Origin of the sequence: Corynebacterium occultum (assembly GCF_009734425.1) — a bacterium.
Lineage (GTDB): Bacteria > Actinomycetota > Actinomycetes > Mycobacteriales > Mycobacteriaceae > Corynebacterium > Corynebacterium occultum.
The window spans coordinates 2,464,340-2,578,386 of sequence record NZ_CP046455.1 but is presented as its reverse complement, the minus strand read 5'-3'; the positions used below and the strand labels follow the sequence as shown (position 1 = coordinate 2,578,386).

Annotated in this window: 104 protein-coding genes, 6 tRNA genes and 1 pseudogene (1 of these 111 cut by a window edge); 71 read left to right on the top strand and 40 right to left on the bottom strand. The window is 63.1% G+C overall.

The window, feature by feature from the left end; all coding sequences use genetic code 11:
• Both COCCU_RS11870 and COCCU_RS11865 read left to right on the top strand, forming a co-directional pair.
• Positions 1–1,385, top strand: the 3' portion of a protein-coding gene (locus COCCU_RS11870) for an ATP-dependent Clp protease ATP-binding subunit (protein WP_231598764.1). Its footprint begins 1,375 nt before the window's first position; only the last 1,385 of its 2,760 coding nucleotides appear in the window; its start codon lies beyond the left edge, outside the window; it ends in the stop codon at positions 1,383–1,385.
• 208 nt (positions 1,386–1,593) lie between these two features.
• Positions 1,594–1,764: a DUF4236 domain-containing protein gene (locus COCCU_RS11865; RefSeq protein ID WP_156231739.1), complete on the top strand. Its 171-nt coding sequence runs from the start codon at positions 1,594–1,596 to the stop codon at positions 1,762–1,764.
• Between the two features lies 1 nt (position 1,765).
• Here COCCU_RS11865 and COCCU_RS11860 read toward each other — a convergent pair whose 3' ends face one another.
• Positions 1,766–2,647 carry an HhH-GPD family protein gene (locus tag COCCU_RS11860; RefSeq protein ID WP_156231737.1) on the bottom strand — a complete coding sequence of 294 codons (882 nt, stop codon included), beginning with the start codon at positions 2,645–2,647 and terminating at the stop codon, positions 1,766–1,768.
• 67 nt (positions 2,648–2,714) lie between these two features.
• On the opposite strand from COCCU_RS11860, the gene COCCU_RS11855 reads away from it, so the two are divergent.
• Positions 2,715–3,338 (top strand): carbonic anhydrase, encoded by a 624-nt coding sequence (locus COCCU_RS11855; RefSeq protein ID WP_156231735.1) that lies wholly within the window; start codon positions 2,715–2,717, stop codon positions 3,336–3,338.
• A 148-nt stretch (positions 3,339–3,486) separates the two neighbouring features.
• Positions 3,487–4,209, top strand: coding sequence for a hypothetical protein (locus COCCU_RS11850; RefSeq protein ID WP_156231733.1), 723 nt, complete (start codon positions 3,487–3,489; stop codon positions 4,207–4,209).
• A 54-nt stretch (positions 4,210–4,263) separates the two neighbouring features.
• Here the strand turns inward: COCCU_RS11850 and disA are convergent, their stop codons facing one another.
• The 3 genes from disA to COCCU_RS11835 form a co-directional block, all read right to left on the bottom strand.
• On the bottom strand, positions 4,264–5,328 hold the full coding sequence (gene disA / locus COCCU_RS11845; protein WP_156231731.1) for a DNA integrity scanning diadenylate cyclase DisA: 1,065 nt from the start codon (positions 5,326–5,328) through the stop codon (positions 4,264–4,266).
• A gap of 6 nt (positions 5,329–5,334) precedes the next feature.
• Entirely contained in the window at positions 5,335–6,741 is a 1,407-nt protein-coding gene (gene radA / locus COCCU_RS11840) for a DNA repair protein RadA (protein WP_156231729.1), read from the bottom strand.
• Between the two features lie 173 nt (positions 6,742–6,914).
• On the bottom strand, positions 6,915–7,523 hold the full coding sequence (locus COCCU_RS11835) for a hypothetical protein (protein ID WP_156231727.1): 609 nt from the start codon (positions 7,521–7,523) through the stop codon (positions 6,915–6,917).
• Positions 7,524–7,850: 327 nt separating this feature from the next.
• Here COCCU_RS11835 and COCCU_RS11830 point away from each other — a divergent pair, with 327 nt between their 5' ends.
• From COCCU_RS11830 to ispF, 3 genes are read left to right on the top strand one after another with little or no spacing between them, the layout of a single operon-like run.
• Positions 7,851–8,444: a CarD family transcriptional regulator gene (locus COCCU_RS11830; RefSeq protein WP_156231725.1), complete on the top strand. Its 594-nt coding sequence runs from the start codon at positions 7,851–7,853 to the stop codon at positions 8,442–8,444.
• Positions 8,445–8,458: 14 nt separating this feature from the next.
• On the top strand, positions 8,459–9,232 hold the full coding sequence (gene ispD / locus COCCU_RS11825; protein WP_156231723.1) for a 2-C-methyl-D-erythritol 4-phosphate cytidylyltransferase: 774 nt from the start codon (positions 8,459–8,461) through the stop codon (positions 9,230–9,232).
• A gap of 1 nt (position 9,233) precedes the next feature.
• The gene (gene ispF / locus COCCU_RS11820; RefSeq protein WP_407924172.1) at positions 9,234–9,713 is read left to right on the top strand and encodes a 2-C-methyl-D-erythritol 2,4-cyclodiphosphate synthase; all 480 of its coding nucleotides are present in this window, start codon (positions 9,234–9,236) and stop codon (positions 9,711–9,713) included.
• Between the two features lie 33 nt (positions 9,714–9,746).
• Here the strand turns inward: ispF and COCCU_RS11815 are convergent, their stop codons facing one another.
• The gene (locus tag COCCU_RS11815) at positions 9,747–10,712 is read right to left on the bottom strand and encodes an ROK family protein (protein WP_156231719.1); all 966 of its coding nucleotides are present in this window, start codon (positions 10,710–10,712) and stop codon (positions 9,747–9,749) included.
• Positions 10,713–10,905: 193 nt separating this feature from the next.
• Between COCCU_RS11815 and COCCU_RS11810 the strand changes: the two genes are divergently transcribed.
• The 4 genes from COCCU_RS11810 (at position 10,906) to rlmB (ending at position 15,657) form a co-directional block, all read left to right on the top strand.
• On the top strand, positions 10,906–12,066 hold the full coding sequence (locus tag COCCU_RS11810) for an N-acetylglucosamine-6-phosphate deacetylase (protein ID WP_156231717.1): 1,161 nt from the start codon (positions 10,906–10,908) through the stop codon (positions 12,064–12,066).
• Positions 12,067–12,411: 345 nt separating this feature from the next.
• Positions 12,412–13,266: a sulfurtransferase gene (locus COCCU_RS11805; protein ID WP_231598763.1), complete on the top strand. Its 855-nt coding sequence runs from the start codon at positions 12,412–12,414 to the stop codon at positions 13,264–13,266.
• Positions 13,267–13,314: 48 nt separating this feature from the next.
• The gene (cysS, locus tag COCCU_RS11800; RefSeq protein WP_156231713.1) at positions 13,315–14,697 is read left to right on the top strand and encodes a cysteine--tRNA ligase; all 1,383 of its coding nucleotides are present in this window, start codon (positions 13,315–13,317) and stop codon (positions 14,695–14,697) included.
• 12 nt (positions 14,698–14,709) lie between these two features.
• A complete protein-coding gene (gene rlmB / locus COCCU_RS11795) occupies positions 14,710–15,657 on the top strand; it encodes a 23S rRNA (guanosine(2251)-2'-O)-methyltransferase RlmB (protein WP_156231711.1) in 948 nt (315 codons plus the stop codon).
• Between the two features lie 108 nt (positions 15,658–15,765).
• Here the strand turns inward: rlmB and COCCU_RS11790 are convergent, their stop codons facing one another.
• The 6 genes from COCCU_RS11790 to COCCU_RS11765 form a co-directional block, all read right to left on the bottom strand.
• Positions 15,766–16,659 carry a DUF1963 domain-containing protein gene (locus COCCU_RS11790; RefSeq protein ID WP_156231709.1) on the bottom strand — a complete coding sequence of 298 codons (894 nt, stop codon included), beginning with the start codon at positions 16,657–16,659 and terminating at the stop codon, positions 15,766–15,768.
• Between the two features lie 311 nt (positions 16,660–16,970).
• Positions 16,971–18,173 (bottom strand): ArsB/NhaD family transporter, encoded by a 1,203-nt coding sequence (locus COCCU_RS11785; RefSeq protein WP_156231707.1) that lies wholly within the window; start codon positions 18,171–18,173, stop codon positions 16,971–16,973.
• Between the two features lie 7 nt (positions 18,174–18,180).
• Positions 18,181–19,041, bottom strand: a complete 861-nt coding sequence (locus tag COCCU_RS11780) for an alpha/beta hydrolase family esterase (protein ID WP_156231705.1) — start codon at positions 19,039–19,041, stop codon at positions 18,181–18,183.
• Between the two features lie 36 nt (positions 19,042–19,077).
• On the bottom strand, positions 19,078–20,091 hold the full coding sequence (locus COCCU_RS11775) for a metal ABC transporter permease (RefSeq protein WP_156231703.1): 1,014 nt from the start codon (positions 20,089–20,091) through the stop codon (positions 19,078–19,080).
• A 3-nt stretch (positions 20,092–20,094) separates the two neighbouring features.
• A complete protein-coding gene (locus COCCU_RS11770) occupies positions 20,095–20,796 on the bottom strand; it encodes a metal ABC transporter ATP-binding protein (protein ID WP_156231701.1) in 702 nt (233 codons plus the stop codon).
• Positions 20,797–20,885: 89 nt separating this feature from the next.
• Positions 20,886–21,854: a metal ABC transporter solute-binding protein, Zn/Mn family gene (locus COCCU_RS11765; RefSeq protein WP_197088354.1), complete on the bottom strand. Its 969-nt coding sequence runs from the start codon at positions 21,852–21,854 to the stop codon at positions 20,886–20,888.
• 89 nt (positions 21,855–21,943) lie between these two features.
• Between COCCU_RS11765 and COCCU_RS11760 the strand changes: the two genes are divergently transcribed.
• Entirely contained in the window at positions 21,944–23,056 is a 1,113-nt protein-coding gene (locus COCCU_RS11760) for a LacI family DNA-binding transcriptional regulator (protein ID WP_156231697.1), read from the top strand.
• 580 nt (positions 23,057–23,636) lie between these two features.
• Here the strand turns inward: COCCU_RS11760 and otsB are convergent.
• From otsB to thrE, 5 genes and pseudogenes are all read right to left on the bottom strand, one after another.
• A pseudogene (otsB, locus tag COCCU_RS14740) lies at positions 23,637–24,371 on the bottom strand (trehalose-phosphatase); the annotation flags it as partial.
• 26 nt (positions 24,372–24,397) lie between these two features.
• The gene (locus COCCU_RS11750) at positions 24,398–24,916 is read right to left on the bottom strand and encodes a hypothetical protein (protein ID WP_156231693.1); all 519 of its coding nucleotides are present in this window, start codon (positions 24,914–24,916) and stop codon (positions 24,398–24,400) included.
• The gene (locus tag COCCU_RS11745) at positions 24,916–26,442 is read right to left on the bottom strand and encodes an alpha,alpha-trehalose-phosphate synthase (UDP-forming) (RefSeq protein WP_156231691.1); all 1,527 of its coding nucleotides are present in this window, start codon (positions 26,440–26,442) and stop codon (positions 24,916–24,918) included. The genes COCCU_RS11750 and COCCU_RS11745 overlap by 1 nt, the downstream gene beginning before the upstream one ends.
• 5 nt (positions 26,443–26,447) lie before the next feature.
• Positions 26,448–26,768, bottom strand: a complete 321-nt coding sequence (locus COCCU_RS11740; protein WP_156231689.1) for a hypothetical protein — start codon at positions 26,766–26,768, stop codon at positions 26,448–26,450.
• Between the two features lie 86 nt (positions 26,769–26,854).
• Positions 26,855–28,438, bottom strand: a complete 1,584-nt coding sequence (gene thrE, locus COCCU_RS11735) for a threonine/serine exporter ThrE (protein WP_156231687.1) — start codon at positions 28,436–28,438, stop codon at positions 26,855–26,857.
• Between the two features lie 469 nt (positions 28,439–28,907).
• Between thrE and COCCU_RS11730 the strand changes: the two genes are divergently transcribed.
• The 3 genes from COCCU_RS11730 (at position 28,908) to COCCU_RS11720 (ending at position 31,143) form a co-directional block, all read left to right on the top strand.
• A tRNA-Thr gene (locus tag COCCU_RS11730) sits at positions 28,908–28,980 on the top strand.
• Positions 28,981–29,295: 315 nt separating this feature from the next.
• Positions 29,296–30,258 carry a diaminopimelate dehydrogenase gene (locus tag COCCU_RS11725; protein ID WP_156231685.1) on the top strand — a complete coding sequence of 321 codons (963 nt, stop codon included), beginning with the start codon at positions 29,296–29,298 and terminating at the stop codon, positions 30,256–30,258.
• A 183-nt stretch (positions 30,259–30,441) separates the two neighbouring features.
• Positions 30,442–31,143, top strand: coding sequence for an alpha/beta fold hydrolase (locus COCCU_RS11720; RefSeq protein WP_156231683.1), 702 nt, complete (start codon positions 30,442–30,444; stop codon positions 31,141–31,143).
• On the opposite strand, the gene COCCU_RS11715 is transcribed toward COCCU_RS11720, so the two are convergent.
• The 3 genes from COCCU_RS11715 to COCCU_RS11705 all read right to left on the bottom strand — a co-directional run bounded on the left by COCCU_RS11715 (position 31,140) and on the right by COCCU_RS11705 (position 34,601).
• Positions 31,140–32,513, bottom strand: a complete 1,374-nt coding sequence (locus COCCU_RS11715) for an MFS transporter (RefSeq protein ID WP_156231681.1) — start codon at positions 32,511–32,513, stop codon at positions 31,140–31,142. The two genes, COCCU_RS11720 and COCCU_RS11715, sit on opposite strands and share 4 nt — an antisense overlap.
• A gap of 68 nt (positions 32,514–32,581) precedes the next feature.
• Positions 32,582–33,121 carry a TetR/AcrR family transcriptional regulator gene (locus tag COCCU_RS11710; RefSeq protein ID WP_156231679.1) on the bottom strand — a complete coding sequence of 180 codons (540 nt, stop codon included), beginning with the start codon at positions 33,119–33,121 and terminating at the stop codon, positions 32,582–32,584.
• Positions 33,108–34,601 carry an MFS transporter gene (locus COCCU_RS11705; RefSeq protein WP_231598762.1) on the bottom strand — a complete coding sequence of 498 codons (1,494 nt, stop codon included), beginning with the start codon at positions 34,599–34,601 and terminating at the stop codon, positions 33,108–33,110. The genes COCCU_RS11710 and COCCU_RS11705 overlap by 14 nt, the downstream gene beginning before the upstream one ends.
• Before the next feature lie 265 nt (positions 34,602–34,866).
• On the opposite strand from COCCU_RS11705, the gene COCCU_RS11700 reads away from it, so the two are divergent.
• The 3 genes from COCCU_RS11700 to COCCU_RS11690 are packed head-to-tail and all read left to right on the top strand — an operon-like array spanning position 34,867 to position 38,577.
• Positions 34,867–36,606, top strand: coding sequence for a pyruvate dehydrogenase (locus COCCU_RS11700; protein WP_156231675.1), 1,740 nt, complete (start codon positions 34,867–34,869; stop codon positions 36,604–36,606).
• A gap of 53 nt (positions 36,607–36,659) precedes the next feature.
• Positions 36,660–37,751, top strand: a complete 1,092-nt coding sequence (locus COCCU_RS11695; RefSeq protein ID WP_156231673.1) for an alanine racemase — start codon at positions 36,660–36,662, stop codon at positions 37,749–37,751.
• Between the two features lie 52 nt (positions 37,752–37,803).
• A complete protein-coding gene (locus tag COCCU_RS11690) occupies positions 37,804–38,577 on the top strand; it encodes a MerR family transcriptional regulator (RefSeq protein WP_156231671.1) in 774 nt (257 codons plus the stop codon).
• Here the strand turns inward: COCCU_RS11690 and COCCU_RS11685 are convergent, their stop codons facing one another.
• Positions 38,578–39,609, bottom strand: coding sequence for an RluA family pseudouridine synthase (locus tag COCCU_RS11685; protein WP_156231669.1), 1,032 nt, complete (start codon positions 39,607–39,609; stop codon positions 38,578–38,580).
• 212 nt (positions 39,610–39,821) lie between these two features.
• On the opposite strand from COCCU_RS11685, the gene COCCU_RS11680 reads away from it, so the two are divergent.
• A complete protein-coding gene (locus tag COCCU_RS11680; RefSeq protein WP_156232835.1) occupies positions 39,822–40,532 on the top strand; it encodes a response regulator transcription factor in 711 nt (236 codons plus the stop codon).
• Positions 40,533–40,552: 20 nt separating this feature from the next.
• Positions 40,553–42,010, top strand: a complete 1,458-nt coding sequence (locus COCCU_RS11675) for a sensor histidine kinase (protein WP_156231667.1) — start codon at positions 40,553–40,555, stop codon at positions 42,008–42,010.
• A 27-nt stretch (positions 42,011–42,037) separates the two neighbouring features.
• On the opposite strand, the gene COCCU_RS11670 is transcribed toward COCCU_RS11675, so the two are convergent.
• Both COCCU_RS11670 and COCCU_RS11665 read right to left on the bottom strand, forming a co-directional pair.
• Entirely contained in the window at positions 42,038–42,685 is a 648-nt protein-coding gene (locus COCCU_RS11670) for an alpha/beta fold hydrolase (protein WP_156231665.1), read from the bottom strand.
• Between the two features lie 9 nt (positions 42,686–42,694).
• Entirely contained in the window at positions 42,695–43,120 is a 426-nt protein-coding gene (locus tag COCCU_RS11665; protein ID WP_156231663.1) for an HIT family protein, read from the bottom strand.
• A gap of 797 nt (positions 43,121–43,917) precedes the next feature.
• Here COCCU_RS11665 and purD point away from each other — a divergent pair.
• The 5 genes from purD (at position 43,918) to purB (ending at position 49,702) form a co-directional block, all read left to right on the top strand.
• Positions 43,918–45,189, top strand: a complete 1,272-nt coding sequence (gene purD / locus COCCU_RS11660) for a phosphoribosylamine--glycine ligase (protein ID WP_156231661.1) — start codon at positions 43,918–43,920, stop codon at positions 45,187–45,189.
• Positions 45,190–45,355: 166 nt separating this feature from the next.
• Positions 45,356–46,465, top strand: a complete 1,110-nt coding sequence (locus tag COCCU_RS11655) for a pyridoxal phosphate-dependent aminotransferase (RefSeq protein WP_197088516.1) — start codon at positions 45,356–45,358, stop codon at positions 46,463–46,465.
• 142 nt (positions 46,466–46,607) lie between these two features.
• The gene (locus COCCU_RS11650; RefSeq protein WP_156231657.1) at positions 46,608–46,970 is read left to right on the top strand and encodes a hypothetical protein; all 363 of its coding nucleotides are present in this window, start codon (positions 46,608–46,610) and stop codon (positions 46,968–46,970) included.
• Positions 46,967–48,010, top strand: coding sequence for an LLM class flavin-dependent oxidoreductase (locus tag COCCU_RS11645; RefSeq protein ID WP_156231655.1), 1,044 nt, complete (start codon positions 46,967–46,969; stop codon positions 48,008–48,010). The genes COCCU_RS11650 and COCCU_RS11645 overlap by 4 nt, the downstream gene beginning before the upstream one ends.
• A gap of 261 nt (positions 48,011–48,271) precedes the next feature.
• Complete coding sequence (gene purB, locus COCCU_RS11640) at positions 48,272–49,702, top strand: adenylosuccinate lyase (RefSeq protein ID WP_156231653.1); 1,431 nt, start codon at positions 48,272–48,274, stop codon at positions 49,700–49,702.
• A gap of 218 nt (positions 49,703–49,920) precedes the next feature.
• Here purB and COCCU_RS11635 read toward each other — a convergent pair whose 3' ends face one another.
• Positions 49,921–50,763, bottom strand: coding sequence for a hypothetical protein (locus COCCU_RS11635; protein ID WP_156231651.1), 843 nt, complete (start codon positions 50,761–50,763; stop codon positions 49,921–49,923).
• Between the two features lie 225 nt (positions 50,764–50,988).
• On the opposite strand from COCCU_RS11635, the gene COCCU_RS11630 reads away from it, so the two are divergent.
• The 4 genes from COCCU_RS11630 to COCCU_RS11615 all read left to right on the top strand — a co-directional run bounded on the left by COCCU_RS11630 (position 50,989) and on the right by COCCU_RS11615 (position 55,530).
• Entirely contained in the window at positions 50,989–51,882 is an 894-nt protein-coding gene (locus tag COCCU_RS11630) for a phosphoribosylaminoimidazolesuccinocarboxamide synthase (protein WP_156231649.1), read from the top strand.
• A gap of 125 nt (positions 51,883–52,007) precedes the next feature.
• Entirely contained in the window at positions 52,008–54,173 is a 2,166-nt protein-coding gene (locus COCCU_RS11625; protein WP_156231647.1) for a S9 family peptidase, read from the top strand.
• Between the two features lie 135 nt (positions 54,174–54,308).
• Positions 54,309–54,986 (top strand): DUF2334 domain-containing protein, encoded by a 678-nt coding sequence (locus COCCU_RS11620; RefSeq protein ID WP_156231645.1) that lies wholly within the window; start codon positions 54,309–54,311, stop codon positions 54,984–54,986.
• 58 nt (positions 54,987–55,044) lie between these two features.
• Positions 55,045–55,530, top strand: coding sequence for a glutathione peroxidase (locus COCCU_RS11615; protein WP_156231644.1), 486 nt, complete (start codon positions 55,045–55,047; stop codon positions 55,528–55,530).
• A 136-nt stretch (positions 55,531–55,666) separates the two neighbouring features.
• Here the strand turns inward: COCCU_RS11615 and COCCU_RS11610 are convergent, their stop codons facing one another.
• The gene (locus tag COCCU_RS11610; RefSeq protein ID WP_197088353.1) at positions 55,667–58,729 is read right to left on the bottom strand and encodes an ExeM/NucH family extracellular endonuclease; all 3,063 of its coding nucleotides are present in this window, start codon (positions 58,727–58,729) and stop codon (positions 55,667–55,669) included.
• Between the two features lie 382 nt (positions 58,730–59,111).
• Here COCCU_RS11610 and purS point away from each other — a divergent pair, with 382 nt between their 5' ends.
• The 4 genes from purS to trhA all read left to right on the top strand — a co-directional run bounded on the left by purS (position 59,112) and on the right by trhA (position 63,275).
• Entirely contained in the window at positions 59,112–59,357 is a 246-nt protein-coding gene (purS, locus tag COCCU_RS11605) for a phosphoribosylformylglycinamidine synthase subunit PurS (protein WP_156231642.1), read from the top strand.
• Positions 59,354–60,037 (top strand): phosphoribosylformylglycinamidine synthase subunit PurQ, encoded by a 684-nt coding sequence (purQ, locus tag COCCU_RS11600; RefSeq protein ID WP_156231641.1) that lies wholly within the window; start codon positions 59,354–59,356, stop codon positions 60,035–60,037. Before purS ends, purQ begins: the two co-directional genes overlap by 4 nt.
• Positions 60,038–60,048: 11 nt before the next feature.
• On the top strand, positions 60,049–62,334 hold the full coding sequence (purL, locus tag COCCU_RS11595) for a phosphoribosylformylglycinamidine synthase subunit PurL (protein ID WP_156231640.1): 2,286 nt from the start codon (positions 60,049–60,051) through the stop codon (positions 62,332–62,334).
• 170 nt (positions 62,335–62,504) lie between these two features.
• A complete protein-coding gene (gene trhA, locus COCCU_RS11590) occupies positions 62,505–63,275 on the top strand; it encodes a PAQR family membrane homeostasis protein TrhA (protein ID WP_156231639.1) in 771 nt (256 codons plus the stop codon).
• A 91-nt stretch (positions 63,276–63,366) separates the two neighbouring features.
• Here the strand turns inward: trhA and COCCU_RS11585 are convergent, their stop codons facing one another.
• The 3 genes from COCCU_RS11585 to COCCU_RS11575 all read right to left on the bottom strand — a co-directional run bounded on the left by COCCU_RS11585 (position 63,367) and on the right by COCCU_RS11575 (position 67,061).
• Positions 63,367–64,341, bottom strand: coding sequence for an alpha/beta hydrolase (locus COCCU_RS11585; protein ID WP_156231638.1), 975 nt, complete (start codon positions 64,339–64,341; stop codon positions 63,367–63,369).
• A gap of 9 nt (positions 64,342–64,350) precedes the next feature.
• A complete protein-coding gene (locus COCCU_RS11580; RefSeq protein WP_156231637.1) occupies positions 64,351–65,826 on the bottom strand; it encodes a flavin-containing monooxygenase in 1,476 nt (491 codons plus the stop codon).
• Positions 65,827–65,909: 83 nt separating this feature from the next.
• Positions 65,910–67,061 (bottom strand): alcohol dehydrogenase catalytic domain-containing protein, encoded by a 1,152-nt coding sequence (locus tag COCCU_RS11575; RefSeq protein WP_156231636.1) that lies wholly within the window; start codon positions 67,059–67,061, stop codon positions 65,910–65,912.
• Between the two features lie 457 nt (positions 67,062–67,518).
• Between COCCU_RS11575 and COCCU_RS11570 the strand changes: the two genes are divergently transcribed.
• The 8 genes from COCCU_RS11570 to COCCU_RS11535 all read left to right on the top strand — a co-directional run bounded on the left by COCCU_RS11570 (position 67,519) and on the right by COCCU_RS11535 (position 75,350).
• Positions 67,519–68,778 carry an acyl-CoA dehydrogenase family protein gene (locus tag COCCU_RS11570; RefSeq protein WP_156231635.1) on the top strand — a complete coding sequence of 420 codons (1,260 nt, stop codon included), beginning with the start codon at positions 67,519–67,521 and terminating at the stop codon, positions 68,776–68,778.
• Between the two features lie 103 nt (positions 68,779–68,881).
• Positions 68,882–69,880 carry a flavin reductase family protein gene (locus tag COCCU_RS11565; protein WP_156231634.1) on the top strand — a complete coding sequence of 333 codons (999 nt, stop codon included), beginning with the start codon at positions 68,882–68,884 and terminating at the stop codon, positions 69,878–69,880.
• Positions 69,877–71,307, top strand: coding sequence for an MmgE/PrpD family protein (locus COCCU_RS11560; protein ID WP_156231633.1), 1,431 nt, complete (start codon positions 69,877–69,879; stop codon positions 71,305–71,307). Before COCCU_RS11565 ends, COCCU_RS11560 begins: the two co-directional genes overlap by 4 nt.
• A 27-nt stretch (positions 71,308–71,334) precedes the next feature.
• Complete coding sequence (locus COCCU_RS11555; RefSeq protein ID WP_156231632.1) at positions 71,335–71,919, top strand: VOC family protein; 585 nt, start codon at positions 71,335–71,337, stop codon at positions 71,917–71,919.
• Positions 71,919–72,464: a carboxymuconolactone decarboxylase family protein gene (locus tag COCCU_RS11550; RefSeq protein WP_156231631.1), complete on the top strand. Its 546-nt coding sequence runs from the start codon at positions 71,919–71,921 to the stop codon at positions 72,462–72,464. The genes COCCU_RS11555 and COCCU_RS11550 overlap by 1 nt, the downstream gene beginning before the upstream one ends.
• Before the next feature lie 247 nt (positions 72,465–72,711).
• Positions 72,712–73,632, top strand: coding sequence for an alpha/beta fold hydrolase (locus COCCU_RS11545; protein ID WP_156231630.1), 921 nt, complete (start codon positions 72,712–72,714; stop codon positions 73,630–73,632).
• Positions 73,632–74,480, top strand: a complete 849-nt coding sequence (gene hpaH, locus COCCU_RS11540) for a 2-oxo-hept-4-ene-1,7-dioate hydratase (protein ID WP_156231629.1) — start codon at positions 73,632–73,634, stop codon at positions 74,478–74,480. The genes COCCU_RS11545 and hpaH overlap by 1 nt, the downstream gene beginning before the upstream one ends.
• 57 nt (positions 74,481–74,537) lie before the next feature.
• Complete coding sequence (locus COCCU_RS11535; RefSeq protein ID WP_156231628.1) at positions 74,538–75,350, top strand: HpcH/HpaI aldolase family protein; 813 nt, start codon at positions 74,538–74,540, stop codon at positions 75,348–75,350.
• Between the two features lie 26 nt (positions 75,351–75,376).
• Here COCCU_RS11535 and COCCU_RS11530 read toward each other — a convergent pair whose 3' ends face one another.
• Complete coding sequence (locus COCCU_RS11530) at positions 75,377–76,684, bottom strand: TetR/AcrR family transcriptional regulator (protein WP_197088352.1); 1,308 nt, start codon at positions 76,682–76,684, stop codon at positions 75,377–75,379.
• A gap of 208 nt (positions 76,685–76,892) precedes the next feature.
• On the opposite strand from COCCU_RS11530, the gene COCCU_RS11525 reads away from it, so the two are divergent.
• From COCCU_RS11525 to COCCU_RS11480, 10 genes are all read left to right on the top strand, one after another.
• The gene (locus COCCU_RS11525) at positions 76,893–77,687 is read left to right on the top strand and encodes an IclR family transcriptional regulator (protein ID WP_197088351.1); all 795 of its coding nucleotides are present in this window, start codon (positions 76,893–76,895) and stop codon (positions 77,685–77,687) included.
• 213 nt (positions 77,688–77,900) lie between these two features.
• Complete coding sequence (locus COCCU_RS11520) at positions 77,901–78,926, top strand: ABC transporter substrate-binding protein (protein ID WP_197088350.1); 1,026 nt, start codon at positions 77,901–77,903, stop codon at positions 78,924–78,926.
• Positions 78,926–79,783, top strand: coding sequence for an ABC transporter permease (locus COCCU_RS11515; protein ID WP_156231624.1), 858 nt, complete (start codon positions 78,926–78,928; stop codon positions 79,781–79,783). The genes COCCU_RS11520 and COCCU_RS11515 overlap by 1 nt, the downstream gene beginning before the upstream one ends.
• Positions 79,783–80,541, top strand: coding sequence for an ABC transporter permease (locus COCCU_RS11510; protein ID WP_156231623.1), 759 nt, complete (start codon positions 79,783–79,785; stop codon positions 80,539–80,541). The genes COCCU_RS11515 and COCCU_RS11510 overlap by 1 nt, the downstream gene beginning before the upstream one ends.
• A 57-nt stretch (positions 80,542–80,598) precedes the next feature.
• Positions 80,599–81,411: an ABC transporter ATP-binding protein gene (locus COCCU_RS11505; protein WP_156231622.1), complete on the top strand. Its 813-nt coding sequence runs from the start codon at positions 80,599–80,601 to the stop codon at positions 81,409–81,411.
• 124 nt (positions 81,412–81,535) lie between these two features.
• Positions 81,536–83,005, top strand: a complete 1,470-nt coding sequence (locus COCCU_RS11500) for an NAD-dependent succinate-semialdehyde dehydrogenase (protein ID WP_156231621.1) — start codon at positions 81,536–81,538, stop codon at positions 83,003–83,005.
• Positions 83,006–83,125: 120 nt separating this feature from the next.
• Complete coding sequence (locus COCCU_RS11495) at positions 83,126–83,938, top strand: ABC transporter ATP-binding protein (protein WP_156231620.1); 813 nt, start codon at positions 83,126–83,128, stop codon at positions 83,936–83,938.
• Entirely contained in the window at positions 83,935–84,594 is a 660-nt protein-coding gene (locus tag COCCU_RS11490; RefSeq protein WP_156231619.1) for an ABC transporter permease, read from the top strand. The genes COCCU_RS11495 and COCCU_RS11490 overlap by 4 nt, the downstream gene beginning before the upstream one ends.
• A complete protein-coding gene (locus COCCU_RS11485; protein WP_156231618.1) occupies positions 84,591–85,277 on the top strand; it encodes an ABC transporter permease subunit in 687 nt (228 codons plus the stop codon). Before COCCU_RS11490 ends, COCCU_RS11485 begins: the two co-directional genes overlap by 4 nt.
• Positions 85,274–86,185 (top strand): ABC transporter substrate-binding protein, encoded by a 912-nt coding sequence (locus COCCU_RS11480; RefSeq protein WP_156231617.1) that lies wholly within the window; start codon positions 85,274–85,276, stop codon positions 86,183–86,185. The genes COCCU_RS11485 and COCCU_RS11480 overlap by 4 nt, the downstream gene beginning before the upstream one ends.
• Before the next feature lie 87 nt (positions 86,186–86,272).
• Here COCCU_RS11480 and COCCU_RS11475 read toward each other — a convergent pair whose 3' ends face one another.
• Positions 86,273–87,265: an acyl-CoA thioesterase gene (locus tag COCCU_RS11475; RefSeq protein WP_156231616.1), complete on the bottom strand. Its 993-nt coding sequence runs from the start codon at positions 87,263–87,265 to the stop codon at positions 86,273–86,275.
• A gap of 94 nt (positions 87,266–87,359) precedes the next feature.
• Between COCCU_RS11475 and COCCU_RS11470 the strand changes: the two genes are divergently transcribed.
• The 3 genes from COCCU_RS11470 to purM are packed head-to-tail and all read left to right on the top strand — an operon-like array spanning position 87,360 to position 90,374.
• Positions 87,360–87,743 carry a sterol carrier family protein gene (locus COCCU_RS11470; protein WP_156231615.1) on the top strand — a complete coding sequence of 128 codons (384 nt, stop codon included), beginning with the start codon at positions 87,360–87,362 and terminating at the stop codon, positions 87,741–87,743.
• 18 nt (positions 87,744–87,761) lie between these two features.
• Positions 87,762–89,285: an amidophosphoribosyltransferase gene (gene purF, locus COCCU_RS11465; RefSeq protein ID WP_156231614.1), complete on the top strand. Its 1,524-nt coding sequence runs from the start codon at positions 87,762–87,764 to the stop codon at positions 89,283–89,285.
• A gap of 21 nt (positions 89,286–89,306) precedes the next feature.
• Complete coding sequence (gene purM, locus COCCU_RS11460) at positions 89,307–90,374, top strand: phosphoribosylformylglycinamidine cyclo-ligase (RefSeq protein WP_156231613.1); 1,068 nt, start codon at positions 89,307–89,309, stop codon at positions 90,372–90,374.
• Between the two features lie 193 nt (positions 90,375–90,567).
• On the opposite strand, the gene COCCU_RS11455 is transcribed toward purM, so the two are convergent.
• Together COCCU_RS11455 and ygfZ are read right to left on the bottom strand one after the other, a co-directional pair.
• Positions 90,568–90,816, bottom strand: coding sequence for a DUF3073 domain-containing protein (locus COCCU_RS11455; protein WP_156231612.1), 249 nt, complete (start codon positions 90,814–90,816; stop codon positions 90,568–90,570).
• Between the two features lie 469 nt (positions 90,817–91,285).
• Positions 91,286–92,386, bottom strand: a complete 1,101-nt coding sequence (gene ygfZ / locus COCCU_RS11450; RefSeq protein WP_156231611.1) for a CAF17-like 4Fe-4S cluster assembly/insertion protein YgfZ — start codon at positions 92,384–92,386, stop codon at positions 91,286–91,288.
• Between the two features lie 58 nt (positions 92,387–92,444).
• Between ygfZ and COCCU_RS11445 the strand changes: the two genes are divergently transcribed.
• The gene (locus COCCU_RS11445) at positions 92,445–93,380 is read left to right on the top strand and encodes an aminodeoxychorismate lyase (protein ID WP_156231610.1); all 936 of its coding nucleotides are present in this window, start codon (positions 92,445–92,447) and stop codon (positions 93,378–93,380) included.
• A 134-nt stretch (positions 93,381–93,514) separates the two neighbouring features.
• Here COCCU_RS11445 and COCCU_RS11440 read toward each other — a convergent pair whose 3' ends face one another.
• Positions 93,515–94,240 carry an FABP family protein gene (locus tag COCCU_RS11440; protein ID WP_156231609.1) on the bottom strand — a complete coding sequence of 242 codons (726 nt, stop codon included), beginning with the start codon at positions 94,238–94,240 and terminating at the stop codon, positions 93,515–93,517.
• Between the two features lie 101 nt (positions 94,241–94,341).
• Between COCCU_RS11440 and COCCU_RS11435 the strand changes: the two genes are divergently transcribed.
• Positions 94,342–95,382, top strand: a complete 1,041-nt coding sequence (locus COCCU_RS11435) for a diacylglycerol/lipid kinase family protein (RefSeq protein WP_156231608.1) — start codon at positions 94,342–94,344, stop codon at positions 95,380–95,382.
• Positions 95,383–95,460: 78 nt separating this feature from the next.
• Here COCCU_RS11435 and COCCU_RS11430 read toward each other — a convergent pair whose 3' ends face one another.
• On the bottom strand, positions 95,461–96,246 hold the full coding sequence (locus COCCU_RS11430; protein ID WP_231598761.1) for an LmeA family phospholipid-binding protein: 786 nt from the start codon (positions 96,244–96,246) through the stop codon (positions 95,461–95,463).
• Positions 96,247–96,293: 47 nt separating this feature from the next.
• Between COCCU_RS11430 and mshD the strand changes: the two genes are divergently transcribed.
• The 6 genes from mshD to COCCU_RS11400 all read left to right on the top strand — a co-directional run bounded on the left by mshD (position 96,294) and on the right by COCCU_RS11400 (position 102,916).
• Entirely contained in the window at positions 96,294–97,214 is a 921-nt protein-coding gene (gene mshD, locus COCCU_RS11425; protein WP_231598760.1) for a mycothiol synthase, read from the top strand.
• A gap of 247 nt (positions 97,215–97,461) precedes the next feature.
• Positions 97,462–98,562, top strand: a complete 1,101-nt coding sequence (pstS, locus tag COCCU_RS11420) for a phosphate ABC transporter substrate-binding protein PstS (protein ID WP_156231607.1) — start codon at positions 97,462–97,464, stop codon at positions 98,560–98,562.
• Positions 98,563–98,714: 152 nt separating this feature from the next.
• Positions 98,715–99,773, top strand: coding sequence for a phosphate ABC transporter permease subunit PstC (gene pstC, locus COCCU_RS11415; RefSeq protein ID WP_156231606.1), 1,059 nt, complete (start codon positions 98,715–98,717; stop codon positions 99,771–99,773).
• Between the two features lie 17 nt (positions 99,774–99,790).
• Positions 99,791–100,717 carry a phosphate ABC transporter permease PstA gene (gene pstA / locus COCCU_RS11410; protein ID WP_156231605.1) on the top strand — a complete coding sequence of 309 codons (927 nt, stop codon included), beginning with the start codon at positions 99,791–99,793 and terminating at the stop codon, positions 100,715–100,717.
• Between the two features lie 58 nt (positions 100,718–100,775).
• Positions 100,776–101,549: a phosphate ABC transporter ATP-binding protein PstB gene (gene pstB, locus COCCU_RS11405; protein ID WP_156231604.1), complete on the top strand. Its 774-nt coding sequence runs from the start codon at positions 100,776–100,778 to the stop codon at positions 101,547–101,549.
• A 227-nt stretch (positions 101,550–101,776) separates the two neighbouring features.
• The gene (locus tag COCCU_RS11400) at positions 101,777–102,916 is read left to right on the top strand and encodes a cytochrome P450 (protein ID WP_231598759.1); all 1,140 of its coding nucleotides are present in this window, start codon (positions 101,777–101,779) and stop codon (positions 102,914–102,916) included.
• 32 nt (positions 102,917–102,948) lie between these two features.
• On the opposite strand, the gene phoU is transcribed toward COCCU_RS11400, so the two are convergent.
• The gene (gene phoU, locus COCCU_RS11395; protein WP_156231603.1) at positions 102,949–103,680 is read right to left on the bottom strand and encodes a phosphate signaling complex protein PhoU; all 732 of its coding nucleotides are present in this window, start codon (positions 103,678–103,680) and stop codon (positions 102,949–102,951) included.
• A 161-nt stretch (positions 103,681–103,841) separates the two neighbouring features.
• Positions 103,842–104,987 (bottom strand): tRNA dihydrouridine synthase DusB, encoded by a 1,146-nt coding sequence (gene dusB, locus COCCU_RS11390; RefSeq protein ID WP_156231602.1) that lies wholly within the window; start codon positions 104,985–104,987, stop codon positions 103,842–103,844.
• A gap of 276 nt (positions 104,988–105,263) precedes the next feature.
• Here dusB and COCCU_RS11385 point away from each other — a divergent pair, with 276 nt between their 5' ends.
• On the top strand, positions 105,264–106,772 hold the full coding sequence (locus COCCU_RS11385; protein WP_156231601.1) for an acetyl-CoA hydrolase/transferase family protein: 1,509 nt from the start codon (positions 105,264–105,266) through the stop codon (positions 106,770–106,772).
• Between the two features lie 274 nt (positions 106,773–107,046).
• Positions 107,047–107,119 (top strand) — tRNA-Lys (locus COCCU_RS11380).
• Positions 107,120–107,224: 105 nt separating this feature from the next.
• Here COCCU_RS11380 and COCCU_RS11375 read toward each other — a convergent pair.
• On the bottom strand, positions 107,225–108,259 hold the full coding sequence (locus COCCU_RS11375; protein ID WP_156231600.1) for an IS630 family transposase: 1,035 nt from the start codon (positions 108,257–108,259) through the stop codon (positions 107,225–107,227).
• Between the two features lie 335 nt (positions 108,260–108,594).
• Between COCCU_RS11375 and panD the strand changes: the two genes are divergently transcribed.
• Both panD and COCCU_RS11365 read left to right on the top strand, forming a co-directional pair.
• A complete protein-coding gene (panD, locus tag COCCU_RS11370) occupies positions 108,595–109,014 on the top strand; it encodes an aspartate 1-decarboxylase (RefSeq protein ID WP_156232827.1) in 420 nt (139 codons plus the stop codon).
• 13 nt (positions 109,015–109,027) lie between these two features.
• Positions 109,028–109,828, top strand: a complete 801-nt coding sequence (locus COCCU_RS11365) for an ABC transporter ATP-binding protein (RefSeq protein WP_156231599.1) — start codon at positions 109,028–109,030, stop codon at positions 109,826–109,828.
• A gap of 168 nt (positions 109,829–109,996) precedes the next feature.
• Here the strand turns inward: COCCU_RS11365 and COCCU_RS11360 are convergent, their stop codons facing one another.
• Positions 109,997–110,242, bottom strand: a complete 246-nt coding sequence (locus COCCU_RS11360) for an antitoxin (protein WP_156231598.1) — start codon at positions 110,240–110,242, stop codon at positions 109,997–109,999.
• A 146-nt stretch (positions 110,243–110,388) separates the two neighbouring features.
• On the bottom strand, positions 110,389–110,784 hold the full coding sequence (locus tag COCCU_RS14855) for a metal-sensitive transcriptional regulator (protein WP_156231597.1): 396 nt from the start codon (positions 110,782–110,784) through the stop codon (positions 110,389–110,391).
• Between the two features lie 386 nt (positions 110,785–111,170).
• Between COCCU_RS14855 and COCCU_RS11350 the strand changes: the two genes are divergently transcribed.
• A tRNA-Glu gene (locus COCCU_RS11350) sits at positions 111,171–111,243 on the top strand.
• A gap of 36 nt (positions 111,244–111,279) precedes the next feature.
• Positions 111,280–111,353 (top strand) — tRNA-Asp (locus tag COCCU_RS11345).
• 105 nt (positions 111,354–111,458) lie between these two features.
• On the opposite strand, the gene COCCU_RS11340 is transcribed toward COCCU_RS11345, so the two are convergent.
• Positions 111,459–112,307, bottom strand: a complete 849-nt coding sequence (locus COCCU_RS11340; protein WP_156231596.1) for a hypothetical protein — start codon at positions 112,305–112,307, stop codon at positions 111,459–111,461.
• A 339-nt stretch (positions 112,308–112,646) separates the two neighbouring features.
• Between COCCU_RS11340 and COCCU_RS11335 the strand changes: the two genes are divergently transcribed.
• From COCCU_RS11335 to COCCU_RS11325, 3 genes are all read left to right on the top strand, one after another.
• Positions 112,647–112,720, top strand: a tRNA-Asp gene (locus tag COCCU_RS11335).
• Between the two features lie 27 nt (positions 112,721–112,747).
• A tRNA-Phe gene (locus COCCU_RS11330) sits at positions 112,748–112,820 on the top strand.
• Between the two features lie 220 nt (positions 112,821–113,040).
• Positions 113,041–113,328, top strand: a complete 288-nt coding sequence (locus COCCU_RS11325; protein ID WP_156231595.1) for a GNAT family N-acetyltransferase — start codon at positions 113,041–113,043, stop codon at positions 113,326–113,328.
• Positions 113,329–113,425: 97 nt separating this feature from the next.
• Here COCCU_RS11325 and epsC read toward each other — a convergent pair whose 3' ends face one another.
• On the bottom strand, positions 113,426–113,995 hold the full coding sequence (epsC, locus tag COCCU_RS11320) for a serine O-acetyltransferase EpsC (protein WP_156231594.1): 570 nt from the start codon (positions 113,993–113,995) through the stop codon (positions 113,426–113,428).
• Positions 113,996–114,047 lie beyond the last annotated feature (52 nt).

Here is a 114,047-nt window from a genome sequence, read left to right as displayed (position 1 = left end):
ACGCCCAGGACTTCGAGAAGGCGGCTGGCCTGCGCGATAAGGAGCGCAAGCTGGGCGAGGAGCGTGCTCAGAAGGAGAAGCAGTGGCGCTCCGGTGACCTGGAGGAGATCGCCGAGGTCGGCGAAGAGCAGATCGCCGAGGTTCTCGGTGCCTGGACCGGTATCCCGGTCTTCAAGCTGACCGAGGAGGAGTCCTCCCGTCTGCTGCGCATGGAAGAGGAGCTCCACAAGCGCATCATCGGCCAGAACGAGGCTGTTGAGGCCGTCTCCCGTGCGATCCGTCGTACCCGTGCCGGTCTGAAGGACCCGAAGCGTCCCTCCGGTTCCTTCATCTTCGCCGGCCCCTCCGGTGTGGGTAAGACCGAGTTGTCGAAGGCCCTGGCTGAGTTCCTCTTCGGTGAGGATGACGCCCTGATCCAGATCGACATGGGTGAGTTCCATGACCGCTTCACCGCTTCCCGTCTCTTCGGTGCTCCCCCCGGATACGTCGGCTACGAAGAGGGTGGCCAGCTGACCGAGAAGGTCCGCCGCAAGCCCTTCTCCGTGGTTCTCTTCGATGAGATCGAGAAAGCACACAAGGAGATCTACAACACCCTCCTGCAGGTGCTGGAAGAGGGTCGACTCACCGATGGTCAGGGTCGGGTCGTGGACTTCAAGAACACCGTTCTGATCTTCACCTCGAACCTGGGTACCGCTGACATCTCCAAGGCTGTCGGCCTGGGCTTCAGTGGCTCCAGCGAAACGGACTCCGATGCCCAGTACGACCGGATGAAGAACAAGGTCAACGATGAGCTGAAGAAGCACTTCCGCCCTGAGTTCCTCAACCGTATCGATGAGATCGTGGTCTTCCACCAGCTCACCCGCGATCAGATCGTCCAGATGGTGGAGCTGCTCGTCGACCGCGTGGCCAATGCGCTGGTAGCCAAGGACATGGGTATCGAGCTCACGGACAAGGCCAAGGCTCTCCTGGCCCTGCGTGGCTTCGACCCGGTGCTGGGTGCCCGACCGCTGCGTCGCACCATCCAGCGCGAGATCGAGGACGTTCTCTCCGAGAAGATGCTCTACGGCGAGCTCGGTGCCGGCGAGATCGTCACCGTGGATGTCGAGGGCTGGGATGGCGAGGACAAGGACATCACCGCGGCGAAGTTCAACTTCACCCCGCGTCCGAAGCCGCTGCCGGAGGGCGAGTTCTCCGAGCTCTCCGTTGAGGCTGCCGAGGCCATCCAGGATGTCGACGCCGCCGCTGACGGCGATGTTCCGGAAACTGATCGGGTCACCGATGAAGAACTGGACCGCCTCATCGATGAGGGTCGCGTAACCCCCACGGACTCCGGCAACAACGAAGGTGAGCCCGGCCCCCAGCCGGGTGCCCAGCCCCAGAAGTAGGACAAGCTGAACGGCTGAGACCTCAAAGGTTCCGCCCCTGATCCCCGCTCTGCGGAAAGGATCCGGGGCGGGACCTTTTTTCAGGTCCAGATGAGAGCATCGGAAACGTATACTGGGTGGCATCCCCCGCATGTGGGAAACAGTGCAGTATCAGAAACACCACCCATCGGCAGGACCCCCTGGGGTCGGACAGGAAGCAGGCGAAGACATGGGCATCACCTACCGGAAACGCAAGAAGGTCGGGAAGAACAGCTGGCTCAACCTCTCCGGTTCCGGGGCCTCCGCCTCCACGAAGCTCGGCCCGCTGACCCTCAACAGCCGCGGCGGGTTGTGGGTCAAGCTCCCCGGTGGCTTCAACTACCGGGGCCGCTGGAAATAACTTAGGTCGGCAGGTGGAAGAGCCCGGCCTCATTCTGCTCCGCCAGGCCATCCTCCAGCAGGGAATACAGGGCCCGGGAACGCTGTACGGCATCCGGCCAGACCACGTCGATTGCTGACTGGGGCACGGGATGTTCTGCCTCCCGCAGCACCGACATGATCAGGCCACGGACCTGACGATCGGTGCCCACAAATTTCTGCACCCTCCGCTTCGCCGCGGACTTCTCCTCCTCGGAAGGTGCGGGACACCCCGCCTGCTGCCAGGCACACTGGGCCCGCACCGGGCAGATATCGCAGTTCGGTTTGGCGGCGGTGCACACCAGCGCACCCAGCTCCATCAGGGCGATGGAGAACTGTGGCCCGGTGCCATCCTGGGGCAGCAGCTCGGCCACCTGCCCCAGCTCCTTTTTCGAGGCGGGGCCCGGGAGGAAACGGGCGTCGATAAGCCGGTGGTAGACGCGGCGGACATTGGTGTCCACGACCGGCACATTCTGGCCGAAGTGGAAACAAGCTATGGCACGCGCGGTGTAATCACCGATCCCGGGCAATGCCAGGAGCTCAGCAACATCCGCGGGAACCTCACCCTCATGGTCTGCCACGATCTTGCGGGCGCATTCCAGGAGGCGCAGCGCGCGACGCGGATAACCCAGTTTGCCCCAGGCCCGCAGCACCTCATCGGGGGCGGCGGCAGCGAAATCCGCCGGGGTGGGCCAACGGTTGATCCACTCCACCCAGATCGGTTCCACCCGGGCGACCGGGGTCTGCTGGCTCATCACCTCGCTGAGGAGCACCCCCCAGGCGGAGGTCTCGGGGGAGCGCCAGGCGATCTCGCGGGCGTGGGCATCGAACCAGTCAAGAAGACGGAGCTGAATCAGGGAATGCATGATTGATCCAGTCTAATTCTGTGACCGGTGTAACTGTCGGGTCAGGTCTGATGGAAGAATATGAGCCATGCCGATGAAAAATGTCGAAAGAACGCCGCAGGCAGTCTGGGAAGCACTCAAAGAAGGCAACGAGCGCTTCATCCAGTACCGGGCAGAGCGTCCCAACCAGGATCCCACCCGCCGATATGAATTGCGTGCCGGACAAAGCCCCCGCGCGGTGGTGCTGTCCTGCTCGGATTCCCGCGTGCCGGTGGAGATGATCTTTGATGTGGGTCTCGGCGATCTCTTCGTGATCCGCACGGCCGGGGAGATCCTTGACCTCGCCGTACTCAGTTCCCTGGAGTACGCGCTGGAGGAACTCAAGGTGCCGATGGTGGTCGTCATGGGCCACGAGTCCTGTGGTGCAGTCAAGGCCACCGCTGATGCGCTGGACGGGGGACACATCCCCTCCGGACTGCAGCGCGTCCTGGTGGAGAAGGTCAGCCCCTCCATCCTGGTGGCCAAGTCCAAGGGGTACAACACCATTGAGGACTTCGAGCGCGAGCATGTCATTGAAACCGTGGATCAGGTCATCTCGCGTTCCCCGGTGATGCAGCACCGCATGGCCACCGGGGATGTGGGCATTGTGGGGTTGCGTTACCGGCTCACCGATTCGGTCGCGGAGACCGTGATTACCCAGGGCGTGGAATAGGCGCAGCCCCAGACTGGAGGGGGGTGTGGAAAAGCAGGCGCTGGGCAGGGGAAAAGCAATGGCATCGGGGGGAGCGATTTCGGTGCCCGGACCAAGACACACCCCGGTGCTGACCCCACCGTCACAGAAGTCAGAATAAGCTTGAGGTGTGACACCACAGAATCAGCGACTGCCCGAAGAAGTCTACGTCCGCCGCCGCGTCGCGGCCGTCGTCGGTCTTCTCATCGTGGTCGCCCTGGTCGTCTGGGGCCTGGTGGCCCTGGCCAGCGGGGACGGGGAAGAAAGGGAGCAGACCCCTCCGGCAGAGACCACCCAGGCCGCCCAGGCTGAGGAAACCACTGAGTCGGCGGAGTCCGAGACCTCCCCGGAGACCAGTGAGAGCAAGTCCAGCGAAGCCGAGAGCAGCGGAGCGGAAAGCAGCGAAGCGGAATCCGAGTCCGAAACCACCGGGACCACCAGTGCCGCCGGGGAAGGCAAGCAGGACTGCACCCTGGCGGACCTGGAGATCCGTGTCTCCAGTGACCGGCCCAGCTATGGTGCTGATGCCAGCCCCACCTTCTATATGCAGGTGCGCAACCCCACCGAGGCGGACTGCGATATTGACCTGAGCGAGAACACCATGCGCTTCGAGGTCTACGACCTGGCCAGCAACCGGCGGATCTGGTCCGATGTGGACTGCAACGCCCCCATCGGCACCGGTGAGGAAACTTTCTCCGCGGGGGAGGAACGCAACTTCCAGGCGGTGTGGTCGCGCACCACCTCCGCCCCGGACCGCTGCAGCAACCGCCAGCTGGTTCCGGCCGGCTCTTTCTTCCTGCACGGTGTGATCGGGCAGAACGCCTCGAACTCCTACACCTTCAACCTGGGCTAGGCACGCGCCCCAGCGGGCCAGGAGGGGCACCGTAAGCCCCAGGGGGCCCGCAGCCTAGGCCCGCAGCTTGGAGAGCCCGTCATGGACGTGGCGGGCCCAGAGGGAGCCGACATTGTCGATTCCGGCCAGCTCCTCCTCGCTGGCCTCCAGCAGGGCCTGCGCCCCACCCAGGGCGGCGACGATCTTGTCCATGAGGAAGGTCTGCACCCTGGGGATGCGGGACAGCACCCGATAACCCCGCGGGTGAATCCACTGGCTCAGGGACTCCTCGGTGGTGGGCAGCCCCAGCAGCCGGGCCAGGGTGGAGGTCTTGAGCAGTTCAGACTCGCTGAGCTGATCGATCTGGGTGAACACCTCCGCCATATCCGCATCACTGGGCAGCCCCGGGGCCACCAGATAATCACGCAGCAGCAGTTCCAGCTCCCGGTCTGAGTCACCGCGCAGTTCCGTCAGCTGGATGGCCAGCTGCTTGCCGTCCACCCCCAGTTCGAGGACATCCCGGTCGATGCTGCGGCTGACCTCCAGCAGCATGATCTCCCGCTGCAGCACCGCGATCACATCGGTGACGGTGGCGGTGCCGTGGATCTCGGCTTCGAAGAGTCGCTGACTGACCTCATCAAGGCGCTCCCGGTAGCGTTCCAGGGTGGCCAGGGCTTGGTTGGCGCGGTCCATGATGGCCGCCGGTTCCTGCAGCACATGGCGGTGGCCGTCCACATAGACGGTGATGATGTTCATGGACTGGCTGACCGCGATCACGGGATGCCCGGTCATCAGGGCGGTACGTTCCGCGGAGCGGTGCCGGGTGCCGGATTCATCGGTGTGGTAGCTGGAATCCGGCATCAGCTGCACATTGGCGCGGTGGATGCGCGACCCATCAGAAGACAGGATCACCGCCCCATCCATCTTGGACAGTTCCCGCAGCTTGGTGGGCAGCAGGGGCACATCGAACTCGAAGCCGCCGTCACAGATGGCGGCAACCTTCTCATCATCTCCCAGCACGATCAGGGCGCCGGTACGGCCCCGGACGATGCGGTCCAGGCCATCCCGGATCGGGGTGCCGGGTGCCAGGAACTTCAGTGCTTCCGCCAGGCTCATCCGCGGCGGCGTCTTCTCGGTCATGGAGCTTTAGCTTAGTTCCTCCACCAGAGCGAGTGCCTCATCGATGGTGTGCACCGGGTGAACCCGGATGCCGCTCACCTTCAACTTCTCCCCGGCGGGCACGATCGCGCGGTGATAACCCAGGCGGGCGGCCTCCTGGAGGCGACGTTCCAGATTCGGGACGCGGCGGATCTCACCCGAAAGGCCGATCTCCCCGATCACGATCGTCTTCTCCGGCAGGGCCTTACCGCGGTAGGTGCTGGCGGTGGCCAACGCGACGGCCAAATCGGTGGCTGGTTCATTGATCCGGACTCCGCCGACGGTGGCCACATACACCTCCTGCCGGCCGGTTTTCACCGGGGTGCGTTTGGTCAACACCGCCAGCACCATGGGCACCCGGTTGGCGTCCAGACCGGTGACCACCCGCCTGGGGGACTTGGCTTCGGTGTCCACCACCAGGGACTGGATCTCCGCCAGGATGGGGCGCACCCCATCCATGGCCACCGTCACCGCCGAACCATCCGGGGTACGCCCATGCTGGGAGAGGAAGAGCCCGGAGGGGTCCGGCACCTCCTTGATGCCATCCGACTGCTGTTCGAAACAACCCACCTCATCGGTGGCACCGAAACGGTTCTTGATGCCCCGCAACATCCGCAGGCTGGAGTGACGGTCCCCCTCGAAGTTGAGCACCACATCCACCAGGTGCTCCAACACGCGGGGGCCGGCCACATTGCCGTCCTTGGTCACATGCCCCACAAGGAGGATGGGGATGCCGGTGGTCTTGGCCAGGGTGGTCAGCGCAGCGGTCACCGCCCGGGACTGGGCCACACCACCGGCCACACCCTCGATGCCGGACGCCTGCATGGTCTGCACGGAGTCCACGATCAGCAGGGAGGGTTTGATCTGCTCCACATGCCCGAAAACAATGTCCAGGTTTGATTCCGCCGCCAGGTAGAGGGTGTCTCTTAAGGCATTGGTGCGTTCCGCACGCACCCTGACCTGGCCGGCGGATTCCTCAGCGGTGACATAGAGCGCCCTGCGGGTGCCCTCACCCTCCGGCTGTGCCGCCCAACGGTTGGCCACCTCCAGCAGCAGGGTGGACTTACCCACCCCGGGTTCACCGGCCATCAACACCACAGAGCCGGGCACAATGCCCTTACCCAGCACCCGGTCCAATTCCCCGATGCCGGTGGTCTTCGAAATGGAGGCCTTGGCGTCGATCTTGGTGATCGGGGTGGCCGGGGTGGTGGGGGTCAGGCCCTTCGGGGCCTGGGTCATGCCGGATGAGATGCCGGTCCGGGCAGCAGGTGCGCTGGAGACCGCAGATTCCACCAGGGAACCCCAGGCCCCGCAATCAGGGCAGCGGCCCAACCACTTGGAACTGGAATAACCACATTCGGAACAGGTGTGGATGCTGCGTGCCTTTTTAACCATGAGCCAGATCCTAGCCAGGGCACCGGACCTGCCCTGCCCCCGGCCCATCCCCGCAGCTCAGCGGGGGGAGGGGTGAGGTGGGCATCGATAAGCGCGCATGGGTAGGAAACGGAGAAGGACCCCGGTGGGGTACCGGGGTCCTGATCCTGAACTGGCCGAAAGCCAATTAGCTTTTAGTGCTCCTGCTCACCGAGGCTCGGATTGTTGTCCGAGTTGGTGTCGGTCTGATCATCACGATCCAGGGTGCCGGACTCCAGGTTATCGAAGGCAACGGAAGCGACCAGGTCGATGACGGCGTTCTCGAAGGTGAAGGTCACGTCGACATTGCCGGCGATGGCGTAGTCCTCGTTCTCCAGGGTGGTCTCGACATACTCGATGCAGCCGTTCTCGAACTGCGGCATCTCCTCGAGACCGGCAGCGGAGTGGCCCACGATGGAGCAGTTCTGCTGCATCGGCGCGGGGGTGGGGCTGAACTCCACTTCCTGGCCGGCGACCTCGACAGATTCCAGGGTGTGCTCCTGCATGGAGGAGTCCTGGTTGATGGCGTTGAACTTCAGAGCTGCGCCACCTTCCTCATCGAGGATGATGCTGACGTCGCGGACGGCAACCGTTCCATCCTCAGAGTCGCCGTGGCCGCCGTCGACGTGCGAGACCTGCGAAGAGGTCTGGGTAATCTGGCCTGCCGAGCACGATGCCAGCGCAAAGGCGGACAGGGCTGCGACCGAGGCGATGCCGCCCCGGCGAGCGGCGGACTTCAGGGACATCACGGATTCGTCCTCCATCAGTTCAGGGTAAACACAGGTGTTATCGCTACACCTTAGTATCTTCCGGAGCCGATCACACACTTAGCTCGAAAAAGTGGGGGGGGAAACTTCCATCCCCGCTCACATCCCGACCCTACCCCGGTCCCACCTGGAAATGGCATGTCCCCACCCAGCCTGCTTGCCGGCACCCCGCCCCCTGGAACAGTGGGAGGAACCCCCAGGGGGCAGTCCCTCCCCGCTGCGCCGCCCCCGGCTCCCCGGGGCGACCCGGACAGAGGCGCAGGTCGCAGGCATGGTAGAATCCTGTGGTTAGCGTGACATTCGAGGGTGACCCAAGGAGTGGGAATGGAATTCAAGGTCGGGGACACGGTCGTTTATCCGCATCACGGAGCCGCCGTCATCGAGGCTATCGAGCATCGTGAGATAGGCGGAGAAGAACTGGAGTACGTGGTACTGCAGATTCTCCAGTCCGACCTCGTCGTCCGCGTTCCCTCCAAGAACGCAGAGCTGGTCGGCGTCCGTGACGTCGTCGGTGAGGAAGGCCTGCAGAAGGTCTTCGGCGTGCTGCGCGAGGAAGACGTGGAAGAAGCGGGCAACTGGTCCCGCCGTTACAAGGCCAACCAGGAGCGACTCGCCTCCGGTGATGTCAACAAGGTGGCCGAGGTCGTCCGCGACCTCTGGCGCCGCGACCAGGACCGCGGTCTCTCCGCCGGTGAGAAGCGCATGATGGGCAAGGCCCGACAGATCCTCGTCGGTGAACTGGCCCTGGCCGACACCGTCGATGAGGAAAAGGCAGATCAGGTGATTGCCGAGGTGGATGAAACCATCGAGCGCCACCGCACCGCCACCTCCGAGGATCCGGACAAGAAGATCGAGGCCACCGACGCCGACATCGACGAGCTCGACGACGTCAACTTCGACGACGAAGACGACGCCTAAACCCTTCAGGCGCCATGAAAAGCACCACTGACACCACCCGGCCGGATGATCCGCGCCGGGTGATCGCCCTGGTGGCGGCCGCTGGGCGGGGCACCCGGCTCGGGGCTGAAGTGCCCAAGGCCTTCGTTGACCTACGTGGTCGCAGCCTGCTGGAACGTTCTGTGCAGGCGATGATGACCGCAGAAGTGGTCGACGAGATAATTGTCCTGGTCAGCCCGGACATGGCTGATTTCGCGCAAGGACTGCTACGCAGCCGGGGCATTCTGGATAAACCGGAAATCCCGATCCGATTCGTGCACGGTGGGGGAGAACGCGCCGACTCGGTCTGGGCCGGCCTGCAGGCCATCGACTGCCAGGATGCCGTGGTGCTGATCCACGACTCCGCCCGCGCACTGACCCCACCCGGTCTGATTGCCCGGGTGGCCGGTGCCGTGCTCGGTGGAGCTGCCGCGGTGGTTCCCGTGATCCCGGTGGCTGACACCATCAAGCAGGTCGCCGGTGACCAGGTGGTGGGCACCCCCGCCAGGTCTGAGCTGAGGGCGGTGCAGACCCCCCAGGGTTTTGAGCTGGCGGCGCTGCGTGCGGCGAATGAAGCCTATTTCGCCGCCACCGACCCCGGTTTCGTGGCCACCGATGATGCCTCCCTCATGGAATGGCATGGGGTTCCCGTGACCTGTGTGCAGGGGGATCCGATGGCCTTCAAGGTGACCACCCCGATCGACATGATGCTGGCCAAGACCATTGTGGACGAGGCCGAACCGACAATTTTTGAGGTACCCCGTGAATGAGATGATCGTCCCCCGGGTCGGTATCGCCACCGACGCCCACCAGATCGAGGCCGGCAAACCCTGCTGGATCGCCGGCCTCCTCTTCGAAGGGGTCGACGGCTGTGAGGGCCACTCCGATGGGGATGTGGTCTCCCACGCCCTGGTGGACGCCCTGCTCTCCGCCGCCGGGCTCGGTGACCTCGGCTCCCTGGTTGGAGTGGGACGCAAGGAATATGACGGCGTCTCCGGTGCCCAGCTGCTGCAGGAATGCCGCGCCAAGCTGGAGCGCGAGGGCTATGTGATCGGCAATGCCGCCGCCCAGCTGGTGGGCCAGAGCCCGAAGATGGGGCCGCGCCGCGAAGAAGCCGAGAAGGTGCTCTCTGAGATTCTCGGTGCCCCGGTATCGGTCTCTGCGACCACCACCGACCACATGGGATTCACCGGCCGCAAGGAAGGCAGGGCTGCGGTGGCCACTGCCGTGGTGTGGAAGCCGGTTTCTTAAAAGGGGATTGCGTTCACCATTGATGAACGTTCACTATTCCTGCACAGCCCATTCCCGGGCATAGGCCGCAGCCCCCACCAGGGGAGCATGCTTGTTGATTGCACTGGCGAGAACCGGGATCTCCCGGTTGGGTAGGAGTGCTGCTTCCCGGATTCCCCGCCTGATCGGATCCCGCACCAGTGCCCCGAGGTCCGCGACCCCGCCACCGATGATGATGGCGCTTAAATCGAAGGCACTGGTCAGCGCCCCCAGGCAGCGACCTAACCCTGCCAGATTCCCCTCGATGATTTCCCCGGCCAGCTGATCGCCTTCCTCCAGACGGTGGATAATCTCCGGCAGTTCAGGTTCCCCAGAAACCGGTGCCCGCCAGGGGATCCGGCCTACCCGGGGATCTGCGCGGAGGGTGTTGTAGTAGCGGGCCAGGGAGGTGCCGGAGGCGATATTCTCCACCCGGTCCGCCCTCCCACGAAAGTCCGCGCAGACCAGCTCCGAGATCTCACCCCCTGAACCCGCAGGTCCTGCCACCAACTGCCCATCACTGATCAGGGCACCACCGACCCCGGTGCCCAGGGAAACATAGAGAACCCGGCCGGTGGGAAACTCCCGGCCAGCCCCCAGCAGCTGCTCCCCATATGCCCAGATGCGGACATCATTATGGCAGGCCACCGGCACCTTGAGCTGCCGGGAGATGACCTCCCCCAGATCAGTGCCGGCCCAACCAGGAATGGTGTCCCCGTTATATCTGACCAGCCCGCCAGGAGTCTCGATGATCCCCGGCGCGCCCACCCCGACCCTGGTCGGGATGATCCCGGAGGTCTCCAGCGCCTGGCGGACCGCCACCTCTACCTGTGTCAGCGGATCCCCGCCCGGGGGTTGGGTGGGGACTGTTCCGGTGTGGTGGGCCTGCAGGGGGTGGGTGTCTGGGATCAGTCCGTAGGCGATCTTGGTGGCGCCGATGTCCAGCGCCAGGGTCCAGGGTGTGGCCGGGTCCTGGTTCATGGTGGACTCCTCAGATTTTCGGGGTGGCTTTTGGGGGTGGCCTTTGGGGTTGTTGCGGATCAGTTCGGGCCTAGGTTATAGAGGGGACACCTGCAGGATTGAGTGGGGAAAACAGCTCTTTAGCCCCCTGAATCGGAAGTTAAAGGCCGTTTTGACCACTCTAGAATGCAGTCCTCGATAAGGAGAAGGATATTTGAGCACCCAAGTGCGTGGTCGCATCATCACCGCCGAGAAGGTTCTCCCTCATGCGGAGATCAGTTTTGATGAATCCGGCATTCTCAGCATCGAAGAACTTGACCCCGCGGCAGCCCCACCGGAGCAGCCCACCATCATTCCCGGGTTCGTAGATCTGCACAATCATGGTGGGAAGGGAGGATCTTTTCCCACCGGGAGTCTTGCGGACTGCCGCCGCGCCGCGGAATACCATCGCAGCCAGGGCACCACCACCATGTTGGCCAGTTTGGTTTCCGGGAATGAGAGGGAACTGACCCACCAGGTTGAGCGGCTCAAGGAGCTGGTCGGGGAGGGCCTCATCCACGGTATCCACCTGGAGGGCCCTTTCATCAATGCCGCCCGTTGTGGTGCGCAGTCCCCGGATCGGATCCAGCCAGGTGACCCGGAGATGTTCCGCCGGATCATCGAGGCCGGGCAGGGCAATATCCGCCAGATCACTCTGGCCCCGGAAACCGAGCACGTGGGTGAACTGCTGGAAATCTGCGCCAGGTTCGGGATCATCGCCGGTTTCGGTCACACTGAGGCTGATTATGACACCACTCTTGCGGCACTCGGGAAAGCCGCTGAGCTGGGGGTGCGCACCACCGCCACCCACCTTTTTAATGCCATGCCGCAGATCCACCACCGCACCCCAGGTGCCGCCGCAGCTCTGCTTAGCGCAGGGGGCACCGCCACCGGGTTGGAGCTGATTGCGGATGGGGTGCACCTGGCGGCGGGAACCGTGGATCTGGTGTTCGCGTTGGCGGGGGAGCGGGCCTATGCCGTCACGGATGCGATGGAGGCCACCGGGCTGCCCGATGGCAGCTATCAGCTCGGACCTCTGGAAGTGGTGCTCAAAGGTGGGGTGGCACGTTTAGCCACTGCGCAGGGGAGCGGGGCACTCGCCGGTGGCACCAGTACCCTGGCCCGCCAGTTCCATCATTTCCGCCGCCGTCATGATGGGCCAGCCGCGGTCCGTTTCACCGCCACCAATGCTGCCGCGGTACTGGATCTAGTAGGAGAGGTGGGGGATCTGCGTCCCGGCTTGCGCGCCAACCTGGTGCAGCTGAATCCTCAAGGTGAGGTGGAACGGGTGTATATGGAATCAATGCTGTGGGAGGGCTCTCACAGCACCTCATGAGGTGGGCTTCGAGCAGCAAGCTCTCCCATCGGGGCTGGTTCGGCCGAGCATCCTGGACCTGTGGGGGCGTAGTTCTCAAGGTTGAAGTCCATTAAGTGCGGTTTGCCCCACTTTGGGGAATGCTGCCCGGTTTCAGGGATTCTCCATTCCGGGAGTTATTTCCCGACCTTTTGAGCACAGGTGGAGCTTCAGGTCATTGCCCGGGATACTTCTGGCCATCCGCGCTTCTGCAGTCATGTTTGCTCAGGGCGGCTGCGTGGGACAGGGGTTTTTGGAACAATGGGGCCATGCCGCCCCCTGGAAGGGGATCCCGGTGAACCTGAATGGAAAGTGCGTGATGTAGCTGTGTCCACGAATCTGATCAGTCCCCAGGAATTGCGGTCCGAACTGGCTGGGGAGAATCCGCCCCAGGTGCTTGATGTGCGCTGGACCCTCGGCAAACCCGAGGGGGTTGAGGAGTTTGAGGCGGGCCATGTTCCAGGTGCCCGCTACGTGAGTCTGGATCGGGATCTCTCGGATCTGGACAAGGATCACCTCGGCCGCCATCCCCTGCCGAACCCGGGCACCATCGATGACCTGATGCAGCGTCTGGGGCTCAGCCTCACCAGTTCGGTGGTGGTCTATGACGATTGGAATCGGGCCGGTTCCTCCCGTGCCTGGTGGGTGCTGCGCTCCGCCGGTCTCAAGGATATCCGCATCCTGGATGGCGGCTGGTCCGGCTGGGTGGCCGCTGAAGGTGAGGTGGAGAGCGGCGAGTCGACGGAACCCATCGATTCGGAGCCGGTTGCCATCCCCGATCTCTACCGCAACCCGGTGCTGCCGGTGTTGACCCCCACCCAGGCGGGGGAACTCGCCCAGTCCGGAACGCTTCTCGACGCCCGCCCTGGCGAACGCTTCGCCGGGGAAGCCAACCCGGAAGGGGAGTCGCCCGGCCATATCCCCGGGGCCCGCAACCTGCCCAGCGCGGAGCTGCTCGATGAGCAGGGTTTCTTCCGCCCGAAGGAGGAATTGGAGGAGCTTTTCGACGCCGCCGGTGCCACCGCCGGCACGGACACCGGTGCCTACTGTGGTTCGGGGGTCACCGCCTGCGTGGTGATCGCCGCGGCCGCAGCCATCGACCGGGAGGTGGCCCTCTACCCGGGTTCCTGGTCGCAGTGGTCCGCGGAACCGGATGCCCCGGCCGAACTGGGACGGGGATAAACGCGGGGTTGCGGGATAGTCCCGCCAGGCTGAACTACACTAAGAGCCGTGACTCTACGCATCTTTGACACCGGTACCAGAACGCTCCGCGAGTTTGTCCCCGTTCGTGAGGGACATGCCTCGGTGTACCTGTGTGGTGCCACGGTGCAGTCCGTGCCCCACATCGGGCACGTCCGCTCCGGGGTGGCCTTCGAGATTCTCCGCAACTGGCTGGAAGCCAAGGGCCTTGATGTCGCCTTCGTGCGCAATGTCACCGACATCGACGACAAGATCCTGAACAAGGCCGCAGAACACAACCGCCCCTGGTGGGAATGGGCAGCCACCCATGAACGCGCCTTCACCTGGGCCTATGAACAGCTCGGGGTGCGCCCACCCAGTGTGGAGCCACGTGCCACCGGCCATGTCACCGAAATGATCGAATACATCAGCCGCATCATCGACAATGGTCACGGCTATGCCGCAGACGGCAACGTCTACTGCCAGCCGACCACCATCGAGGACTACGGTTCCCTTTCCGGGCAGAAGCTGGATGAGCTGGATCAGGGTGAGTCCGCTGGCACCGGCAAGAAGGATCCGCGTGACTTCACCATGTGGAAGGCTGCCAAACCGGGGGAGCCGAGCTGGCCAACCCCCTGGGGCAGGGGGCGTCCGGGCTGGCACATCGAGTGCTCCGCCATGGCCACCAAGTACCTCGGCGATAATTTCGACATCCACTGCGGTGGTCTCGACCTGAAGTTCCCGCACCACGAGAATGAGCAGGCCCAGGCACATGCCGCAGGCGATAAGTTCGCCAACTACTGGATGCACAACGGCTGGGTGACCATGTCGGGTGAGAAGATGTCGAAGTCCCTGGGCAATGTGCTCAGTGTCCCCAACATCCTTGAACTGGTGCGTCCCGTGGAACTGCGTTATTACCTCGGTTCCGCCCACTACCGCTCCATGCTGGAGTACTCGGAGGAGGCCCTGAAGGAGGCCGCCACCGGTTACCGCCGGATCGAGGACTTCCTCGAACGCGTCGGGGCAGTGGAGGTCGGCCAGTGGCCGCTTGCTTTTGAAGAGGCGATGGACGAGGATCTTTCGGTACCCAAGGCGCTCGCCGAGGTGCACAATGCGGTTCGTGCGGGTAACTCCGCACTCGCCGCCGGTGATGAGGTTGAAGCCCGCCGCATCGCCGGGCAGGTCCGTGCCATGACTGGCGTACTCGGGGTGGACCCGCAGTCCGACACCTGGGCCGCTGCTGCCGCTGGATCCGGTACCGAAGCCACCACGCAGGCACTTGACACCCTGATCCAGGCGGAACTTGAGCGCCGTACCACCGCCCGGGCTGAAAAGGACTGGGCCACCGCAGATGAGGTTCGTGAGCGTCTCAGTAGCGCAGGAATCATCATCACAGACACCGCCGACGGCCCCCAGTGGTCGCTGCAGAACTAAGAAGGAAACCACATGGCAGGAAATGACAAACGTCGCGGTGCACTCCGCACCAGCAACAAGAAGGGTGCCACCAAGGGATCCGGCGGACAGGTCCGTCGCTCCCTGAAGGGCAAGGGCCCGACCCCCAAGGCCGAGGACCGTCCCTACCACGCAGCACATAAGCGCAGGCAGGTCTCCGAGCGTCGCTCCTCCGGTCGTCATGACCGGGGTGTCGAGCAGAATGAGCTGGTCGTCGGACGTAACCCGGTGATCGAGTGCCTGCAGGCCAAGGTGCCGGCAGCCACCCTCTACCTGGCTGAGGGCACCGGCAAGGATGACCGTCTCTCCGAGGCGGTCGGCATCGCCTCCGGCCGTAACATCCCCGTGGTGGAGGTCCCCCGCCACGAGATGGACCGCATGACCGGCAACGGCATGCACCAGGGCATCGGTCTGCTGATCCCGCCCTACCAGTACACCACCGTCCACGACCTGATGGTTGACATCAAGGGCCGCAATGAGCCCGGCCTGGTGGTCGTCCTCGACAACATCACCGACCCCCGTAACCTCGGCGCCGTGATCCGTTCCGTCGCCGGTTTCGGTGGCCACGGTGTGGTCATCCCGGAGCGTCGCTCTGCGTCGGTCACCGCGGTGGCCTGGCGTACCTCGGCCGGTACCGCAGCCCGTCTGCCGGTGGCCAAGGCCACCAACCTGACCCGCACCATCAAGGAGTTCCAGGAGAACGGCTACCAGGTCATCGGCCTGGACGGAGACGGCGATGTCACCCTGGACACCTACAAGGGTGGCACCGAGCCGGTGGTCATCGTCCTCGGTTCCGAGGGCAAGGGCATCTCCCGCCTGGTCAAGGAGAACTGCGACTACATCCTCTCCATCCCCACCACCGACTGGGTGGAGTCCCTCAACGCCTCCGTCGCAGCCTCGGTGGTGCTCAGCGAGTTCGCCCGCCAGCGTCGCCTGCAATAACAGCTGCCGTTGAGCTGAGAAAGAACACCGCGGCGGTGCTCTCCTTCATCAAGGAGAGCACCGCCGCGGTTTTCTCATTCTCGGTGGGTTCAGACTCCCCCCCGGGGCTCAGCCGTGCTGGATGACAAATCCCGTGCGGTCCAGTGCGCTGAGGCAGGTGGTGTCGGTGACCCAGTGGATCATGCCCGGTGTAGAATTCTGGCCCTGGAACACCCTGCCAAAAGCTGGTTCCCAGTCGATCTGCAGCAGGGACTGCCAATTTTCCTGGGGTTCATCCCCTGCCCAGACCCGGTGGTACTCCTGCTCCGCGTATCCCGGCTGGGGGGTGGACCAGCCGCCGATGCGGTGCCGGGGGAAGGGCCCGTCAATCTGGAATTGCAGCCCCCGGTCAATCTGGCCGAACATGTCTCTCATCAGTGCACTGTCTCGGCCGCCCAGACCCAGGGCATTGCGGAATATCGGGTGGGCGACGGTGGGGAGGGTCATCACACCTGTGGCGGTGAACTCCTTGATGGGAAACAGCCAGGCACCCCGGGCCGTCTGCTGGGGCGGGGTGGCCGTGCCCTCGGGGACGTAGATCAGCCGGGTGCCCTGGATGATCTCCGGGTCGCGCCAGTCCAGGTCCACCTCACCGGATTGGGAGGTCAGGCTGAACACCAGCAGCAGGCCTGACTCCGGCAGTTTCAGACCATGGGAAAGACCCTCCCGGACCGAGGTGGCCAGCACCCCCAGATCAATCTGCATCAGGAAGTTCAGGGCCACGCCCCGGGCGGAACGCGGCCAGGGGATGTCCGCTGGCAGGTGGGGGCGCCCCCCGATCCGGGCCACGATGGGGGAGTTGGCGGGAGAGTTCATCCCGATGGCCTGGAGCTCAATGGCGGGGCAGGCCAGGGACAGCCAGTTTTCCACCTGCTCGGGGCTCAGGGTCTCCAGGAGATAATCCCGGGTCTGGTTGAGCTGGCGTTGGAAATGGTCGGGGAAGACTTCCATTGCGAGGGTCATGATCTAAGGTCCTGCTAACTGCCGGAAACCCCCCGGGATGGATCAGGGTGGGGGTGGCCTCTCTCAGGCCGGATTGGCGGTAGGTGTGTCTTGGATTACAGGGAACATTAAAGAATGCTTAGAGCGCTGCCACAAGACACCAACTTCAGGGGCGGAGGATTCAGGGTTGCGCTGAGCAGCAAAGACCCTGTTCGCCGGGGAAAGCCCAGGCAGGACCCACCCCTCACCCCCCCCCAGCGGCCACCGGGTATTCCCAGGATTTCCCCTGCCTGGCAGGCCGCCCTGCACCACACACCCTCCCCAGGGAGGCTTCAGCTGACGATCCAGAGCGCCATCGTGGACAGGGCGACGGCTGTGGGCGCCAGCAGCAGGCCGGGCAGGATGAACGCCGACCAGCTGACCTGAACCTGGTGGCGGCGCAGCTGATCCCACCAGAGCAGGGTGGCCAGGGAAGCCCAGGGCGTGATCAAGGGGCCGATATTGGTGCCGATCAGCAGCGCCATCATTGCGGTGGGGGAGGTGACCCCGGGTTCCAGGGCGAGGAAGGCGGGGATGTTGTTGAGGACATTGGACAACCCCGCCCCGGTGAAGGCGATACCCAGCAGACCCACCGGGGAATCATCCCACCCGGTGAACATCCCCTCAATGAGGTGGCTCAGCCCGGCACTGTGCAGAGCCTGGGCCGCGGCGGAGAAGGTCACCGCCAGCAGGATCGAGGACCAGGGCACCAGACCCAGCTTCAGGTGTCCGGGGGCGCGCAGCCCAAAAGCCACCACCATGATCAGGGCACCCGCCCCGGCGGTCAACCAGTAGGGGATGGGAGTGGCCAGCAGTGGCAGGGTGAAGGCCAGGACAATCAGGGAGATCCGCAACAGCGGCCCACCCACCGGTGCGGGGAGCACCGCCCCGTCTTCGCTAAGGCGGGGTGGGGCATCCGTTTCCACGCTGGTGCGGGAAGCCCGGAAACGCAGGGCCGTGGCCAGTGACACCACCAGAATCGCCATCACCGCCGGTGCGCCGGAGTAGCGCAGGAACTCACCCCCTCCACTGAAGTGCGGGGACTCCACGGCCAGCAGGTTCGTCAGGTTAGAGACCGGCAGCAGCATGGAACCGATATTGGCCACCCAGATCACTGCCAGGGCAGCCCCCACGGGATGGAGTCCTTCACGCCGGGCCAGGGCCACCGCCACCGGGGTCATCAGCAGCGCGGTGGTGTCCAGGGAGAGGAAGATCGTGGCGATCAGGCTGAGGGAGAGCACCGTCAACCAGATCACCCAGGGCCGGGACCGGCCCCTGTCCCGGCCCGGGCTGCGGGTGGTGGCGGCGATGACCGCATTGAAGGCGCCGGCGGGGGCAGCCAGGTTCACCACGATGGAGATCAGCGCCAGGAAAGCCATGATCGGGGCAAGCCGCAGTGCCAGGGCCGCGGCGCTGGCGGGGTCGTCGATAAGCAGATAGGCGAAGGAGATCAGTGCCACGGCGAGTATCCCCAGCAGGGATCTGGGGCGGTTCATCCCCGGTTCAGCCGCGGGACCTGAGGCCGAAGAACTCGGCGATCACATCCGCGGCGATCAGCTGCCCAGTGGTGGCCCCCAGGGTGGCGGGCAGGGACTTCGGAGCGGGCACCACATGGCCCACCCCGGCCAGGGTCCACAACTGGACGGGTTCCCGGCCGGGGGCGGCCCAGGTGTCCACCGCAATGCCGGGCGCGGGTACCGAACGGGTCGGCGGGGCGGTGATGCCATTACGGGTGGCGAAATACTCCGCCGAAGCCGGTGCGGAACGGACATAACCACGGATCCCGGTGGCCGGCGTGCCTGCCGGGCCACCCTGATAGGGCACGATCGGATCACCGGTGCCGTGCATGATCAGCACCTTCCGGGGTACCACGGGGGCGGCCAGGGAACTGTCGAGGAGATTGTCACCCACCGGCACCGGGGCAGCCAGGGTGGCGGCACCGGCGAGGAGTTCGGGGGCATCGTGAAGCAGGCGGATGACCATCTGACCGCCATTGGAATAACCGGCGGCGAAAACCCGGGAGGTGTCGATGCGGTAGGTGTGGGAGAGGTGGTCGATGAGTGCGCGGGTGAAACCCACATCATCGATCCCCAAGGTGCGGGCCGATTCAGTCAGTCCCTCGCGGGCGTCATTGAAGTGGCGTTCCACGCCCTCCGGGTAGACGATCAGGGCGCCGCTGCGCTCCGCGAGATCATCGAAGGTGTGCGCCGTGAAGCTGCGGGAGACATTTGCGGACTGCCGGGAACCGTGGAAGTAGAGCAGGACCGGCGCGCCGGGGGAGAGCTCGGTGGGGGCGACGATCTGGAAGCTGCGTTCCCGTCCCTGGTGGTGCAGGGTCTGCTTGGCTACACGGTAAGTACTCACGGGGAAAGAGTGTAGTCAGCCTGGTTCCGCCTGGTGTCAGTAGCGTTCCGGGTTGCGCGCCGGAGTTTCCGGCTGATGGTGGTGCTCGGCGGGGTTCTCCTCGGCACTGGCGGGGGTGCCCAGCGTGGCCGTGGTCCCCACAACGGTAGCCGGGGTGTCTCCGGGGAGGGCGAGGGCGCCCCGGTGACCGCGGCGTCGGAAAGCGACCTCATCGCGGGTGGCGTTGCGGTTGCGGGCCCAGCCGAGGAGGCGGCAGATCAGGTAAATCACAAAACTGATGGTGGTCACGAACACCGAGATCGGCAGGCCCGGAGCGAGCGAGAGGATCAGGCCACCGACGGCGGCGATCTCGGCGAAGACCACCGAGAGGATCACCGCGCGCAGCGGGGAGGAGGTGACCTGCACGGCCGCCGCCCCCGGGGTGATCAGCAGTGCCATCACCAGCAGGGCGCCGACGATCTGCACCGACTGGGCGGCGGTCAGGCCCACCAGGATCGCGAAACCCAGGGAGATCCAGCGCACCGGAACCCCACTGGCCTGAGCCATCACCGGATCCGCACTGGCGAAGAGCATGGGCCGCCACAGCAGCACCACGGTGCCCACCACAATGATCGTGACTATCCCCAGCAACCAGGTGGACTGTTCTGAGACCGCCACGATCTGACCGGTCAGCAGGGACATGGCGGTGGAGGAATTGCCCGGATAAAGGTGGATGAACAGCACCGAGAGGCCCAGGCCGAAGCTCATCACCACACCGATCGCACTGTCCTGTTGTTGGCGCAGTCCCAGCACCGCCAGCACCAGGGCGGCGATGATCGCACCGGCCACGGCACCGAAGCCGATGTTCAGGCCGAAGAGCAGCGCGGCGGCACCACCCATCAACGCCAGCTCGGAGGTGGCGTGCACGGAGAAGGACATCTGACGCAGCACGATCAGGGGGGTCATCACCCCGGAAAGCAGCCCCAGGATGGCGGCGGCGAGCAGGGACTGCTGCACGAAGTCAACACTGAGCAGGAACTGGGTGTCACTGAGGAAGGTGGCGAAATCCATGGTTTAAATCACAATCATTCTGCCGTCGACCTCGACGACGTCGACGCGGGTGTCATAGAGCTGGGACAGCGTCTCGGAACGCATCACCTCCGACACGGTGCCCAGCATATGCCCATTGGGGGCGAGATAAAGCACCCGATCCACCACATCCAGCACCGGGTTGATGCCGTGAGTGACAAAAAGCACCGAGGTACCTGATTCCCTACGACGCTTGTCCAGCATCGCCACGGTCGCCTGCTGGCGGGCCAGATCCAGGCTCAACAAGGGCTCATCGGCCAGGAGCACCTGCGGATCCACCGCCAGGGCCTGCGCCTGACGGATCAGCTGCTGCTGCCCACCGGATAACTTGCCCACCCGACGATCCGCCAGGCCGGTGGCACCCACCTGCTCCAGGAGCTCATCGACGGCCCCGTGCTGCGGTGCCCGCTTCCGGAACACCCCGTGGGCCAGGGAGAGGCTCACCAGATCCCGGGCCCGCATCGGCAGATCCTGGGGGAACATCCGCTGCTGGGGAATGAACCCCACCCGCGCCGGGACATCCACCCGGCCGGCGGTGAGTTTCCGGGTGCCCAGGACGGTGCCCAGCAGAGTGGACTTTCCCACCCCGTTGGGGCCGAGGATGGCGATGAATTCGCCGGGCTGAACCTCAAGGTTCAGCCCGGACCAGAGCGGATCCACCGCGGCATCTGTGAAAGTGACGAGCATTCTGTCCATTCTAGAAAGGGGGGAGCGGATTTTTCTAACAGCCATCCGAATTAATTCTTGCTTTCAGACTCCCCGGGGCAGCGGGGGGGTTAACCCTCGGCCTCGGTGGCGGCGGCTTCCAGGCGGTCCAGAGCGGCGTGGAAGAAATCGAGGTAATCCTCCCCGGCCTCCGGGGTCTCGAAGATCTCCACCACGGGGATGTCCGCCTCCTCCGCGGCCCGACGGATCCGGGAGGTCAGGTCAGTGGCGGTCTGGGGGTTGTAGATCAGCAGATCCAGGCCACCCTCCTCAATCAGGCCGAGGAAGGCCGCCAGGTCTGCGGCACTCGGCTCGGAATGGCCCAGGGAGGTGGCGCGGTAATCCGCCGGGGTGACCTCGTTGGCACCGCTGTGGAGCAGTAGATAATCAGCGGTCGGTTCGGTTTGGGCGACCCGAAGATCCGGCAGTGCCTCAATGCGGGTCTGGAGCTGGCTCAGCTCGGCCTGGAAGTCCGCGGCATCCCCGGCGGCAGCGGGGTCCAGCTCGGCGACCTTCGCGGCGATCTCCTCAGCCATGCGGGAGACCGTGGCGGTGTCGTACCAGATGTGCTCATTGGAATCCATGCCCCGGAAACCAGCGGATTCATGGTCGTGGCCGCCGTGGTCATCGCCGTGCTCATGGCTGTGTTCCTCGTCCTCAGAACCGTGGCTGTGGTCATGATCGGCCAGGGGCAGGCCGTGGATGATCTTCTCCTCATCCACGGAGCGGTAGAGCCAGGCGTCATAACCGCCACCTCCGACGACCACGACATCAGCTTCCCGGGCGCGGACCATGTCCGCGGCCGAGGGCTCGAAGCTGTGGGGGTCCAGGCCATTGCCCTCGACGATGGCCTGGACCGCAACAGCCCCGGGGTTGAGGACGGCTTCGGCGACATCACCCCAGATGGCGGTGGAGGTGATGACGTTGATGCCCGCCTCTTCCCCGTTGTCCGCGGTGGATTCGGCGGAGCTGCAGGCGCCAAGGAGAAGCGCGCTGGTGGTCAGGAGCGCCAGGGTGGGGAGGCGGGTGATTCGGTGCATGGCTTCCATCAAACTCTTAGTGAAAAGAGTTGTCAATTGGAAATGAATTGAAAATAGAGCTGAGAAAAGCAACTGATAGATTGATGAGCATGGTTAAACGTCCGCAACACCGGGGCACTCTGGCCTCCGTGGCCGCGGAGCTGGGGGTTTCCCGCACCACCGTCTCCAACGCCTACAACCGCCCCGAGCAGTTATCGGCGGCACTGCGGACCCGCATCCTGGCCGCCGCAGAAAAAATGGGTTACCCGGGCCCCGACCCCACCGCACGCAGCCTCCGCACCCGGCGTGTCGGCGCCCTCGGGGTACTGCTCACCGAACATCTCTCCTACGCCTTCGAGGACCTGGCCTCCGTGGACTTCCTCGCCGGCATGGCCGAAGCCTCCTATGGTTCTGACACCGCCCTCACCCTGGTCCCCGCCGGCCCCAGCTCAGACACCGATGAGGCACGCGCCATCCGCCAGGTCAACCAGACCGCCGTCGACGGCTTCGTGGTCTATTCCGTGGCCGAGGGAGACCCCCACCTGGCCGCGGTCCGGGCCCGCCGCCTACCGGTGGTCATCTGCGACCAGCCCACCGACATCAGGGACCTCCCCTTCGTCGGCATCGACGACTACGCCGCCATCCAGCCCGCCGCCCACGCGCTGCTGGCAGCCGGGCACCGCCGCATCGGCATCCTCTCCATCCGCATGCACCGCCTCCGGTCAGATGGCCTGATCAGCCACGACAATATCCGTGACGCCTCCCTCCACGTGCAACGCTCCCGGGTCCTCGGGGCCCTGGACACCTTCGCGGCAGCCGGCCTGGCCCCTGAGTCCATCCCCGTGGTCACCCGGCACATCAATGACCGCACCAACAGCCTCGAAGCCGCCCGGGAACTACTCGAAAGCAACCCCGATCTGACCGCCGTGCTCTGCACCACCGACTCCATGGCCTTCGGCATGCTGGACTACGCCCGCGAAAAGGGCATCTCCGTACCCGCCGAACTCTCTGTCACCGGCTTCGACGGCGTGGGCCCCGCCCTCGACCACGGCCTTTCCACCGTGGTGCAACCCAACCGGGCCAAAGGGGCGGCAGCTGGCCGGATGCTGCTGGAACTGGTGGAAGCCCGGGTCAATGACCAGCCCCCACCGCAGACCCCGGCCCGGGAAATCCTGGCCACCCACTTCCAGGCGGGACAGACCATCGCCGCCCCGCGGCACTAACTCTTTAAGACAATCCGAAATCCGGGCGGCGCCCGACATGCGCCATCAGCCGCAACCCCGCCGAAGCACCCTCCGGGGTACGCTGCGGCACCCCGAACTTTCCGCCATCCTGCAGCAACTCCCCCTGGGACTCCAGACCATGCAGATTACGCTGGGCATAATCCTCATCCAGCTCAACATCATGACCCTGGGAACGCGCCAGATCCCAGGTGTGCATGAACACATCGGGCAGGAAATACCCCTTCGTCGCCGCCCCCACGGTACTGCCCCGGTCGGGACCGTCAGCGAACACCGCCTGGGCGGTGACGGGGTCGTCGAGAAGCAACTGCACCTTGGCCACCAACTCCTGCCAGGCCCCCACGGGATCAGTGGCTGCCTGGCACCGCAGGTCCAGCTCAACCCCGGCCAACCGCAGATTCCGGGGATACCAGTCGCAGAGATGGCAGATGATGTCACGGGCCACCCACTGCTCACAAGGGGTCTGCGCATCCCAGTCATGGACGCGCAACACCTCCGCAGTCATCCCGGCCGCAATCGCCCGGAACCCCGGCCCCAGCTCCACCGGGATGCCGGTGTGACGGGCCCGCGCCCCAGCCAACTCAGCCAGGAAAGCGGCCACTGCAGCGCGATCCGCCACCCGCATCCCCGCAGCCGTCGCACCCTCACCGACCTTGATCCCCAGATCAGCAGACCCCAGCACGCGGAAACCATTCTCATCGGTGGTGTCATCCCCGATGAACACTGTGGCACTCGCCCCACGACGCTCCCGCTCCGCGGCGATCCAATCACCCTTATCCACCGTGGAAACCGAAAATTCGATGATGTTCTTACCCGGGGCCATGGTCGCGCCGGGATGCTCCACCAGTGCGGCCCTCGCCAGCACCCGGGCCGCAGCATCCGGATCCTGCTCCGCCAGCGCAGCCACATGCACCACCCGCTGCAGTGGTTTGAGCTCCACGAAAGCCGGGGGGTGCTGCTCGGTGATGGCACGCAGCTGTCGTTCCACCCCCGCCAGCGCGGTACTCTGCTCCTCGGTGAGCACCACCCCGTGCTCACTGTTTTCCGCCCCATGGGACCCCGCCAGCACCACCGGATCACTCAGCTCGCACACCCTGGCCAGGCCGGCGAGATGTCGGCCGGTGAGAACCGCCACCGTGGTGTTCGGCAGGCCGGCCAGCCTGCTCAGGGCGGCCAGCGAATCCCGGTTGACCGGAACGTCATAGGCATCCGGGCTCAGGCCCGCGATGGTGCCGTCGAAATCAGAGACCAGCAACAGCTGATCAGTGGTGGCCAGATCATGGAGTGAGACAGTCATGACCCCGAAGATACCGGGGGAGCTGACTATTCGTTCTCCTCCACGGGGATGGACTTCGCGGAGAGGACGATGGCGGGGGGATCAAATTCATCGCTGTCCCGGGTGAGTACCAGCTGGAACTCCTCCGGTTCGCTCAGCAGGAAGTTCTCCTTCAGCAGCTCGCGCAGCTGCATGTCCACATACACGGCCTGGCCGGTGCAGGTGGTCGGATCCGGGTCATCGAAACGGACCTCCTCGAACTGCACGGCATCGGCTTCATCCGCACGGGAGGCCTCACCGTCCCTGGTGAAGTTCACCACCCCCTGGAAGGAGGCACAGCCGGTGTCACCGACCACTGAGGTTTCGCCGAAAACCAGGGAGGCCCGACCCATCACGGATTCCGGGATCCCGCTCGGGGTGTCCGGGTCAAGATGGATATTGCTGATCTGCCAGGAGCCCCCGGAGATGCGGGAGCCCTCCTCAGCGCCACAGGCACTGAGGAGGGGAACAGCCAGCAGCAGGGCAGCACCAAGTGTCCCGACCCGGGCCAGGGGAGTGGCGGCCATCAGTCCCTGCTCACCTTCCCGGCAACCCTGCCCGACGACCCACCAGGGGTGTCCCCGCTGGGTGTGTGGACTGCCTCGCCGGAGAACCCGGCCATGCAGTCCTCGAAGCTGCTGGCCCACAGGTGCACATCATGGGTGCGTACCTGCTCATGGAGTTCCCGCATCCGATCCTGCGCGGACTCCGGGTTCTGCGCCAGGGCCTGCACCGCGGTGTTGATGGCGCGTTTGAGGGATTCCAGGTCGAAGGGGTTGCAGAGGTAGGCCTCATCCAGCTCCTGGGAGGCACCGGCGAACTCACTGAGCACCAGGGCGCCGGAACCGTCCCCGTGCAGGGCGACATACTCCTTGGCCACCAGGTTCATGCCGTCCTTGAAGGCGGTGACCAGCATGACATCGGCGGTGGCGTAGTAGACGCTCAGCTCAGACTTGGGCACCGACTTGTGCAGGTAGTGCACCACGGGTCGGCCGATGGTGGCGAAACGGCCGTTGATCCGCCCGACCGCCTCCTCCACCTGGGAACGGGCGACCCGGTACTGCTCGATGCGTTCCCGGGAGGGGGTGGCGATCTGCAGCAGCACCACCTCAGCCGGATCCAGCGCACCGGATTCCAGCAGCTCCTCGAAAGCCAGCAGTCGCTGCAGGATGCCCTTGGTGTAATCCAACCGATCCACGCCCAGCATCACGGTGTGCGGGGAACCGATCTTCTCCCGCAGCTGTGTGATCTCCTCAACGGCGGGCTGGCGCACACTGGAAAGGTCGATGGAGATGGGGAAGGCGGCGACCCCGACGCGGCGCCCATCGGCGGCGGTGATGTGGGCCCCGATCTCCCGCACCTTCGGCTCACCACTGACCTGTAGTTCATCGGGCTGGCCGGTGTGGGAACCGGTGTGGCCGGACACCTGACGGGTCAGGTTGAGGAAGTTCTCCACATAGCTGGGCAGGTGCAGGCCAATCAGGTCGGCACCGAGCAGGCCACGGATGATCTCCTCCCGCCAGGGCAGCTGGCGGAACAGGTCCGGGGAGGGGAAGGGGATGTGCAGGAAGAAACCGATCTTCAGATCGGGGCGGAGCTGGCGGAGAATTCCGGGCAAAAGCTGCAGCTGATAGTCCTGCACCCACACCGTCGCACCCTCCGCGGCGACCTCGGCCACCTCATCGGCGAACTTCAGGTTCACCTCGCGGTAGGCGTCCCACCAGTCATTGTTGTAGACCGGCTCGACGATCAGGTCGTGGTAGAGCGGCCAGAGGGTGGCGTTGGAGAAACCTTCATAGAAGCCCTCGAAATCAGCTTCCGTGAGTTTGACGGGGTGCAGCAGCACCCCGGCCTCATTGCGGAAGGGCTCCGGAGCAGCATCGGACACCCCGGGCCACCCCACCCAGCAGCCCTGATGCTCCTCGAGCACCGGGGAGAGGGCAGCCACCAGCCCACCGGGGGAGGGGGACCATTCTTCCCTTCCATCCGGATGGGTGACCAGGTCGACGGGCAGCCGGTTGGCCACCACCACAAAACTATTGTCGCCGCTCATACGCGTTAGGACTTCTTCGTGGTCTTCTTGGCGGGGGCCTTCTTGGTGGTCTTTTTAGCGGTGGTTTTCTTGGTGGTCTTCTTCGCGGGGGCCTTGCGGGTGCGCTTCGTCGTCTTCTTCGGCGCCGTAGTTTCCTCGTGCTCCGCGGCGACCTTCTTGTAGATCAGGCCCTCCGGCTCGACACCGAGCATGCACATCAGGGTCACGCCATCCAGGAAATCCTGGGAATAAGTGGCGACGATCCGACGGGCTGCGCGGGCGGTCTCCTCCTCCACGGCATGCAGTGACTCGGGGGAAGGGCGATTTTCGGTGACCTTGGGCGGCAAGGATCCTCCTGGTGTTTCAGCGGGTGGTCAAACAGAGTTCAGGGCTTCCATAATACGCTATCCACCCGAACCGGGGACGCGCAGGATCAGGTATCCTGCTGCTCCCCAACCTCCTGGATCTTATCGACGCCCTCCTGGGCGACCGCCTGCAGGTGCCCACCGCCCGGGTGGAACCCGGAGTGGGCGGCCTCCGCCGGCGGCACCGGGCCGATCGGACGGTTGACACGGCGCGGCAGACGTTTGACACTCTGGTTGGCGGCCACCGCCAACTTCCCGAAGGAGACCCGGCGGGCGGTGCGGAAAGCCCGGTAGGGGTTGAAACGGGCGGGACGACGGATTCGACGGGCCGCCCACTCACCGAGCACCACACCCGCGGCCAGGCCACAGGCGGTGGCTAGGGCGAGGGCGATATTGGTGAAACCGATCAGCATCTGCTCATTCAGGGAGGCGTACATGCCGCGGTAGACGGCCAGGCCGGGCAGCATCGGGGTGATGCCCACCACGGCGGTGATCAGCGGGGGGATCAGGAAACGACGTGCCAGCAGACCACCAGCGAGCCCGATGATCACCGCCGCCAGTGAAGAGGCGAAGACCTCGCCCAGGCCGATCTGCAGGAAGATGAAGTAGTAGCAGACCGACCCGGCGGTCGCGGTGATCGAGGACACCAGCACCGAGGACCACTCCGCATAACAGGCGATGGCGAAACCGGCGGCCGCCAACCCGCCGGCGAGCACCTTCACCGAGGAGGAACTGAAGTTCGGCAGGGCGATGGCCTCCAAGGGGGGCAGAGTGATGCCGATGAGCCCGGAGGCCTGGATACCGATGGCCACACCCGCGATGATCGCACCCGTGTAGAGCAGGGTCTCGAAGAAGCGGGCACTGGCGGTCACCGGAGCCCCGGTGATCCCGTCCTGCAGGGACTGCACCAGGGTCAGTCCCGCCAGCATGACGACGATGCCGGAGGCGATGATCTGGCTCGGCAGGATCTCCGTCCCGAGCTCGGCGGCCACCTCATAGATGATCGCGGCCGGGACGGTGGCGATGATGCCGCCGAAGACATTCTGGAAGAACACCGGCAGGCGGTGCCGGTCCAAAAACATGTTGACACCGATCAGCAGCATTGCCGTGAGTGTGGCGGTGATCGCCACCAGCACACCACCACCGAGCAGCGTCGCCACCGAGCCGCCCATCAGGCCCCAGCCCAGCACCGCGGTCACTGCCCCGTAGGAGGCGGGGGAGGTGACGATGTCATCGAGGATATTTTCCGCCACCTCCGGCGGGGTGGCACCCGCCTGGATTGAACGGATCAGCCGGTCCACCTCGGAGAGCTTGGAGAAATCCGTGGTCATCCGGCGCACCACCCGGAACACGTTGATGGGGGTGCGTCGGGTCGTGCCGATGGAGGTGTGCAGCGTGATGGTGTTCATCGTGATGTCCACGTGCACGTAGTGCAGACCAAAAGCAGAGGTCACCGCATGGATCTGCGTCTTGGAGTCACTATTGGAGGTGCCTGAGGACAGCAGGATCTCACCGATCCGGGAGGCCAGCTCCATTACGGCGGTGACCTGGCCGGGATCGGTCAGATCAACCGGGGCCAGCGGGGAGGGAGGTGGGGCCGCCTTGGCGGAGTCAATGGTGGCGAGGCGCCCGGAGCTGCCGATGAGTAGCATTCTGAGGCGTTCAATTAGGGACACGTCGACGGGGCTTTCTGGACGAAATCGACGGCGCACAGGGGGATGGGGGGCGTCGACGAAATGGAAAAGGATGTCCTCTGCCAGGGTAGGGGGAGATCCACGACCCTGGAGCGGCTGTCACGTGCCCACCCTTGAGGGGAGCCGGAACAGCAAGCAGAATTGAAGTGGAAAGAGCACCATGTGCAGCAGGGGCAGAGGGCACCTTAGCCGCTCACCCCGCTATTTGCAGAAATCGCGGCGGCGCAGGATCGGGAAGGTCCGTGGGCAGGGTTCTGAGCTGGGCCTTTAAAACTTCCCGGCGGGGTGCCACCGGGCTGTGGTGTGGTGGGTTTCCGGCGGTGCCGCAGCCCGGTGTCCGCCCCTGATTCCTCCCAGATTTGGACTAGTTATTCCGACCTCAGGTAACATCCCTCAGGGTGTCCGGGGTACAACCTGCGGACACGATGCTGGAGTGGCGCAATTGGTAGCGCAACGGTCTTGTAAACCGTAGGTTGCGAGTTCAAGTCTCGTCTCCAGCTCTGACTAGGCCGGCCAGGGACATCCCTGCCCGGCCTTCCTGTGTTTAAAGTCCCCAGATAACACCCCGGGGAGGTGATTCCACCGGGGGAAGTCCAGGCTGGGGGTGAAGATCATTTTCATCCCTACGGCCGGTCAGCCGGGTCGGATGGAACCCTAACCACCTGTTCACAGGGGCAGTGAACCGCTACTGCACCGCAAAGCGGGGGCTGGAAAATCCTGGGGTAGATCTTTCGGGCCGACGAGGTGCGGGACTTGAGTGCGCTAACCTCGTGCTTGGAAAACTTCATCGAGATTTGTGATTAGGGGAGTTACACATGGGCAAGATCCGCGCCGGCATCGTCGGTTATGGCAACCTCGGCAAGAGCGTCGAGAAGATCATCGGCATGCAGCCTGACATGGAGCTGGTGGGCATCTTCTCCCGCCGCGCCGAGCTGGACACCGACACCCCGGTCTTCCCGGTCGATGAGATCGCCGAGCACGCCGAGAAGGTTGACGTCCTCTACCTCTGCCTGGGCAGCGCCACCGATATCCCGGAGCAGGCCCCGCAGTACGCCAAGTTCGCCAACACCGTTGACACCTACGACAACCACCGTGATGTGCCGCGCCACCGTCAGGTCATGGATGCCGCCGCCCGCGAATCCGGCCATGTCGCCCTGGTTTCCACCGGCTGGGATCCGGGCATGTTCTCCCTCAACCGCACCCTGGCCAGCGCAGTTCTGCCCAACGCCCAGCAGCACAGCTTCTGGGGCCCGGGCCTGTCCCAGGGACACTCGGATGCGGTCCGTCGCATCGAAGGTGTGAAGAAGGGCGTCCAGTACACCCTGCCCTCCGAGGCAGGCCTGGAAGCCGCCCGCAAGGGTGAGGCCGGGGATCTGGACGGCAAGAGCGCGCATAAGCGTCAGTGCTGGATCGTCGCCGATGAGGCGGACCGGGAGCGCATCGAGAAGGATATCCGCACCATGCCGGACTACTTCGTCGGCTATGAGGTCGAGGTCAACTTCATCGACGAAGCCACCTTCGACGCGGAGCACAACGGCATGCCGCATGGCGGCCATGTGATCACCACCGGTGACACCGGAGGTTTCAACCACACCGTGGAGTACATCCTGAAGCTGGACCGTAACCCGGACTTCACCGCTGCGGTTCAGGTCGCCTACGGCCGTGCCGCTCACCGGATGCGCGAGCTGGGTCAGACCGGTGCCTTCACCGTGCTGGAGGTCGCCCCCTACCTGATCTCGCCCACCCCGCTGGATGAGCTGATCGCCCGGGACGTCTAAAACTCCGGATAACTCCCCCGGAGGGCAACCACCCCCCTGGAACCACAGGAACCACCACCATTTCCCTTGTGAAATGGTGGTGGTTCCTTAAAGTCCGGGCCCCCGGTTTGAGATGCCACCACTCCCAGGGCCAGCGGATGGGGGGTGAAGACAGCGGGCGCCCAATGGAGAAAACTCAGCTACATGAGTCCCACACGACAGTCCATCCTCTTCATCAGTGGTGCCGGGCTACCCACCTGGATCTGGGATCAGGTCCGCGAGCTGCTCTCATCCGATAACCCCAGTGCTGTGGCCACCCGCCCGGTTCTCCCCCAGGCTACGCTGCGTAGTTATGCCCGTACCGCCCTGGCGAACGCCCCCGCCGAAGCATTCACGGTGGTGGCCCATTCCTCCGGTGGGGTGGTGGCGGCGGAGCTGCTGCACCTCGCCCCGAAACGGGTCAAAGGGGTGCTCGAGATCAGCGCGGTGGTACCCCACGCGGGTAATTCCTACCTCTCTGCACTGCCTTTCCCCAATCGCCTGGTGCTCAGCGCCCTGATGCGATTCAGCGGCACCGGACCCCCAGATGCGGTGATCCGGAAAACCCTGGCGGGGCATCTGGACCCCGAAACCACAACCAGGCTGCTGGCTGATTTCGAACCCGAGAGTCAGCACTACTACCGGGACGTTGTCCGGAACTTCAGCTATCCGGACCACCTCGGTTATGTCTTCACCACCGAGGACCGCGAGGTGAGTCCGAAACTCCAGCGCGGTTTCCTGCAGAATCTCATCAGGGTGAATTACACGGCTTCGCTGGCCACCGGACACCTGCCGATGCTGGAGGACCCGCAGGGCACCGCCCAGACGGTCCGCGCATTCTTCCGTGCCTGGCCGGGCACTGCCTAAGGTCGGCTGGCCGGGGCGTCGATAAGCTGCGCAGTGTCCCCGGTGGGTTGGCGCACCCCGAGCAGCAGCAGCGCACCGATCAGCAGCACCAGCCCGATGCCGATGATCCCGGCGCGGTCATCGCCGAAGATGCCGACGAACCAGCCGAAGACCAGCGGGGTGATCCAGCTGACGGAGCGTCCGGTGGTGGCGTAGAGGCCGAACATCTGGCCGTCGCGGCCCTCCGGTGCCAGGCGGCTGAGGTAGGAACGGGAGGCGGACTGGGCGGGGCCAACGAAGAGGCAGAGCATGAGGCCGAAGATCCAGAACATCAGGGGCCCCTCCACGAAGAAGAGGATGGCGGCGGCCAGGATCATCAGCCCCAGGGAACCCAGGATCACCGGTTTGGGGCCGATCCGGTCATCGAGCCAGCCGCCGAAGACTGCGCCGAGGGCACTGCAGACATTGGCGGCGACACCGAAGAGCAGCACATCGGCGGGGGAGAGGCCGTAGACCGAGACCGCCAGGATCGCACCGAAGGTGAACACCCCGGCCAGGCCGTCGCGGAAGACGGCGGAGGCGAGCAGGAAGAACACCGCGTTGCGGTCTTCGCGCCAGAGTTCGGCGATGTCCCGGAAGAGTTTGCGGTAGGAGGCGAGGAAGCCGAGTTGTTTCTCCCCGGTGGGTGGGATCTCCGGGACGCGGAAGAACACCGGCAGGGCGAAGATCAGGAACCAGACCGCAGCGAGGAGGGCGACCATCCGGATATTGAAACCACCTTCGACGGGCAGGCCGAGGAATCCCCGGGTGTCCCCGGAGCCGGCGACGAAACCGAAGTAGCACACCAGGAGCAGCACGATGCCGCCGAAATAGCCCATGGCCCAACCGAAGCCGGAGACCCGGCCGACGTTCTCTTTCGTGGAGATCTGGTTGAGCATGGCGAAGTAGTTGACCTCGGCCAGTTCGAAGGTCACCGAGGCGATCGCCAGGATGCTGATGCCGATCCAGAAGTAGATCAGGTCATCATTGCGCACCGAGACCAACACCGCCATGAGCAGCACGGTGACCACGGTCCACAATCGCACCGAGCGGCGGCGGGTGCCGCGGATATCGGAGCGTTGTCCCATCACCGGGGCCAGCAGCGCCACCGACACCCCGGCCGCGCCCATCGCCCAGCCGTACCACTGGGCCGGGGAGGCGTCGATCTCCATCCCGAGCAGGTTCACACTGCCGTTGAGGTTCGCACCGACTGAATCGGTCAGGTAGACCGCGAAGATGAAGGTGATCAGCACCGCGTTGAGTGCGGCGGACCCCCAGTCCCACAGCCCCCAGGCGGTGACGGTGCGACGGTCAGTACGCAGGGCTGAGCGTGGTGGAGTGTCGATGATCATGGGCTAACCCTAACCGTCGAAAGCGCCTTCCGCCCGGGGAAAAGCAATGCTTATCGACACTGCGGTGCTCACCCCTCGGGAATCATCGCCAGGATCGCCTCAGCCAGGGCCCCACGCTGCTCAGGTGTCAGGGGATCCTCGTGGATGTGGTCATGCACCCACAGACCATCGGCCATCAGCTGCACCAGATAGGCGGCGCGCCGGGTGGGGTCATCGTTGATCTGCATCGGGGATGGCATCCACCGCTGGTTGACCGTGGCCCAGACCGCCCGGAAATCGGGGTGGCTGGGGGCGTCCAGGGCGACCAGCAGATCCGCGCGGGTGGCGGTCTGGCTCATGGACAACACGCTGGCGCGCAGGCGGGTGGCTTGGTTCATCTCAGCGGCGGGACCCCCGGCGAAGGAGATCAGATCCTCCTCCCATTCCTGTGCCAGGTGGCGGTGGATGCTGAGCAGGAGTTCATGGCGGGAGGGGAAGTGGTAGATCAGTCCGGACTTGGAGAATCCGGAGGCCTCGGCCAGGGACTCGAAGGTCAGTGCCTCCAGTCCGTGGGCTCCGATCATCTGGACCGCTGTCCGGAGGATCTGTTCTTTTTTATTGGGGCGCATAGGAGATTGCCCCCTTCGGGTTGCCGCGGAAACACCAGGCGGTGAGGGCGGTGACGAGCAGGGCCAGGACCGTGAGGATCACCAGGATGCCCAGGTAGGCGGAGTCATAGGCGTTGACGGCGGCGTCGTGAAGCTGGGGGTGGGCCAGGCCGGCGTTGATGTTTTCACCGATCTCGGGTGGGGCGGCCAGGGAGTAGAAGAGGGGGAGCAGGCTGCCCAGGATCGAGACCGAGAGCAGGGTGCCGAACTCATAGGAGACCTCCTCCACACCGGCGGCCATACCGGCTTTGCGGGGTGGGGCGGCCCCCAGGATGGCGGTGGAGGAGACCGACATGACGGAGCCGGAACCCAGCCCGATCAGCAGCAGTCCACAGATGAACGCCCACAGTGGGGCGTTGCTGAAGGCCCAGGCGGCCAGTCCCGTGCCCAGTGCGATAGCGGCGAAACCTCCGGAGATCAAGGTGCGGAAACCCAGGCGGTGCAGGTTCGCCCCGCCGATCACCGACATCGGCATGGCGGCGATGGTCATGATGGCCACCAACAGGCCGGCCTGAAAGGGACTGAAGCCGCCAGCCAGCTGGAAACGTTGGGTGGTCATCAGTTCGATGCCGATGACCAGGAACATCGCCAGTGCGGCGGCGATGACGCCCCCGCTGAACATCCGGGAACGGAAGATGCTGAACTCCAGCATGGGGTCCGCCAGGCGACGCTGCCGACGGAGGAAAAGCAGGGATCCGAGGGCGCAGGAGACCAGGGCCAGGAGCAGTAACCAGAGCTGTCGGTGGGGGTTCACGGACTCCTTGATCACCATGACCAGGCCTGCCATGGCCAGCAGCGAGTAGAGGGAGGAGGCCCAGTCCCAGTGTTTGGCCGGATTGGGCATGTTCGGCGGGGCCAGCAGGATGGTCAGCACTAGGGCGAGGGCGGCGACGGGCACATTGATCAGGAAGACTGAACCCCACCAGAAGAACTCCAGCAGGGCACCGCCGACCACCGGTCCCAGGGCGGCGCCGACCACGGCAACCGCACCCCAGATACCGATGGCGGTGTTTCTCTCCCGCTCATCATGGAAGGTGAGCTGGATGAGTGCCAGGGTGGCGGGCATCATCGTCGCCGCCCCCAGACCGAGCACCGCCCGGGCAGCCACCAGGGCCCAGGCGCTCGGGGCGAAGGCGGCGCCGAGGGAAGCCAGGCCGAAGATGGTCAGACCGATGGTGAACATCAGGCGGTGCCCGATCTTGTCGCCTAAGGTGCCGGTGCCCAGCAGAAGACCGGCCAGCACCAGGGAGTAGGCGTTGATGATCCACAGTCCCTCCAGCTCGGAGGTCTGGAGCTGGGTGCGCAGTTCCGGCAGGGCGGTGAAGAGGATGGAGTTGTCCAGGCCGATGAGCAGCAGTCCGGTGCTGATCACCGCCAGGAAGGTCCACCGTTGGGCCGGGGTGGAATCGATGTTCCGGAGATCTCTCAGGGGTGAACTCACGAGAGGTAACTGTACCGACCGGACGTTAGAGTTACTGATTCTGGTGGGGGTTTTTATGGCTGGGGGTGCGCAGCAGGCGCATCCCAGGGTGAAATCCATGATTTTTCACCCGTTCCAGCGACATATGCGCCTGCTACATTTCCCGCCCCGCTACGTTTCATCCCACCCTGATGGCGAAAATCCCCCGGTGCGGGGACACTGGAGGGCAGCCCCAGAGAAGAGCCTGACCAGAACAAGTGAACAACTTCCCCCAGGAGAAATTGCCATGGCCCAGACTTTCGCGGAACAACTGATCAAGACCCTGGAGAAGCAGGGTGTCAAGCGGATCTTCGGTCTGGTCGGTGACAGCCTGAACCCCATCGTGGATGCGGTACGCCGCTCCGAGATCGAGTGGGTGCATGTGCGCAATGAGGAGGCAGCCGCCTTCGCGGCCGGGGCAGAATCCCTGCTCACCGGAAATCTGGCGGTATGTGCGGCATCCTGCGGTCCCGGTAACACCCACCTGATCCAGGGACTCTATGACGCCCACCGCAATGGGGCGAAGGTGCTGGCGATCGCCAGCCACATCCCTTCCCTGCAGATCGGTTCCCACTTCTTCCAGGAGACCCACCCTGAGTTCCTCTTCCAGGAGGCCTCCGGCTACTGCGAGATGATCCACTCCGCGGCCCAGGGGGAACGCATCATCCACCATGCGATCCAGTCCACCATGTCCGGCAATGGTGTGTCGGTGGCGATCCTCCCTGGTGACATCGCCCAGCAACCCGCTGCGGAAGGCACCTTCGCCAACTCGACCATCTCCCGGGGGCGTCCCGTTGTCTTCCCGGATCCGGCGGAGGCCGCCGAGCTGGTCGCCGCCATCAATGAGGCCCGGAGCGTCACCCTCTTCTGTGGCGCCGGGGTGCAACATGCCCGGGCGGAGGTGGTGGAACTGGCGGCGAAGATCAAGGCACCGGTCGGTCATGCCCTGGGTGGCAAGCAGTACATCCAGCATGGCAACCCCTTCGACGTCGGCATGTCCGGCCTGCTGGGTTATGGTGCCTGCCTGGTGGCCAGCCGGGAGGCGGATCTGCTGATCCTGCTGGGCACCGACTTCCCCTACTCCGATTTCCTGCCCACCGAGAATGTCGCCCAGGTGGACATCAACGGCCGCAACATCGGCCGTCGCACCACCATCACCCACCCGGTCACCGGGGATGTGGCCGCCACGATCCAGAACATCCTCCCCCACCTGGAGGAGAAGCAGGACCGCAGTTTCCTGGACCGCATGCTGCGTGAGCATGAGAAGCAGCTCTCCGGGGTGGTGGCGGCCTACACCGAGGATGTGAAGGACCACGTGCCCATCCACCCCGAATATGCGGCTGACCTGCTCGATGGGTTCGCCGAAGAGGATGCGGTCTTCACGGTGGACACCGGCATGTGCAATGTCTGGCAGGCGCGCTACATCAACAACCCCACCGGGCAACGTGAATTCCTCGGTTCCTTCCGCCACGGCACCATGGCCAACGCCCTGCCCCAGGCGATCGGTGCACAGTTCGCGGACCGGGACCGCCAGGTGATCGCCATGTGCGGTGACGGCGGGCTGGGCATGCTGATGGGTGAACTGCTGACGGTGAAACTGCATGATCTGCCCCTCAAGGCCGTGGTCTTCAACAACTCCTCCCTGGGCATGGTCAAATTGGAGATGCTGGTGGAGGGCATGCCGGAATACCAGACCGATCATGAGCAGGTGAACTTCGCCGAGATCGCCCGTGGGGTGGGAATCAACGCCGTCCGCCTGGAGGATCCGGCGACACTCCGGGAGGACCTGCGCGATGCCCTGGCACTGCCCGGCCCGGTGCTCATCGACATCGTCACCGACCCCAATGCGTTGTCCATCCCGCCGAGCATCACCTGGGAGCAGATCATGGGCTTCGGTACCGCCGCAGCCAAGACCGTGTTCGGTGGCGGGGTGGGAAGGATGCTGGATCTGGCACGTTCCAACCTGCGCAATATCCCCCGGCCCTGAGTACGGGCCATCCCCCTGACACGCCGTCGATGGGCGCATTAACCTCGGGAGGCATGAACCGAGCGCTTAACCACCTCCCCGAAACCCCCACCGTTCTCATCGAGCGCGGCGTGCTGGGCCGCAACCTCAGCCAGATGGCCAGCTTCGCCGCCCAACAGGGCCTGAAACTGCGACCCCACGCCAAGACCCACAAGATCATCGAGATCGCGCGGGCCCAGCTTTCCGCCGGTGCCACCGGATTGAGTGTGGCCACCATCGGGGAGGCGGAGGTGTTCGCTGAGGCGGGGTGCCGGGATCTGTTCATCGCCTACCCGCTCTGGCCCAGCCCGGTGAAACAGGAGCGGATCAGGGCACTGCTGGCCAAGGGTGTGGAACTGCGGCTGGGGGTTGATTCCCCGCAGGCTGCGGCTGCGTGGGCCGGGGTGGACTTCGCCAACCTCGGGCTGATGATCGAACTCGACTCCGGCCACCACCGTTCCGGGGTGGCGGTGGATCAGGTGGTGGAGGTCGCCCGCGCGGTGGCCGGCTCGGGGCGGGTGCTCCGGGGGCTGTTCACCTTCCCCGGCCACAGTTACGCCCCCGAACAACCCGCCCTGGCCGCCCGGGATGAACACGACTGCCTGCTGGCTGCGCGAAGTCAGCTCCAGCAGGCCGGTTTCGAGGTTGACGGCCTGGAACTTTCCGGTGGTTCCACCCCTTCGGTGACACTCACCGAAACGGGGGCCGCCACGGAGATCCGCCCCGGGGTCTATGTGTTCAATGATGCCCAGCAGCTGGAGCTGGGGCGTTGCAGGTGGGAGGATATCGCCCTGACGGTGGCGGGCACCGTGGTGTCGCGCCGGAAGGATCTGGGCCAGGTGATCCTTGATGCCGGTTCCAAGATCCTGGGTTCGGATCGTCCTGCCTGGGCCAGCGGTTTCGCCCGGATCATGGAAGTCCCTGAGGCCCGGGTCAGCGCCCTCTCCGAGCATCACGCCACCGTGGTCTGGCCGGCGGGGGAGGCGTTGCCGGAGCTGGGCACGGTGCTGCGGGTGGTGCCCAACCATGTCTGTCTGGTGCTCAATCTGGTGGATGAGGTCACCGTGATCAACGCCGCCGAGGTGGTGGGCACCTGGGCGGTGGCTGCGCGGGGACGCAACAACTGATCTCCCCTCACACCTTGCAGTTGACGCAGCGTCAAGGAGGACAGTGGGTGCCATGAGCGATTATCAGATCGGAGAAGCCGCCGACATCCTTCAGGTGAGCACCCGCACGCTGCGACACTGGGATGCCATCGGCCTCCTGGAACCTGGGTGGCGGACCTGGTCCGGGCACCGCCTCTATACCGAGGAAGATCTGCAGCTCGCCCTGCAGATCCTGGTGTACCGGGAGGCGGGGGTCCCGCTGAAGGAGATCGCGGAGCTGCTCGCCGAACCTGGTAGCGGTACACAACGCCTGCAACACCAGCGTGAGCTCCTGGTGGAGCGGATCGCTCAGCTGCACCGGATGGTCCGGGCAGTGGATCAGATCCTTGAGGAGGATGAGATGAAGAAAAAGCCCTTGAGTGCCGGGGAAAAGATGGAGATCTTCGGCGGGGACTGGAAACCGGAGTATGAGCAGGAGGCGGAGCAGCGCTGGGGTGACACCCCGGAATGGGAACAGTCCAGAAACACCCAGCAGAAGATGGGGCGGGAGGACTGGGAGCGGGTGAAGGCCGAGCATGATGAGTTCATCACAAGGCTTATCGACGCCGCGCAGCGCGGCCTCACCCCCGGTTCCGGGGAAGCTGCCGAGCTGGTGGAGGCACACCGCCGGAGCATCTCCCAGTGGTATGAGGTCTCCCCCTCCAAGCAGGTGCTGCTGGCCCGGATGTATGTGGCCGATGAACGTTTCAACGCCACCTACCAGGGGCAGGCCGCCTACCTGCTCTCCCTGGTGGAAGCCCAGGCAGCAGCAGAGGGTGTGGATCTCAACGACGTGCAGTGGGATTGATCAGGAACGCTGGCGGGTTCCGCTGCCCCGGTTGTGCCCCGCATACCCACGGTAGCCGCCACCATGGCGCTGCCGGGGGTGTGCCCGCGGTGGTTGTGGGTCACGCCCCGCAAGCTGCGCCAGGGGGCGGTTCCAGCTGCGGGGATAAGGGGCGCTGAGCGTGAGGGTGGAGCCATCCGGCAGAGGGATTCCCAGCTCTGCGGCATGGAGGAGCATCAGGTCATGGGAGGTGGGGGAGCCATACTTCGGGTCCCCGATGATGGGATGGCCGGCATGTCTGCTGTGCACCCGGATCTGGTGTTTGCGGCCCGTGACCAGCTCGGCCTGCACCAGGGTGGCTTTGGCACCGAAACGGCGCTGGACCCGGAAACGGGTCAGGGCGGGCAGCCCCTCATCACTGACCAGCACCGTGGTCGGGGTGCGCTGCAGCGGAGCTTTGATCTCCTTCAGCTCCGCCGGCCAAGAGCCCTGCACCAGGGCCAGGTAGCGGCGTCGGAGGGAATGTCCCTCCCGCAGGATCTCCTGCAGGTGGCGCAGCATGATGGGTGATTTGGCCACCATCAGCAGGCCGGAGGTGTCACGGTCCAGGCGGTGCACCAGCTCCAGGCCGGGTTCCCCGGGGCGCAGCTGGCGCAGGGCCTCGATCACCCCGCCGGAAACCCCGGAGCCGACATGCACGGCCAGGCCGGCGGGTTTATTCAGCACGATCAGTGCCTCATCCTCATGGATGATGGATTCCTTGATCTCCCGTAGGAGAGGTGCGGGAAGCTCCGGTGGGGGAATGGCGTCCGGCAGCCGCAGCTGGGGAAGCTTGAGCAGGTCGCCTTCCTCCAGCCGGTAGCTGGGTTGGGCCCGCCGGCCATTGATCCTGACCTTGCCCTTGCGCAGCAGCCGGAAGAGCAGCGTGGCCGGCACTCCCTTGAGTTCGGCCCGCAGGTACTTGTCCAGGCGTCGGCCGGCATGGGTTGCGGGCACCTTCATCTCGCGGGCGGGAACCAGCCGCCCCTCGCTTATGTTCTTTTTCTCAGTCATTGCGCATCGACCATAGCAGCGTCAGGCCGCTGAGCAGCAAAGGTGGAGATCGCCGACACATTCCCTTCCTGACAGTGAACTCTCAGGATTCACCCAGCTGTGCTCCAGAGCGGTGGGGTTAACTCAAGTGGAGAAGAGTGGGAAAGCAGGGTCAGGTCTGACCCCGGATCACCCGGACCATCCCCGGCTGGGTGAAGAGAAAGTGGTGAATGATGAAAGACTCCAATGAAAAGGTCGTCAAGGTCCTGGTTGTCGATGATGAACCCAATATCGTTGAATTACTCACGGTCAGCCTGAAATTCCAGGGCTTTGATGTCCGCACTGCCCAATCCGGCGCCGATGCCCTGGGCATCGCCCGGGAATTCCGCCCCGATGCCTTCATCCTGGACGTGATGATGCCGGGCATGGACGGCTTCGAACTGCTCAGCAAACTGCGTGCCGACGGCCTCGACGGTCCCGTCCTCTACCTGACCGCCAAAGACGCGGTGGAACATCGTATCCACGGACTGACCATCGGCGCCGATGACTACGTGACCAAACCCTTCTCCCTGGAGGAGGTGATCACCCGCCTGCGGGTCATCCTGCGCCGCGGCCAGCCCAAGGACGAGCTCGAAGATGAAGCCACCCTCAGCTACGCCGACCTCGAACTCAATGATGACACCCATGAGGTAACCCGGGACGGAGAGCTGATCGAACTTTCCCCCACTGAATTCAACCTGCTGCGCTACCTGATGCTCAACGCTGAGGTGGTGCTTTCCAAGGCGAAGATCCTGGACAATGTCTGGCACTACGACTTCGGTGGGGACGGCAATGTCGTCGAATCCTACATCTCCTACCTGCGCCGCAAAATCGACACCGGTGACACCCCACTGATCCACACCGTCCGAGGTGTCGGATACGTCCTCCGCATGCCGCGCAACTAGAAGGTCCGGTTAAGAAACAGATGGCCGAAGAACAGTTCCCCAACCCCTACGCCGACCGCCGTCTCCCGGCGGATGAGGGGGGCGTCGAAAAGCGGGTGGGGGAGCACCGCTTCTCCATCAGCCGCACCATCCCCCTGCGAACCTGGCTGGTGGTGCTGATCATCTCCATCTCCGGGCTCGGACTGGCCGCCAGCGCGGTGGCGGTGTCGAGCATCATGAAGGAGAGCGTCTACACCCGCATCGACGATGAACTGCACAGCTCCCTCGACGGCTGGGCCAGCAGCTCCGAAATCTTCGTCGCCAACCTCGGTGCCAGACCACCCTCCGACTATGTGGTCCTGAAGATCTTCCCCGACGGCAACATCTTCGCCTTCAACGACCGCGGCGCCATCCCCGACGCCTCCCAACTGGTCATCGGCGCCGAACCCGCAACGGTGGGTTCCTCCGCCGACTCCACCGGCGACATCCGCTGGCGGGCCCTCGCCGTGGCAGAGGAGGGCATCACCACCGTGGTGGCCAAGGACCTCAACAGCGAAGACCACCTGCTGCGCCGACTCAACACCGGGCTGGTGGTGATCAGCCTCCTGGTGCTCTCCGTGATGGCTGCCATGGGCTACTACCTCATCCGTCGTGCCCTCCGTCCCCTCCGGGAAGTCGAACGCACCGCCCAGGCCATCGCCGCCGGAGACCTCGACCGCAGGGTGCCCCGATGGCCCGGCCACACCGAAGTCGGACAACTGTCACAGGCCCTGAACGTCATGCTGGAACAGGTACAGACCTCCGTGGAAAATGCGCAGGCCAAGGAAGGGCAGATGCGCCGCTTCGTCGGCGACGCCTCCCACGAACTCCGCACCCCACTGACCTCCGTCCGTGGCTACACCGAGCTCTACCGCTCCGGAGCCACCCAGGACATCGACCGGGTACTCACCAAAATCGACGATGAATCCCGCCGCATGAGCGCCCTGGTCGAGGACCTGCTCGCACTCACCCGCGCCGAAGAGGCGAAACTGGATAAAAGACCCGTGGACCTGCTCGAACTCGGCCTCGGGGTGGCCAGCACCGCCCGCGGCGCCTTCCCGGGACGGCAGATCAACATCGTCAATGACACCTCCGCGGTGCCGGTGGTCAACGGCGACCCCGGCAGACTCCATCAGGTGCTGCTCAACCTGGTCACCAACGGACTGGTGCACGGCGGCCCCGAATCAGCCGTCACCCTGCGCTACACCTTCTCCGGTGAAGACGTGGTCACCGAAGTCACCGACACCGGCCGCGGCATGGAACCAGAGGTCGCCGCCCACATCTTCGAACGCTTCTACCGGGAGGACTCCTCCCGCTCCCGAATCTCCGGGGGCTCCGGCCTGGGCCTGGCCATCGTGAAATCACTGGTCGAACAACACGGGGGCAGCATCGCGGTGCACAGCGCGCCGGGGGAGGGCACCACCTTCACGGTGCGGCTGAAACGGCTGCGGGACCTTTAGCGGCGAGGCCCAGCTCAGGGCGGAGTGCTACTCCCGCCAGGCCAGAGCCTGGAGGATCGCCTCGGTCTGCTGCGGCAGGTGCTCATGACGCACCCCCTTCAGACGGCGGATCTCACCCAGCTCCGCCGAAGAGACCGGCACGATGCTGTCGCGATCAGAGACCAGGGAGATGACCCTGGTGTGTTGGGGCAGAGCCGCGGACATGGGGGTGGACACCATGATCTGCCGGTAAGCGGGACCCCCGAGCGTGCCGAGGGCGGTGTGGAAGAGCTTCGCGCCGAGGGTGCTCCCGCGGGGCACACCCCGGTATATGGCGCCGATACCGACCAGGGTGCGGACCCTGGCAGGGAAATGGTGGGCCAGCTCCAGACCCAGCCGGCCACCCAGGGAATGGCCGACAATGTCGATCTGATCGTGCTGGGACAAGACCTCGGTGCCGAGCATGTCCTCCAGCTCCCGGAAGGAGCTGTGAATGTCCCCGGTGCCCCGGTCCCCGTAGGTCGGGGCGATCACGGGAACACCCTGTTCCAGCAGGGACCGGATGGCACCCTCGAAGTTACCGGGGGAGGCCAGCACCCCGTGCAGGAAGAGCACCGGGGTGGGGCCACCGGGGACGAGCCCCGGCAGTTCGGGTAATTCCCCACGGGTGGGGATGATGGTGGTCAGCCAGCTCATCCCTCAAGATTAGCGCGGGAAACCCTGCTCATCGGTATCGAGGGCCTCGCGCAGGCGGGCTGCTGCATCATCCATCTTGGCGGGGTCGGTGGCATCGGCACGCATGGTGTTGCTCAGGCTGTAGCCGGACATGTCATTGGCCGGGAAGACGTGGATGTGGGCGTGGGGGACCTCGAAACCGGCGATCAGATAACCGGCCCGCTCAGAGCCGAAGATCTCGATGATGGCACGGCCGATGTTCTGGGCCACCTCATTGACCTGGTTCCAGGTTTGCGGGTCAAGGTCGGTCCACTTGTCCACCTCCGCCACGGGGATGACCAGGACATGGCCATAGGCGACGGGTTCGATGCTGAGGAAAGCGACGGTGGTGTCATCGCGGTAGATGAAACGGCCCGGTAGTTCGCCGTTGATGATCTTGGTGAAAACGCTGCTCATGGATCTGAGGGTACTCGGAAAGCTTCTTCAGGGGTGCGGTTCACCGCCCCCTTTCCCGGCGGCGCCGGGGCTTCTGTCGCTCCTGTTACCTTGTGGGTGTCCCCATAATGGGGATAGTCGCTGGTGATATCTTTCGACGTAGGCGTCATCGGTGCCGTCCGGGCGGATGATGGCGAGTTTGCAACAGCACTGTCGAAGCCGCCCGCTTCACCCTGATCATCGGAATCACCTAAAAGAACTGATGCTAACGGTGATGCGTTGATGGCGGCTGAGCAGGAGCACCCAGCCATCGGTCAAGCCAGTCACCGCTCAGGAGGGCCGGGAAGATCAACAACCAGATGGCGCCGAGCCAGAACGCAGTCATCGAGTTAGTCACCAGCAAGGTAAGCCCCACCGGAATCGCGCTTAAAAGGTAGAGACGGGGAAGAAGCCACGTGGGTCGACGGCGACGTTTCCACACGGCCCACGCCAAGGCTGCTACGACAGCCGCACTGATAACCCACAGAACCGGGGGACCAGGGGCATCCACCAGGGCAGGAACTACGTCTCCGAACGCCAAGACTCCAAGCACACCTGTGGCCACGAGATTCCAGGTCACATAGGTCACCCGGCGGCCATGCTGCTCATCAGTCATGGTTCCACCCTAAAGGGTGCTGTTGGCATGGGCACTCCTACATTTAAAACCGCCATCTGCAGTTGCTAGAAAGCCGCCAAACGAAGCTGCAAGTCACACCCTTGACAAAACCCGGAGTAGCACCGCAATGGGGGGAGAGGGCGGGATGGTTAGAATATGAACCATGCGCATCCTCGTAATTGGTTCCGGTGCCCGCGAGCACGCCCTGCTGTTGGGCCTGCAGAAGGACCCCGCCACCACTGAACTTCACGTCGCCCCCGGTAATGCCGGTATGGCTGCGATCTCCGCTGTCCACCCCCTGGCCGATGTCACTGATGGGGCGGCCACCACCGCCCTGGCCCAGGAGATCGGGGCTGACCTTGTGGTCATCGGCCCGGAGATCCCGCTGGTCGCAGGGGTTGCCGATGTCCTGCGGGAAGCCGGTTTCGCGGTCTTCGGACCCTCCGGTGAGGCGGCGAAGATCGAGGGTTCCAAGGCCTTCGCCAAGGACGTCATGGCTGCCGCCGGTGTGAAGACCGCCCAGGCGCAGGCCCTGCACCCCGACGCCGCAGAGGATGAGATCGAGTCGGCCCTGGACAATTTCGGCCCCAATTGGGTGGTCAAGGATGATGGCCTGGCCGCCGGCAAGGGTGTGGTGGTGACCACCGACCGGGCCGCCGCCCGGGAGCACGTCGACGCGGTTCTTGCCGCCGGTAACCCGGTGCTGCTGGAGAGCTTCCTGGATGGCCCGGAGATTTCACTCTTCTGCCTGGTCGACGGCGAGACCGTCGTGCCCCTGCTGCCAGCCCAGGACCACAAGCGCGCCTATGACAATGATGAGGGCCCGAACACCGGTGGCATGGGTGCCTACACCCCGCTGCCCTGGCTGCCGGTGACGGGTGTGGACCGCATCGTCAATGAGGTCTGCGTCCCGGTGGCCAAGGAAATGGTCGCCCGCGGCACCCCCTACTCGGGTCTGCTCTACGCCGGTCTGGCCTGGGGTGCGGAGGGCCCCTCCGTGATCGAGTTCAACGCCCGTTTCGGTGATCCGGAGACCCAGGCGGTGCTGGCACTGCTGAAGACCCCCCTGGCCACCCTGCTGGACTCCGTCGCCCGGGGCACCCTGGCCGAACATGCTCCCTTGACCTGGGAGGAGGGTTCCGCCCTTACCGTGGTGCTGGCTGCCGATGGTTACCCGGCTTCCCCACGGAAGGGGGATGTGCTCAGCGGTGCCGAACCCTCCGAGACCGTGCTGCATGCCGGTACCGCCCGCAATGAGCAGGGGCAGCTGGTGGCCAATGGTGGCCGGGTGCTCAGCATCGTCGGGGTCGGCACCGACCTGGAGCAGGCCCGGGAGCGTGCCTACGCCACCCTCTCCGGAATCTCCCTGGAAGGCGGCCACTACCGCAGTGATATCGCACTGCCGGCCGTCAAGGGTGAGATCTCCCTGGGCTAGAAACCCCACCGGCAGGTCTTCCACACCTCTCGGGAAGGGTGGTGCCGGGTGACAGTCCGGCACCACCCTTTAGTTGGTTATAGAAATAGTGGAGAACTGCCTTAAGCTGTGTGCCATGAATGCCGCGCAGCTCAGCAATCGAAGCCAGGTAGAACCCTTCCGCGTCATGCGCATGCTGGACCTGGTCCAGCGCCGTGCCCGGGAGGGTAAGGAAACCATCATGCTCTGTGCGGGGCAGCCGGAAACCGGTGCCCCGGAAGCGGTGCTCCATGAGGCGGAGATCGCCCTGCGTTCCAGCCCACTGGGATACACCGAGGTGTTGGGGGACCGGCAGCTGCGGGAAGCTGTCGCAGCCTGGCATTCCGCCACCTACGGAGTGGACACCAACGCCGATAATGTCATCGTGACCACGGGTTCCTCCGGGGCCTTCGTCGCGGCTTTCCTGGCGGTGCTCGACCAGGGTGATTCGGTGGCGCTGAGTTGCCCGGGTTACCCCGCCTACCGCAATATACTCGGCGCCCTGGGCGCGCAGATCGTGGATCTGCAGTGCGGGGAAGAAACCCGTTTCCAGCCCACCGCGGCGATGCTGGAGGCACTGCCGGAGAAGCCGAAGGCGGTCATCGTCACCAGTCCGGGCAATCCCACCGGAACCATCATTGATCCGGCAGAGCTGGAGCGCATCGCCGAGTGGTGTGATCTCAACGGCACCGTGCTGATCTCTGATGAGGACTACCACGGCATGAGCTTCGGCCGGCCGACCGCCACTGCGCGCGCCTACTCCGAGAACGCCATCACCGTGGGCACCCTCTCCAAGTATTTCTCCATGACCGGTTGGCGGGTCGGCTGGATGATCGTCCCGGACTACATGGTGGATGCCCTGGAGAACCTGCTGGGTTCCCTGGCGCTGTGTGCCCCGGCGATCTCCCAGGTCGCCGGCCGGGCCGCCTTCACCCTGGAGGCCGCCGCCGAACTGGACCAGCATGTGGCCGTCTACCAGGAGACCCGTGAGGTATTCCTGGCGGAGCTGCCGAAGATCGGGCTGGGCACCTTCGCCGAGCCGGATGGTGGGCTCTACCTGTGGGTCGATGTCTCGGACTACACCCAGGACTCTGAGGCCTGGGCCAGGGAACTGGTGGAGGAGATCGGGGTGGCGGTGGCCCCGGGAGTGGACTTTGATCCGCACCATGGCAATCAGTGGGTCCGCCTGAGCCTGTGTGCCAGTGCCGCGGATGCCCGGGAGGCCTGCCGCCGCCTGGGTGAGTTCCTCGCCCGCTGAGTCAGAACCCGGCCTGGCCGGGCCGGGCCACATGCCGCGTTCGTCGATAAGTTTTCGATAGCGACCCCGGGGATGATTCCGGTCTTCCGAACGGGAGCCGCCCGCCCTGATGAACGGGGCGGGCGGTGCTAGTTTTGGGGGTATGACTGAGACGCTCGCGGTCTGTCCCGCCTTCCCCGCCACCAGGCAGGTGCCGGCTAAACGCTGGGATGAGATCATTCCCCAGTGTCTGGGTGGAGGGCGGTTGGATGCCGCCGGGCTCAAGACCGGGGTGTCCGGGATCCCGGCCGCGGTGTTCGCGCCCCGGTGGGCGGAAGTGATCCACTTTCCGCTGACGAAACGTATTTCCGGGGACAGCAGCCGTCATGGGGGATACCCTCTAGGTCATCAAGATCAGGGGCTGGTGCCGGTGCTGGGCCAGCTTGCTGAGCGGGCGGAAAGATGTTTCCTGGTGGATCAGCCGGGCGCCTCGGAGATCGTCAATCACAGCAGGAGCGTGTCATGAGTTTTGAGATCGGCATCTACCATTTCGGTGAACTCACCCCGGATCCGCACAGCGGCGCACCGGCCCCCAGCGCGCAGCAACGCCTGAAGGACCTGATCGAGCAGGCCGAGGTCGCAGACCAGGCCGGGCTGGACATCTTCGGCCTCGGCGAACACCACCGTGATGATTTCGCGGTTTCGGCTTCCGCGGTGGTTCTTTCGGCGATCGCGATGCGTACCTCACGGATCAGGTTGAGCAGCGCGGTGACGGTGCTCAGTTCCGAGGATCCGGTGCGGGTCTATGAACAGTACGCCACCCTGGACAATCTCTCCGATGGTCGCGCCGAGATGATCGTGGGCCGGGGCTCCTATGTGGAGTCCTTCCCCCTCTTCGGTTATGACCTGAGTCTCTACAATGACCTTTTTGAGGAGCGGCTGCAGCTGCTGGACCGGATCCAGAAGGAGAACCCGGTGACCTGGCAGGGCATGCTCCGCCCCCCACTGGAGGAGGCGGATATTTCCCCGCGGGCGCTGCAGGAGTACATCCCCACCTGGGTGGCGGTGGGTGGCACCCCGGCATCCGCGGTGCGGGCCGCGAAATTCGGCCTGCCCATGGCGTTGGGCATCCTGGGTGGCAGACTGGACGGCTTCAAGGGGATGGCTGATCTCTACCGGAAGTCCGCGGCAGACCATGGGGTGGATCCGGCGAAACTGAAGATCAGCGTCAACGGCCCCGGTTTCGTCGCTGAGACCACTCAGGAGGCCCAGGAGTTCTCCTACCCCTACTACGCGCGGGCGATGAAGGAAAATCAACACATGCAGGGTCGGGGCCAGGTCTTGCAGTACGAGGCCTACCAGGAGCACGCCTCCGATGATGGGGCGCTCTTTGTGGGCAGCCCCCAGCAGATCGTGGAGAAGATCCTGCGCCAGCACGAAGCCTATGGTCATGATCGGTACATCATGCAGCTCGGCTACGGCAACACCCCGCAGCGGGAGACCCTGCGGGCCATTGAACTGCTGGCCACCGAGGTGCTCCCGGCGGTGCGTCAGGAACTGGGCTAGGAATCGGCACTTGGGTTGGGGCTGCAAAGCACATTTACTAAGGCCCCGCTAGACCGCCCTTCTGGGGGCAGCGTGGTGGGGCGTGCCCTAGCCTGGCCCCACAACTGCTGAGGCAAGAAGATCAGACCAGCTCAACGGCGGTTTCCTGGATGGGTGGGGGAGTTGTCGGGGTGGCGTAGGACAATCCGGGGTTTCGGGGCTGGTGCCACCGCTGGAGCTGCGGTGGCTGGGGATATGGGCGGCTAATGCGATAATGGGGAAGTGGCTGAGAAAAAGAAGATCTCCAATGTCCTGTCCTCCCGTTATGCCTCCGCTGAGCTGAGCGAGCTCTGGAGCCCCGAGTCGAAGATCATCATGGAGCGCCAGCTCTGGATCGCCGTGATGAAGGCACAGAAGGGGCTCGGCGTGGACATCCCCGCTGAGGCCATTAACGCCTATGAATCCGTCATCAACCAGGTGGACCTGGCGTCCATCGCTGATCGCGAGAAGATCACCCGGCACGATGTGAAGGCCCGGATCGAGGAGTTCAACGCCCTCGCCGGCCATGAGCACATCCACAAGGGCATGACCTCCCGTGACCTGACCGAGAATGTGGAGCAGCTCCAGATCTACCGCTCCCTGGAGCTGGTGCGCGACAAGTCCGTCGCCGTCATCGCCCGGCTCGGTGGACACGCCCGCAACTACCAGAACCTGGTCATGGCGGGTCGTTCCCACAATGTAGCGGCTCAGGCCACCACCCTGGGCAAGCGTTTCGCCTCCGCTGCCGATGAGATGCTGATCGCCGTGGAACGGGTGGAGAACCTGCTCTCCCGCTACCCGCTGCGTGGCATCAAAGGCCCGATGGGCACCAGCCAGGACATGCTCGACCTGATGGGTGGCAATGAGGCCAAGCTGGCTTCCCTGGAAACCTCCATCGCCGACCACCTCGGCTTCAAGCGCACCTTTGACTCCGTGGGCCAGATCTATCCCCGCTCACTGGACTTCGATGCGGTGTCCGCTCTGGTTGAGCTGGGTGCCGGCCCCTCCTCCCTGGCGCACACCATCCGACTGATGGCCGGCAATGAGACCGTCACCGAGGGCTTCAAGGAGGGCCAGGTTGGCTCTTCCGCGATGCCGCACAAGATGAACGCCCGTTCCTGTGAGCGTGTCGGCGGACTGCAGGTCATCCTGCGCGGCTACCTCACCATGGTCGCTGACCTGGCCGGTCAGCAGTGGAATGAAGGCGATGTCTTCTGCTCCGTGGTCCGCCGCGTGGCACTGCCCGACGCCTTCTTCGCCCTGGACGGCATGTTCGAGACCTTCCTGACCGTCCTGGACGAGTTCGGTGCCTTCCCCGCCATGATCGGCCGTGAGCTGGAGCGCTACCTGCCCTTCCTGGCCACCACCCGCATCCTGATGGCGGCTGTCCGCGCCGGTGTCGGCCGTGAGACCGCCCATGAGGTCATCAAGGAGAATGCAGTGGCTGTCGCACTGAACATGCGTGAGAACGGTGGCGAGCAGGACCTGGTGGACCGTCTGGCCGCTGATGAGCGCCTGCCGTTGAGCAAGCAGGACCTGGAGGTCGCCCTCTCTGACCACAAGGCCTTCATCGGTGCCGCCGGCAGCCAAGTTGACCGCGTGCTGGTCAAGATCAACGATCTGATCAACCACCACCCGGAGGCCGCCCGCTACACCCCGGGCGAGATCCTCTAGGAAAAACTTCCCCGGGAAAACATCGAACCCCCTGCCAACCTCAGGTGTGAGGCTGGCAGGGGGTTTAATTCTTCCCCGGATATGAGGGCAGATAAATGTGGCGGGCGCATCTGTGCCCTCAAGGGGTGGAAAACGGGTGAATCAGAGCATGGATGCGCCTGCTATATTTCGACGCCCCCTGGAAGCCTCAACCCCTGGAAGCCTCAACCCAGGAACCCTTAACGCGGCAGGGTCAACAGCGCCAGCAACTCGCCCAACATGGGGATCAGCATGGGGCCGGCACCGGGCAGGGTGCTCAATCTGGCCAGCAGCTCCACCGTGGACTCCGGCTGGTTGAGGGAAGTGGGGGCCTCCGTGGTTCCCCGGACCGAGGGGGTGGTTTCCGGGATGTCCTTGGACTCCAGGCGCTGCACGCACTCATCCCAACGGCCACTCAGACTGTTCTTGCTGAATACCTCAAGCAGCTTGGAGGCGGCTTCGGTGGCAGGCCGTTCCACAGCCTTGGCCTGGCTGCGGAAGGCATGGGAATAGCGCAGATCATCACTGATCGGGTAGAGCAGATCCCCGGTGGCCAACCCACCATTGGAATCCCGCAGCTGGCGGGCAGCATCCAGGCCGGCGGTCGCCGGGTAGCCGGTGAGGATGGCGTCAATCGGGGCGAGCTCACTCTGGAGCAGCTCATTGCGCATCAGCTCCGGGCTCTCCGCCGTCAGGATCGCCTTGATCTCCAGGTCGTGATAACCCTCCGCAGCCAGGGCGGCCCGGGCGATTGCGGGATCGGCGCCATTGTCATAGGCGGCGATGGTCTCACTCAGACCCCGGTTCCCACTGTGGCGGATGCGCAGTGCGGTGTCATGGAAGGCTCCGGCCACCTCTGCTTTATAGGTGGCGGCCCGAGCCAGGTCATCGTCGGTGGCTTCGAGTACGCAGGCAGCCTCATTCTTGATGGTGCCGACCTCCAGGGTGATCGCATCTGCCACCGAGGGGGTGAACAGGCACACCGCAGACAGGGCAGCAACGGTGGCCACACCGGTCATTCGGGCACTGATCTTACGGAGCATGGGGGTACAGCCTACTTTCAGGGAGTGAAGAGCCACATGAGCGTAGCCTCCACCGTCATATTTACTTTTGTCACCTATGACTCATCGGTCACACAGCATATCGTTAGTTAAGAGAATACGCGCACTCCGCTGCCACCGAAAGAAACCGGACCCAGGCTGATCCCCGGGGAGGGGGAGAGCTACTCAACTACCGCGGGAAAACCAACGGGTCTAGACTCACTGATCATGCGTCCTGAACTCTCCCAGTACACCCACCTCTCAGCCGGTAAGGTGCGCGAAATCTACGAGATCGATGATGAGACCCTCCTGATGGTGGTCTCTGACCGAATCTCCGCCTATGACCACATCCTGGACACCGAGATCCCCGACAAGGGACGGGTCCTGACGGCCATGAGCGTCTGGTTCTTCAACGCCCTGGGCATGCCCAACCACCTGGCCGGACCCATCGATGACCCCCGCATCCCCGAGGAAGTCCTCGGTCGGGCCCTGGTCTGCAAGAAGCTGAAGATGCTGCCCTTCGAGTGCGTGGCCCGGGGCTACCTCACCGGTTCCGGCCTTGCGGAATACCGCAAGAACGGCACCGTCTGCGGCATCGAACTGCCCGAGGGCCTGACGGAGGCCTCCAAGCTGGCTGAGCCCATCTTCACCCCGGCCACCAAGGCTGAGCAGGGTGACCACGACGAGAACGTCTCCTTCGAGGTGGTCGTCGACAAGCTCGGCCAGGCACGTGCCGAGCAGCTGCGTGACATCACCCTGAAGATCTACTCAGAGGCCGCCGCCATCGCCGAGAAACGCGGTGTCATCCTCGCCGACACCAAGTTCGAGTTCGGTCTCGACGCCGAGGGCACCCTCATCCTCGCCGATGAGGTCCTGACCCCCGACTCCTCCCGCTACTGGCCCGCCGACACCTACGAGGAAGGCAAGGTCCAGCCCAGCTTCGACAAGCAGTACGTCCGCAACTGGCTGACCAGCCCCAAGTCCGGCTGGGACAAGAACTCCGAGACCCCGCCCCCGGCGCTGCCCGGCTCCGTGGTCGAAGCCACCCGCGAACGCTATATCGAGGCCTATGAGCGCATCTCCGGCCTGAAGTTCGCCGACTGGATCGGCAGCTGCGTCTAAGCACCCCGAATCTCACACCGCCGGGACCCCTTACCCCAGGGGCCCCGGCGGTTTTCTTGTCTCCCCGGCCACAGCCCCGACCCGGCGAAGTCCTCGAAAAGCGGATGCGGTTAGCATCGGATGACATGTCCTCAGATGATCAGAACCAGAAGCACAGCGGCGCCGCCGCACAGGTGTCCGCACCCCGGGCCGCAAAGCATCCCGTGATCCGCACCCACCACGGCATCGAGTTCCAGGATGACTATGAATGGCTGCGCGAGAAGAACGCCCCGGAAACCCTCGACTACCTCAACGCCGAGAATGACCACACCGAGGCGCACACCGCCGAATTGGCGGAACTACGGGAAAATATCTACACCGAGATCAAGTCCCGGATTAAAGAAACGGACATGTCCATCCCCACCCGCGCCGGGGACCACTGGTATTACGGCCGCACCCAGGAGGGAAAGAACTACGGCATCTCCTGCCGCGTGCCGGTTGCCGAGGGGTCAGATCCCTGGGTGCCTCCGACCATCCCGGAAGAGGGGGCGGTGGAAGGGGAGCAGATCATCCTCGACCTCAATGAGCTGGCCGAGGGCCATGAGTTCTTCTCCCTGGGGGCTTCTTCCGTGACGACTTCCGGCCGCTACCTGGCCTACTCCGTGGACACCGAGGGGGATGAGCGTTTCACCCTGCGGGTCAAGGACCTGGACACCGGCGAGCTGCTGGCTGATCGGCTGGACGGCATCTTCTACGGCGCGACCTGGGCAGGGGAGGAGTACCTCTTCTACCAGCTGGTGGATGAGGCCTGGCGGCCGGATTCGGTGTGGCGCCACAAGATCGGCACCGACCAGTCCGAGGACGTCCGGGTCTTCCATGAGCCCGATGCCCGTTTCAACACCGGTGTCGGGGGCAGTCGTTCGGAGAAGTACCTCTTCATCGAGGCCGCCTCCAAGATCACCTCCGAAACCTGGGTGCTGGAGACCGATGACCCGACCGGGGAGTTCCGGCTGCTCTGGGAGCGCGAACCGGGTGTGGAGTACATGATCGACCATGCGGTGGTGGCGGGGGAGGACCGTTGGGTGGTCACCCACAATGCCACCGGCCCTAACTTCGCGGTCAGTGACGCCCCGGCACTCAGTGGTGCGGAGCTGCCCCCGCTGCGGGAGCTGGAGGATCTGATCCCCCACCGCGAGGACGTCCGCATCGAGGGCATTGACACCTACCGTGATTTCATCGTCTCCGGTTACCGTTCCGGGGCGATCGGGAAACTGGCGGTGATGAAGCTCGCCGAATCCGGTTATGGGGAGTGGGAGGAGCTGGAGTTCGAGGAGGAGCTCTACAACGCCGGTTCCGGCGGGAACCCGGAGTGGGATGCCCCGGTGATCCGCCTGGGCTACGTCTCCTTCACCACCCCCTCCCAGCTCTATGACTATGAGATCGCCACCGGGAAGCGCACCCTGCTCAAGGAGCAGGAGGTGCTCGGCGGCTATGACCGGAGTCAGTACACCGCCTACCGGCTGTGGACCACGGCAGCTGACGGGGCCGAAATTCCGGTGTCGGTGATCCACCGCGCTGACCTGGACCGGAACAAGCCCAACCCCACCCTGCTCTACGGCTACGGCTCCTATGAGAGCTCGATTGACCCCGGTTTCTCCATCGCCCGGCTCTCCCTGATGGATCGCGGCATGATCTTCGTGATCGCCCACGTCCGGGGCGGCGGTGAAATGGGTCGACTCTGGTATGACAACGGCAAGATGGACAAGAAGAAGAACACCTTCACCGACTTCATCGCCGTGGCCGATGACCTCCTTGAACGGGGGATCACGGCACCGGAGATGCTGGTGGCGGAGGGTGGTTCCGCCGGTGGCATGCTGATGGGTGCGGTGGCCAATATGGCACCGGATCGTTTCAAGGCCATCCATGCGGCAGTGCCCTTCGTGGACCCCCTGACCTCCATGCTGATGCCGGAGCTGCCCCTGACCGTCACCGAATGGGATGAGTGGGGCGATCCCCTGCATGAGCGCGAGGTCTATGAGTACATGGCCTCCTACGCCCCCTATGAGAATGTGGCGGCCAAGCAGTACCCCAATATCCTGGCCGTCACCTCGCTGAATGACACCAGGGTGCTCTATGTGGAGCCGGCGAAGTGGATCGCCAAGCTGCGGGACACCGCCACCGGGGGACAGTTCCTGCTGAAGACCGAGATGTCGGCCGGGCATGGTGGTGTGTCGGGGCGCTACGCCAAGTGGCGCGAAACCGCCTTCGAGTACGCCTGGATCGTCAATCAGGCGACGGGGTTGAGGGCCTGAGCCTTCACCCCAGGGGGCCACTGAGGTTCCGGACCCCACCGGCTCCCCGAACCTGGGGGCAACACTCTGGCCTCCAACCGCGCTACTGAGCCTCTCGGAGCGACAGCGGGCGGAGATCATGGGATAATCAGGCCCATGCGCGGCCACCTCCTGGTATCGATCTCGAGTATTTTCGATCAGACTCAGCCGGCGGTGGCCGATATGGTCGCCAGCCTGGACGGACAAAACATCCCCGTCTCCCTGCTGGTGGCGCCGCATATCGACGGCAACTGGCACCTGGCCAAGGATCGTGCCACCCGGGACTGGCTGCTGGCACAACAGAATGCCGATCGAGCGCTCATCCTCAACGGTTTCGACCAGGCCGTCCAGGGAAGAAGAGCTGAATTTGCCACCCTCTCCCGCCATGAGGCAGCCCTCCGCCTGAAGGGTTCCACCCGCCAGATGGGGCAGATCGGCTTCCGACCGGAGATCTTCGCCCCGCCCCGCTGGCAGCTCTCGGAGGGGACCCTGCAGGCGCTGCCCGAATTCGGTTTCCAGCTAGCCGCCTCCACCACCGGACTGCACAACCTGCGCAGCGGCGAATTCCACCAGTCCCGCAACCTCTCCGTGGGTGAGGGTTTCGGCCAGGCCAAGTGGTGGCGCCGCAATGTCATCCGGGCCGCGGAACGCGGTGCCGCCAAGGGCAACTCCATCCGCCTGTCCATCTCGGGGCGAAACCTGCTCAATGAGAAGGTGGCGGAGGACTTCCTCCGGGCCGCCAATGCCGCAGTCAAGGCGGGCGCGCTGCCCACCGACTACCGCCACTTCAGCTAGCCGGCGCTTATCGACGCCCCCCCCGAACATCCCCTGCTTTCCAGGTAGCCTGGCTGCCATGAGTGCAATCCACGACATCGACATCAGCTACAACGACGGCAGCACCGGCACCCTCGGTGACTACAAGGGCAAGGTTGTCCTGGTGGTCAACACCGCCTCCCAGTGCGGTTTCACCCCGCAGTACCAGGGCCTGCAGCAGCTGCAGGAGACTTATTCTGAACGTGGTTTCACCGTGCTGGGGGTGCCCTGCAACCAATTCGGCGGCCAGGAACCCGGCAGTGACGGAGAGGTCGCGGAGTTCTGCTCCCTCAACTACGGCGTGAACTTTCCACTGAGCACCAAGGTAGAGGTCAACGGGGAGAACACCCACCCCCTCTACCGGGAGCTGAAGCAGAGTTCAGATGCCCAGGGTGAATCCGGGGACGTGAAGTGGAACTTCGAGAAATTCCTGCTTTCCCCGGAAGGCGAGGTGCTCGGCCGCTACCGTTCCGCCACCACCCCAGCTGAGCTCAGCGAAGTGATCGAAGCACATCTGCCCCGGTAGTTTCCGGAAACCGAAGACCCGGCCCCGCTCTCGAACCTCCTGGAAGGTTCGAGAGCGGGGCCGGGTCTTTGATATTTCTTCCTCAGCGTTTAGTGCTGCCAGGGGGGATCCTGCTCAGCGGAAGATCGAGTTCAAATTAAAGGATTCCCGGGAAGAAGGTGTTCAGCAGCCAGGTGAAGATGCCACCCAGGAGCGGTAAACCGGCGAGGAAGCCGAATGCGGTCTCCAGGAAGGAAGCGCCGTCCCTGCCGTTCTCGCCGTCCCTGCCGTTCTCGCCGTCGGTGCCGTCTGCGCCATCCTTGCCATCTTCGCCGTCGGTGCCGTCAACGCCGTCTTGGCCACTGATCTTGCCCAGGTTCTGGGTGACACCATCGGTGTAGGTGACGATCAGCTCACCGGCCTCATTGACCTGGAAGGTGGCGATGCCGCGACCATCCTGGCCATCCTTGCCGTCGGTGCCGTCAACACCGTCCTGACCGTCTTCACCGTCCTGGCCGTCAGCGCCATCGACGCCATCGGTGCCGTTCTGGCCATCTTCACCATCAGCACCGACAACCTTGCCCAGGTTCTGGGTGCTGCCGTCGGTGTATATGACGATCAGCTCACCGGCCTCGTTGATTTCGAAGCGATCAAGGTTCTTCTCCTGCGGGTTTTCACCCTCACCCTCATCCTCATCTTCGCCCGGGGCGCCGGTGCCGGCGCCGAGGTTGAAACCGACCTTGATCGGGTCATGATCAGAGGAGCGGAAGGGGGACTCGTCGAGGAAGTCGACGATGTTGTAGTTGTCGCGGGAGTATTCGAAGGCGATGGACTCGTCGCCGTTGATGTCCCAGACCTCCGCGTCGACAACCATCTCCATGGCGGGGGCGTTGCCCAGGGCGTGGTCGAGGGAGCCGATTCGGCCGGAGAACTGGTAGGTCTCACCGGCGTCGTACTTGGTGACGATATTTTCGAAGCCGTTGCTCTCCAGGACAGCGATCGCGGTTTCCTTGGAGTAGGAGTTTATGTCGCCGAGGATGAAGACCGGTTTGTCCTTCCAATCGGCCTGCTTAGCGAGACCATCCAGCAGAGCCTGGGACTGAGCGGCGCGGACATTGGGGTTGTTGCCCTGGCCATCGCCCTTGTCTCCATCGCCGCGGGAGACGGAACCCTTGGACTTGAAGTGGTTGGTGATGGCGATGAAGGTTTCGCCATCCTCCACACCGGTGGCGCGGAATTCCTGCGCCAGCGGCTGGCGGGCCAGGCCGGTGAAGGCCTGGTCGTTGAAGATGCGGGATGCCCCGACCGGGGTGACCTCCTCGGGCTGGTAGATGAAGGCGACACGGATGACATCTTCGTTCTCACCGACCACGGAGGGGGAGTCCACATAGGCCCACTTCTCGGAACCTGCGGCGGTGTTCAGGGCGTCGACAAGCTGGGAAAGCGAGTAATCACGGTCTGAGATGCGGCCGGTGACGGCGGCGGTGTTTTCGATTTCCTCGAGACCGACGACGGAGGCGTCCAGGAGGTTGATCGCGTTGACGATCTTGATCTCCTGGTTGTCGAAGGCTTCCTGGGTGTAGGCGCCGCGGACATCGCAGGACCTGGTGGCCACGGGGGTTCCCTCGCGGTCGGTGTAGGAGCTGCAGCGGGACTGGTCCTCACCCAGGGAGGTGAAGTAGTTCAGCACATTGAAGTTGGCGACAGACAGCTCGCCGGCCACGGTGTCCATGGCACCCAGCTCGGCGGCGCGGGAGTCTTCCCAGGTGATGGGGAGATCAGTGCCGGAGGTGTTGCCGGTGACCGGGGAGGTGGGCTGGAAGGTCCAGGCGTCGAAGGAGTAGTCCAGGATAACGGGGTGCTGGAAGTCCACCTGATCGCCGGTGCGTAGGGACTTGATGGTCTGGCCACCGTCCTGGGAGATCCAGGGCAGCGGGACACTGGTGTCCTTGTTCATGTAGTTCGGGGTACGGCCATCGTCCAGGGTGATGGACTGGGCGGCCTGCTCCGCCATGAGCTGCTGCACCGGGGAGTTCGGATCCGTACTGGGGGAGTGGACATCGGTGGCCTGAATGAAGGGCTCAGTGCCGGGGGCCAGGTCGATGGTGCCGAAGGTGTTCAGGTTGTAGTTGTTGGTGACGGTGTGATCACCGGTGGGCAGCAGCAGCATGCCCTCATAAACCTCACGGGCCGTATTTCCGACGGGGAGGGTCTCGATCTCGGTCTGGACGGCCGGGGCCAGCGGCTCAGCGGTCGGGGTGACCAGCGAAGCGGTGATCTGGGTGGCCTCGTAGTGCTCCCCGGCGGTGCCGGTGACGGTCAGGGATGTGTTGATCGCCGGGAAATCGGCGGCGGAGGCGCCACTCCCGAGGTAGACGAAGATTCCGTCAGAGGCATCCCCTGCGAACTTCGGTGCACCCCCGCTGCCTGCGGTCTGCAGGTAGAAGCCGTTCTTGTTGCCCTCCGGGTAGACCGCGGTAACCACGCCCTCGGTGGTCACGGTCTGGCCGTTCTTCGGCGTGGTGGCGCCAGCGCCCTGGATCTCGGCGATGGAGATGACCTCGCCATGCTCACCAGGGTTGGTGCTGCCGCCACCATCATCACCGGTGTCGCCGGTGCCTTCACCAGCGGTCTGGCCCGTGGAGTTGGTGGGGGTGGGGGTGCCCACGCTGAAGTCGGCGGCGTTGTTGTCGGTGTCCACGCCATCGACGTTGCGGGCGGCGGAGGTGCTGTTGTCCAGCACCGGGGAGGCGGTGCCCTCGAAGAGGTTGGCGCTGCCGTAGCCGACCAGGTCGATCTCTCCGCCAGCGGGATCGAAGAGCTTGACCGCGCCATTGGCTCCGGCCATGGCGATGGAGCCGCTCTCATCAGCCGGGGCGGTGGTGTTGCCACCATTGCCGGCAGCCATGTTGAGCAGGTAGAAGCTCTGTGCGGGGATGGTGCCCGTCAAGGTGTGTTTGCCGCCGGAACCACCGCCCCGCGAGAAGTACTCGACCACGTAGCCGTCGAGGTTGATGGCCTCGGTGGTCGGGTTGTAGAGCTCAATGAAGTCATTGGTCAGGGTTGCGCCACTGTTGCCCCCTCCTCCATAGACCTCGTTGATGACGACCTGGCTGCCGTCGACGGCAGCTCCGGCGGTGGGGATGGCCGCCATGCTCACTGTGGTGGCACCCGCGATGGCGATTGCCAGGGCGCGGGCCCGGGTGAATCTCTGCTCCATTGTGCTCTCTTCAGATTTTGGGGAATTAAAAGGAAGTGTCCCGGAGAGGATCTGTGAAGAGGTTGTGAAGACTTCACCATTCATCCGGGCCTTAAGAAATATCTATGTTGTTTCAGCAAGTTCTGCAGTGTGAGAAATGTTGGCCCCCTGTGGCTTTAGGTTTGGTTGGCAAAGAATTCATTCAAAGGTCATCCCAGTTAAGGTGGGATCCACTTATTGGGTGCAGGGGGTTCATCTCTTGTCGCGGAAAGTGAGCGGAGCATTCCCCTAAAGGTGAGATTAATACTTTGGAGGTAGGGCAAGGGCTGGGAATATAGGTCAAAACTGCAGTACAAGCTAGACTGACTGTGGCATATTCCGGCGAGATTTAAGGGAGCACATCGTGGCCCGTGTAGTTGTCAATGTCATGCCGAAGGCAGAGATCCTGGATCCTCAGGGGCAGGCGGTCCTCCGCGCCCTGGGACGCATCGGCGTCAGCGGAGTCAGCGATGTCCGTCAGGGCAAGCGCTTCGAGCTTGAGGTGGATGATTCAGTGAGCGAGGCAGACTTGACCAAGGTCGCCGAAACTCTGCTGGCGAACACCGTCATCGAGGATTTTGAGGTTGTCGGAGTCGAGGTCGCCAAGTGAGCGCGAAAATCGGCGTAATCACCTTCCCAGGAACGCTTGACGACGTCGACGCCGCCCGCGGTGTGCGACTCGCCGGCGCCGAGGTGGTGAACCTCTGGCATGCCGACGCCGACCTCAAGGGGGTTGACGCGGTCGTCGTCCCCGGCGGTTTCTCCTATGGTGACTACCTCCGTTCCGGTGCGATCTCCGCGATCGCCCCGGTCATGCAGTCCGTGGTCGAGGCAGCCGCCAAGGGCATGCCAGTGCTCGGTATCTGCAACGGTTTCCAGATCCTCACCGAGGCAGGTTTACTGCCCGGTGCACTGACCCGTAACCAGGGCCTTCACTTCCACTGCACCGACACCTATCTCGAGGTGGTCAACAACACCACCGCGTGGACCTCGAACTATGAGCAGGGCCAGAAGATCCTGGTTCCCGCCAAGCACGGCGAGGGCCGTTTCCAGGCCTCCAAGGAGACCGTCGAGGAGCTTGAGGGCGAGGGCCGCGTGGTCTTCCGCTACACCGACAACTACAACGGTTCCCTCAACTCCATCGCTGGCATCACCTCCGCCAACGGCCGGGTTGTGGGCCTCATGCCGCACCCGGAGCACGCCGTGGAAGCCCTGACCGGCCCCTCCACTGACGGCCTGCAGATGTTCCTGTCCGCTATCGGTGCCATCGGCGCCTCTGCGAACGTTTAAGAAGGGGAGAAATGACCGTTCACAATGACACCGTCGCAGCGGCCCAGGCAGCGCCGGAGCAGGCGCAGCCCTATGCCGAGCTGGGGCTGAAGGATGATGAGTACGCACGCATCAAGGAGATCCTGGGGCGTCGCCCCACGGATGCGGAACTGACCGTCTACTCCGTGATGTGGTCGGAGCACTGCTCCTACAAGTCCTCCAAGGTGCACCTGCGCTACTTCGGGGAGACCACCACCCCGGAGATGGCGGAGAAGATCCTGGCCGGCATCGGTGAGAACGCCGGTGTGGTCGACATCGGAGGCGGCGACGCCGTCACCTTCCGTGTGGAGTCCCACAACCACCCCTCCTTCGTCGAGCCCTACCAGGGTGCGGCAACCGGTATCGGCGGCATCGTCCGCGACATCATGGCCATGGGTGCCCGCCCGATCGCCGTGATGGATCAGCTGCGCTTCGGCCCGGCCGACGCCCCGGACACCAGCCGTGTCCTGCCGGGTGTCGTCCACGGCATCGGCGGCTACGGTAACTCCCTCGGCCTGCCCAACATCGGCGGTGAGACCGTCTTCGACGAGTCCTACGCAGGCAACCCCCTGGTCAACGCCCTGTGTGTGGGCACTCTGAAGGTGGAGGACCTCAAGCTGGCCTTCGCGTCCGGCACCGGCAACAAGGTCATGCTCTTCGGCTCCCGCACCGGCCTCGACGGCATCGGCGGCGTCTCCGTCCTGGGTTCCGCATCCTTCGAGGAAGGTGAGGAGCGCAAGCTCCCGGCCGTCCAGGTCGGCGACCCCTTCGCCGAGAAGGTGCTCATCGAGTGCTGCCTCGAGCTCTACCAGGCCGGCGTGGTCGTCGGCATCCAGGACCTCGGTGGCGGCGGCCTCGCCTGCGCCACCTCTGAGCTGGCTGCCGCCGGTGACGGTGGCATGCGCGTCAACCTGGACAATGTGCCGCTGCGCGCCGAGAACATGAGCGCCGCAGAGATCCTGGCCTCTGAGTCCCAGGAGCGCATGTGCGCCGTGGTGACCCCGGAGAACGTCGGGAAGTTCCTCGAGATCTGCGCCAAGTGGGAGGTGACCGTCGCCGAGATCGGTGAGGTCACCGACGAGAAGGACCGCTACCTCGTCTACCACAACGGTGAAGTCGTGATCGACGCCCCGGCCTCCACCATCGATGAGGGCCCCGTCTACGAGCGCCCCTTCGCCCGCCCCCAGTGGCAGGACGAGATCCAGGCCACCCCGGAGGTCTCCCGGCCCAGCGAGCCGGCTGAGATCAAGCAGGCTCTCTTCGACATGGTTTCCTCCCCGGCCCTCTGCTCCCGTGACTTCATCACCGAGCAGTTCGACCGCTACGTCCGCGGCAACACCATCAAGGCGAAGTACTCCGACGCCGGTGTGCTGCGCATCAACGAGGAAACCAACCGCGGTGTCGCCATCTCCGCGGATGCCTCCGGCCGCTACGCCAAGCTGGATCCGAGCACCGGTGCCCGCCTGGCTCTGGCCGAGGCCTACCGCAACGTCGCCGTCACCGGTGCCCGCCCGGTGGCCGTGACCAACTGCCTGAACTTCGGCTCCCCGGAGAACACCGATGTCATGTGGCAGTTCCGTGAGGCAGTCCACGGTCTGGCCGACGGCGCCAAGGAGATGGGCATTCCCGTCTCTGGCGGCAACGTCTCCTTCTACAACCAGACCGGCGATGAGCCGATCCTGCCGACCCCGGTCGTCGGTGTCCTCGGCGTCATCGAGGATGTCCATCAGGCCATCGGCCACGACCTGGGCAGCGTCGATGAGGCTGAGAAGCTGATCCTGCTGGGCACCACCCGCGATGAGTTCGGTGGCTCCATCTGGCAGCAGATCTCCGGTGGCGGCCTGCAGGGCATGCCCCCGCAGATCGACCTGGCCGATGAGATGAAGCTGGCTGATTTCTTCATCGGCAACACCGAGCTGACCGCCGCGCACGACCTCTCCGAGGGTGGCCTGGCACAGGCCGTCATCGAGATGGCGATCCGTGCGGACCGCGGTGTCGAACTGGACCTGGACAAGGTCAATGAGGACCAGTTCACCGCCCTCTTCTCCGAGTCTGCGTCCCGCGTCCTGGTGGCCACCACCGCCGACAAGGTCGAGGCTGTGCTGGCCCACGCCGCAGAGCTGGGCGTCCCGGCCGCGGAGATTGGCTCCACCACCGAGCAGACCGAGCTGAAGTTCGGCGAGGTCTCCGTCCAGGTCGCCGAGCTGCGCGAGGCATGGCAGAACACCCTGCCGGAGCTCTTCGGCCACGCCGTCGGCGCCAACGCCGTCGTCGAGTAGCAGCGCATCATCAGAGCAGGGCCCGGTGAGAATATCCTCACCGGGCCCTGCTTTGTCATTCCGATCACGAAACCTGTGCGAAACCGGGATGGAAGGTCAGCTCCCCGGCACCTGGAAGCGTAGAATCCAGTGCGGAAGAAGCTTGCCCACACCGAGTCAGAAAAAAGGACATGGAACCCACGCGAATTTCCGCTGAAGGCAGGAACCCGGATTTCGAGAATCGCGGCGGCGAATCCGGAGAGGCTGAACCCCTGATCGAGTTGACCCACTGGGTCTACGACCGTGGGCACCGGCCTTCAACCCGTGGCTGGTTCCATTTCTTCGCCGCGATCCTCGGGGTGATCGCGGGTTCGGTGCTGGCCACCTACGCCTGGATGAGCATCATCTGGTGGCAGGCACTGGGAGTCACCCTCTACGCAGTCGGCGTGGTGGTGCTCTTCGGGGTCTCCGCCGCCTATCATCTGGGCCCCTGGCGGAGAAAGAAGACGGTGGACTGGTGGCGTCGCGCTGATCACGCCACCATCGCGGTGTTCATCGCCGCCACATACACCCCCTTCTGTCTGATCGCATTGCCTCCGCAGACCGCCACCTGGATGTTGACCCTGGCCTGGGCAGGGGCATTGGGCAGCGTGATTCTCAACCTGGTGTGGATCGATCATCCCCGCTGGCTCGGGACGCTGGTCTACCTGGTCATCGGCTGGTTGATCGTGCCCCTGGTGCCGCAGCTGCTGCACAACGCCGGGGAGGCGGTGCTGTGGCTGTTGCTCGCCGGGGGCATCGTCTACACCCTGGGGGCGCTGGTCTACGCCTTCCGTTGGCCGGGTCGGGATGCCCGCTGGATCGGATACCATGAGCTCTTTCACCTGGCGACCATCATCGCCGCCGTGGTTCACATGGTGGCGGTGTGGATGGTGGTGAATCAGGCGGCGGGGGTCATCTGAACTTCCCTCAGATAACGCATGAACGCCCGTTTATCGTATCTTCCCCGATGTGGGGGAGCTTCCGATAAGCGGGCGTTGTGCGGGACTGGGGTCAGCAGCTGTGCTGGCTTATGAAGTCAGCGGCCTCATGTAGATAACGCTCCCCGGTAGGAATCTTGCCGGCAGAGGTGAATAGACCGTGGGCATAACCGAGGAGATGATCATAACGGACCGTGGCCCCGGAGCTGGCCAGCTTCAGGGCGTAGCAGCCACCTTCGTCAGCCAGGGGATCATTGTCTACCGTGATCACATAACTCGGTGGCAAGTGCTCCGGCAGGGTTGCCAGCAAAGGACTCAGATCCGGACGTGCACGGACCTCACCTTTGTCTACATAGGTGTCGATGAACCAGCGCATGGTGTCAGCCACCATGGGAAAGCCGGTGGTCAACCGCTGGTAGGAGAGAGAATTATCGAGGTTTTTGTCGCTGATGTCGGTGATCGGGTAGAGCAGCACCTGGGAATTCACCCGGGGTATTCCGGTTTGGACTGCTTCATTTGTCAATGTGGCGGACAGCTGGCCACCTGCACTGTCCCCGATGAAGCTCACTGAACTCAGCTGTATCCCATGGAGGTCAGCACGCTCAGCAAACCAGCGCAATGCCACCCGGCAGTCATCGATCGCCGCCGGGTAGCGGTGCTCCGGCGCCAGCCGATAATCCACCGCGATCAACGGCTGCCCGGTGCGTGCCGCCAGGCGATGCGCAACGGAGTCATGGGTGCGTAGATCGCCCATCAACCAGCCACCACCGTGGATGAACACGATGCCGGGGGTCGGCTGATCACGATGCTCGACCGGACGTGGGTCATAGAGCCGGACCCGGAACTGATCTACCTGGAAGTCAGTTTCGCTGACCCCGGTCAGTTTGGGTAGCGCTGCGGCTGCGGTGGCGGTGACATAGCGTTCGCGGACCTCATTGATCGCGATGCGGTGGAAGGAGACGGCGCCGGAATCACGGAATGCCTGTAGCACCTCCTGAGCATCCTCGGCCACGGGGCGGCCGCTGTATTCATCGTGGGTGGTGTACATGAGAGGTCCTTAGACCTTGACGGGAGCAGCGATACCGTAGTCCACCAGATCCAGAGCACGGGTCAGATCGTGGTACTCCTTGACGGTTCCGGACCAGTTGTTGATGACCTTGCCGTCCGCGTTCTTGTACCAGGAGGAACAGTCCGCAGAGAAGGCGGAGTTATCCAGCTCTTCCTGGACATGGGCGTTGAACTCGTTCAGGGTGTCGGGAGTGACATCGAGCACCAGCTCGGCATCCTCCTTGAGGAGGGCAACCGCCTGGCTGACATACCGGTTCTGGGCCTCGATCATGGCCACGATGGAGTGGTGGTTGAGGTTGGTGTTGGGGCCGTAGATGATGAACATGTTCGGGTAGCCGTCGACACACATGCCCAGGAAAGCCTCCGGCGCATTCCCCCAGCGATCGGACAGGTCCCGGCCCTCGCGGCCGATGACCTGCATATCGCCCTGGAAGGCGTGGGATTTGAATCCGGTGCCGAAGATGATGATGTCCACCTCATGCTCCACGCCGTCGGCCGTGACGATGCCCTTCGGGGTGACCCGCTGGATGCCCTCGGTGACCAGGGAGACATTCTCGTGGTTGAAGGTGGGGTAGAAGTCATCGGAACGCAGGATGCGCTTGCAGCCGAAGTCATAGTCCGGGGTGAACTGCTCTCGCAGCTTCGGATCGGTGATCACGCTCTCCATGTGCTCCCGCGCCAGGCGCATCCCTTCAGCCGCAGCATCGGTCTGTTTGCGGGTGCGTTCAAAACCGGCTTCACGTTCCTGGTGGATCGCCTTACGCACCTTGCGGTAGGTATCCGGATTCTGCTGGAACTCGGTGATCTGTTCATCACTGAAGATCTGCTGGGAACGCGGCATGATGTAGTTTGCGGAACGTTGGAACACACTCAGCTGGGAGGCGACCTTCGCCACCTCTGGAACGTACTGCACGGCGGTGGCCGCAGCACCGATGGAGGCGACCTTTTTGCCCCTCAGCTCGAGGTCATGGCGCCACTCAACAGAGTGGAAGGTCTCTCCTTCGAAGGCTTCCAGACCCGGGAGGTCCGGGATATTCGGAATGCCCAGCTGGCCCCAGGCTGGCACCCAGGAGCGGCTGAGGTAGATCTCACCGGTGGCGGTGGTGATCTCCCAGAGCTTCGAGTCCTCATCCCAGGTGGTCTCGGTGACCAGAGAGTTGGTGCGTAGGTGCTGGTGCAGCCCGAACTTATCGGCGAGGGAGGTCAGGTAGCGCAGCAGCTCATCGCGGCCAGCGTACATGCGGGAGACATCGAGGTGGAGATGGTAGCTGTAGCAGTAGATGACCGCCTGGGTGTCGCAGGCGGCACCGGGGTAATTGTTATCACGCCACACACCACCCAGGGTGTCCTCCTTCTCCAGGATCAGAAAGTTGTCGATGCCGTCCTGAACGAACTGGGCACCCTGTCCGAGGCCACCGAAACCGGCTCCGATGATGATGGAATCGTAGATGTGCTGGTTGTTCATGAGAAGTGTGTCCTTAAAATTGTGGGTGTGGAGTTGTGGGGCCGGCAGCGCGGGATCAGTGCTACGCGGCTTAACGATGTTGGCTAGTTATGCGGTGGGAGCGGGGTATCCCCGAACATGATGATCTGGCGGAGGACATTGCCCTGTTGCAGCTGGTCCATGGCTTCATTGATGTCCTCGAGACGGATCCGGGAGGAGATCAGCCCCTCGGCGTTGAGCTTGCCTTCCCGCCATAGTTGCTCATAGATCGGGATGTCCACGCTCGGCACCGCAGACCCGAGGTAGCTGCCCACCAGGTGGCGGGCCTGGGAGGTGATCTCCAGTGGATCGATCTCGATTTTCTGCCCCGGTGCGGGCAGTCCCACGGTGCAGGTGATGCCCCCGGGTTCGGTAATCGCCCAAGCGGTTTCCAAGGCCTTGGGATGGCCAGCTGCTTCAATCGCGGCCGTCACCTTCAGCCCGGCGGTCACCGCCTCCGCGGGAGTCATGGCGCTGGTGGCACCCAGAGCCAACGCCTGCTGCTGCTTATCGGTCTGCAGGTCGATGCCGATGATCTCTTTGACGCCCAGGGCCGCGGCAGTGATGACAGCTGCCATCCCGACACCGCCCAGGCCGACCACGGCAATGCGGTCCTCGGGACCTGGCTTAGCCACGTTGAGTACAGCGCCACCGCCAGTGAGAATGGCGCAGCCGAAGATGGCGGCGATCTCGGGGGGAATATCTGCCCCGATCGGGACCACGGATTTACGGGAGACCACAGCATGGGTGGCGAAGCCGGATACCCCGATATGGTGCTTGATCTCCTCGCCTTCTCTACGGAGGCGACGTCCGCCACCGAGTAAGGTGCCAGCCTCATTGGAAGCAGAACCATTCCTGCAGGGGATCTTGCCGTTGGAGTTGCAGCCTTTGCAGTCCCCGCAACGCGGTAGGAAGGTCATGACCACGGTGTCACCGACCGCCAGATCGGTGACACCTTCACCGAGTTCCTCCACCACACCGGCGGCCTCATGGCCCAGCAACATCGGGAGGGGACGGGGACGGTCATTATTGACCACCGAGAGATCAGAATGGCAGATGCCGGCGGCAGTTATCCGGATCAACAGTTCCCCGGCTTCGGGAGGATCCAGCTCTAGGTGCGAGACCCGGAGGGGCTGAGACTGGGAATAGGGGAGTTCTGCACCGGAGCGCTCAAGAACCGCACCCTGGATGAGTCGTGTCTGCGTGCTTATGGTCATCTGTCTTTCCTTGTTCAAGCGCCCAGGCGGTGTGATGCACCACTGGATGAGGGGAAGTTGTTAGCTAGGACGCTAGATCTGCCGAGAAGTGGCGACCAGTGAAATTTCCGGCATCTGGAAGGAACCGGAAGATTTCCCTCGCACCTCCCCGGGAATCACCTCAGGGGCCGTCCCGGCGCCCCTCGCTGACCCCGGGGGTGCTCGACATTTCGGCTGGGGCGTGACTTGGCGGGAGCGTGGGGGATCTGTCCCATCGGGGCGGAAAGGGTGTTGATGGGGCTCGCGTGCGGAGGGAGCCGGTTGTGTGGAAACCACGCTAAGAGCCTCATTGTGTCCCTGAGCTGGGATTTTAGGATGTGGAAAAGCTTCTTTGCCGCATGGTGGAATCGGATGTCGCGTCACTAAATGCTGTTCCATATGATCCAGGTAACGAAAACATCTGGAATGGGAGAACCTCATGAAAACCATCTACACCGATCAGCCGAGATCCGCCGAGGAGTACCTGGCACCTCGTGCTGATGACTGGAGTGACTACCGTGTCCGTGCTCTGGCTGAAGGTGAGAAGTACCTGGCTGCAATCGACGGCATCCTCGAGCTGGTCCGGGAGAACGCCCACCATTCTGAGGAGGACGGCAAGGTTGCTGACTCCACCGTAGAGGCGATGATCAGCACCGGCCTCTTCCGCTCCTTCACTCCACTGCAGTACGGCGGACTGGAAATGGCTCCGGCTGCTTTCTACGAGGGGGTCATGCGCATCGCTGAGGCTGACAGCTCAGCAGCCTGGATCGCCGGGCAGCTCAATATCCACGCTTATGAGATCGCCCTGATGGACAAGCGGATGCAGGATGAATTCTGGGTTGATGGACCGGACACCCGTGCCTCAAGCTCCTACGCTCCGATCGGCAAGTGGGAGGAGGTTGAGGGCGGTTACCGACTCAATGGCACCTGGACATTCTCCAGCGGTGTGGATCATGCGAGCTGGGTGATTCTGGGAGGTCGGGATCGTAACTTCGTAGTGCCGATCGAGGACGTCATCATTGACCACAACAGCTGGGATGTGCAGGGCCTCAAGGGCACCGGTAGCAAGGCCGTCACACTCACGGATGTCTTCGTGCCGCGCTACCGCACCCACCATCTGATTGATACCTACAATGATCAGAACCTGGGATGGGAGGTCAATAACCGGCCGCTCTACTGGATGTCCTGGCTGTCCCTGTTCAACTCCACCCCGGTGAACACCGCCATCGGTACCGCTCTGGACGGAATCAACATCTTCATCGAGCAGTCCAGGGTACGACTGACCCGCCAGGGAACCGGCGCCCCTGCCGCCCAGAATCCCTTCCTGCATCTGAAGGTCGCGGAATCACTCAGTGGAGTACGCACCGTCAAGCAGCGTCAGCTGAACACCTGGCGTGAGTTCTTCGATATCGCCTGTGAAGGCAAAGAAGTCCCGAGCATCGACCGGATGCGCCTGCGCTATGAGACCGCTGAGGCGATCGCCATCAGCTTCGAATCCCTCACCCACCTCTGGCCGATCGCCGGCGCAGCCGCCTCCGCCAGCTTCAACCCCCTGCAGCAGAAACTGCGTGATCTCATGGCTGCGCGTAACCATGGTTCTGCCGGCAAGGAACTGGCTGCTGGCCAGTATGTCAAGGCCATCTTCGGCCTGGAACCGGCCCCTTTCTCCGATTTCGGCACCCTGGCCTTCTACAAGTAGGGGCGCAGCCGAAAATCAGGCACCTTCCCCGCCAATCTGCCCATGTTAATCAGTCACCCTCCATGACATTCCGCTTCTTCCCTCCACCCTGAAAGGAGTTCCCATGGTAATTTCCCACCCACAGACATTGACACTTCAGCCGATTGAAAACGGCGCTCCATCCGATGATGTCCGGGCTTTCCGTAGAACTCTCGGACAATTTGCCACCGGCATCACGGTGATCACCACCAACACCGGTGAGAAACTGACCGGAATGACCGCAAACTCCTTCACCGCGGTCTCCCTGGATCCGCCCCTGGTGCTCTGGTCCATCCGCAAGGAATCCGGTAGTTTGGCAGCTTTCCTGGAATCCGGTCATTTCAGCATCAATATCCTCGCTGAGAACCAGAACACGGTATCCGAGATCTTCGGTCGACCCCGTGATGAACAGTTCTCCCAGGTGGAGTGGATTCCCGGAAAATTCGGGGCACCCCTGTTCCCCGGTTCCATCGCCCATCTGGAATGCGAGACCCATGAGGTCATTGATGCCGGTGATCATCACATTCTCATCGGCAGGGTAGACAACTACGCCCGTTTCGAGGGAAAGCCACTGCTCTTTTCCCAGGGACAGTTCGGGGTGCCAACCGCTTTCCTCGAATCACCCCAACCAGCACCAGCAGCGGGTGATCCAAGACTGGATCTGGATAATGAGCAGACGATCTTCATGTCCCTGCTCAAGGCTGCCAATCAGCAGATGTCCCAACTCTTCCAGGAACATCGCCACCAGGTCGGAGTTACTGTGGCCACCGGCAGAGTCCTCAACCAACTGACAGTTCGGGCGGACAACGTGGAGGATCTCGGCCGGGTGGCGTTCCTTGGTGAGAACACCGTCGAAGATGCCCTGATTGAATTGGCTGGCCAGAATCTGGTCGCCCCACAGGCAGAAGGAAAGTGGGCCATCACCGCGCCGGGCCTGGAAGTCCAAGCTGCCTTACGTCGCAGCGCCGCAGAATTCAATGCCCAGCAACTCAGAGACATCCCTGTCGAAGATCTAGCGGCAGCACAACGGGTGCTGCGCACCCTGATCAACCGCGAGTTCAATTCTGAAAGTGAGAACAAGTGAGCGCACCGACCACCACCGATGCCAAGAGGGACACCACTACCACCATCATTGACCAGCTGGTCAACCATGTGCTGGATACTCCTTTTGAGGCATTCAGTGAAGAAACCATTGAAGCGGCGAAGATGCGCCTCGTGGACGCCCTGGGGTGCACGGTCTCCGGTTCCGGGGTCGCCCAGAACGATGCCCTCACCTCCCTGTTCCAGGAATGGGGTGGGGCACCCCAGGCAACGGTGCTCGGTTCCGGATTAAAACTTCCCCTGGCACAGGCTGCGATGATCAACTCTCTGCAGACCCGCTCCTTCGACTTTGAGGTCTGTGGTCCGGAACCCGAGGGCATCAACCGTGGAAAGATGGTCGGCCACGTTGCCAGCACCACCGAACCCACCGCCCTCAATGTCGGCGAGTACACCCATGCCGATGGTAAAGAACTCCTGGCTGCGGTAATTCTGGGTGGGGATGTGGCCGCCCGGATCTCGGTGTCGAACACCTTCAACTTTGATGCCGATTTTGAGGTCTGCGGCACCTCCAACACCTTCGGAGCCACCGCGGTCGTCGGCCGACTCATGGGGCTGAGCCACGAACAGCTACGCAACGCCTTCGGCATTGCCCTCAACCTCATGGCTGGTTCCTACCAGGGCATCTGGGATGGGGCACACTCCTTCAAACTGCCTGGCGCGCAGGCCGCCTACAACGGTGTCATCAGCTGCCAGATGTCCCTGAACGGCTTCAAGGGTGTTGATGATGCACTGGAAAGTCGTCTCGGTTTCTTCCACCTCTACTGCAAGGATCCCCACCCGGAGAACATGCTCGCTGATCTGGGGGAGGTGTACTACGTGAAGGGGCAGCACAAGATGCACCCCTCCTGCTACGGCAACCATAATCCGATCGAAGCAGCACTGTTCCTGCGGGAGGAACATGACTTCAATGGTGCAGATGTCGCCGAGGTGGTCATCGGGGTACCCCCGAATCGCCTGGACCACTTCCTCAACCAGGTTGCCACCGTCGAGGATGAACAACCGAAGTTCCTCTTCACCATCCCCTACGGTGTGGCCAATGCCCTGTATCGGGGCAGACCAGAATTGGTGCATTACACCCAACCCCAGGTGTATGACCCGGAGGTTCTGGACCTGGTGACCCGGGTCCGGCTGGAGGCCACCCTTCCGCTGGGTAAGAACCAGTCTGTTCATCTGCGGGTCAAACTCAAGGACGGAGCCGAGTATGAAACCTACCGGGAGAACCCCACAGGATGGCTCGATGACCCGGTCACCATGGAACAGGTGGTGGAGAAGTACTGGCGCAACCTGGACTTCGCCGGAATGGTGAACCGTGAGGATGCCGCCCGAGCCCTGGACATGCTCCGCAACCTGGAGCAGATCCGAGATGTCGCGATCATCACACCCCTTTTGACCGCCAACAAGACACATTGAACCTGAAATTCAACAAGGAGTAATAGCATGACCACTTTCTTCAACCCCAAGCTCGCCCATCTCGGTATCTTCTGCAAGGATCTGGATGCCATGATCGACTTCTACACCCGTGAGTTCGGCATGATCATCAGTGATGCCGGCCTGGGTAAGTCCGGAAAAGCCGGAATTCAGCGTCGGGGGGCCTTCCTCACCGCAGACCCCGGTGAGCACCACCAGCTAGCACTGATCGAGGGCCGCGAACCGGGTACTCCGCCCACCACCGCCCAGATCTCCTTTGTCATTCCTTCGTTGAGTGAGCTGCGTGCCTTCTGGGTGCATGTCAAGGAGACCGGTATCCCGGTCCAGGTGGTCAAAAACCATGGCAACGCCTGGAGCATTTACATTGAAGACCCGGACGGCAACATGTTGGAGATCTACGCCCATGCTGACTACTACGTCTCCCAGCCGCTGGGTGAGCCACTGAACCTGGATGACAGCGAGGAGGAGATCCTCCAGCAGACCGAAGAGCTCGTCGCCAGCGACCCGAAGGCGCGTCCCCGCGCAGAATGGATGGCGGAACAGGCTGCGAAGATTGAGGCAGCCCGCCCCAAGCTGAACTTCCAGTTGGCGTGATGGCACGGATCGACTACTTCGACCCGGAGAGCGCCCCGGAGCACATCATCCGTGCCATGGGTGGCAAAAAGAAGTTGGGCATCTTCCGGATGATCGCCAACTCTGAAAACGTCGGGCCGGAAGTTCTGGAGCTGGGTAAAAAACTCAGCGTCGGCAGCTCCCTGCCGCATGAGATCCGGGAAGTGGTGATCCTCCGGGTCGGGTACCTCTCCGATGCCGCCTATGAACTCAAACAGCACACCGCGGTGGCGCGCCGGGTCGGGCTCAGTGATGAGATGATCGCCGCTATCGGGGAGTATCCCGACAGTTGTTTCCCCTTCACCCAGGAACATCTGGACTATCTGCACTTCACGGACGCAGTAGTCAAGGAGACCACACCCGGTGATGAGGTGTTTAGCAGGGTTCAGGTTCGGCTGGATAACAGCCAACTGGTGGAACTGGTTCTGTTGATCGGTTTCTACATGATGGTTTCCAGGGTGATGAACACCTTCAATATTGATTTGGAGACCGGGCCCGCCGAGCCTTATTCCCTCCGACTCCAATAACCGGGGTAGCTTATCGACGACCCTCCCCACCGCAGTGCACCGGGGGCCGACGCCATCGCGTCGGCCCCCGGTGCATTTGGTTCCCCAGGTAGGACACCGGGAATTTCGGGGTGCTTTCCAGCGGGCGGCAAAGATGGTTTCACCAGCGGTTTCGAACCCTTAATCTAGTTTTAATGAACCTTCCCTGAGGTGTTGTGGATGACACATCGCCGAGCAGGGAGCCGCTGAACCCTAAAAGGACGAGACCATGACGACAATCCCGGAGCCCTGCGAGCCCCGCAGCATTTGGACTTACCTGAACACCGTGCCCCACCGACTCGGCTGGGTGGAGGCGAATCAGGTTTCCACCAGGTACCTGGAATCCGGCGATCCGGAGGGAGAGGTACTTCTGTTGCTCCACGGCACTGCCGGAAGCCTCGAGAACTTCTGCGCCAATTATGGCCCGCTGGGGGAGCACTACCGGGTGATCGGTATCGACATGCTCGGCTGTGGTTACACCGCTAAGCCGGACCGGCCCTACCTGATCGCTGATTATGCTGAACATGCCCTGGCCTGCCTGGATGCACTCGGTATCGAGAAAGCTGCTGTCATCGGGGTGTCCCTGGGTTCCTGGGTCGGAGCCCGCATGGCGCATCTGGAACCGGGGAGAATCACCAGTCTGACCATGGTGGCCCCAGCCGGCATCGTGGTTGATGTTGAGAAGGAGAAGGCAGTGGGGGCGGATGTCCGCAACCGGCGTCAGAACGCGGCGCAGGCACCCTCCTGGGAATCCGTGACCACCGCGATGGGGCGTCTCATGCTCAATCCCGCCGATCTCATCGATGATCTGGTTTCGGTCCGGCTGCGGATCTACCAGCAACCCGAGATGGCCACCGCCATGGGTAACCTGCTGGCCTTCACCCGTGGAGATCAGCACCTGAGCCTGGAGGAGTGGCAGGAACTGACTCTGCCGGTGCTGGTGATTGCCGCAGTAGAGGCACCCAATATGTTCCTGGACAATGCCTATGCACTGGCAGAGGTACTGCCTCGTCCCACGCTGGTGGAATTAAGCGGTTGTGATCACTGGGCCCAGTTTGAACAACCCGAGGCCTTCCACCGGGCGGCCCTGGATTTCCTGTCCTCGGTCTCCGCTGGGGCTGCCGTGAATGTGGTTGAGGAGCGAGTCTGATGACCACCGTTCTGAGCAGTACCTCCACCGCAGATCAGATTCCTGCGCTCAGCAGCCAGATCCATGCTGACCTGGCCTGGGAACTTCATCGGGCGGAACAGCAGCGAACCCAGCTGCGTCACTTCTCCAGTCGTTTTCCGGAGATGGGCTTTGAGGATTCCTACCGGATCTCGCAGGCCTGGGCTGAGATCAAGAAAGAAGAGGGCCAGCAGATCATCGGCCACAAGATCGGCTTGACCTCACGTGCCATGCAGATGAGCAGCCAGATCGATGAACCAGACTTCGGAACCCTCTTCGATGAGATGCTCTATGAGTCCGGCCAGAGTATCGACAGCACCCGTTTCATTCTGCCCAGGGTGGAGGTGGAGCTGGCCTTCATCCTGGATAAACCCCTGGAAGGTCCCAGAGTCTCGGTGGCTGATGTCTACCGGGCCACCGAATATGTCACCCCGGCACTGGAAATCATCGATGCCCGCATTGAGCAGCATGACCGTGAGACCGGTGCTCCCCGTCGGGTTTTTGACACCATCTCCGATAATGCGGCGAATGCCGGCATCGTGCTGGGGGCGGCACCGGTGAAGGTGGATTCAATTGACCTTCGTTGGGTGGGTTCCCTGCTTCACAAAAATGGCGTGATTGAGGAAAGTGGGTTGGCCGCCGGGGTGTTGGGGAATCCTGCGATCGGGATCGCCTGGCTGGCGCGTCGACTTCACAGCATCGGTGAGCGGCTCGAAGCGGGGGAGACCGTGCTGGCGGGATCCTTCACCCGTCCGGTGTCGATATCTCCCGGTGATGTGGTGCATGCCGAATATGGCACGCTCGGCTCGCTCAGCTTCGCTCTCACTTAAATCCTTACACCGCCCACCTGAACCATCCGCTTTATCCCTAATAGATTGGACTTCCAGATGACCAGCCTTTCGCGCTCCCTGCCCCCTAACCGCTTCAAGCAGCGGTTACTCGCAGGGGAGCAGCTCCATGGGTTGTGGACGGTGCTGGGAGATGGTTATGCCGCAGAATTACTCGGTGGCTGTGGTTATGACTGGCTGCTCATTGACGCGGAACACGCGCCCAATGACCTGCGTTCGGTGTTACAGCAGTTGCAGGGGATAGCCGCCTCGCGGGAATATCTGGGGGAGCACGCCAATGAGGTGTCTCAGCCGGTGCTCCGCATCCCTCATGGTGATCCGGTGTTGATCAAGCAGTACCTGGAAATCGGGGTGCGTAACCTTCTGGTTCCCATGGTGGAAAGTGCTGAGCAGGCCGCTGGGTTGGTGAAGGCGATTCATTACCCCCAGGATGGTGCCCGGGGGGTCGGGGCCACCCTGGGGAGGGCTTCTCAATGGGGCCGCTACCAGGATTACCTGGCGAAGGCCTCGCAGAACATCACCCTGATCGTGCAGATAGAGTCCCGCAAGAGTCTGGAAAATCTGGCGGAGATTGCCGCCACCCCAGGTGTGGACGGGGTGTTCTTCGGGCCTTCTGACCTGGCCGCAGATTTCGGTCTCGCAGGTCAACCAGGGCACCCCGAGGTTACTGCGGCGATTGATGAGGCACTTGCCACCGCCCTGTCCCTGGGTGTTCGCTGCGGCATCATGATGATAAATCCGGAGGCTGTCCGTGAGTGGTACACCAAGGGCATCAGCTTCGCCGGGGTTGGAGTGGACACCATCCTGCTCACCCGGGCTGCTGATGAACTGCTCGCAAGTTTCCGGGATTGATCAAGGAACAGTCCTGCTGAGTTATTTCAGCATGCAGAAGCTATCCCACGCAGTTGTTCCTCCCACTGGGGAAGTACAAAGGAGAGGGTTGAATGCAGGCAGGTGCTGTTGTTGAGGGAAAGGCCCTGGTTCCAGAGTACGAAGTCCAACATCATCCCCTCCTGCAGTCGCATGAACATCCACGCCAGATACTCTCCCCTGCCTGCTTCAACACCCTGTTGTTGATCAAGGAAAAGCGCGATCTCTTTCTCGATCTGATGGACTCCTTGGGTCACCGCGGCGCCAGCGCTCTCCGGGGAATCCCAGTGTTGCAGCGCCAGCAGGAGACCCGCCTTGACGAGGTCCGGATTCTCTCGGATGCGATAGGTGAAGGAATCTAGCTCGGTGGCCAGGATTTCGATCCATGCCGAGCTCTCACCGCGCAGCCACTCGTGGGAACGTAGCAGTTTCAGATAGGGATCAGCCACGGCGGCCTTGACCAGCGCATCCTTGTCCTTGTATCGCCAGTAGAGGGAGCTTCGCTTGACTCCGGAATGGGCGCAGATCCGGGCAACGGTTGCACCTTCATAACCTCGTTGCGCCATCAGGTATCTGGTGGATTTCAGCAGGGCCTCGGAGGTTGAGTCCCTTTCCCCCGGCTCTGTTTCCAACGGGACTTTCCCCGGCTCAGGGGGGATGCCAGGGTTGTTGCAGTGCAGGCAGGTTGAGGTGTCGTGCCAGAAAGAGCCCCAGAGGATATTGCTGAGCAACAGGGCCCGCTTTTCCACCACCCGGTCATCAGTTTCAAGGTCGGAAACATAATGCCCGTCAAGGAACGCCATGGTCAGAAGGGCTAACCGTGCAGCTTTATCAGGGTGGGCGCTGGGAGCCTGTTCGCGGAGCGCCTGTTGCCACCACTTTTCAATGCGGGCCTGGGCTGCTTCACGCCGGCGGCGGAAAGGAATCTGTACCTGTGAATCTGAGGCGGCTCCCTCCAGCGCCAACATGATGCCCACACGGAGCGGTGCTTCGGAGGGGGTGGTGCGTAGGGCCGGAATAAGTTCGCTGAGTAGCTGATCTACCAGGGGTTGATCTGATTGGAAACCATGCCATCGGGGGCTACCGCCGGTTTCTGCGGCGGGAGCAGCAGTATAGGTCCCTTCCAGGGCGGTGGTGATCAGCTCATCCTTGTTCTTGAACATCCAGTAGATGGAGCTCGCGGGAAGGCCGGTTTCCTTGACAATCCGGGAAATCGTCGTGCTGTCGTAGCCGTAGCGGCCCACTAGTTCGGAGGTGATTTCGAGGATCTTCCTCCGGCTGGCTTCCCCCCGGGCATTTCGATTGCTGCGGCTCATCATGGACTCCTTGAACACTGCCTGAGCAGAGGTAGATGTGTCATTTCATTTGAAAGTGGTGCTTGACCAGAAGGGATCAAGAATATAGATCAGCTCTGGAACGATCGATACATTTAGTGTACCATCCACTACAGAAGAGGTGCATGTCACAAATCTCTCACTGTTGAGAAATTTTGCACTTATATGAATGACTGGAGAGGAAATGGCCATGACCATGGTTTCGTCCGATGTGAAGCGGGGTCGATCAGGGCAGCGGGGTGCTGAGGGCGATTCGGGGGGTACTGCCTCGGTGCTCAAGGCACTGAAGCTGCTTGAGGTGTTCCGGAGCGGAGATTCCACACTTGGGGTGACAGAGATTGCTCGTCGCGTTGAGGTGCCCACTTCCACGGCCTACCGCCTGCTGGCGTACCTGGTGGAGGGTGGCTTCGTGGTTAAGGACGGGTCGAAGTATCGGCTCGGAAATCGTCTCTTCGCCCTCGGTAATCAGGTGCCGCTTTGCCAGCCGAAAGGGTTGAGGGAGCAGGTTTCTCCCCATCTTGGTGAGCTTTATGCCGCTACCGGCCTGACGGTGAAGCTGGGAATTCTGGAAGGGCTCGAGGTGATCATCCTGGACAAGGTGGCTGGTCTTCGGACCGCCCCGGCGCCCACTGCGGTTGGTGGGAGATTGCCGGCAAACTGCACCAGCATGGGCAAGGCGCTGTTGGCTTTCGGGGAGAATTCCTTGCTGCTGGACTCTTCGCAGCTTCCACGGTTGACGCGATATTCCATTAATAGCCGCGAACTGCTGGAGCGTCAGTTTGATGAGATCAGGGCCTCCCGCCTGAGCTATGGCTCGGAGGAGGCGATGATCGGCCAGGTATGCGTGGCTTCACCGATCATTCAGGAGGGGCGAGCTGTCGCTGCGATCAGCCTCAGTGCCCGTCCCAATGATCCGAACCTCTCCCGCTCCATCGGGGCGCTCGCCAGTGCAGCGCGGCAGCTTGAGCGCTCCCTGGTTCTCTAGATCTTCTTTATTTCCTCACTGCCTGCAACATTCAAAAAGTATTGCGCCATGTGGAAAGCTCCGTTGGTGGCTCTGATCACAACCCATAAAGTGTGGACCAAGCGCTACAAAAGTGATCCACAACACTGACTAGCAGTATCAGTGATGCAGCGCAACTCAAACGCCCGGTCAAAACACAGAAGCTTTCCCAAAAACTCAGATTTGGAGCCCATCATGAAAAACCTCTCCCGCAACCGTTCCCTGCTGGCTCAGGTCGGCGCACTGGCATCCGTTGGTGTGCTTGCTCTGGGCCTGGTTTCCTGTTCTTCCGCTGAGGGGAACGAAGGTGGTGGGAACGCTGAAAACAAGAGCGAGCTGAAGATTGGTTCTTCCCCCTCCCTGGCATCTCTCTCGCTACAGGGTGCGATCGCCAACGGTCACTTCGGAGAAGATGGGCTCACTGTGGAGGTGGTACCCAACAAGTCCGCCAATGATGCGGTGCCACAGCTCCTCAATGGCGGTATAGATATCGCCCAGATGGACATGATCACCTTCCTCAAGGCCCGTAACGAGGGGCTGCCCATCCAGATTGTGGCAGGTGCAGGTGAGCAGTCCACGGATGGTGTGGAAGGAGAGATCTCCGGCGCAGGTGTGGTTGCCAACCCCGACAGTGATATCGAGGGTGCCTTGGATCTGGTCGGACGCACGGTCGGTGTGCCGGCCATCAAGACCCAGACCTGGATGAATATCCGGGCAATCGTGGATGAAGCAGGCGGCGACTCCTCCCAGATTGATTTCGTGGAGGTTCCCTCCGCCCAGACCATTGACCTGGTCAATCGTGGTCAGGTGGATGCTTCCACCCCCTCCGAGCCGCTGCAGTCATCCTCCATCGCCCAGAATAAGGTCAAGCTGGTTCACTCCACCGATGTTCCCGGCCTCAAGGGAGCACCCTCCTCGGTGTTCGTGGCCAGCGAGGATTTCGTGACGAAGAACCCGGAGACCGTGGAGAATTTCGCAGACTCGGTGTACACCGCCGCCGCTGAGATCCGGGATAACCCGGATCTGGCCAAGGAGATCGGTGAGAAGCAGCTGAACCTGAAGCCGGAACAGCTGGAAACCATGTTTGTGCCTGCCCTGGCCACCGATCACCCCACGGCGGAAGAACTCAACATGGTGATTGAGCTGGCCGTCCGATACGAGATCCTGGAAGCTGCCCCTGAGCTGGAGGGCGCATTCGCTGCTCCGGGTGAGGAGAACTGATGAGTGTCCTGGCCCCGGCTTCAAAGCCGACGACCGAATCCCGGAAATATCCGGGTACCAAACCAAAAGCAAAGCGGGATAAGACCTCCAGTCAGAAAGTCATGGGTCCCCGGATCCTCGCCATCCTGATCCTCGTGGTGGGTTGGCAGCTGCTCACCATGACACCACTGGTGGACACGGACAGTCTGCCCAGCCCGAGCATGATCTTCAGTGCACTCCTCGGCCTGTGGGGATCTGCGATCTACTGGTCCTCCCTGGGAAACACCCTGCTGGTGTGGGCACTTGGCCTCGGACTCAGCGCCCTGATCGGCATTCCCACCGGACTGCTGATCGGTGCCTCGTTGCGGGCCACCCAGAGCACCCGCTGGGTGGTGGACTTCTTCCGCACCATCCCAACGATCGCGCTGCTCCCTCTGGTGTTGTTGCTCTTCGGTGCGACCATGAAAATGTCCATCACGATGATCGTGCTCTCCGCGGTCTGGCCGCTGCTCATCCAGTCGATGTATGCGGCCAAGCAGGTGGAACCCCTCCATAAGTGGGTCATGGCGGTCTTCCGGATCAGCCTGATCGACCGGCTGAAGTTCCTCTGGGCGCCCAGTGTCGCGCTCTTCGTCTCCACCGGCATGCGGCTAGCGGCCACCATGGCGTTGCTGATGACCATCGCCGCGGAGTATCTGGGAGGTGCTCCCGGACTGGGGCTGCAGCTATCTCTGAATGAACTCGCTTTCCGACGTCCGGAAGTGTTTGCTTACGCACTCACCGCCGGCATGATCGGTGTCCTGATCAACCTCTTCCTTGTCCAGTTGCAGCGACGCTTCCTGTGGTGGCACCCGATCATCCGAGGAGAGCGTTCCTGATGACACGTCTAAAGAACCTCACCTGGGAGCTGTGGCTCCCGGTAGTCCTGATCCTCCTGTGGCTGGGGGCATCCGCCAACAGCACCAACTTCTACTTCCCGCCGCTGAGCGAGATCCTCTCCCAGACCGTGAACCTCTGGTTCATGGACGGCATCATCGAGAACCTGCTTCCCAGCCTGGGACGTATCCTCGCCGGATTCCTCCTGGCGATGCTCGTGGGTGTGATCGGCGGCATCATTCTCGGACTCCTCCCGAAGTTTGAATCTGCCCTCCGCCCCCTGCTTGAGCTGCTGCGCTCCACCCCGGGTGTGGCCCTGCTGCCCATCGCGGTGATCTTCCTCGGTATCGGCGACGGCATGAAGATCTTCATGATCGCCCTGGCCGCGATGTGGCCGGTCCTGCTCAACACCATCGACGGTATCCGTTCCGTGGAACCGGTTCTGCTGGCTGCCGCCAGAAGCTACCGGATTCCGCTCGCTGACCGGATCCGCTTCATCTACATGCCCAATGCCGCTCCCCAGATCTTCTCCGGGGCACGTCTGTCCATCGCCATCGCAGCCGTGGTCCTGGTGGTCACCGAGATGATCGGTTCCCCGGGCGGTATCGGTTACTTCATCCTCGACTCGCAGCGCACCTTCGGCATCCTCAACATGTGGACCGGCATCTTGATGCTCGGTCTCCTGGGCTACGGACTCAACCTCGCCTTCCGTCTCGTCGAGATGCGGGTGCTGTCCTGGCACAACGAAAAGAACGCCTGATCTCCTTCCCAGGTGTCTGGCCAACCACATCCTCCAAGCAGACAGGAACCCGCAATCATGTCCGAAAATCTCCTGGTCGTAGAAGGGCTCTCGAAGAGCTACGGCCCGAACCAGGTCCTCGGTAATCTCAACTTCAATGTCCGTTCCGGTGAATTCATGTGCATCGTCGGACCCTCCGGTGCCGGCAAGACCACCCTGCTGCAGTGCCTCTCCGGGCTGATCTCCCCCAGTGGTGGCTCGGTTTCCCTCCGTGACAAGGTGGTCACCGAACCGCCAGCCGAGATGGCCATCGTCTTCCAGGATTACTCCCGCTCCCTCATGCCGTGGATGTCTATCCTCGACAATGTGATGCTGCCGTTGCGGACCTCCGTCAAGGACAAGACCAAGCGTCAGGAACGTGCCATGGAGGCACTGGCTGAGGTGGGTCTGAAAGACCATACGACTAAGTATCCCTGGCAGCTTTCCGGTGGTATGCAGCAGCGGGTGGCCATTGCCCGGGCATTGGCCTACTCCCCGGCGATCGTGCTCATGGATGAGCCTTTCGCCTCGGTCGATGCCCAGACCCGGGCTGATCTGGAGGACCTGATCCTCGGAGTGAAGAACCGCCTCGGCATCACCATCGCCTTAGTCACCCACGACATCGATGAGGCCGTCTATCTTGCCGACCGGGTGCTGGTCCTGGGGCGTAAGCCCACCCAGGTGGTGGACATGATCGAGACGAATCTGGGTCTCGAAAGAGACCAGGTGAGCACCAAGTCCACCCGTGAGTTCGCGGAACTGCGTGCCCGGGTTTACCAGGAGATCCGCCACGGTGAGATCCCCAGCTCCAGCGGCGGAGTGGAAACACCGAGGCAGGTCGCTTCGACCTAGTCGATCGCGGTGTCGATAAGCATTCCGATGCCCAGCTGAACCTTCACCGCCGCCCCGAGGATCTCCCTCGAGGCGGCGGTTTCTCAATTGACATATACGGGTTCCAACCCGGGAAAGCACTCAGATGAATGACAAGATCTCGACACTGTTGGCCAAACTCAACACCGACCTGCTCATCGACGGGGAATGGGTTCCAGGTTCCACCGGCGAGACCCTGGAGGTGCTCAATCCGGCCACGAATGAGGTGATCACCAGCGTTGCCTCCGCCACCGAGGAAGACGCCCACCGGGCCTTTGCGGCAGCCTGTCGGGCGCAGGAGAGCTGGGCAAGAACCCCGGCCCGGGAACGCTCAGAGATTCTTCGTCGCGCCTTTGACCTGGTGATGGAACGGGCAGAGGACTTCGCGATCCTGATGACCCTGGAAATGGGCAAACCACTGGCTGAGGCCTACGGGGAAGTCACCTATGGCGGAGAATTCCTCCGCTGGTTCTCGGAGGAAGCTGTCCGCCACTACGGGATTTCCGGAACAACCCCCGAAGGCTCCCTGCACATGCAGACGGTGCGCCACCCGGTGGGCCCCTGCTTCCTGGTAACTCCCTGGAACTTCCCGCTGGCCATGGCCACCCGCAAGATCGCACCAGCCTTGGCTGCTGGCTGCGTCATGGTGCTCAAACCCGCCAAGCAGACCCCGCTGACCTCGCTTTACCTGGCACAGACATTGATTGATGCGGGCCTGCCGCAGGGTGTGCTTAATGTGGTCTGCGGCAGGAGTGCCGCGGCGATCTCCGCCCCGATCATGGCGGATCCCCGGCTGCGGAAGATCTCCTTCACCGGTTCCACCGAAGTGGGGAAATCCCTGCTGAAGTCGGCTGCAGATAATGTGCTGCGCACCTCCATGGAACTGGGTGGCAACGCTCCCTTCCTGGTCTTTGAGGATGCAGACATCGATGAAGCGGTTCAGGGTGCGATGGCCGCCAAACTACGTAATATCGGGGAGGCCTGCACCGCCGCCAACCGCTTTCTGGTGCAGGAATCGATCGCGGCGGAATTCACTGAAAAATTTGCGGCGGCGATGGAGGATCTGGTTCTGGGTAATGGGCTTGAAGAGGGGGTCACCTGTGGTCCGCTGATCGACGCACATGCAGTGGCCAATATGGTGGCACTCGTCGAGGATGCGGTGGTCCACGGTGCCACCGCGGTTACCGGCGGGACCCGCGGCGAAGGTACGGGCAACTTCTTTGCCCCGACGGTGCTGAAGAATGTACCGCCCCAGGCCAGAGTATTCCGGGAGGAGATCTTCGGGCCGCTAGCCCCGATCACAACCTTCCGCACGGAGCAGGAGGCGATTGCCTTGGCCAATGACACCGAATTCGGTCTGGCCTCCTACCTGTTCACCCCGGACCACTCCCGAATCCAGCGGGTCTCCAGCCAGCTGGAGTTCGGCATGGTCGGGATCAACACCGGGGTGATCTCCAATGCCGCCGCACCCTTCGGCGGGGTCAAACAGTCTGGAATGGGGCGGGAAGGTGGGGTTGACGGCCTCGATGACTACACCCGGTTGCAGTACCTGGGGATCAAGGATCCCTACTCCTGAACAACGGTCAGCATTTGCTGCAGGGCGCTAAACTGCTTCCCGCCCTGAACTTCCCCTGAATCATTCACCCGATTCCGCTAAAATTCCAGGAAGCTCCCCCCTGGAAGGTGGATGATCGGAATGATCGAGTTTGAAAAGGTTTCAAAGGTCTATCCCGATGGCACCACCGCGGTAGACGAGGTCTCCTTCACCGTCCCCGCCCACACCACCGTGGTGCTGCTGGGTTCCAGCGGTTCCGGAAAATCCACCCTGCTGGGCATGGTCAACCGCATGGTCACCCCGAGCTCAGGCCGGGTACTGATCAACGATGAGGACATCGCCGGCCGGGATCCGGTGCAGCTACGTCGATCCATCGGCTATGTGCTGCAGGCCGGTGGACTGTTGCCGCACCGCAGCGTGGTGGACAATATCGCCACCGTCCCCGTCCTGCAGGGACAGTCCCGCCGCGACGCCCGGATCCGGGCCACCGAGTTATTGGAAACCGTGGGCCTGGACCTCTCCCTGGCCCGGCGTTACCCAGCGCAGCTCTCCGGCGGCCAACAGCAACGCGTCGGAGTGGCCCGGGCACTCGCCGCCGACCCGGACATCCTGCTCATGGATGAACCCTTCGGGGCGGTGGACCCCATCGTGCGACTGGAACTGCAGCGGGAGGTCCGGCGCCTGCAGCAGGAACTGGGTAAGACGGTGCTCTTTGTCACCCATGACATTGATGAGGCCTTCAGCCTGGCCGATGAGATCGTGGTGCTCCGCCCCGGCGGCCAGATCGCCCAACGTGACACCCCGGAACACCTGCTCGCCCACCCCGTCGATGATTTCGTGGCGGAGTTCATCGGCCTCAAATCCGGGGCCAAGCGCCTGCATGTGGTGGAGGACGCAGGATCCCGGCTGGTCATGGACGCTTCCGGCCGTCTCCTCGGGGTGATTGAGGGATGAACTGGCTCTCCCAGAACCTCGACAATATCGGGGAGCTGACCCTGACCCACCTGCTGCTCACCGTGCCGGCGGTCCTGCTGAGCCTGCTGATCGCACTGCCCATCGGTTGGCTGGCGCACCGCTGGCAGCTGGGTGGGGGACTGATCCTGGTCCTGGTCGGGGTCATCTACGCCATCCCCTCCCTGCCCATGTTCATCATCGTCCCCTCAGTCCTGGGCATCGGTCTGCGCTCCAACGCGACCATGATCATCGTGCTCACCGCCTATGGGGTGGCCCTGCTCTCCCGCACTGTGGCAGATGCCTTCGCCTCCGTCCCCGGGGAAACCAGACGGGCAGCCACCGGCATCGGCTACAGCGACACCCGACGCTTCTTCACCGTGGACCTGCCCCTGGCCGCCCCGGTCATCCTCGCCGGGTTAAGGGTGGTGGTGGTCAGCACCGTCAGCCTGGTCACCGTCGGCGCGGTGGTCGGCATCCAGAGCCTGGGCACCTTATTCACCGATGGTTTCCAGCGCGGCATCTTCGCCTCCGTGCTCACCGGCCTGGTGCTCACCGTGGCCCTGGCCCTGCTGCTCGACGCCCTCTGCCTCCTGGCCGGCCGGATCCTCCTGCCCTGGCAACGCGCTGACACCTACCGCAGGGAGGTGCTTCGGTGAATGTCACCACCCTCACCCTGAACTGGTTCACTGACCCCGCCAATTGGAGTGGGGCGGGGGCCATCCCGACGCGAATGGTCGAACACCTCCTGATTTCCCTTGTGGTGGTCCTCATCGCCGCAGCACTGGCCCTGCCCCTAGGTGTCTGGATCGGCCATCAACGTCGCGGCGGCGGGGTGGTCACGGCTCTGGCGGGGGCTGCCCGGGCGGTGCCCACCCTGGGCCTGCTGACCCTGCTGGGCCTGGCCCTGGGGATCGGACTGCTCGCGCCGGGCATCGCCCTGGTGGTGCTGGCGATCCCACCCCTGCTGGCCGGTGCCTATGCCGGGGTGGCGGCGGTGGATGGGCAGACGGTCAAGGCTGCCCGGGCGATGGGGATGAAAGAATCACAGCTCATCTTCCAGGTGGAGCTGCCGTTGGCCGCGCCGGTGGTGATCGGTGGGGTACGTTCAGCGGTGATACAGGTCATCGCCACCGCCACCCTGGCCGCCTATACCGCTGACGCCGGGCTCGGCCGTTTCATCTTCGCCGGCCTGAAGACCCGCGACTACGGGGAGATGATCGGTGGCGCGCTACTGGTCATCGCCCTGGCACTGCTGGTGGAGGCCCTGTTCAGCCTGGCTCATCTCATTCCCGGGAGCGGTAACCGTCGCACCCGAACCCTTGAAAGGACCCGATCATGAAAACCCGTTTATCTCCCCTGAAGGCAGCCCTGGGCATCACCCTTTCCGCTGCGATACTCAGTGCCTGCGGCAGCGCCGGGACCCTCTCCGATGAGGAGAGCGAGGACCAGGTCATCGTGGTCGGCTCCCAGGACTACTACTCCAATGAGATCATCGCGGAGATCTACGCCCAGGCCCTGGAAAACAATGGCTACCAGGTGCAGCGGGATCTCCGGATCGGGCAGCGCGAGGTCTACATGAGTGAGATCGAGAATGGTGAGGTGGACCTCTTCCCGGAGTACACCGGCCCACTGCTGCAGTACTGGCAGCCGGACGCCGCAGAACGTCAGAGCGAGGAAGTCCATGAGGCACTTGTGGCGGCGGCACCGGAGGGACTCAACATCCTCGACCAGGCGAAGGCCACCGACCAGGATGCTTATGTGATCACCCGGGAATTCGCCGAGGAACACGGGATCAGCACCATCGAGGATCTGGCGAAGGTCAATGAGCCGATGACCCTGGGGGCCAACTCGGAGGCGGAGAGCCGCCCCAATGGTCCCGAGGGACTGGCCACAGCCTATGGCGTCGAGGTGGGCTTCACCCCGATCGAGGACGGGGGTGGCCCGCTGACGGTGAAGGCACTGAAGGACAATGACGTCCAGATCGCCATCATCTACACCGCTGACCCTGCCATCCAGGATGAGGACCTGGTGGTGCTGGAGGATCCGGCCGGCCTCTTCCTGGCCTCTCATGTGGTGCCGGTGGCCAGTGATGCGGTGGATGAGGAAGCCCGGGAGATCATCAACCAGGTCAGCGCCGCGCTGAGCGCCGAAGAACTGGTCTTCCTGAACTCCCGGAGCGTTAATGAGCAGGCGAATGCCGACACCATCGCCACCGAGTGGCTGGAAGAGGATTCGGCCGTCGGGTAGTACCCCCAGGGACCCCGGAAAACACCGGACCCGCTTGACGACGCCGAGGATCTCGACGTCGTCAAGCGGGTTTCAGGTGGGGTGGGGCTAATCCACATGCCCCGGCGCGGCCGGGGAGATCAGCGGCAGGGGAGTGTATTCGGCGCGCAGTTCACGCAGGATATTGGCGTGTTCCGCCAATTGCAGATCCTCATCCGTCACCGGGGTAAACTGCCGGGCCGGCAAGGGGGTGCCGTCGATGTCCATGCCGATATAGGAGACGGTGGCGTGGATCGCGGTCTGCAGATGCTCGCGGCCACCACGGGGGGCGCCGGAACGGACGTGGATGGACATCTGCATGGAGCGGGAATCGGTACGCATCATCCGCGCATCAACCTCGATCAGGTCACCGATGGCGATGGGGCGGTAGAAACGGATGCCACCGGCGTAGACCGCGACGGTGTGCTCCCCGGACCATTCCATGGTGCAGGCGGTGCCGGCCTCATCGATCCACTCCATGGCGGTACCACCATGGACCTTGCCGCCCCAGTTCACATCGGTCGGTTTCGCCAGGAAACGGGTGATCAGGCGGGGAGCCTGGGAAGGACCTTCATAGGTCTGCTTCTCCATCTCCTGCTCAATGGCCTTGCGCAGCGCGATACGGCTCTGCGCGGCGTTCTCCACCCGGGCCTGCTCCTCATTTTCGGGAACGAAGGAAGGCACCTCCTGGGCCTTACCCGTGGCGGTGTCCTTGGCCACGAAAATAACCAGGCAGTCACAGGCCCGGGTGAACACACCCTCCCGGGGATCGGCGGAGAACACCTCATTGACGATGTGCATCGAGGAACGACCCGTCAGCGCGATCCGGGAACGGACCTCCACCATGTGGCCGGAGGGGATCGGCCGGGTGAAGTGGATGTGGCCGACGTAGGCGGTCACACAATAAGTGCCGGACCACTGGGTGGCGCAGGCATAAGCCGCCTTATCGATCCACTCCAGGACACGGCCACCGCCGATGCCGTGACTACCCGCCAACAACACATCAGTGGGCGCGGCCATGAAACGGAGGGTGATGCTCGGAGACTTCTTCGTAATCGTCATTGAAATTAAAGGTCTTTCCTCTGGGGGCGAAAGCTAAGTGATGTTGTTGATCACCTTAGCGTGGCAGGAGAACAGGGTGCCTAGAGTGAAATGCATGAGAAAGAAGATTGACCCTGCCGAGGCACGCGCCGCTGTACTGGCGGTACAGGACTGGATCAGGGACCCGGAAAACCACGAAAAACCAGGCCGCACGCAACTTGCCGCGGCGGTGCGGCTCACCGCCCGCACCCTGGAAGATCTCGCGCCGGGGCATTCCGTGGAAGTGCGGGTACCCCCATTCGTGGCGGTGCAGTGCATCGAAGGCCCCCGGCACACCCGGGGAACTCCACCCAATGTGGTGGAGACCGACCCCTTGACCTGGCTGCGTCTGGTGGTCGGTCTGGTGGATCTGGGCAGTGCTGAAGGGGTGGAATCCTCGGGAACCAGAGCGGTGGAGGTGGGGCAGTGGTTACCTCTCATTAGTTTGCCGGGTATCTAGCGACTAAGATCAGGAGACGTGGTATCAATTGACCAAATCCAGGCCGCACAATCGAATCGAACCGTTGATCTGGATGATCACGGTGAAACCGCGCCCCGCGAGGAATGCGGTGTATTCGGAGTCTGGGCGCCCGGTGAGGAAGTATCCAAGCTCACCTATTTCGGGCTCTTCGCACTCCAGCACCGCGGCCAGGAAGCCGCTGGCATCGCAGTGGGCGATGGCGACAGCACACTGGTGTTCAAGGACATGGGGCTGGTGTCCCAGGTCTTTGATGAAACCAGTCTGGCCTCCTTGCAGGGTGATGTGGCCATCGGCCACACCCGCTACTCCACCGCAGGTGGCACTCACTGGGAGAATGTCCAGCCGATGTTCCGTTCCACCAAGGACGGCACCGATATCGCGCTCGGCCATAACGGAAACCTCGTCAACTACCGGGAGCTGCTGGACCGCGCCCTGGAAAAGAAGCTGATCACCGATATCGAACAGGCATCTGACACCGCGGTGATGACCGCGTTGCTGGCAGATGAGGTCAGCCAGGGCAAGACCGTCCTGGAGTCGGCCCGCGCCCTGCTGCCGCAGATGAAGGGTGCTTTCTGTCTGACCTTCACTGATGGTCAGACCCTCTACGCCGCCCGCGACCCCCAGGGTGTGCGCCCCCTGGCCCTGGGTCGTCTTGAGCGGGGCTGGGTCATCGCCTCCGAGACCTGTGCCCTCGACATCGTCGGCGCCTCCTTCGTCCGTGAGATCGAGCCGGGTGAGCTGATCGCCATCGACGCTGCCGGGGTGCACACCGAACGTTTCGCGGAGACCAACCACAAGGGTTGTGTCTTCGAGTATGTCTATCTCGCCCGCCCCGACTCCACCATCCGGAAGCGTTCCGTCAATGCTGTCCGCTTGGAGATCGGCCGTCGTCTGGCCCGGGAATACCCGGCCGATGGTGACCTGGTGATCCCGGTGCCGGAATCCGGCAACCCCGCGGCAGTGGGTTATGCCCAGGAGTCGGGCATCCCCTTCGCCCAGGGCCTGGTCAAGAACGCCTATGTGGGCCGCACCTTCATCCAGCCTTCGCAGACCCTGCGCCAGCTGGGTATCCGTCTCAAGCTGAACCCGTTGCGTTCGGTGATTGCCGGTAAGCGTCTGATCGTCGTGGATGACTCCATCGTCCGCGGTAATACGCAGCGCGCCCTGATCCGGATGCTGCGGGAGGCCGGTGCCGCGGAGGTCCATGTCCGGATCGCCTCCCCGCCGGTGAAGTGGCCGTGCTTCTACGGCATCGACTTCGCCACCCCGGGTGAGCTGATCGCGAACTCCGGTGACGGCCAGGACGAGGATTCGATCGTGAAGTCGGTCTGCAGCGCCATCGGCGCCGACAGCCTGGGCTACGTCTCGATCGAGCAGATGATCGAGGCCACCGAGCAGGTACCGGAGGATCTGTGCACTGCCTGCTTCGATGGCCACTACCCGCTGGGACTGCCCGCGGGTAACCCCAACGCGGAATTGGTCGCCAAGATTCAGGCAGCCAACACTTCCGAGAAGAACTAGACGAGCAGGAGAATTTAACTCATGAGCGAACACGAAGAGTCCGCTTCCTACGCCGCCGCAGGTGTCGACATCGAGGCCGGTGACCGCGCCGTCGAGCTGTTTGCCCCGCTCGCCAAGAAGGCCACCCGTCCGGAGGTCCGTGGTGGTCTGGGTGGTTTCGCCGGGCTGTTTGCCCTGGGAAAGTACAAGGAGCCGCTGTTGGCAGCCGGTTCTGATGGGGTGGGCACCAAGCTGGTCATCGCCCAGCAGATGGACAAGCATGACACCATCGGCATCGACCTGGTCGCCATGTGCGTGGATGACCTGGTGGTCTGTGGTGCTGAGCCGCTCTTCCTCCAGGACTACATCGCCGTGGGCAAGGTTGTGCCGGAGCATGTCGCCCAGATCGTCGCCGGCATCGCCGAAGGCTGCATCCAGGCCGGTGCCGCACTGCTCGGTGGCGAGACCGCTGAGCACCCCGGTGTGATGAAGCCCGGTGACTATGATGTCTCCGCCACCGCCGTCGGCGTTGTCGAGGCAGATGAGCTGCTGGGCCCGGACCGTGTCCGCTCCGGTGATGTCGTCATCGCGATGGCCTCCTCCGGCCTGCACTCCAACGGTTACTCCCTGGCTCGCCACGTCCTCCTGGAGAAGGCCGGCCTGCCGCTCGACGGCTACATGGAGGAACTGGGACGCACCCTCGGTGAGGAAATGCTCGAGCCGACCCGTATCTACGCCAAGGACTGCCTGGCTCTGGCCGCGGAGTGCGAGGTCCACACCTTCTGCCACGTCACCGGTGGTGGCCTGGCAGGCAACCTGGAGCGCGTCATGCCGGAAGGCCTCGTCGCCGAGATCTCCCGCGCCACCTGGACCCCCAACCAGATCTTCCGCACCATCCAGTCCCTGGGCAAGGTGTCCCAGGAAGAGATGGAGAAGACCTTCAACATGGGTGTCGGCATGGTTGCCGTGGTGTCCGCACAGGACCGGGACCGCGCCCTGGCGATGCTCACCGCCCGCCACATCAACGCCTGGGAACTGGGCACCGTCCGCACCGCCCAGGACGGGGAGGCCGCCAAGGTCATCCTCGAGGGCAGCCACCGCGACTACTGATCAGCCACCACCCCCCGCGCTGCTTCTCTGAGAAGGGGAGCAGCGGCTGGGGAGGGGAATGTTCCCGAAAAAAGATTCGGGGAGCAGTCTTCCCCGGTAGATTATGAAAATGACGGACGCCCGCTGATGCTCTCACCGCAGTGAGGGAATCAGCGGGCGTCCGCCTGGAACCACCCAGAATGATGGGCGAAGATCAGCGACGTCCCGGAGGGGCGCCAGCTACATCGTCTTCGTCGTCCAGGTCCACGTATTCCGCGTACCGGTCAGCGTAGTCTTCGTAGCTGTCTTCATAATCATCTTCGGGGTCCTCCTCATAGGAACGTGGTTGAGGAGATTGGCTGGCCAACTCGCGCTGAAGCGAGTCTAGATCCATCTCGTGAGTACTGTATTTCAACTGACGAGCAACCTTGGTCTGTTTTGCCTTCGCGCGACCGCGACCCATGGCCTGACCCCCTTGGAGTAAACGGAGCTATCCAGGGAATTCGGATGCTCCATCGGCTTTTCATGTTTGTGTATTCCTGTAGACAGAATAGCTGTTGTGGGCCGAAATGTCCTCACTGCCCCGCTGACCTTGGGGTTTATCAGAGTTTTAGGGACCCTGATCCGTCGATAGGTTGAGGGATTCGGCACTGATTAAGCCAATAGGTTTACACAGCTCATGACAAGGTTCTCGCACCACCCAGGGGACAAATGATCCAGGTGTGGGCATCCCTCAAGCGCACCACCCTAAGTTAGGGGTGGGGTAGGGAGGGGCCAGGGAGGGACCAGGGAGGCCAAGGGGGGTCCCTGAGATCCCTGAGACTCCAGGGGGGCGCTCACCCCGATCAAAGGGAAAGAACACCCCCCTGGAGATTCCGGAATCCAGGGAAATCTCAGAAAAGCGGCTGACTGAGGGGGACAGCCCTTCCGATCTATCGGCCGCGGAGCTTGTTGATGGCGGCGCGGCCTGCCTTCTCACCCTCATCAGCGGGCAGGGAATCCGGATCCACCGACGCCGACACCGGGCCGACGTTCAGGGTTCCCAGATCCAGGGCACTCCGCTTGATCAGGGCCAGGGCGATCGGACCGTAGTCGCAGTCATGGACCACGGTGCCCAGCTTGCCCACCCGTCGACCCTCGAACTCCACCGCGGCACCCGGGATGGGATCCACCGGGGCGGAACCATCCAGCTGCAGCATCACCAGCAGGCGGGGGGAGCGACCCAGGTTCTCCACCCGGGCCACCGTCTCCTGGCCGCGGTAGCAACCCTTCTCCAGGTGCACCGCGCCTGGATGATCATGACGTCCGATCCAATTCGGCACCTCATGCGGGATGGATTTATCATCCAGATCCACCGCCAGTTCCGGCTCCCCGGCCCGCACCCGGATCGCGGTATAGGCCATCAGACCGCTCAGGACAGCCCCGGCGGCCAGCAGCTTATCGACGGCCGCGTCCAACTCGGAGCGCGGTACCGCCAGATCAATGCGATGGGGACCCTTCCAGTCCACCTTCCGGGAGTACACCGGGACCAGCGACTCCGGCACCTCCAGCTCACCGCCGAGGAGGGTGAGCAGTGCCAGCTCCGGCTCGCTGACCTCCACCTTGGACCAGAAGACCATCTTCCGGAGGAAATTCGCCAGGGTGTCGGCCTGGGCGGCGGGCAGATCCAGGTAGAAGCTGCCCTCGCTGTAGCTCAGATCAGCGTGGTGGAGGATGCGCCCCTGGATATCGAGGTCCAGTGCCCCCGCGTTGAATCCCTCGGGGACGTCGTCAAGCTTCTGGGAGAGCAGGGTGTTCAGGAAAGTCGGCGCATCGGGGCCGGCGACCTGGATGATCCGGCGGTGGGAACGATCCACCACGCCGGTGTTGCGCTCCAGGTCCAGTTGTTCCTTCAATGGAGCGCCGTAGTGCCATGGGACGCCTTCAGCATCTACCACAGCTTCCTGGGCGGGAGAGGCTCCCGGCCTGGAAAGCAGAGGGGAGAGGTATCCGCTCCCGGGTGCTGCTTCAGTTGATACTTGGTCAGAGTGCAAAGGTGTATCAGTGGCCACAGTCCAATGTTAACCCGAGTTTTAGGGGATAATCCATGTCATGCCACTTTCACCCGCCACACCGATCATTCTGGTCGTGGAACCATTTGGCGGTTCCACCCGCCGCCACAACCCCTCTTTACCCTTGGTGTACTGGGACGATGCCGCCGTGACCCGAGGTGATGGCGTGTTCGAGACGCTGCTGCTTCGGGATGGTCGCGCCGCGAATCTAGAACGCCACCTCCGGCGTTTCCGGGCCTCCGTCAAGTTGATGGGGTTACCTGAACAGGCGGCGGAACACTGGCGTAAAGCCACTGCTGAGGCCGTGGAAGCCTGGTATGAGAAGAATGACAGTGATGCCCGCTGCGTGTGGACACTGACCCGTGGCAGGGAAAGCACCGGTATCCCCACCGCCTGGATCACCGTCCGGGAGGTGGGGGAGACCTCGGTGCGGCAGCGGCGGGAGGGAGTGTCCGTGATGACCACCGAACGTGGCTACTCCATCAATGAGCACCTGCCGGGGGTGCACCGGGTTACCAGTGGCACACCCACCGAGAAGAAACTCAAGGATCCCGCCCCCTGGCTGACCGTCGGGGCGAAGACCCTCAACTACGCCGCCAACATGGCGGCGCTACGCTACGCCCGGAACCACGGTTTCGAGGACATCATCTACGTCGATGATGACCGGGTGCTTGAGGGGGCGACCTCTACCGTGGTGATCGTGAAGAAGGGCAGGCGGTTGCGCACCCCGGTACCCGGTGGCGATATCCTGCCGGGCACCACCCAGGCCGCACTCTTCGCCTACGCCGAGAAGCATGGCTGGAAATGCCGGGAGAAGAATCTCTGGATCGATGATCTCTTCAGTGCGGAGTCGGTGTGGCTGGTCAGTTCGGTTCGGGTGGCGGCCCGGGTCACCCGCATCAATGATGTGAAGCTGCCGGCCCCGGCCAATGTGGCGGAAGTAGAGGAACTGATCACCAGGGCCCTGGCGGAATAACCTGCCCCGAGGATATGGGAAAGGGGGGGCGCGATCCCCAGGTTCAGGTGGTTTCCCGAACCTGGGGCCGCGCCCCCCTCATGTCTGGCAGGGGCCGTCGGATGGGGCCCATGCCTGCTGCGAGCTCTCGGGGCTTAACCAGCCACGCGCTTGAGCTGGGCGGACATGCGCGGCTTCATTTCACCGTCGACCAGTCGTTCATCCACCCAACCGAGGTCATTGGTGGGCATCAGACCGAAAAGGCGCTTACCCGGACCCAGTGCTGCCGGGCCGGTGGCAGTGACCATCGTGGAGGCTGCTTCCAGCTCCCAGGCCCGCTCATTGACGGGCTGGCCGTAGTAGATCTCGACCACTCCGGTGGAGTGGGTGGAGATGAACTCGATCTCATCCTTGAGGTTGATGCGCCAGAAACCGGATTCACGCTGATCCGGGCCGGCCGGCTGGCCCTCATCGTTGAGCTTCCAGATGCGGGACTCATAGGAGAGGTAGTTCTCGCCGTCGTGGGAGAAGATGATCTGCTGGCCGAAGGAGTACTGGCCGTCGACCACGGTATCCGCCTGTCCTTCGCCGCGCCAGACGCCCACCAGGGGCAGCAGGGCAAGCAGGCCATCATGCAGGTTCGGGCCATGGCGCAGGTTCGCGGTGTCATCGGGGATGGGGAGCTCATCGTTCAGCGGAATATTGCGGTGAGCGGTGTTCTTGGACTGCTCCGCAGCCAGGTTCACTGCCTCATTGCCGCTGATCGGGGCGGGGCCGCTGGGAATCTGTTCCTCAGCCGGAGTCGGTTGGCCGGCTGCAGCTGCGTCAGCGGGGGTGTCCACGGGGTTGTCGCCGGAGGTATTTTTGTTCTCTTCGCTCATGCTCTCCAGCCTAGTGGGGCAGGCAGGCTGGAGCACAGCCCGGGTAGGGCAGCTGCGAGCCCTCCGAGGTGAGCCGCCCCGGGACGCTATCCTCGGATGTTGTGAAGGTGCTGATGATCTCCAACCCGAATTCCACCAGCCAGAATGACAGGTTGTTCCGGCAGGTGGTGCCCCTGCTGCGCGCCGTACCAGGGCTGCGCATGCTCAGTCGGCATACCCATTACGCAGGGCATGCCGAAGAAATGTGCACCGGACTGCGCCGGGAAGATTTTGACGTGGTGATCGTCGTCGGCGGAGATGGCACCGTCAACGAGGTCATCAACGGGCTGCTCGGTCCCGTGGACGGGGAATACCCGGACCCCGCTCTCCTCCCCGTGGTGGCGGTGATCCCCACCGGCTCCGCGAATGTCTTCGCTCGGGCCCTGGGGTTCCCCGCCGACCCGGTGCCCGCCGCCAGTCTGCTCGCCGACCTCATCCGGGGGGACTACCGACGCCGCATCTGTCTGGGCACCTGGGACAGCCGCTGGTTCGCCGTCAACGCTGGCTTCGGTGTCGATGCGAACGTGATCGCCAAGGTGGATCGCGCCCGGAAGAAGGGTTTCGCCGCCAGCCCGTTGCGCTACCTGCGTGTGGCCGCCAACGCCTGGCAGAAGGCGCAGCGTACTCCGCCCCGGATTGATGTACAGGCGAGGGACTCCCATGGTGGGGAACTCAATCTCAAGGGGGTGCCGATGATGCTGGCCTCCAACACCAACCCCTGGACCTTCCTGGGTCCCCTGCCGGTGGTGACCAACCCGCGTAACTCCTTCGACCAGGGTCTCGGGCTCTTCGGCCTCAGTGATCTCCGGGGCATCAAGGGAGTGGCCAGCATGGCACACCTCATCGGGGTGGGGCACAACAGCTGGTTCCAATCCTGGATCCAGGAACGCACCATCTCCTTCGATGATGCCGTGGAAGTGAACCTGGTGTGCCAGGAGGCCCAACGCTTCCAATCCGATGGGGAATACGAGGGTGAGTTCAGCTCGGTGCGTCTGTCCGCGGTGGATGAGGCAATTGAGGTGTTCGCCCCGATGGAACTGAGCTCATCCCCGGCTGACCAAGGACTCTGGGTGACACTGCGCGAGCTGCTGAATCTTCGCTGAAGATCTTCCCGGGCGGAGAAACTTCCTTAGCACGGCTGTATCAGAGCATTCGGGATCCGGAAGCTCCTGCAGATCCGCCTAGAGCCGATCCAGGAGTGAGCCATTCCCGGACTCCGGCGGGGTGCTTTCCACCGGGGAGAGATCCTCGAGCTGGAGCGGGACATTCTGCTTCTGGGCCCGGAAGAAGATGGAACCGCCCTGCACATAAACCGCCTGTGCCTGATCTGCCAGGGGTAGCTGGTGGGTGTCCAGTTCCCAGGTGAAGGCCGCACGGGCATCCTCCTCCCGACCGGCGGGGGCGTCGAGAAGCTCGGTGGGCAGCATCTGGAACATCGGGCCATCCAGCCGCAGAGTGACCAGCATGCTGACCTCCTCATCAAAACCCTCCGGAGTTCCGGTCAGCTGGGCTTCGGTGCGGCGACCGCCACCGGGGGAGATGTCATAGGGGTTCGCGATATCAAGGTCGGTCATGCCGAGCAGATGTCCCAGGGCCACCCCGTCCAGACTCACCGTCCTGGTGATCATCTCGGCCGGCGCGCCCACGACATCCCCGCTGAGCACCTGATCCCGGGTGACCACCAGGTCAGTGGCCTCGGAACGGGCGTTGACCATCCCCAGTCCCGGGACATCCACGTCCAGCGCATCGGCCGAGATCAGGGGAATATCCCCGGTGATCAGGGCCTGCATATAAGGGATACCGCCGACATAGATGCCGGGGTTGGTCTCCAGATTGGCATGCTCCGCCACGGTGACCGAGATCTTCCGTTCCACGCGGGCCGCAAACAAGCTGTCCACCAGCCAGAACAGACTCGCCAGAACGAGGATGATGATGAGGGGGAAGACTACTTTCCGGGGAACACGCACACACCTATGTCTACCGGATGAGAGGCCTGCCCACGTAAATTACCGCAATGACTAACCTCGGGGACATGAATATCGAGATGCGTGTACTGGATGAGGACCCCGCACTGGCGGAGCAGGCGAAAGCACTGGCAGCCGAGGCCGCCAGAGTTGACGGGGTGGCACCGATCTCCGAACAATTCCTCCTCGGCCTCCAGGACCCGCGACTTGGCCACCGCCATCTGGTGGCACTGGTCGACGGTGTTGTGGCCGGTTACGCGGCCATCGAGGAGGCCACCGCAGAACTCGTGGTTTCCCCGGATCATCGCCGCCGAGGAATCGGTGAATCCCTCTACCGGGAACTGTCCAGGCAGATCCCCGGGGTGCAGGTCTGGGCTCATGGCAACACCCCGGCGGCGCAGGGGCTGGCGAAGAAGATGGACTTGGAGAGGGTTCGTGAACTACTGGTGATGGGGGTGGTGGAGCCTGCTCTGGCAGCTGCTGCCGCATACCGGTTGCCCGCGGGCTTCGTGGTGGAGGATCTGGCGCAGTCCCGGGCAGGCCGGGGTGCGGAGCTGGTGGATCAGGCCTGGCTGGAGGCCAATAATGATGCCTTCTCCTGGCATCCGGAACAGGGCGGCTGGGATAGGGCGAAATTATCGCGGGCCCAGGAGGTTGACTGGTTCCGGGCGGAGGATGTCCTCTTCCTCTGGGATGAGCGGGGAGCTGAGCCGGTGTTGGCGGGTTTCCACTGGACCAAATGGCACACCGGGGAGGAACCTGCGTTGGGTGAGGTTTATGTGGTCGGTCTGGCCGCCGGTCACCGGGGTCAGGGCCTGGGCGGGACAATTTTGAGTATCGGTTTGGCACATCTGCTGCGCCGTGGGGTGGGACGTGTCATCCTCTATGTGGAGGCAGATAATGCGGCAGCGGTCAAGGTGTACCAAAACTCAGGTTTCGACATTGTTGAGCAGCACATCGTATTCGCCTGAAAGTGACACCCATCTCGCAAAAATGCCTCTCATGGCGCAAGTTATTGCAATGGTTCAGTGAAGTTAATCGCCCGTTCACCTGAGGGGGGGATAAGCGTTCATATAGGGCCCCTACTTTGAGTTGATGTGAGCAACAATCTCGCCGTGTCGGAGGAATTCAAGGTCTCCTGATCGGCGTGATTCTCGGAAATGCCGAGATTTAGGTTGCTCGGGTTTCCCCGATAATCCTTACCGGAAAGGTTCCCCCGTGATCCGTAACTTCAAGCGCACCGCTTCTCTCCTCGGTGTCGTCGCAGCTGGTTCCCTCGCACTCGTCGCCTGCTCTGAGAGCGAGACCACCGACGGTGGCACCGACGCGGCCTCCATCGAGGGCCTGTCCGGCACCGCTGGTCAGCTGGTCTCCGAGGGCGCCTCCTCCCAGCAGAACGCCATGGACTACTTCAACATCAAGTACCAGGAGGCCGTCTCCGGCGCTTCCCTGGCCTACAACGCCTCCGGCTCCGGTTCCGGCCGCACCAACTTCGTCGCCGGCCAGGTCGCCTTCGCAGGTTCCGACTCCCCGCTTTCCGACGATCAGGTCGACCCGGCTGCTGAGCGTTGCGATGGCAACGAAGCCTGGCATCTGCCGCTGGTCATCGGCCCGGTGGCTGTGGCCTACAACGTTGAGGGTGTCGATTCCCTGAACCTCTCCACCGAGACCATCGCCCAGATCTTCCTGGGTGAGATCACCAAGTGGAACGACGAGGCCATCGCCGCTGAGAACGAGGGCGTCGAGCTCCCGGACCAGGACATCTCCGTCATCTACCGTTCCGATGAGTCCGGCACCTCCGATAACTTCCAGAAGTTCCTGGCCGCCAACACCGATGCCTGGACCACCGAGGGCCAGCAGTTCCCGCAGGAAGTCGGATCCGGCGCCAACGGTTCCAACGGTGTTGCCACCGAGACCTCCAACGTCGCAGGTGCCATCACCTACGTCGAGGCCGGTTTCGCCAACCAGTCCGGTCTGGGAGTCGCCAACATCGACTTCGGTGCCGGCCCGGTTGAGCTGAACCCCGACTCCGTCGGTGTTGCTCTGGAGAACCTGGAGTTCCTCGGCGAGGGCCACAACATGGTCGTCGATGCTGACGCCATGTACGCCATCGACGCTGACGGCGCTTACCCGCTGGTCCTGACCACCTATGAGATCGTCTGCTCCGCCGGTTATGATGCAGAGACCTCCGCAATGGTCAAGGATTTCCTGACCGTCGCCCTGGAGTCCCAGGACTCCGGCCTGGAGGAGCTGGGCTACATCCCGGTCACCGGTGCTCACCATGAGCGTCTGCTCGAGGCCGTCGAGGCTATCCAGTAAGTACTGGTTTTTCAGGAAACCGGCGCTGAACTCGGGAAACCGGGTTTCAGAGCCTAGCCCCCGTTCGCATCGAGCCTTCGGGGGCTTGCCCGCGCTTAAGGGCGTGGGTGTGATAAACGTCATTTTCATATATGCGTTAAGGAATCTGCCTCATGGCTACCAACAATCCGACTACGGATGGGCGTGAAGAGCTCGACGCCTCCAAGGTCGAAGCACACCCCGTGACGACCGTGACTCCCCGCCCCAAGCCGGCGACCGTCGCGCAGTCTCCCGGTGGAGTGCGCCGTCCCGGCGACCGCGTTTTCGAGTTCCTGTCCACCGCTTCGGCGACCCTGATCAGTGTCGTCATCGCGGCAATCGGTATCTTCCTGATCATCCGTGCGGTTCCCGCGCTGATGAACAACACCGGTGGGCTGTGGGGCTTCTTCACCTACACCGGGGCCTGGAACACCAGTGACACCTCGGCGATGACCTTCGGTATCCCGAACTTCTTCGGTGTCACCGTCCTCATCTCGGTCTTCGCTCTGGTCATTGCCATGCCGGTGGCGCTGGGCATCGCGGTCTTCCTGTCCAACTACGCGCCAGCCAAGACGGTCAAGCCGCTCGGTTACCTGGTGGACATGCTCGCTGCGGTTCCCTCCATCGTCTACGGACTCTGGGGCTGGCAGGTCCTGGGCCCGGCGCTCTCCGACTTCTACAACTGGTTCCACGGTTGGGCCGGTGGTTTCTTCCTTTTCGCCACATACAGCAACTCTCCCTCATTCGACACCGGACGTAACGTCTTCACCGGTGGCGTGGTGCTGGCAGTGATGATCCTCCCGGTCATCGCCGCCACCGCACGAGAGGTATTCGTCCAGACCCCCCGCGGCCAGATCGAGGCTGCCCTGGCGCTGGGTGCCACCCGCTGGGAGGTGGTGCGTATGACGGTCCTGCCTTTCGGACTGTCGGGCTACATCTCCGGCTCAATGCTGGGCCTGGGTCGCGCTCTCGGTGAGACCATGGCCCTCTACCTGGTGATCTCTCCCAGCTCGGAGTTCCGTGCCTCCCTCTTCGACGGTGGAACCACCTTCGCAACGGCCATCGCGAACGCTGCCCCTGAATTCAACGACAACCTTCGCGCCGGCGCCTACATCGCCGCCGGTCTGGTGCTGTTCCTGCTGACCTTCCTGGTCAACGGTGCCGCCCGCGCGATCGTGGCCAAGAACAGCTAGAAGGCGGAGAAATAATCATGAGTAACAACATCAAGACCGTGGCTCCGGAAGGCAACTCCCTGGAACGGGAATCAGCCTTCACCCACATCTCCACCCGGCGTAAGAGCACCAACAGCATCGCTACCGTGGTGATGTACCTGGCGATGGCCATCGCCCTGGTTCCGCTGATCTGGGTCCTGGCGGAGGTGTTCATCCGCGGTCTGAGCCCGATCCTCAGCCTCGACTGGTGGACCACCTCCCAGCGGGGTGTCCTCTACCACATGGAAGGTGGCGGCGCGTACCACGCGATCGTCGGTACCTTCATGCAGACCCTGATCACCTCGATCGTCTCCATCCCCTTCGGCATCTTCACCGCGATCTACCTGGTGGAGTACGCCAACGGCAACCGTCTCGGCCGGATCACCACCTTCATGGTGGACATCCTCTCCGGTGTCCCCTCCATCGTCGCAGCCCTGTTCATCTACGCCCTGTGGATCACCATGTTCGGCTTCAACCGTTCCGGTTTCGCGGTGTCCCTCTCGCTGATCATCCTCATGATCCCGGTGATCATCAAGAACACCGAGGAAATGCTCCGCGTGGTCCCGGCTGATCTGCGTGAGGCCTCATACGCCCTGGGTGTGCCCAAGTGGAAGACCATCTACAAGATCGTCCTCCCCACCGCACTGTCCGGCATCGTCACCGGTGTCATGCTGGCCATCGCCCGCGTCATGGGAGAGTCCGCCCCGGTGCTTCTGCTCGTCGGTTCCACCCAGTCGCTGAACTGGGACTCCTGGAACGGCCCGCAGGCCTCCCTGCCGCTGATGATGCTCGACATGTACAAGGCCGGTGCCTCCGATGCCGTTCTGGCAAAGCTCTGGGGTGCTGCCCTCACCCTGGTGATCATCATCGCCCTGCTCAATATCGGGGCACGCCTCATCTCGGCGCGATTCTCGGTCAAGACCTAAACCGCGGTCACCCACCCGACATTCCCGAATCAACACAGATCCACCAGGAGAGAACCTGATGTCCAAGCTTGAAATCAATGACGTCGACATCTTCTACGGCGATTTCCACGCCGTGAAGAACGTCAACCTGAAGATCCCGGCACAGTCCGTGACCGCTTTCATCGGCCCCTCCGGCTGCGGCAAGTCCACCGTGCTCCGCACCCTGAACCGCATGCACGAGGTCATCCCGGGCGCCACCGTCAAGGGTGAGATCCTGCTCGACGGTGAGAACATCTACAACAAGAACGTGGACCCCGTCTCCGTGCGCAACACCATCGGCATGGTCTTCCAGAAGGCCAACCCCTTCCCGACCATGTCCATCGAAGACAATGTGGTCGCCGGCCTGAAGCTTTCGGGTGAGAAGAACAAGAAGAAGCTCAAGGAGGTCGCCGAGCGCTCCCTGCGCGGTGCCAACCTCTGGGAGGAGGTCAAGGACCGTCTGGATAAGCCGGGCGGTGGCCTCTCCGGTGGTCAGCAACAGCGTCTGTGCATCGCCCGCGCCATCGCGGTTGAGCCTGAGGTCCTGCTCATGGATGAGCCCTGCTCCGCTCTGGACCCGATCTCCACCCTCGCGGTTGAGGATCTGATCCACGAGCTGAAGGAAGATTTCACCATCGTCATCGTGACCCACAACATGCAGCAGGCTGCCCGCGTATCCGAGCAGACCGCCTTCTACTCCCTCGAGGCCACCGGCATGCCGGGCCACCTCGTGGAGTTCGGTCCGACCAAGAAGATCTTCGAAAACCCCGATAAGAAGGAGACCGAGGACTACATCTCCGGTCGTTTCGGATAAGTCCGGGACAGCACTATCCGGGGGGACTGCACTGTCCCCGGGGGAGTGGTCCGGGGAGGAGGGTCCGCCCACACTATTTTCGGTGTGGGCGGGCCCTCTTTCCTTTTTCAGTTTAAAGTGGGAAAAGAAAATGACATGGATTTACGCTAGCCACCGCCTTGAACCCCGGCGCAGGCCTTGACACAGCCCAGCGAGTCACCCCTCAATTCGGACCCAGGAGCCCCACCGTGAAATTTGATCCCACTGGCCGTACCCCCGTCGATTTCGCCGATGAGCTCCATGAGATGGGCTGCCCCATCATCCACGGCCCTGATGGTGAGGTCATTGTCGTGGGCCATGAAGAGGCGATGGCCATCGCCAATGACCCGGAGCACTTCAGCTCCGCGGTGTCCGCCCATCTGCAGCTCCCCAATGGGTTGGATGGTGCGGAGCACACCTCCTTCCGCAGCCTGATCGACACCTACCTCGCACCCTCGGAGGTGGAGCGCTACGCGGAGTCCTTCAGAGAGGTCGCCCAGAAGGTTGTGGCCCAGGCGCTGAAGAACGGCTCCGCGGATGCGGTAGGGCAGCTGGGGGCCCGCTACGCGGTGCGGGCGATGATGGTGTGGCTCGGTTGGCCGGAACACCTGGAACAGCGCCTCCTGGACTGGGTGATGTCGAATATAGCGGCTTCCCGCTCCGGGGACCGCGAGAAGATCGCCCAGGTCGCGGCGGATTTTGACCAGATCATCTCCGAGGTTGTGGAACCACGACTCAAGGCCCCGGAGAGCTTCAATGACGTGACCACCCAGCTGGTGATGGATGAGCAGCTCGGGCGTCGCCTGGAGTTCCCCGAGATCGTCTCCATTCTGCGTAATTGGACCGGTGGCGACCTGACCTCCATGGCACTGTGCATCGGCGTGATCTGCCACGGGCTGGCACATGATGCCTCCCTGCAGGGCTGGCTGCGCTCAACACCGGAAGCAGCCGAGTATGAGGCGGTCATGGATGAGCTGCTGCGGCTGGACAACCCCTTCGTCTCCAACCGGCGGGTGACCACCTGCCCGGTGAGCATCGATGAGGTTGATCTTCCTGAGGGGCAGCGGATCTACCTGCACTGGACCGGAGCTAACCGGGATCCCCGGGTGTTCAACGGTTCCTTCGATCCCCACAGCCACGCCGAGGACAACCTGGTGTGGGGCAGCGGTCCGCATGTCTGCCCGGGCCGTTCACTGTCGATGCTGGAGCTGCGGATCTTCTTCACCGAGCTTCTCGACGCCGCGATCATCCTCCGCGTCCGTGGGGAGGAGCAAGCGGGAGAGCGGGGTGTTCACCCCACCGGTGGGTGGCGGCAGCTGCCGGTACGGCTGCTGGCACGGCAGCACTGAGTCGTCCCTCACCGCGGGGGGGTCAGCTGAGGCTATCTCCGGTGGAACTGCTTCTCCAGCGCGGCGAAACGGGCCTCGAAGTTGGCCTGGGCCTCATCCTTCTCCCGCTTGGCCAGGTACTCCTCGGGTATGAACCCGGTGGCCAGGTAGACGATGTGGCCAGCGACATTCACACAGTGGTCGGCATAACGTTCATAGAAGCGGCTGGCCATGGCGGTGTCGATGGCCTCCCGGGTGGAGTACTTCCATTCCCGTTGGGTCAGCATCGTCAGCAGATGGTCATTGAGATCATCAACGGCATCATCCTCATCGGTCAACATCACCGCGATATCCGGGTCGGGTTCCACCAGCAGAGCACGGGTTTTGTTGGACATGTCCCGGCAGAGACGGCCGTATTCCTCGAAATAACCGAGCAACGACCGGGGGATCGCCTGCTCGGGGTGTCGGCGGCGTGCGGAGCTGGCGATATGCATCGCCAGGGCTCCCATCCGGTGGAAGTCCTCGACAATGTAGATGGAGGAGATGACCTGGCGCAGGTCCCGGGCGACCGGGCCTTCCAGCGCCAGCAGCTCAACAGCCCTCTCATCGCAGCGGGTACGGATCTCCTTGAGCTCATCCGTCAGGGAGAGCGCACTTTCCGCGGACTCCAGGGAAGCTTGCAGTAAAGCCTCCGTGGCATAGGACATCATGTCCTGCACCAGATCGCACATAATGATCAGGTCATGGGCGAAGGAATCGAGGTGCTCACGATAAGCGGTACGCATGCTCACCACTATAGGAGCTGAGGTCCGGCCTCGCTGAGCGGAAAATTCACCGGTACTCAGCAATGGGCCAGATTCTCCAGAGGAATGTTCTGAAAATGAGTGGCACCTGGGCGCGCTCCGAAGGAGCCCCGGAAGGCGCGGGCGTCGATAAGCGCGGGGGGTTAACCGCCGGAGTTCATGATGTCCGCACCGACCGGGACTGCCTCATCCTCCGGGTCATCCAGCCAGCCATCGGGCAGTGCCACCTTGGAGGGGGAACCCTGCCGGCCGCGCGCCCCATCGGAGTCATCGGCCAGGGCCTCGGAATCCGCCCAGGGGGCCATCGCCTCACGCAACTCGGCCAGAGAGCTGACCTTGGAGAGGTTGGCGCGCAGTTCCCCGCCCACCGGGAAGCCACGGAGGTACCAGCCCATGTGCTTGCGCAGGTCCCGGCAGGCGCGCTCCTCACCATCATGGGCCGACAGCAGCTCCGCATGGCGGTAGATGATGCTGGTGACCTCACCCAGGGTGGGTTCAGCCGGGAGGGGCTGACCTCGCAGGGCGGCGGAGAGTTCCGCGAAGAGCCAGGGTCGGCCCAAGCAGCCACGGCCGACCTGGACACCATCGCAACCGGTTTCCGCCATCATGCGGATGGCATCCTCGGCGGCGAAGATATCGCCATTGCCCAGCACCGGGATCCCGGTGTCGGAGAGGTGCTCCTTCAGTCGCGCGATCTCACCCCAGTGGGCATCACCGGAATAACGCTCTGCGGCGGTGCGGGCGTGCAGGGTCACTGCGGCGGCACCTTCCTCCACGGCGATCCGGCCGGCATCGAGGTGGGTGTGGTGTTCATCGTCGATGCCGATGCGGAATTTCACGGTTACCGGAATATCGGTGCCCTCGGTGGCACGCACCGCGGCGGCGACAATATTGGCGTAGAGACGACGCTTATAGGGGAGGGCGGAACCACCACCGCGGCGGGTCACCTTCGGGACCGGGCAGCCGAAGTTCATGTCGATGTGATCGGCCATGTTCTCCTCGATGATCATCTTCGCCGCCTCATAGGTGTACTTGGGATCCGTGGTGTACAGCTGCAGGCTGCGGGGATCCTCCTCCGGCGCGAAGGTGGTCATGTGCAGCGTCTTCTCATTGCGCTCGACCAGGGCCCGGGCCGTGATCATCTCGCAGACGTAGAGCCCGGAGACGGTGCCGGTCCGCTGGATTTCCTGCTCACGACACAGCGTGCGGAAGGCGACGTTGGTCACCCCGGCCATCGGGGCGAGGATGACGGGGGAATTGAGGGAGAGGGAACCGATCTGGAGAGTCACACCCCCCATTGTCCTACCTATATACCCTCCGGCCCAAACCAATTCCGGGATTCAAGGTGTGTGCTTCATCAGATTTCAGCGGATTGTGCCCCCTGGCACATCTTAGAAATGAATCCGCTAATGTTGAGAAGGGAACTTTCTCATGGCTCCACCGGGATAGGGGCTCTCTGCTTAGTGCGGTGAGGATCATCTTCCGGCAGGACTGTGGAACCACAAATTTCGGATCGTCCCACCGTGGCTGAACCGCGGTGAGAGGTTCTTTAACAGGAGGAATAAATGTCCGAGAGGATCGCAAGCGCCGAGCTGCGCGCCAAGCTCATGTCCGCTGATGAGGCGGCACAGTTTGTCAACAACGGTGACCTGGTGGGCATGTCCGGCTTCACCGGTGCCGCTTACCCCAAGGCTCTGCCGACCGCCATCGCAAACAAGGCCAAGGAAGCTCACGCCAAGGGCGATGCGTTCACGATTGACATGCTGACCGGCGCTTCCACCGCTCCGGACTGTGATGGTGTCCTGGCTGAGGCAGAAGCGGTCAACTACCGCATGCCCTACCAGTCCGACCCGATCATGCGTAAGGCCATTAACGCTGGCAGCATGAAGTACCAGGACATTCACCTCTCCCACTCCGGCCTGCAGGTCGAGCAGGGTTTCTTCGGCGAGATGGACGTAGCCATCGTCGAGGTCACCCGCATCACCGAAGAGGGACACCTGATCCCCTCCTCCGGTGTCGGTAACAACCTGGAGTACCTCGCTGCCGCCAAGAAGATCATCATCGAGGTCAACGAGTGGCAGGCCCTGGAGCTGGAAGGCATGGCCGATATCTGGTCCGTGCCGCACCTGCCGAACCGTACCCCGATCCCGATCAACAATGTCGGCGACCGCATCGGTAACCCCTACATCCAGATCGACACCAACAAGGTCGTCGCCGTCGTGGAGACCAACGCTCCGGACCGTAACGCCCCCTTCAAGCCCTTCGATGATGTTTCCGCGAAGATCGCCGGCAACTTCCTCGACTTCCTGGAGGGTGAGGTTGCCGCTGGCCGCCTGACCTACGACGGCTACATCATGCAGTCCGGTGTCGGTAACGTCCCGAATGCTGTGATGGCCGGCCTGCTGGACTCCAAGTTCGAGAACATCCAGGCCTACACCGAGGTCGTCCAGGACGGCATGCTCGACCTGATCGACGCCGGGAAGATGACCGTTGCCTCCGCCACCTCCTTCGCACTCTCCCCGGAGTACGCGGACAAGATGAACCGCGAGGCCGCCACCTACCGCAAGTCCCTGGTGCTGCGTCCTCTGCAGATCTCCAACTCCCCGGAGGTCATCCGCCGCATGGGCCTGATCGCCTCCAACGGCATGATCGAAGCCGATATCTACGGCAACATCAACTCCACCCACGTCAACGGCACCCGCGTGATGAACGGCATCGGTGGCTCCGGCGACTTCACCCGTAACGCCTTCATCTCCTCCTTCATCTCCCCATCCGTGGCCAAGGATGGCGCCATCTCCGCAGTCGTGCCCTTCGCCTCCCACATCGACCACACCGAGCACGACGCCATGGTCGTCATCACCGAGTACGGCTTCGCCGACCTGCGTGGCCTGGCTCCGCGTGACCGTGTGGCCAAGATGGTCTCCGTGGCACACCCGGACTACCGTGCGCTGCTTGAGGAGTACTACGACCGTGCTCTGAAGTCCACGACCTCTTTCCAGCAGACCCCGCACGACCTGAAGACCGCCTTCAACTTCCACCTGAACATGATCGAGAAGGGCTCCATGAAGGGCTAAACCCCCTCTATGAGCTGAGCTCGAGCCGTTTCTGAATGGTTCAGCGATCTTTATGCTTTATGCGAAACCCGCCGTCCCTTATTGGGGAGCGGCGGGTTTTCGCTGCTTCTAATGCTGGCGGATTCTAGGGGTCGGGGCCCCGGTGCCGCGGTCTGAGTTTCGGTTTTGCTGGGGGTTTGGGCATAGGGGCGCGCCGAAACCGCCCCTGGTTTCATGCTCAGGGACACTAAGTACTAAGATTGGTTCACGTTACGCGGTACAGCGTGCGTGACGTGGGCCTATAGCTCAGTTGGTAGAGCTACGGACTTTTAATCCGCAGGTCCCGGGTTCGAGCCCCGGTGGGCCCACAAAATACCCCGTTCATCCTTCCCATGGGTGAGCGGGGTGCAGCTTTTACTGGGCCGGGGGAGCAGAGTTATAGCTCTCTCAAATCAAAAGCTTCACCCACCAGGTCAGATCCGGTAGGAAAAAGTTGATGACGCAATAAACGTCTCAAACCCAACCACGGTGTCCTCAAAGTGCAATCGCTGGCGGTTGCTGATCGCTGCTTTCGCCTCGTTCCACACCTTCTCAATCGGATTATGATCCGGTGCATAGGGTGGCAACCACACCAGGTGCACGTTGGCCAATACATTGCCTTCACCCAGGTGCTCGCGGAGCTTCTTTGACCTGTGCCACCTCGCGTTATCCCACACCACGGTGATCTTCTTGCCCGGATGCCTGTCCACCAAGGTGGTCAGTGCCCGGGTGATGGTCTCGGTGTTCTGCCACGTCAACCGCAGTAAATCCATCTCGCCGGTGGTCTGTGACAGGAACCCGATGTAGGACTGTGCCTGACGGATGCGATCCACACTTAACGTTGTGGGATGACCCTTGTATATCCAGGCTTTACGTACTTCTGCTTCATGCTCAACACGGACTTCATCAGCAGCAAAAACCACCTGGCCTGGATCTTTAAGTGCATCTGCGATCTCGTCACGGATCTGGGCCATCCGGGCATCAATGTCTGCGTCACTGCCGCGGCGTTTATCAAAGACCTGTGGGTATTTAAAGCTCAGGCCCGCATGCCGAAGCAGCAGGTGGTAGGTGGTATCAGAGTCGTAGACGACATCAAACTGGCTGGCTATCCAGTCTTTTACCTGTGGCACGGTCCAGAACTGGGCTGGGATGCCCCTAGCGGACGGCGGCTGGGATAGGGCCGTGGCTATCTCTGCGCGTTGTGCCGGGGTGAGTTTTGAGGCGTTGGTATTGGCTGCGTGGCCGGTGAAAAGGCTGGCGATCCGTAGTCGGTTGAACTCCAGAATCCAGGTGGTAATGGTGGAGGGTTGCCGCTCGACGAACCGGGCGATGATGTCCGGGGTCACGCCGTCATCAAGAAGCAGGAGTGCTTCGGCTTTGTGTTGGACGAGGCTGAATCGGGAGCGTTTATAGGTTTTGAGGATGGTGATTTCCTCACCCGTGAGGGCGGTGGTCAAGGTTGCGGCCATGGTTAGAAAGTCAACAACCCTGGTGAAGCGGATCAGCGCTCAAACACGCTTATCAGGAAGCTTTTGTTTTGAGAGAGCTATAGCAGAACTCGGGGGATGCAATGTAGAAGGCGCATCCAGGGGGTCATCTCAACGTGGAAGGTACATCCGTGGGCCTGGAGGGTGGAAAACGGGTGAATCAGCCCTCAAATGCGCCTTCCCCGTTGCGCGGCCCCCAGCCGGCCCCCACCTACCCAGGGCCGAACAGGGGCATCGATAAGCGTTTGGGGGAGAAACCGTCCAGGGGTATACAATCCACCCCAACCAGCTCGAGGGATGGAGAGATAATGGGATCAATGACCCGCACCATGTTCAAGTCCAAGATTCACCGTGCCACTGTGACTCACGCCGACCTGCATTATGTAGGTTCGGTGACCGTCGACCAGGATCTGCTTGATGCCGCAGACATCCTGCCTGGGGAACTGGTGGCCATCGTGGACGTGACCAACGGGGCGCGCCTGGAGACCTACACCATCGCCGGGGAACGAGGCTCCGGGGTGCTCGGCATCAACGGTGCGGCCGCCCATCTCATTGATATCGGGGACACCGTCATCCTGATCACCTACGCTCAGATGAGTACTGAGGAGGCCCGCAAGTTCCAGCCCTCGATCGTCCACGTCGACTCCGACAACCGGATCATCGAACTGGGCACTGACCCCTCGGCAGCGGTCGGGGAGGGACTGGAGCGTCCCCCTCACGCCCTCGCCCCCAACTAATCCTGGAGCACCGATGAGCACCGTGATCAACCTGGACAATGTCACCTTCCGACGTAACGGAAAGGACATCATCCATGGAGCCTCACTGTGCATCGGCCGTGGGGAACACTGGGCGATGCTCGGACCCAACGGGGCCGGCAAGTCCACCATCCTCGGTTTCTGCGCGGCAGAGAGCTTTCCGACGAGCGGGACCGTCGAGGTGCTCGGTAACCGGCTCGGCAGGGTGGACATGGCCGCCCTGCGTCGCAATATCGGCCACGTCAACCCCCGTCACCGGCTGCATTCCCCGCTGACTGTCACCCAGGTGGTGCTCACCGGCATCACCGGAACCATCGACCTGCCCATGTACTGGGAACCCGCCCCTCAACAGCTTGAGCGTGCTGCTGCGGAAGTGGAGCTGCTGGGGCTGGGCTCCATCTCCGATGAAATCTGGCCCACCCTCTCCCAGGGGGAAAGAGGTCGCGCACTCATTGCCCGGGCACTGATCGCAGAGCCGGAACTCCTGCTGCTTGATGAGCCCTCCACCGGGTTGGATGTGGCCGCCCGGGAACAGCTGCTGGGGACTCTGGACGACCTGAACCATGCCCGCCCCGGGCTCACCTCGATTCTGGTGACCCATCATCTGGAGGAATTACCAGAATCCACAACCCATGCAGTGTTGATCTCCGATGGGCTGATCCCGGCGGCGGGCCCGGTGCATGAGGTGCTCAACACCGAGAACATCAGCCGGGCTTTCCACCACCCCATCCAGGTGGAGCACCGTGAGGGGCGCTGGAGTGCCCGGGCGGTGCGGGAACGCTCCTATCTGCACTGAGGGATGGGGGATCCCCTGGGGGTCGTTGTGCGGGGGGATGTGCCGGGAACCTGGCTACCGGTTTCTTCTGCAGGGGTTGATGCAGGGCTGAAAAGGGGATCCCTGGAATGCCTGATGCCCGGCACCATCATGATGATGATGCCGGGCATCAGGGGGGGCGGGGCGGGTTTAACGTCCCGTTTCCGGATATTCCTCCGGATTATCGCCACGCTGGGCCTGGTTGGGCTGCTGTGTCTGATTGGGCTGCGGGTTGCCCTCTCCGACCCGCTCATCGACCTGATCGCGAACTCGTTTGATCTGGTCTGCCTTATCTGCACCGAGCTTGCGCCTGGCCAGGTCCTCAACCTTATCCAGAGCGTTGTCAGTCAGCTGCTCGTTCTTGAGGGCTTCCTTGGCCTTGTCGAAGATACCCATCTCGCACCACTTCCTGAGTTTTTGATCCTGGTTGACTTCATCGAGGTGTTCCCCGTCTGGGAAACCGACGGATAATTCCCAACTTACCGAGACTCAGCGAGCTGGCGGCCTGATTTCCGGGATCAACGGAAACCGACAGGAAAATATCAGGACTTAACCAGGCGGCGGATAGCCTTTGCCGCCTCAGCCAGCTTCTCCTCGGCTACGGTGCCGCCCTCTTCCGCAGCGTGGGTGACACAGTGGCTGAGGTGATCCTCCAGGAGGGCCAGCGCCACATTCTCCAGCGCCGAGTTCACCGCACTGATCTGGGTGAGGATGTCGATGCAGTACTGGTCTTCATCGATCATGCGGTGGATGCCGCGGGTCTGGCCCTCGATGCGTCGCAGTCTGGCCAGGTACTTTTTCTTGTCCTGGACATAGCCGTGGGTGTGGCAGTCATCTCCGGTTTCCGGGGGGGTTGGGGTGTCCTGGAGATGCCGGGGAGGGGTCTCGGAGGCGACATCGGAAGAATCGGACTTATTCGGGGTGTGCTGGGTACTCATGAAATTTCCTTCCCTGGACCGGTTTGTGACCGGGATGGCAGCTGGTGCCGAGACGGCGGTTGGGGACTGGCGTTGTCGGTGGGTGGCCGAAAAATCGGCAGCGGATGATGGAACATAGGTGCTGGTAATTATACCCTAGGGAGGTATTTTGGAGTAGGGGAGTGTGGGTGGTGGGACAGTGAGTCAGGGCGAGGGTGGCTGAAGTTGGGGACGGGGAGAGGGGCTCCACGGAGAGCATGTCCGGCACCCTGTCGTCCCAGGGTTGCGGCTGGATGTGGGGTGGGAGAAAAACCCATGTTCAGGGGGCGATTTTGTGCTTCTGCTGACTCTGAAGTATATTTCTATCCAGCCGAGTGCAGCCAACCCAGTTGGTTCGTTCTAAGCGAGCTCCCATCGTCTAGGGGCCTAGGACACCGCCCTTTCACGGCGGCGACACGGGTTCGAATCCCGTTGGGAGTACGAAGATCCACTTTGGTGGGTTCTCGAAATGAATAAGGCCCTGTGGCGCAGTTGGTTAGCGCGCCGCCCTGTCACGGCGGAGGTCGCGGGTTCAAGTCCCGTCAGGGTCGCAGTTAAACGCAGTCCCCACAATCCACTTCGGATTGTGGGGACTGCGTGTTTTGTCATGGCCAGGCCCATTCTGTGGGGCGCCAGGATCCTGAGGCGCATATCCCTCAGGAGGTGCGGGACAAACGGTCCACGATGACCGCCGGCTCCGTGCCCTCGGTGAGCATGTGCTGGTCTGCGGGATGAGGGCCGGGATCGACATCCTGTGTGCAGCCATCCAGGCGATCCCGAGGATAGCGGTGGAGCTCATGTTGATCGCCCGGGCCGACGAGCATGATCCCCATTTCATCCGGCGAGAACTGGGGGTACTCGCTGGGACACACTATCTCCCAGGTGTCCCAATTTCCTTCATAGTGGGAGGAGAGATCGGTGGCAGCGGACCCCTGCCCGCTGATACTGCGCAGGACCGGATCGGGGCGGGACTCCCACCAGTTGGACACGCCCACCCAGATCCCCACCCCCAGCGCGATGAGCGCCAGCAGGGGCCAGAACCGGCGCAGCCACCTCCCGAACACCAGGAAGCGGCGTCCGGGGCCCGGGCGGGTCACCGGTGAGCGACGCACCAGTCCCCACACCAGCGAGACAACCCCTGAGAAGATCGCCGCGTACCCCAGGAACACCAGGAGGTAGCCGGGGTGGAAGATGATCGGCTGGCCCCGATCCGCCCAGAACCACCACTGTGCCAGCTGGTGGAAGCCGACTCCGGCGGCGATCAGTAGAACCTGGACCCACCACTTTCCGGCGTCGAAGAGCGCCGAGAAGGCCAGGGCAGCAACTCCGATGAAGACACCGCCCATCATGAGCGTGAAGATGGGGAAAACGGCCCAGATGGGCAGATTCGCATCCATCCAGTCAAAGAAATCCATCTCAACTAAGGAGAAGAAGAGGAACCATCCCCCTAGACCCACCAGGATCAAGAGGAGGTCCGGAATGAGGTGGTGCCGGTCGGGTCGCATATCGTTGAGGTTAGTGCGCTACCTGCAGTGGGGGATGCTATTTAATTTTCTGCCTGTGACTCAGGGTTTCCTTTGGCGGTTAATTCTGGGGTGGCGAGACGGGGTTGACCGCCATCCATGTGGAGGCTGAGAGCCTTTTATGGGGGCGCTGTCCCAGGGTCGGGTCCGGGGCGGAGGGGCCCCGCATCCCGAGTTGGTGACAGCACCTTCGGACGGGTCGCTCAGGGCGCCTCTCGTTAAGGTTGGATTATGGCGTTGAACTGGCGATTTGTCCTTAATTGAATGATCTATGTATAGTTACATCTCGTTGCGAGGGACAAGCTCCTGAGCAATGGTTAAGGCCCTGTGGCGCAGTTGGTTAGCGCGCCGCCCTGTCACGGCGGAGGTCGCGGGTTCAAGTCCCGTCAGGGTCGCTGAGATTATCCTCAGTGATGATTTCCGGCCAGATAGCTCAGTTGGTAGAGCGTCCGCCTGAAAAGTGGAAGGTCGCCAGTTCGATCCTGGCTCTGGCCACAGTCAACACCCTCTCCTCCGGGAGAGGGTGTTTTCTCTTTTCTGGCCTGTGCGGATGTTGGGGTGGATTGCCACCGTCGACACCGGCAATGTCCTCTTAACAGCCCGGGGATCGCCCAGGAAAAGGTGGGTTGTTCAGCTGCTTGCCCTACCGGAGGGGCGGGGGAGGATGCATACTGGATGGACAGTGATCTGAAGACCTTATTCAAGGAGCAGAAACATGTCCGAGCAAAACCGCACCATCCGTCACGAAGCCGAGCAGAACCGCTATGTCCTCGAGGTTGATGGGCAGGAGGCGGGCTTCGCCTCCTACGTCCCCAGCGAGGGGGTCCGGGACTTCGACCACACTGTTGTTGATCCGGCCTTCCGTGGCCAGGGGCTGTCCTCCCCGCTGATCAAGTTCGCCCTTGATGACACCCGTGAGCAGAACCTGAAGATCCGTCCCAGCTGCTCCGCCGTCGAGCACTTCCTCAACAAGAACGAGGACTACCGCGACCTGGCGGTCTAGCGCTTATCCCCGGGGGCGTCATCCCGGGGAAATGACAACACCCGGCAGCCAGGTGATTTCTGGCTACCGGGTGTTGTGCTCTGAGGGGAGGGCTGAATTAAATGACGTAATAGTCCGGGTCGACCAGTTTGATCTTCTCGTCCTTGCCACGGGGGCGGTTCTTCGCCGGGATGCCGGTGGCGATGTGGTTCGCGGGTACATCCTTGGTCACCACGGCGTTGGCGCCGATGGCGGAACCTGCACCGATGGTGATGGGGCCGAGCACCTTGGCGCCGGCGCCGACGGTGACATTGTCCTCCAGGGTGGGATGGCGCTTCGTCTGGGTCAGCACCTGACCACCGAGTGTCACACCGTGGTAAAGCATGACACCCTCACCGATCTCAGCGGTTTCGCCGATGACGATCCCCATGCCGTGGTCGATGAAGAAACGACGGCCGATGGTGGCACCAGGATGAATCTCAATGCCGGTGAGGAACCGGGTCAGCTGGGCGAGGATGCGCGCTGGGCCCTTCGCACCTCGTACCCAGAGCCAGTGGGCGACGCGATGCGCCCAGATGGCGTGGAGGCCGGAGTAGACGATGGCGTTTTCCACGTCACCGCGTGCTGCCGGGTCATGGTCACGGGCATTCGCCAGATCTTCGCGGATGGTTTTCAACACGCTGTACATGGAAAGGAAGTTTAGCAGTGCCTTAACTTTCCTGTGTGACCCTGGGAACATT

What these genes read in the sequence shown, in the direction of transcription:
- COCCU_RS11865 (WP_156231739.1), top strand. Translation starts at nt 1,594, where the DNA reads ATGGGCATCACCTACCGGAAACGCAAGAAGGTCGGGAAGAACAGCTGG.
- COCCU_RS11860 (WP_156231737.1), bottom strand. Translation starts at nt 2,647, where the DNA reads ATGCATTCCCTGATTCAGCTCCGTCTTCTTGACTGGTTCGATGCCCAC.
- COCCU_RS11855 (WP_156231735.1), top strand. Translation starts at nt 2,715, where the DNA reads ATGCCGATGAAAAATGTCGAAAGAACGCCGCAGGCAGTCTGGGAAGCA.
- disA (WP_156231731.1), bottom strand. Translation starts at nt 5,328, where the DNA reads ATGACCGAGAAGACGCCGCCGCGGATGAGCCTGGCGGAAGCACTGAAG.
- radA (WP_156231729.1), bottom strand. Translation starts at nt 6,741, where the DNA reads ATGGTTAAAAAGGCACGCAGCATCCACACCTGTTCCGAATGTGGTTAT.
- COCCU_RS11835 (WP_156231727.1), bottom strand. Translation starts at nt 7,523, where the DNA reads ATGGAGGACGAATCCGTGATGTCCCTGAAGTCCGCCGCTCGCCGGGGC.
- COCCU_RS11830 (WP_156231725.1), top strand. Translation starts at nt 7,851, where the DNA reads ATGGAATTCAAGGTCGGGGACACGGTCGTTTATCCGCATCACGGAGCC.
- ispD (WP_156231723.1), top strand. Translation starts at nt 8,459, where the DNA reads ATGAAAAGCACCACTGACACCACCCGGCCGGATGATCCGCGCCGGGTG.
- ispF (WP_407924172.1), top strand. Translation starts at nt 9,234, where the DNA reads ATGATCGTCCCCCGGGTCGGTATCGCCACCGACGCCCACCAGATCGAG.
- COCCU_RS11815 (WP_156231719.1), bottom strand. Translation starts at nt 10,712, where the DNA reads ATGAACCAGGACCCGGCCACACCCTGGACCCTGGCGCTGGACATCGGC.
- rlmB (WP_156231711.1), top strand. Translation starts at nt 14,710, where the DNA reads ATGGCAGGAAATGACAAACGTCGCGGTGCACTCCGCACCAGCAACAAG.
- COCCU_RS11790 (WP_156231709.1), bottom strand. Translation starts at nt 16,659, where the DNA reads ATGACCCTCGCAATGGAAGTCTTCCCCGACCATTTCCAACGCCAGCTC.
- COCCU_RS11785 (WP_156231707.1), bottom strand. Translation starts at nt 18,173, where the DNA reads ATGAACCGCCCCAGATCCCTGCTGGGGATACTCGCCGTGGCACTGATC.
- COCCU_RS11775 (WP_156231703.1), bottom strand. Translation starts at nt 20,091, where the DNA reads ATGGATTTCGCCACCTTCCTCAGTGACACCCAGTTCCTGCTCAGTGTT.
- COCCU_RS11770 (WP_156231701.1), bottom strand. Translation starts at nt 20,796, where the DNA reads ATGCTCGTCACTTTCACAGATGCCGCGGTGGATCCGCTCTGGTCCGGG.
- COCCU_RS11765 (WP_197088354.1), bottom strand. Translation starts at nt 21,854, where the DNA reads ATGCACCGAATCACCCGCCTCCCCACCCTGGCGCTCCTGACCACCAGC.
- COCCU_RS11760 (WP_156231697.1), top strand. Translation starts at nt 21,944, where the DNA reads ATGGTTAAACGTCCGCAACACCGGGGCACTCTGGCCTCCGTGGCCGCG.
- COCCU_RS11750 (WP_156231693.1), bottom strand. Translation starts at nt 24,916, where the DNA reads ATGGCCGCCACTCCCCTGGCCCGGGTCGGGACACTTGGTGCTGCCCTG.
- COCCU_RS11745 (WP_156231691.1), bottom strand. Translation starts at nt 26,442, where the DNA reads ATGAGCGGCGACAATAGTTTTGTGGTGGTGGCCAACCGGCTGCCCGTC.
- thrE (WP_156231687.1), bottom strand. Translation starts at nt 28,438, where the DNA reads ATGCTACTCATCGGCAGCTCCGGGCGCCTCGCCACCATTGACTCCGCC.
- COCCU_RS11725 (WP_156231685.1), top strand. Translation starts at nt 29,296, where the DNA reads ATGGGCAAGATCCGCGCCGGCATCGTCGGTTATGGCAACCTCGGCAAG.
- COCCU_RS11720 (WP_156231683.1), top strand. Translation starts at nt 30,442, where the DNA reads ATGAGTCCCACACGACAGTCCATCCTCTTCATCAGTGGTGCCGGGCTA.
- COCCU_RS11715 (WP_156231681.1), bottom strand. Translation starts at nt 32,513, where the DNA reads ATGATCATCGACACTCCACCACGCTCAGCCCTGCGTACTGACCGTCGC.
- COCCU_RS11710 (WP_156231679.1), bottom strand. Translation starts at nt 33,121, where the DNA reads ATGCGCCCCAATAAAAAAGAACAGATCCTCCGGACAGCGGTCCAGATG.
- COCCU_RS11700 (WP_156231675.1), top strand. Translation starts at nt 34,867, where the DNA reads ATGGCCCAGACTTTCGCGGAACAACTGATCAAGACCCTGGAGAAGCAG.
- COCCU_RS11695 (WP_156231673.1), top strand. Translation starts at nt 36,660, where the DNA reads ATGAACCGAGCGCTTAACCACCTCCCCGAAACCCCCACCGTTCTCATC.
- COCCU_RS11690 (WP_156231671.1), top strand. Translation starts at nt 37,804, where the DNA reads ATGAGCGATTATCAGATCGGAGAAGCCGCCGACATCCTTCAGGTGAGC.
- COCCU_RS11685 (WP_156231669.1), bottom strand. Translation starts at nt 39,609, where the DNA reads ATGACTGAGAAAAAGAACATAAGCGAGGGGCGGCTGGTTCCCGCCCGC.
- COCCU_RS11680 (WP_156232835.1), top strand. Translation starts at nt 39,822, where the DNA reads ATGAAAGACTCCAATGAAAAGGTCGTCAAGGTCCTGGTTGTCGATGAT.
- COCCU_RS11675 (WP_156231667.1), top strand. Translation starts at nt 40,553, where the DNA reads ATGGCCGAAGAACAGTTCCCCAACCCCTACGCCGACCGCCGTCTCCCG.
- COCCU_RS11670 (WP_156231665.1), bottom strand. Translation starts at nt 42,685, where the DNA reads ATGAGCTGGCTGACCACCATCATCCCCACCCGTGGGGAATTACCCGAA.
- COCCU_RS11665 (WP_156231663.1), bottom strand. Translation starts at nt 43,120, where the DNA reads ATGAGCAGCGTTTTCACCAAGATCATCAACGGCGAACTACCGGGCCGT.
- purD (WP_156231661.1), top strand. Translation starts at nt 43,918, where the DNA reads ATGCGCATCCTCGTAATTGGTTCCGGTGCCCGCGAGCACGCCCTGCTG.
- COCCU_RS11655 (WP_197088516.1), top strand. Translation starts at nt 45,356, where the DNA reads ATGCGCATGCTGGACCTGGTCCAGCGCCGTGCCCGGGAGGGTAAGGAA.
- COCCU_RS11650 (WP_156231657.1), top strand. Translation starts at nt 46,608, where the DNA reads ATGACTGAGACGCTCGCGGTCTGTCCCGCCTTCCCCGCCACCAGGCAG.
- COCCU_RS11645 (WP_156231655.1), top strand. Translation starts at nt 46,967, where the DNA reads ATGAGTTTTGAGATCGGCATCTACCATTTCGGTGAACTCACCCCGGAT.
- COCCU_RS11635 (WP_156231651.1), bottom strand. Translation starts at nt 50,763, where the DNA reads ATGCTCCGTAAGATCAGTGCCCGAATGACCGGTGTGGCCACCGTTGCT.
- COCCU_RS11630 (WP_156231649.1), top strand. Translation starts at nt 50,989, where the DNA reads ATGCGTCCTGAACTCTCCCAGTACACCCACCTCTCAGCCGGTAAGGTG.
- COCCU_RS11625 (WP_156231647.1), top strand. Translation starts at nt 52,008, where the DNA reads ATGTCCTCAGATGATCAGAACCAGAAGCACAGCGGCGCCGCCGCACAG.
- COCCU_RS11620 (WP_156231645.1), top strand. Translation starts at nt 54,309, where the DNA reads ATGCGCGGCCACCTCCTGGTATCGATCTCGAGTATTTTCGATCAGACT.
- COCCU_RS11615 (WP_156231644.1), top strand. Translation starts at nt 55,045, where the DNA reads ATGAGTGCAATCCACGACATCGACATCAGCTACAACGACGGCAGCACC.
- COCCU_RS11610 (WP_197088353.1), bottom strand. Translation starts at nt 58,729, where the DNA reads ATGGAGCAGAGATTCACCCGGGCCCGCGCCCTGGCAATCGCCATCGCG.
- purL (WP_156231640.1), top strand. Translation starts at nt 60,049, where the DNA reads ATGACCGTTCACAATGACACCGTCGCAGCGGCCCAGGCAGCGCCGGAG.
- trhA (WP_156231639.1), top strand. Translation starts at nt 62,505, where the DNA reads ATGGAACCCACGCGAATTTCCGCTGAAGGCAGGAACCCGGATTTCGAG.
- COCCU_RS11585 (WP_156231638.1), bottom strand. Translation starts at nt 64,341, where the DNA reads ATGTACACCACCCACGATGAATACAGCGGCCGCCCCGTGGCCGAGGAT.
- COCCU_RS11580 (WP_156231637.1), bottom strand. Translation starts at nt 65,826, where the DNA reads ATGAACAACCAGCACATCTACGATTCCATCATCATCGGAGCCGGTTTC.
- COCCU_RS11575 (WP_156231636.1), bottom strand. Translation starts at nt 67,061, where the DNA reads ATGACCATAAGCACGCAGACACGACTCATCCAGGGTGCGGTTCTTGAG.
- COCCU_RS11570 (WP_156231635.1), top strand. Translation starts at nt 67,519, where the DNA reads ATGAAAACCATCTACACCGATCAGCCGAGATCCGCCGAGGAGTACCTG.
- COCCU_RS11565 (WP_156231634.1), top strand. Translation starts at nt 68,882, where the DNA reads ATGGTAATTTCCCACCCACAGACATTGACACTTCAGCCGATTGAAAAC.
- COCCU_RS11555 (WP_156231632.1), top strand. Translation starts at nt 71,335, where the DNA reads ATGACCACTTTCTTCAACCCCAAGCTCGCCCATCTCGGTATCTTCTGC.
- COCCU_RS11550 (WP_156231631.1), top strand. Translation starts at nt 71,919, where the DNA reads ATGGCACGGATCGACTACTTCGACCCGGAGAGCGCCCCGGAGCACATC.
- COCCU_RS11545 (WP_156231630.1), top strand. Translation starts at nt 72,712, where the DNA reads ATGACGACAATCCCGGAGCCCTGCGAGCCCCGCAGCATTTGGACTTAC.
- hpaH (WP_156231629.1), top strand. Translation starts at nt 73,632, where the DNA reads ATGACCACCGTTCTGAGCAGTACCTCCACCGCAGATCAGATTCCTGCG.
- COCCU_RS11535 (WP_156231628.1), top strand. Translation starts at nt 74,538, where the DNA reads ATGACCAGCCTTTCGCGCTCCCTGCCCCCTAACCGCTTCAAGCAGCGG.
- COCCU_RS11530 (WP_197088352.1), bottom strand. Translation starts at nt 76,684, where the DNA reads ATGAGCCGCAGCAATCGAAATGCCCGGGGGGAAGCCAGCCGGAGGAAG.
- COCCU_RS11525 (WP_197088351.1), top strand. Translation starts at nt 76,893, where the DNA reads ATGACCATGGTTTCGTCCGATGTGAAGCGGGGTCGATCAGGGCAGCGG.
- COCCU_RS11520 (WP_197088350.1), top strand. Translation starts at nt 77,901, where the DNA reads ATGAAAAACCTCTCCCGCAACCGTTCCCTGCTGGCTCAGGTCGGCGCA.
- COCCU_RS11515 (WP_156231624.1), top strand. Translation starts at nt 78,926, where the DNA reads ATGAGTGTCCTGGCCCCGGCTTCAAAGCCGACGACCGAATCCCGGAAA.
- COCCU_RS11510 (WP_156231623.1), top strand. Translation starts at nt 79,783, where the DNA reads ATGACACGTCTAAAGAACCTCACCTGGGAGCTGTGGCTCCCGGTAGTC.
- COCCU_RS11505 (WP_156231622.1), top strand. Translation starts at nt 80,599, where the DNA reads ATGTCCGAAAATCTCCTGGTCGTAGAAGGGCTCTCGAAGAGCTACGGC.
- COCCU_RS11500 (WP_156231621.1), top strand. Translation starts at nt 81,536, where the DNA reads ATGAATGACAAGATCTCGACACTGTTGGCCAAACTCAACACCGACCTG.
- COCCU_RS11495 (WP_156231620.1), top strand. Translation starts at nt 83,126, where the DNA reads ATGATCGAGTTTGAAAAGGTTTCAAAGGTCTATCCCGATGGCACCACC.
- COCCU_RS11490 (WP_156231619.1), top strand. Translation starts at nt 83,935, where the DNA reads ATGAACTGGCTCTCCCAGAACCTCGACAATATCGGGGAGCTGACCCTG.
- COCCU_RS11480 (WP_156231617.1), top strand. Translation starts at nt 85,274, where the DNA reads ATGAAAACCCGTTTATCTCCCCTGAAGGCAGCCCTGGGCATCACCCTT.
- COCCU_RS11475 (WP_156231616.1), bottom strand. Translation starts at nt 87,265, where the DNA reads ATGACGATTACGAAGAAGTCTCCGAGCATCACCCTCCGTTTCATGGCC.
- COCCU_RS11470 (WP_156231615.1), top strand. Translation starts at nt 87,360, where the DNA reads ATGAGAAAGAAGATTGACCCTGCCGAGGCACGCGCCGCTGTACTGGCG.
- purM (WP_156231613.1), top strand. Translation starts at nt 89,307, where the DNA reads ATGAGCGAACACGAAGAGTCCGCTTCCTACGCCGCCGCAGGTGTCGAC.
- COCCU_RS11455 (WP_156231612.1), bottom strand. Translation starts at nt 90,816, where the DNA reads ATGGGTCGCGGTCGCGCGAAGGCAAAACAGACCAAGGTTGCTCGTCAG.
- COCCU_RS11445 (WP_156231610.1), top strand. Translation starts at nt 92,445, where the DNA reads ATGCCACTTTCACCCGCCACACCGATCATTCTGGTCGTGGAACCATTT.
- COCCU_RS11440 (WP_156231609.1), bottom strand. Translation starts at nt 94,240, where the DNA reads ATGAGCGAAGAGAACAAAAATACCTCCGGCGACAACCCCGTGGACACC.
- mshD (WP_231598760.1), top strand. Translation starts at nt 96,294, where the DNA reads ATGACTAACCTCGGGGACATGAATATCGAGATGCGTGTACTGGATGAG.
- pstC (WP_156231606.1), top strand. Translation starts at nt 98,715, where the DNA reads ATGGCTACCAACAATCCGACTACGGATGGGCGTGAAGAGCTCGACGCC.
- pstA (WP_156231605.1), top strand. Translation starts at nt 99,791, where the DNA reads ATGAGTAACAACATCAAGACCGTGGCTCCGGAAGGCAACTCCCTGGAA.
- pstB (WP_156231604.1), top strand. Translation starts at nt 100,776, where the DNA reads ATGTCCAAGCTTGAAATCAATGACGTCGACATCTTCTACGGCGATTTC.
- phoU (WP_156231603.1), bottom strand. Translation starts at nt 103,680, where the DNA reads ATGCGTACCGCTTATCGTGAGCACCTCGATTCCTTCGCCCATGACCTG.
- COCCU_RS11385 (WP_156231601.1), top strand. Translation starts at nt 105,264, where the DNA reads ATGTCCGAGAGGATCGCAAGCGCCGAGCTGCGCGCCAAGCTCATGTCC.
- COCCU_RS11375 (WP_156231600.1), bottom strand. Translation starts at nt 108,259, where the DNA reads ATGGCCGCAACCTTGACCACCGCCCTCACGGGTGAGGAAATCACCATC.
- panD (WP_156232827.1), top strand. Translation starts at nt 108,595, where the DNA reads ATGACCCGCACCATGTTCAAGTCCAAGATTCACCGTGCCACTGTGACT.
- COCCU_RS11365 (WP_156231599.1), top strand. Translation starts at nt 109,028, where the DNA reads ATGAGCACCGTGATCAACCTGGACAATGTCACCTTCCGACGTAACGGA.
- COCCU_RS11360 (WP_156231598.1), bottom strand. Translation starts at nt 110,242, where the DNA reads ATGGGTATCTTCGACAAGGCCAAGGAAGCCCTCAAGAACGAGCAGCTG.
- COCCU_RS14855 (WP_156231597.1), bottom strand. Translation starts at nt 110,784, where the DNA reads ATGAGTACCCAGCACACCCCGAATAAGTCCGATTCTTCCGATGTCGCC.
- COCCU_RS11340 (WP_156231596.1), bottom strand. Translation starts at nt 112,307, where the DNA reads ATGCGACCCGACCGGCACCACCTCATTCCGGACCTCCTCTTGATCCTG.
- COCCU_RS11325 (WP_156231595.1), top strand. Translation starts at nt 113,041, where the DNA reads ATGTCCGAGCAAAACCGCACCATCCGTCACGAAGCCGAGCAGAACCGC.
- epsC (WP_156231594.1), bottom strand. Translation starts at nt 113,995, where the DNA reads ATGTACAGCGTGTTGAAAACCATCCGCGAAGATCTGGCGAATGCCCGT.